The sequence below is a fragment of the Cryptosporangium phraense genome, from assembly GCF_006912135.1.
GTDB lineage: Bacteria > Actinomycetota > Actinomycetes > Mycobacteriales > Cryptosporangiaceae > Cryptosporangium > Cryptosporangium phraense.
Genome location: NZ_VIRS01000026.1, coordinates 1 through 102,509, shown reverse-complemented (window position 1 = coordinate 102,509; position 102,509 = coordinate 1). Strand labels below are relative to the sequence as shown.

At 69.8% G+C, this 102,509-nt stretch carries 95 protein-coding genes, 3 tRNA genes, 2 pseudogenes and 1 riboswitch; of the genes and pseudogenes, 62 read left to right on the top strand and 38 right to left on the bottom strand.

The genetic code is table 11. From position 1 onward, the window contains the following. Positions 1-1,303: 1,303 nt before the first annotated feature. The 5 genes from rplI to FL583_RS29765 form a co-directional block, all read right to left on the bottom strand. A complete protein-coding gene (gene rplI, locus FL583_RS29785; RefSeq protein ID WP_142708174.1) occupies positions 1,304-1,753 on the bottom strand; it encodes a 50S ribosomal protein L9 in 450 nt (149 codons plus the stop codon). 11 nt (positions 1,754-1,764) lie between these two features. Continuing rightward, positions 1,765-2,001 (bottom strand): 30S ribosomal protein S18, encoded by a 237-nt coding sequence (gene rpsR / locus FL583_RS29780; RefSeq protein ID WP_035859653.1) that lies wholly within the window; start codon positions 1,999-2,001, stop codon positions 1,765-1,767. A 56-nt stretch (positions 2,002-2,057) separates the two neighbouring features. Next, positions 2,058-2,576 carry a single-stranded DNA-binding protein gene (locus tag FL583_RS29775; protein WP_142708173.1) on the bottom strand — a complete coding sequence of 173 codons (519 nt, stop codon included), beginning with the start codon at positions 2,574-2,576 and terminating at the stop codon, positions 2,058-2,060. 69 nt (positions 2,577-2,645) lie between these two features. Next, complete coding sequence (gene rpsF / locus FL583_RS29770; protein ID WP_035859660.1) at positions 2,646-2,936, bottom strand: 30S ribosomal protein S6; 291 nt, start codon at positions 2,934-2,936, stop codon at positions 2,646-2,648. Between the two features lie 142 nt (positions 2,937-3,078). After that, complete coding sequence (locus FL583_RS29765; RefSeq protein WP_170323932.1) at positions 3,079-4,008, bottom strand: hypothetical protein; 930 nt, start codon at positions 4,006-4,008, stop codon at positions 3,079-3,081. A 90-nt stretch (positions 4,009-4,098) separates the two neighbouring features. Here FL583_RS29765 and FL583_RS29760 point away from each other — a divergent pair, with 90 nt between their 5' ends. Continuing rightward, a complete protein-coding gene (locus FL583_RS29760) occupies positions 4,099-4,875 on the top strand; it encodes a deoxyribonuclease IV (RefSeq protein ID WP_142708171.1) in 777 nt (258 codons plus the stop codon). Further along, positions 4,872-6,737, top strand: a complete 1,866-nt coding sequence (locus FL583_RS29755) for a hypothetical protein (protein WP_142708170.1) — start codon at positions 4,872-4,874, stop codon at positions 6,735-6,737. Before FL583_RS29760 ends, FL583_RS29755 begins: the two co-directional genes overlap by 4 nt. Here the strand turns inward: FL583_RS29755 and FL583_RS29750 are convergent. From FL583_RS29750 to FL583_RS29740, 3 genes are all read right to left on the bottom strand, one after another. Further along, complete coding sequence (locus tag FL583_RS29750) at positions 6,693-8,156, bottom strand: glycosyltransferase family 87 protein (protein WP_205752565.1); 1,464 nt, start codon at positions 8,154-8,156, stop codon at positions 6,693-6,695. The genes FL583_RS29755 and FL583_RS29750 overlap by 45 nt on opposite strands. Before the next feature lie 84 nt (positions 8,157-8,240). Further along, positions 8,241-10,880 (bottom strand): transglycosylase domain-containing protein, encoded by a 2,640-nt coding sequence (locus FL583_RS29745; RefSeq protein WP_142708168.1) that lies wholly within the window; start codon positions 10,878-10,880, stop codon positions 8,241-8,243. Positions 10,881-11,193: 313 nt separating this feature from the next. Then, positions 11,194-11,601: a DUF5318 family protein gene (locus FL583_RS29740; protein ID WP_142708167.1), complete on the bottom strand. Its 408-nt coding sequence runs from the start codon at positions 11,599-11,601 to the stop codon at positions 11,194-11,196. Between the two features lie 169 nt (positions 11,602-11,770). Between FL583_RS29740 and FL583_RS29735 the strand changes: the two genes are divergently transcribed. Further along, positions 11,771-12,373 carry a PadR family transcriptional regulator gene (locus FL583_RS29735; protein ID WP_142708166.1) on the top strand — a complete coding sequence of 201 codons (603 nt, stop codon included), beginning with the start codon at positions 11,771-11,773 and terminating at the stop codon, positions 12,371-12,373. Between the two features lie 64 nt (positions 12,374-12,437). Then, positions 12,438-13,511 (top strand): inositol-3-phosphate synthase, encoded by a 1,074-nt coding sequence (locus tag FL583_RS29730; RefSeq protein ID WP_142708165.1) that lies wholly within the window; start codon positions 12,438-12,440, stop codon positions 13,509-13,511. A gap of 151 nt (positions 13,512-13,662) precedes the next feature. Here the strand turns inward: FL583_RS29730 and FL583_RS29725 are convergent, their stop codons facing one another. Both FL583_RS29725 and FL583_RS29720 read right to left on the bottom strand, forming a co-directional pair. Continuing rightward, the gene (locus FL583_RS29725; RefSeq protein WP_142708164.1) at positions 13,663-14,181 is read right to left on the bottom strand and encodes a GNAT family N-acetyltransferase; all 519 of its coding nucleotides are present in this window, start codon (positions 14,179-14,181) and stop codon (positions 13,663-13,665) included. Positions 14,182-14,189: 8 nt separating this feature from the next. Beyond that, a complete protein-coding gene (locus tag FL583_RS29720) occupies positions 14,190-14,675 on the bottom strand; it encodes an NUDIX hydrolase (RefSeq protein WP_205752564.1) in 486 nt (161 codons plus the stop codon). Between the two features lie 71 nt (positions 14,676-14,746). Between FL583_RS29720 and FL583_RS29715 the strand changes: the two genes are divergently transcribed. Beyond that, positions 14,747-16,108 (top strand): MFS transporter, encoded by a 1,362-nt coding sequence (locus FL583_RS29715; protein WP_205752563.1) that lies wholly within the window; start codon positions 14,747-14,749, stop codon positions 16,106-16,108. 12 nt (positions 16,109-16,120) lie between these two features. Beyond that, positions 16,121-16,717: a flavodoxin family protein gene (locus FL583_RS29710; RefSeq protein ID WP_142708163.1), complete on the top strand. Its 597-nt coding sequence runs from the start codon at positions 16,121-16,123 to the stop codon at positions 16,715-16,717. Here the strand turns inward: FL583_RS29710 and FL583_RS29705 are convergent. Next, positions 16,698-18,125 (bottom strand): CCA tRNA nucleotidyltransferase, encoded by a 1,428-nt coding sequence (locus FL583_RS29705; protein WP_142708162.1) that lies wholly within the window; start codon positions 18,123-18,125, stop codon positions 16,698-16,700. The two genes, FL583_RS29710 and FL583_RS29705, sit on opposite strands and share 20 nt — an antisense overlap. Before the next feature lie 210 nt (positions 18,126-18,335). Here FL583_RS29705 and FL583_RS29700 point away from each other — a divergent pair, with 210 nt between their 5' ends. From FL583_RS29700 to FL583_RS29660, 9 genes are all read left to right on the top strand, one after another. Continuing rightward, positions 18,336-18,815, top strand: a complete 480-nt coding sequence (locus FL583_RS29700; RefSeq protein WP_142708161.1) for an NUDIX hydrolase — start codon at positions 18,336-18,338, stop codon at positions 18,813-18,815. Next, entirely contained in the window at positions 18,812-20,593 is a 1,782-nt protein-coding gene (gene murJ, locus FL583_RS29695; RefSeq protein ID WP_142708160.1) for a murein biosynthesis integral membrane protein MurJ, read from the top strand. Before FL583_RS29700 ends, murJ begins: the two co-directional genes overlap by 4 nt. A gap of 411 nt (positions 20,594-21,004) precedes the next feature. Beyond that, positions 21,005-21,178: riboswitch (cyclic di-AMP (ydaO/yuaA leader) on the top strand. 167 nt (positions 21,179-21,345) lie between these two features. Continuing rightward, a complete protein-coding gene (locus FL583_RS41175; RefSeq protein WP_205752562.1) occupies positions 21,346-22,053 on the top strand; it encodes a C40 family peptidase in 708 nt (235 codons plus the stop codon). A 292-nt stretch (positions 22,054-22,345) separates the two neighbouring features. Further along, on the top strand, positions 22,346-23,761 hold the full coding sequence (locus tag FL583_RS29685; protein ID WP_170323931.1) for a protein kinase family protein: 1,416 nt from the start codon (positions 22,346-22,348) through the stop codon (positions 23,759-23,761). 44 nt (positions 23,762-23,805) lie between these two features. Beyond that, the gene (gene sigM / locus FL583_RS29680) at positions 23,806-24,402 is read left to right on the top strand and encodes an RNA polymerase sigma factor SigM (protein ID WP_142708158.1); all 597 of its coding nucleotides are present in this window, start codon (positions 23,806-23,808) and stop codon (positions 24,400-24,402) included. Beyond that, positions 24,399-25,307, top strand: a complete 909-nt coding sequence (locus FL583_RS29675) for a hypothetical protein (RefSeq protein WP_142708157.1) — start codon at positions 24,399-24,401, stop codon at positions 25,305-25,307. The genes sigM and FL583_RS29675 overlap by 4 nt, the downstream gene beginning before the upstream one ends. A 69-nt stretch (positions 25,308-25,376) precedes the next feature. Beyond that, positions 25,377-26,315, top strand: a complete 939-nt coding sequence (trxB, locus tag FL583_RS29670) for a thioredoxin-disulfide reductase (protein WP_142708156.1) — start codon at positions 25,377-25,379, stop codon at positions 26,313-26,315. A gap of 31 nt (positions 26,316-26,346) precedes the next feature. After that, on the top strand, positions 26,347-26,670 hold the full coding sequence (trxA, locus tag FL583_RS29665) for a thioredoxin (RefSeq protein WP_142708155.1): 324 nt from the start codon (positions 26,347-26,349) through the stop codon (positions 26,668-26,670). Between the two features lie 266 nt (positions 26,671-26,936). Continuing rightward, positions 26,937-28,088: an N-acetylmuramoyl-L-alanine amidase gene (locus FL583_RS29660; RefSeq protein WP_142708154.1), complete on the top strand. Its 1,152-nt coding sequence runs from the start codon at positions 26,937-26,939 to the stop codon at positions 28,086-28,088. Here the strand turns inward: FL583_RS29660 and FL583_RS29655 are convergent. After that, positions 28,081-28,710, bottom strand: a complete 630-nt coding sequence (locus FL583_RS29655) for a GNAT family N-acetyltransferase (RefSeq protein WP_142708153.1) — start codon at positions 28,708-28,710, stop codon at positions 28,081-28,083. The genes FL583_RS29660 and FL583_RS29655 overlap by 8 nt on opposite strands. 199 nt (positions 28,711-28,909) lie before the next feature. On the opposite strand from FL583_RS29655, the gene FL583_RS29650 reads away from it, so the two are divergent. After that, on the top strand, positions 28,910-30,223 hold the full coding sequence (locus FL583_RS29650; protein ID WP_142708152.1) for an aminotransferase-like domain-containing protein: 1,314 nt from the start codon (positions 28,910-28,912) through the stop codon (positions 30,221-30,223). Then, positions 30,220-31,164 (top strand): D-alanine--D-alanine ligase family protein, encoded by a 945-nt coding sequence (locus FL583_RS29645; RefSeq protein ID WP_142708151.1) that lies wholly within the window; start codon positions 30,220-30,222, stop codon positions 31,162-31,164. The genes FL583_RS29650 and FL583_RS29645 overlap by 4 nt, the downstream gene beginning before the upstream one ends. A 183-nt stretch (positions 31,165-31,347) precedes the next feature. Here FL583_RS29645 and FL583_RS29640 read toward each other — a convergent pair whose 3' ends face one another. The 9 genes from FL583_RS29640 to rpmH all read right to left on the bottom strand — a co-directional run bounded on the left by FL583_RS29640 (position 31,348) and on the right by rpmH (position 42,199). Continuing rightward, on the bottom strand, positions 31,348-31,983 hold the full coding sequence (locus FL583_RS29640; RefSeq protein ID WP_205752561.1) for a GNAT family N-acetyltransferase: 636 nt from the start codon (positions 31,981-31,983) through the stop codon (positions 31,348-31,350). 3,196 nt (positions 31,984-35,179) lie between these two features. Next, positions 35,180-36,184 (bottom strand): ParB/RepB/Spo0J family partition protein, encoded by a 1,005-nt coding sequence (locus FL583_RS29635; protein WP_142708150.1) that lies wholly within the window; start codon positions 36,182-36,184, stop codon positions 35,180-35,182. After that, entirely contained in the window at positions 36,181-37,461 is a 1,281-nt protein-coding gene (locus FL583_RS29630; protein ID WP_420843219.1) for a ParA family protein, read from the bottom strand. The genes FL583_RS29635 and FL583_RS29630 overlap by 4 nt, the downstream gene beginning before the upstream one ends. A 1,400-nt stretch (positions 37,462-38,861) precedes the next feature. After that, positions 38,862-39,635 (bottom strand): 16S rRNA (guanine(527)-N(7))-methyltransferase RsmG, encoded by a 774-nt coding sequence (gene rsmG, locus FL583_RS29625; RefSeq protein WP_142708148.1) that lies wholly within the window; start codon positions 39,633-39,635, stop codon positions 38,862-38,864. Positions 39,636-39,669: 34 nt separating this feature from the next. Beyond that, positions 39,670-40,182, bottom strand: a complete 513-nt coding sequence (locus tag FL583_RS29620) for a Jag family protein (RefSeq protein ID WP_142708147.1) — start codon at positions 40,180-40,182, stop codon at positions 39,670-39,672. Positions 40,183-40,252: 70 nt separating this feature from the next. After that, entirely contained in the window at positions 40,253-41,374 is a 1,122-nt protein-coding gene (gene yidC / locus FL583_RS29615) for a membrane protein insertase YidC (protein ID WP_142708146.1), read from the bottom strand. Then, complete coding sequence (gene yidD, locus FL583_RS29610) at positions 41,371-41,682, bottom strand: membrane protein insertion efficiency factor YidD (RefSeq protein WP_142708145.1); 312 nt, start codon at positions 41,680-41,682, stop codon at positions 41,371-41,373. Before yidD ends, yidC begins: the two co-directional genes overlap by 4 nt. Next, positions 41,679-42,044 carry a ribonuclease P protein component gene (gene rnpA / locus FL583_RS29605; RefSeq protein ID WP_142708144.1) on the bottom strand — a complete coding sequence of 122 codons (366 nt, stop codon included), beginning with the start codon at positions 42,042-42,044 and terminating at the stop codon, positions 41,679-41,681. Before rnpA ends, yidD begins: the two co-directional genes overlap by 4 nt. A gap of 17 nt (positions 42,045-42,061) precedes the next feature. Continuing rightward, complete coding sequence (rpmH, locus tag FL583_RS29600) at positions 42,062-42,199, bottom strand: 50S ribosomal protein L34 (RefSeq protein ID WP_035859730.1); 138 nt, start codon at positions 42,197-42,199, stop codon at positions 42,062-42,064. A gap of 531 nt (positions 42,200-42,730) precedes the next feature. Between rpmH and dnaA the strand changes: the two genes are divergently transcribed. The 5 genes from dnaA to FL583_RS29575 all read left to right on the top strand — a co-directional run bounded on the left by dnaA (position 42,731) and on the right by FL583_RS29575 (position 49,496). Next, positions 42,731-44,842 carry a chromosomal replication initiator protein DnaA gene (gene dnaA / locus FL583_RS29595; protein WP_142708143.1) on the top strand — a complete coding sequence of 704 codons (2,112 nt, stop codon included), beginning with the start codon at positions 42,731-42,733 and terminating at the stop codon, positions 44,840-44,842. A 586-nt stretch (positions 44,843-45,428) separates the two neighbouring features. Continuing rightward, on the top strand, positions 45,429-46,568 hold the full coding sequence (dnaN, locus tag FL583_RS29590) for a DNA polymerase III subunit beta (RefSeq protein WP_142708142.1): 1,140 nt from the start codon (positions 45,429-45,431) through the stop codon (positions 46,566-46,568). A gap of 133 nt (positions 46,569-46,701) precedes the next feature. Next, positions 46,702-47,658: a phosphogluconate dehydrogenase (NAD(+)-dependent, decarboxylating) gene (gnd, locus tag FL583_RS29585; RefSeq protein ID WP_142708141.1), complete on the top strand. Its 957-nt coding sequence runs from the start codon at positions 46,702-46,704 to the stop codon at positions 47,656-47,658. Positions 47,659-47,665: 7 nt separating this feature from the next. After that, positions 47,666-48,877: a DNA replication/repair protein RecF gene (gene recF / locus FL583_RS29580; RefSeq protein WP_142708140.1), complete on the top strand. Its 1,212-nt coding sequence runs from the start codon at positions 47,666-47,668 to the stop codon at positions 48,875-48,877. A gap of 28 nt (positions 48,878-48,905) precedes the next feature. Further along, entirely contained in the window at positions 48,906-49,496 is a 591-nt protein-coding gene (locus FL583_RS29575) for a DciA family protein (RefSeq protein ID WP_420843218.1), read from the top strand. Between the two features lie 27 nt (positions 49,497-49,523). Here FL583_RS29575 and FL583_RS29570 read toward each other — a convergent pair whose 3' ends face one another. Continuing rightward, entirely contained in the window at positions 49,524-50,753 is a 1,230-nt protein-coding gene (locus FL583_RS29570; RefSeq protein ID WP_142708138.1) for a citrate synthase, read from the bottom strand. 135 nt (positions 50,754-50,888) lie between these two features. After that, entirely contained in the window at positions 50,889-51,845 is a 957-nt protein-coding gene (locus tag FL583_RS29565) for an NAD(P)/FAD-dependent oxidoreductase (protein ID WP_142708137.1), read from the bottom strand. A 248-nt stretch (positions 51,846-52,093) separates the two neighbouring features. On the opposite strand from FL583_RS29565, the gene FL583_RS29560 reads away from it, so the two are divergent. The 4 genes from FL583_RS29560 (at position 52,094) to gyrA (ending at position 57,776) form a co-directional block, all read left to right on the top strand. Further along, a complete protein-coding gene (locus FL583_RS29560; RefSeq protein ID WP_142708136.1) occupies positions 52,094-52,354 on the top strand; it encodes a hypothetical protein in 261 nt (86 codons plus the stop codon). An 84-nt stretch (positions 52,355-52,438) separates the two neighbouring features. Further along, the gene (locus tag FL583_RS29555; protein ID WP_142708135.1) at positions 52,439-53,017 is read left to right on the top strand and encodes a hypothetical protein; all 579 of its coding nucleotides are present in this window, start codon (positions 52,439-52,441) and stop codon (positions 53,015-53,017) included. 171 nt (positions 53,018-53,188) lie between these two features. Beyond that, the gene (gene gyrB, locus FL583_RS29550; protein WP_142708134.1) at positions 53,189-55,144 is read left to right on the top strand and encodes a DNA topoisomerase (ATP-hydrolyzing) subunit B; all 1,956 of its coding nucleotides are present in this window, start codon (positions 53,189-53,191) and stop codon (positions 55,142-55,144) included. Positions 55,145-55,292: 148 nt separating this feature from the next. Next, on the top strand, positions 55,293-57,776 hold the full coding sequence (gene gyrA, locus FL583_RS29545) for a DNA gyrase subunit A (protein ID WP_142708133.1): 2,484 nt from the start codon (positions 55,293-55,295) through the stop codon (positions 57,774-57,776). A 34-nt stretch (positions 57,777-57,810) separates the two neighbouring features. Here gyrA and FL583_RS29540 read toward each other — a convergent pair whose 3' ends face one another. Continuing rightward, positions 57,811-58,161, bottom strand: a complete 351-nt coding sequence (locus FL583_RS29540; RefSeq protein WP_142708132.1) for a hypothetical protein — start codon at positions 58,159-58,161, stop codon at positions 57,811-57,813. Between FL583_RS29540 and FL583_RS29535 the strand changes: the two genes are divergently transcribed. From FL583_RS29535 to corA, 9 genes are all read left to right on the top strand, one after another. Beyond that, positions 58,145-59,104 carry a DUF3566 domain-containing protein gene (locus FL583_RS29535; RefSeq protein WP_205752558.1) on the top strand — a complete coding sequence of 320 codons (960 nt, stop codon included), beginning with the start codon at positions 58,145-58,147 and terminating at the stop codon, positions 59,102-59,104. The genes FL583_RS29540 and FL583_RS29535 overlap by 17 nt on opposite strands. Before the next feature lie 53 nt (positions 59,105-59,157). Next, a tRNA-Ile gene (locus FL583_RS29530) sits at positions 59,158-59,231 on the top strand. A gap of 43 nt (positions 59,232-59,274) precedes the next feature. After that, entirely contained in the window at positions 59,275-59,403 is a 129-nt protein-coding gene (locus tag FL583_RS41975; protein WP_240746853.1) for a DLW-39 family protein, read from the top strand. A 47-nt stretch (positions 59,404-59,450) separates the two neighbouring features. After that, positions 59,451-59,523, top strand: a tRNA-Ala gene (locus FL583_RS29525). Between the two features lie 456 nt (positions 59,524-59,979). Continuing rightward, positions 59,980-61,071: an LCP family protein gene (locus tag FL583_RS29520; protein ID WP_142708131.1), complete on the top strand. Its 1,092-nt coding sequence runs from the start codon at positions 59,980-59,982 to the stop codon at positions 61,069-61,071. Then, entirely contained in the window at positions 61,062-61,640 is a 579-nt protein-coding gene (locus tag FL583_RS29515) for a TetR/AcrR family transcriptional regulator (protein ID WP_142708130.1), read from the top strand. Before FL583_RS29520 ends, FL583_RS29515 begins: the two co-directional genes overlap by 10 nt. A gap of 108 nt (positions 61,641-61,748) precedes the next feature. Further along, positions 61,749-63,431, top strand: coding sequence for a sodium:solute symporter family protein (locus FL583_RS29510; RefSeq protein ID WP_142708129.1), 1,683 nt, complete (start codon positions 61,749-61,751; stop codon positions 63,429-63,431). A gap of 14 nt (positions 63,432-63,445) precedes the next feature. Beyond that, the gene (locus tag FL583_RS29505; RefSeq protein ID WP_142708128.1) at positions 63,446-63,733 is read left to right on the top strand and encodes a hypothetical protein; all 288 of its coding nucleotides are present in this window, start codon (positions 63,446-63,448) and stop codon (positions 63,731-63,733) included. A gap of 337 nt (positions 63,734-64,070) precedes the next feature. Continuing rightward, positions 64,071-65,171: a magnesium/cobalt transporter CorA gene (gene corA / locus FL583_RS29500; protein ID WP_205752557.1), complete on the top strand. Its 1,101-nt coding sequence runs from the start codon at positions 64,071-64,073 to the stop codon at positions 65,169-65,171. A 58-nt stretch (positions 65,172-65,229) separates the two neighbouring features. Here corA and FL583_RS29495 read toward each other — a convergent pair whose 3' ends face one another. Further along, positions 65,230-66,087 (bottom strand): hypothetical protein, encoded by an 858-nt coding sequence (locus FL583_RS29495; protein WP_142708126.1) that lies wholly within the window; start codon positions 66,085-66,087, stop codon positions 65,230-65,232. A gap of 103 nt (positions 66,088-66,190) precedes the next feature. Between FL583_RS29495 and FL583_RS29490 the strand changes: the two genes are divergently transcribed. Both FL583_RS29490 and FL583_RS29485 read left to right on the top strand, forming a co-directional pair. Further along, positions 66,191-66,715, top strand: a complete 525-nt coding sequence (locus FL583_RS29490; RefSeq protein WP_142708125.1) for a peptidylprolyl isomerase — start codon at positions 66,191-66,193, stop codon at positions 66,713-66,715. A 78-nt stretch (positions 66,716-66,793) separates the two neighbouring features. Then, a complete protein-coding gene (locus FL583_RS29485; protein WP_142708124.1) occupies positions 66,794-67,723 on the top strand; it encodes a rhomboid family intramembrane serine protease in 930 nt (309 codons plus the stop codon). On the opposite strand, the gene FL583_RS29480 is transcribed toward FL583_RS29485, so the two are convergent. Together FL583_RS29480 and FL583_RS29475 are read right to left on the bottom strand one after the other, a co-directional pair. Next, positions 67,676-68,113: a PH domain-containing protein gene (locus tag FL583_RS29480; RefSeq protein WP_142708123.1), complete on the bottom strand. Its 438-nt coding sequence runs from the start codon at positions 68,111-68,113 to the stop codon at positions 67,676-67,678. The genes FL583_RS29485 and FL583_RS29480 overlap by 48 nt on opposite strands. Positions 68,114-68,216: 103 nt before the next feature. Further along, the gene (locus FL583_RS29475; RefSeq protein ID WP_142708122.1) at positions 68,217-68,486 is read right to left on the bottom strand and encodes a cell division protein CrgA; all 270 of its coding nucleotides are present in this window, start codon (positions 68,484-68,486) and stop codon (positions 68,217-68,219) included. Between the two features lie 141 nt (positions 68,487-68,627). On the opposite strand from FL583_RS29475, the gene FL583_RS29470 reads away from it, so the two are divergent. The 4 genes from FL583_RS29470 to FL583_RS29460 are packed head-to-tail and all read left to right on the top strand — an operon-like array spanning position 68,628 to position 70,826. Beyond that, positions 68,628-69,338 (top strand): DUF881 domain-containing protein, encoded by a 711-nt coding sequence (locus FL583_RS29470; RefSeq protein WP_205752556.1) that lies wholly within the window; start codon positions 68,628-68,630, stop codon positions 69,336-69,338. Then, the gene (locus FL583_RS29465) at positions 69,239-69,994 is read left to right on the top strand and encodes a class E sortase (RefSeq protein ID WP_142708121.1); all 756 of its coding nucleotides are present in this window, start codon (positions 69,239-69,241) and stop codon (positions 69,992-69,994) included. The genes FL583_RS29470 and FL583_RS29465 overlap by 100 nt, the downstream gene beginning before the upstream one ends. A gap of 2 nt (positions 69,995-69,996) precedes the next feature. Continuing rightward, a complete protein-coding gene (locus FL583_RS40430; RefSeq protein ID WP_170323929.1) occupies positions 69,997-70,158 on the top strand; it encodes a hypothetical protein in 162 nt (53 codons plus the stop codon). Between the two features lie 8 nt (positions 70,159-70,166). Beyond that, a complete protein-coding gene (locus FL583_RS29460) occupies positions 70,167-70,826 on the top strand; it encodes an aminodeoxychorismate/anthranilate synthase component II (RefSeq protein ID WP_142708120.1) in 660 nt (219 codons plus the stop codon). 6 nt (positions 70,827-70,832) lie between these two features. Here FL583_RS29460 and FL583_RS29455 read toward each other — a convergent pair whose 3' ends face one another. From FL583_RS29455 to FL583_RS29420, 8 genes are all read right to left on the bottom strand, one after another. Further along, positions 70,833-71,561, bottom strand: coding sequence for a CPBP family intramembrane glutamic endopeptidase (locus tag FL583_RS29455; RefSeq protein ID WP_142708119.1), 729 nt, complete (start codon positions 71,559-71,561; stop codon positions 70,833-70,835). Between the two features lie 73 nt (positions 71,562-71,634). Further along, on the bottom strand, positions 71,635-72,576 hold the full coding sequence (locus FL583_RS29450; RefSeq protein ID WP_142708118.1) for a GntR family transcriptional regulator: 942 nt from the start codon (positions 72,574-72,576) through the stop codon (positions 71,635-71,637). A gap of 33 nt (positions 72,577-72,609) precedes the next feature. After that, positions 72,610-74,445: a Stk1 family PASTA domain-containing Ser/Thr kinase gene (pknB, locus tag FL583_RS29445; RefSeq protein ID WP_142708117.1), complete on the bottom strand. Its 1,836-nt coding sequence runs from the start codon at positions 74,443-74,445 to the stop codon at positions 72,610-72,612. Positions 74,446-74,491: 46 nt separating this feature from the next. Then, complete coding sequence (locus tag FL583_RS29440) at positions 74,492-75,943, bottom strand: peptidoglycan D,D-transpeptidase FtsI family protein (protein WP_142708116.1); 1,452 nt, start codon at positions 75,941-75,943, stop codon at positions 74,492-74,494. Further along, positions 75,940-77,421 carry an FtsW/RodA/SpoVE family cell cycle protein gene (locus FL583_RS29435; protein ID WP_205752555.1) on the bottom strand — a complete coding sequence of 494 codons (1,482 nt, stop codon included), beginning with the start codon at positions 77,419-77,421 and terminating at the stop codon, positions 75,940-75,942. The genes FL583_RS29440 and FL583_RS29435 overlap by 4 nt, the downstream gene beginning before the upstream one ends. Then, entirely contained in the window at positions 77,418-78,833 is a 1,416-nt protein-coding gene (locus tag FL583_RS29430; protein WP_142708115.1) for a PP2C family protein-serine/threonine phosphatase, read from the bottom strand. Before FL583_RS29430 ends, FL583_RS29435 begins: the two co-directional genes overlap by 4 nt. A gap of 55 nt (positions 78,834-78,888) precedes the next feature. After that, on the bottom strand, positions 78,889-79,371 hold the full coding sequence (locus tag FL583_RS29425; protein ID WP_142708114.1) for an FHA domain-containing protein FhaB/FipA: 483 nt from the start codon (positions 79,369-79,371) through the stop codon (positions 78,889-78,891). Then, positions 79,371-80,249 (bottom strand): FhaA domain-containing protein, encoded by an 879-nt coding sequence (locus FL583_RS29420; protein ID WP_142708113.1) that lies wholly within the window; start codon positions 80,247-80,249, stop codon positions 79,371-79,373. The genes FL583_RS29425 and FL583_RS29420 overlap by 1 nt, the downstream gene beginning before the upstream one ends. A gap of 70 nt (positions 80,250-80,319) precedes the next feature. Here FL583_RS29420 and FL583_RS29415 point away from each other — a divergent pair. Next, positions 80,320-80,402, top strand: a tRNA-Leu gene (locus FL583_RS29415). A gap of 256 nt (positions 80,403-80,658) precedes the next feature. Here FL583_RS29415 and FL583_RS29410 read toward each other — a convergent pair. Further along, on the bottom strand, positions 80,659-81,639 hold the full coding sequence (locus FL583_RS29410) for an LLM class F420-dependent oxidoreductase (RefSeq protein WP_142708112.1): 981 nt from the start codon (positions 81,637-81,639) through the stop codon (positions 80,659-80,661). Between the two features lie 67 nt (positions 81,640-81,706). Between FL583_RS29410 and FL583_RS40425 the strand changes: the two genes are divergently transcribed. Continuing rightward, positions 81,707-82,594 (top strand): aminoglycoside phosphotransferase/kinase family protein, encoded by an 888-nt coding sequence (locus FL583_RS40425; RefSeq protein ID WP_170323928.1) that lies wholly within the window; start codon positions 81,707-81,709, stop codon positions 82,592-82,594. Positions 82,595-82,670: 76 nt separating this feature from the next. Further along, positions 82,671-83,327 (top strand): L,D-transpeptidase, encoded by a 657-nt coding sequence (locus tag FL583_RS29400; protein WP_142708111.1) that lies wholly within the window; start codon positions 82,671-82,673, stop codon positions 83,325-83,327. Here FL583_RS29400 and FL583_RS29395 read toward each other — a convergent pair. Then, positions 83,324-84,019, bottom strand: a complete 696-nt coding sequence (locus FL583_RS29395; RefSeq protein ID WP_170323934.1) for a response regulator transcription factor — start codon at positions 84,017-84,019, stop codon at positions 83,324-83,326. The genes FL583_RS29400 and FL583_RS29395 overlap by 4 nt on opposite strands. 154 nt (positions 84,020-84,173) lie before the next feature. Here FL583_RS29395 and FL583_RS29390 point away from each other — a divergent pair, with 154 nt between their 5' ends. The 18 genes and pseudogenes from FL583_RS29390 to FL583_RS29310 all read left to right on the top strand — a co-directional run bounded on the left by FL583_RS29390 (position 84,174) and on the right by FL583_RS29310 (position 100,784). Beyond that, positions 84,174-84,890 carry a hypothetical protein gene (locus tag FL583_RS29390; protein WP_142708109.1) on the top strand — a complete coding sequence of 239 codons (717 nt, stop codon included), beginning with the start codon at positions 84,174-84,176 and terminating at the stop codon, positions 84,888-84,890. 45 nt (positions 84,891-84,935) lie between these two features. Next, positions 84,936-85,790, top strand: a complete 855-nt coding sequence (locus tag FL583_RS29385; protein WP_142708108.1) for an Fpg/Nei family DNA glycosylase — start codon at positions 84,936-84,938, stop codon at positions 85,788-85,790. Positions 85,791-85,986: 196 nt separating this feature from the next. Then, complete coding sequence (locus FL583_RS29380; RefSeq protein WP_142708107.1) at positions 85,987-87,513, top strand: sugar transferase; 1,527 nt, start codon at positions 85,987-85,989, stop codon at positions 87,511-87,513. A 9-nt stretch (positions 87,514-87,522) separates the two neighbouring features. After that, positions 87,523-88,713 carry a sensor histidine kinase gene (locus FL583_RS29375; protein WP_142708106.1) on the top strand — a complete coding sequence of 397 codons (1,191 nt, stop codon included), beginning with the start codon at positions 87,523-87,525 and terminating at the stop codon, positions 88,711-88,713. Then, positions 88,701-89,441, top strand: a complete 741-nt coding sequence (locus FL583_RS29370) for a LytR/AlgR family response regulator transcription factor (RefSeq protein ID WP_142708105.1) — start codon at positions 88,701-88,703, stop codon at positions 89,439-89,441. The genes FL583_RS29375 and FL583_RS29370 overlap by 13 nt, the downstream gene beginning before the upstream one ends. Position 89,442: 1 nt before the next feature. Continuing rightward, a complete protein-coding gene (locus tag FL583_RS29365) occupies positions 89,443-89,817 on the top strand; it encodes a hypothetical protein (protein ID WP_142708104.1) in 375 nt (124 codons plus the stop codon). Then, positions 89,811-90,489 (top strand): annotated as a pseudogene (locus FL583_RS43140) (sodium:solute symporter family transporter); the annotation flags it as partial. The gene FL583_RS29365 and the pseudogene FL583_RS43140, both read left to right, overlap by 7 nt. A gap of 125 nt (positions 90,490-90,614) precedes the next feature. Then, positions 90,615-91,520 (top strand): annotated as a pseudogene (locus FL583_RS43135) (sodium:solute symporter family transporter); the annotation flags it as partial. 205 nt (positions 91,521-91,725) lie between these two features. Then, positions 91,726-92,487, top strand: coding sequence for a class I SAM-dependent methyltransferase (locus tag FL583_RS29355; RefSeq protein WP_170323927.1), 762 nt, complete (start codon positions 91,726-91,728; stop codon positions 92,485-92,487). A 29-nt stretch (positions 92,488-92,516) separates the two neighbouring features. Then, positions 92,517-93,065, top strand: coding sequence for a DoxX family protein (locus FL583_RS29350; RefSeq protein ID WP_142708101.1), 549 nt, complete (start codon positions 92,517-92,519; stop codon positions 93,063-93,065). Positions 93,066-93,207: 142 nt separating this feature from the next. Next, on the top strand, positions 93,208-93,666 hold the full coding sequence (locus tag FL583_RS29345; RefSeq protein ID WP_142708100.1) for a DUF485 domain-containing protein: 459 nt from the start codon (positions 93,208-93,210) through the stop codon (positions 93,664-93,666). Continuing rightward, the gene (locus FL583_RS29340) at positions 93,663-95,372 is read left to right on the top strand and encodes a solute symporter family protein (RefSeq protein WP_142708099.1); all 1,710 of its coding nucleotides are present in this window, start codon (positions 93,663-93,665) and stop codon (positions 95,370-95,372) included. Before FL583_RS29345 ends, FL583_RS29340 begins: the two co-directional genes overlap by 4 nt. A 138-nt stretch (positions 95,373-95,510) precedes the next feature. Next, positions 95,511-96,485 carry a UDP-glucuronic acid decarboxylase family protein gene (locus FL583_RS29335; RefSeq protein WP_142708098.1) on the top strand — a complete coding sequence of 325 codons (975 nt, stop codon included), beginning with the start codon at positions 95,511-95,513 and terminating at the stop codon, positions 96,483-96,485. Positions 96,486-96,601: 116 nt separating this feature from the next. Next, positions 96,602-97,726, top strand: a complete 1,125-nt coding sequence (locus FL583_RS29330) for an LCP family protein (RefSeq protein WP_142708097.1) — start codon at positions 96,602-96,604, stop codon at positions 97,724-97,726. 204 nt (positions 97,727-97,930) lie between these two features. Beyond that, positions 97,931-98,491: a hypothetical protein gene (locus FL583_RS29325; protein ID WP_142708096.1), complete on the top strand. Its 561-nt coding sequence runs from the start codon at positions 97,931-97,933 to the stop codon at positions 98,489-98,491. Between the two features lie 59 nt (positions 98,492-98,550). Beyond that, positions 98,551-98,895, top strand: a complete 345-nt coding sequence (locus tag FL583_RS29320) for a rhodanese-like domain-containing protein (protein ID WP_142708095.1) — start codon at positions 98,551-98,553, stop codon at positions 98,893-98,895. A 79-nt stretch (positions 98,896-98,974) separates the two neighbouring features. Then, a complete protein-coding gene (locus FL583_RS29315; protein WP_142708094.1) occupies positions 98,975-99,838 on the top strand; it encodes a glycerophosphodiester phosphodiesterase in 864 nt (287 codons plus the stop codon). A 91-nt stretch (positions 99,839-99,929) separates the two neighbouring features. Continuing rightward, on the top strand, positions 99,930-100,784 hold the full coding sequence (locus FL583_RS29310) for a DUF5926 family protein (protein ID WP_142708093.1): 855 nt from the start codon (positions 99,930-99,932) through the stop codon (positions 100,782-100,784). Here FL583_RS29310 and FL583_RS29305 read toward each other — a convergent pair. Continuing rightward, on the bottom strand, positions 100,771-101,979 hold the full coding sequence (locus tag FL583_RS29305; RefSeq protein WP_142708092.1) for an arginine deiminase: 1,209 nt from the start codon (positions 101,977-101,979) through the stop codon (positions 100,771-100,773). The genes FL583_RS29310 and FL583_RS29305 overlap by 14 nt on opposite strands. Between the last annotated feature and the right edge of the window lie 530 nt (positions 101,980-102,509).

Here is a 102,509-nt window from a genome sequence, read left to right as displayed (position 1 = left end):
ACGCGGAGGCGAGGGTGGCGCGGGTCCTTGGTTAGGAATCCGGGCTCAGAGACGCGAAGCGCGGGGCCCGCCGGAGCGGAGACGGATGGCGCGGGGAGTCTGAGTCTGAGGCCTACAGACTCGGGCCCGGGGGCCCGGGGGCCCGGGGGCCCGGGGGCCCGGGGGCCCGGAAGCCCGGAAGCCCGGAAGCCCGGAAGCCCGGAAGCCCGGAAGCCCGGAAGCCCGGAAGCCCGGAAGCCCGGAAGCCCGGAAGCCCGGAAGCGCGAAGGCGCGAAGGCGCGAAGGCGCGAAGTGCAAGTTTCGGCCGGGTGGTGGCGTGGCCCGCAGGGCAAGGCACGCAAGGCTGGCGCGCCGCCGAGGCACGGGTGAGCTGCCAGCGAGGCGCGGAAGACTTGCGGGGCGCAGGCGCCGGAAGCTCATCGGGGCGGAGGCGTGCGGCTCGGAGACACCGTGGCCCAAAGACACCCGAAGCGCCAGGCCGGGCGGGCAAAGACGAGGTGCGCGAATGGCCTGAAGGGCGGACCACCGTAGCGCGGAATCTCGGAGACTCGCGTGGCGCGCTGCCTTGAGGCGCGACGAGCGAGGCCCGGCGTGCGCGGGGGCACGCGTGGCGAAGGAGCACACGTATCGCGAGGGCGTGGAAACCGGAGGCGCGAAAGGCCTGCCTGGCCCGGTGTTTCCGGGTGGCCCACGCATGCGCGGGCGGCGGGAGTCCCGCGTGGGCCGGCATCCCGGGTGACCCGCGGTCGTGGGCAGGGGAAGGCCCGCACGCGCGAAGGCGCGGACGCGGGAGACCCTCAGAGCGCGGCGCGCAGGGCCCGCGGGGAGCGCAGGGCCCGCGGGGAGCGCAGCGCGCGCGCAGGGAGCGCAGCGCGCGCGCAGGGAGCGCGGCGCGCGCGGGGCGCGGAAGGCCCGCATCGCGGAGGCCCGCATCGCGGGGCCCGTAGGAACGGAGGCCCGTAGGCGCGCGGCTTGGAGGTGCGGAGAACGACCTGCGACGCGCGAGACCCAGCCGACACCTCGGCACAACCCCAGCCACCCGCCGGCCGCGAGCAACCGCCGCCCCGGCACAACCCCAACCCCCACCGACCGAGGGCCCACCCCATGACCGAGGGCCCACCCCAGGCCGCCGGCCCACGGCCCGGACCCCGCCCCGGCCGCCCACCCCCGGCGCCCCCGCCAGGTCGAGTCCCCGGCCCCGCCCGCCCGGCCCCCGGCGCCCCGCCAGGCCCAGGCCCGGGCCCCCAAAAACCCAACAGCCGACCAGGGCGAACCCCGGCCGGCCGTCAGAAACCGCTACTGCCTACTTCTCCGCAACGACATCCAGCGAAATCTGCGCCGACACGTCCGGGTGCAGACGCACCGCGACCTTGTGCGACCCAGTCGTCTTGATGTGCCCCGGCAGCTCGAGCCGGCGCTTGTCGAGCTCCGGCCCACCGGCCCGCACGACCGCCGACACGACGTCAGCCGCGGTGACCGAACCGAACAGCCGGCCACCTTCGCCGGCGCGGGTCGCGAGCCGGACGTTCAGCTTCTCGACCTGGCTCTTGATCTCCTGGGCGTGCCCGAGGTCACGGACCTGGCGGGCGTCACGCGCCCGGCGGATCTGCGCGACCTGCTTCTCCTGGCCCCGGGTGGCCATGATCGCCTTGCCCTGCGGGAGCAGGAAGTTGCGACCGTAGCCGTCCTTCACCTCGACGATGTCGCCGGGCGAACCGAGACCACTGACCTCAGAGGTGAGGATGATCTTCATTCCCCGCCTCCTTAGCGCGCGGTGCTGGTGTAGGGCAGCAGCGCCATCTCGCGGGCGTTCTTGATCGCCCGGGCGATCTGCCGCTGCTGCTGGCTCGAGACACCGGTCACTCGACGGGCCCGGATCTTGCCGCGGTCGGAAATGAACTTCCGCAGCAGCGCCGTGTCCTTGTAGTCGATGTAAGTGATCTTGTCTTTGTCGAGCGGGTTGATCTTCTTCTTGGGCTTCCGCACGGGCGGCTTGGCCATGGGTCTTCCTTCTCTGCTTCGAACGTTCGGGAGCTCTTCAGCCGATGCTCAGCGGCTCAGAACGGGGGCTCGTCACTGAACGAGCCACCGCCGGCCGGCGTCGCGACGGCCCAGGGGTCGTCAGCCGGCGCCCCACCACCGGAGTTGCCGCCGCCACCGCCGGACGAGCCGTAGCCGCCGCCGGAGCCGCCGTTGCCGCCGCCGCTCCCGCGGGTCGTCTTGTTGACCCGTGCGGTCGCGCTCTTCAGCGACGGGCCGACCTCGTCGACCTCGACCTCGAATACGGTGCGCTTCTCACCCTCGCGCGTCTCGTACGACCGCTGCCGGAGCCGGCCCTGCACGATGACTCGCATGCCGCGCTGCAGCGACTCGGCCACGTTCTCGGCCGCCTGACGCCAGACGTTGCAGGTGAGGAAGAGGCTCTCGCCGTCCTTCCACTCCCCGCTCTGCCGGTCGTAGGTACGCGGCGTCGACGCGAGCCGGAACTTCGCCACAGCCGCGCCACTGGGGGTGAAGCGCAGCTCAGGGTCGTCAACCAGGTTGCCGACCAGGGTGATGACGGTTTCGCCTGCCATGGGGTGCGATCCTCCTCAACCGATCTTGTCGCCGACCCTGCACGAGGGGTACGACGAAATCGGCTGGACTCAGCGCTGGTCGGGTCGGATGACCTTCGTACGCAGAACGGACTCGTTGAGGTTCAGCTGACGGTCGAGCTCGGCGACGGCCGGAGGCTCCGAGTTCAGGTCGACGATGGCGTAGATGCCTTCGACCTTCTTGTTGATCTCGTACGAGAGCCGACGCCGGCCCCAGACGTCGACCTTCTCGACGCTGCCACCAGCCGTGCGGATCACGTTGAGGAACGTGTCGAGCGAGGGCTGGACGGTGCGTTCCTCGAGATCGGGGTCGAGGATGACCATTACTTCGTAATGACGCAAGGTAGAACCCACCTCCTCTGGACTCAGGCGGTCACGGTCGGTCCGTGACAGGAGGGTCGATCGCGTCATGCAATCCCGACCACCTTACCAGCGCGCACGCAGTGCGACCGACCCGCGCGCCCGGGCCTGGGGACAACGACCGTCAACCCCGTCGACGTCGGAGGACCCGGGCCTTCCGCGCGGCCTGCGAGTGCGCCCCGACCTCCACCACCGGCCGGTGGGCGAGCACCGTCCGGAACGCCATCGCGCCCAGGCCGGCCAGCACGATCGCCGAGAGCAGGACGATCAGCCCGAGCTGGTCGTGAGCACTGCGGAACCCCGGGAACGGAGGTAGCACCGGCGGCCGAGCCGCCCGCTCGGCCCGCCCGGCCCGCTCACCCTGCGGATCCCGACGCGAGGCCTCCGGCGAATCCCCCCGCGAAGCAGCCGAAGAAGCCTCCTGCGAAGCAGCCGAAGAGGCCGCCTGCGACGCCTCCCCGGTCCGCTGAGAAGGCGAGACCCCCGCCGACGGGTCCGACGCCCGCGGCTCGGGTGACCCGAGCGGGACCACTGCGCCGCTCGCCTCGCTCGTCGGCTCGTCCTCGTCCGCAGGAGGAGAAGGCGACGACGACGGACGGGTGGACATCATCGGCTCGGCCGCGGCGACCGGGATCGCGAGCACGCTGACCTGGCCGGCCGCCGACGTCAGCGGGCCGACCAGCGGAAGTCGGACCGCGGACGCCGAGGCGGCGAACGTCTCGGTCCGGTCGGAGCCGGTGAACAGCATCGTCCGCGACCCGCCCGGCTCCAGCCGGGCCGTCTCACCACCGACGGTCACCTTGAGCGCGACGGTCGTGCCGTTGACGAACGCCACCTCACCACCGGCCGGGACCGTCACCGCCCGGGGCTGCACGGTCAGCGAGCTGAGCAGCCCGGCGACGTCCAACGCGCCGGTGAACGTCATCGTCGCCTCGGCGGCCCGGGCCGGCGCGGCCGGGGCGAACAGCGGAAAGAGTAGAAGTAGAGCCGCCACGACCAGCCGCCGTCCCGACAACCCACCCTCCCGATCAGTAACTGCTCTGTACGGCTTCAACGACGACTTCCGGCATCAGGTAACGCGCTACCCCCGCCCGCTCTTCAGGGGCAGCCGAACTTGTCGCAGGCGAGCACTAGGCTCGCGGCCATGCGAATCGGTGCCCATGTCGACCCCGCCGACCCGCTGGCCGCCGCGTCCGTCCGCGGTGCCGACGTGGTCCAGTTCTTCCTCGGTGACCCGCAGGGCTGGAAGAAACCGGTGCCCCGCGACGACGTCGAGGCCCTCAAGGCCAGCGAGGTGGACGTCTACATCCACTCGCCGTACGTCATCAACCTGGCCAGCACGAACAACCGCATCCGCATCCCGTCGCGGAAGATCCTGGCCCAGCATGCCGAGGCGGCCGCCTCGATCGGCGCGAAGGGCCTGATCGTGCACGGCGGGCACGTCGGCAACGGCGACGATGCCGCGGTGGGCTTCGAGAACTGGCGCAAGGCGTTCGCGCAGGCCGCCGAGTCGGGCGGTTTCCCGCTGCCGATCCTGGTCGAGAACACCGCCGGGGGCGATAACGCGATGGCCCGCCGGTTCGATCGGCTGGCCATGCTGTGGGACGCGATCGGTGAGTACGAACCGGGCTTCTGCCTCGACACCTGCCATGCCCACGCCGGCGGCGAAGACCTGCTGAACATCGTCGAGCGGGTCAAGGCGATCACCGGCCGCATCGACCTCGTGCACGTCAACGACTCGAAGGATCCGTTCGACTCGGGGCGCGACCGGCACGAGAACCTCGGCAGCGGCCAGATCGATCCCGATCTGATCGTGGCCACGGTCAAGGCGGCCGGCGCGCCGGCGATCTGCGAGACGCCGGGCGGCGACGACGGTCAGACCGCCGATATCCAGTTCCTCAAGGAGCGGCTGGCCAAGTGAGCCAGGCGAGCGGCTCGCCCGAAGCGAGCGAGGCCAGCGACCCCCCGCACCCGGCCCCAGCCGGGTCCCCGCCCCCAGGCCCGCCGAGCGCCCCCCGGCCCGCGGGCCGCTCGAACGCCTCTCCCACAGCGACTCCCCACCCCACCCGCTGGTACCGCCTCACCCACAGCGAGTTCACGCTCGTCGGTCTCGGTTTCGCCCTGATCGCCGTCGTCTTCACCTGGCCGACGCTCCTGCACCCGGCCAGCACCGTCCCCCAAGACGTGTTCGACCCGCTGCTGATCACCTGGGAGATCGCCTGGGGCGGCCACGCGCTGCTCACCCAGCCCGGTGCCCTCTGGCAGTCCAACGTGCTGTTCCCCGAGCACGACACGTTCGCGTTCACCGACAGCCTGCTCGGCTACGCCCCGCTCGGCTTCTTCGGCGACGGGCCGGCCGCCGCGGTCGTCCACTACAACATCGCCTACGTGCTGGCGTTCTATCTGGCCTCGCTGGGCGGCTACGCGCTCACCCGGCGGCTCGGCGCGGCCTGGCCCGCGGCCGTGCTGGCCGGGCTGGCCGTCGGCTACGCGCCCTGGCGGCTCGGCCAGGCCGGTCACCTGCACGTACTCTCCACCGGGGGCATCGCGCTGGCGCTGGCCGCGCTGGCCAAGGGGCACGGCTACTCGTTCACCCGCGGCTACCGCGAAGACGAGGTGCGTCCGGGCTGGGCCGCGGCCGGCTGGGCGCTCGCCTGCTGGCAGATCCTGATCGGGTTCGGCGTCGGCCTGCCGTTCGGCTACGTCCTCGGCGGCGTCTGCGCCGCCGCCGCCATCGGCTGGCTCGTCGTCGGCCGGCCCCCCATAAGACGCAAACTGCTCCTCGCCGACGGCCTCGGCGCCCTCGCCTTCCTGATCGTCACCGCGCTGATGGCCCGCCCCTACCTGCGGGTCGTCGACGCGCACCCGTACGCCCGCCGGTCCGAGGCCGACCTCCAACTGTTCTCCCCACCGCTACGCGGCTTCTTCACCGCGCCGGAGACGTCCTGGCTGTGGGGCGACGCGTCCGCGCACTCGCGCAGCACGCTGCCGTTCGCGCCGGAGATGACGATGCTGCCCGGCATCTTCGTGATGGCCCTGGCGCTCGTCGGCGTCTTCTACAGCGCCTGGTCGGTCCGAGTCCGCACGACGCTGGCCGTCGGCACCGTGGTCAGCATCATCCTCGCGATGGGCACCCAGTTCGCCGGCGGCGGCGAGTACGGCTACCTGCTCGTCTACCGGCACCTGCCGGGCTGGGACGCGATCCGCACCCCGGGCCGGCTCGTCGTCTGGACCACCCTGCTGCTCGCTCTGCTCGCCGCGGGGGCGATCACCGCGTTCGGCGATCGGTTGTCCATGCGGACGCGAGGCAGCCGCGAAACCGCCCGCAGCGCCCGTCGCTGGGAGCGGTTCGTCGTCGCGCTGGCGCTCGTCCCGGCGTTCTTCGTCGGCGTCGAGGGGCTGAACACGACGCCGCACCCCGACGTGCCCGCGGAACCGCAGTCGTTCAAGGGCATCGACGGCCCGGCGCTCGTGCTGCCCAGCGACGCCCGCGATCAGTGGGTGATGCTGTGGTCGACCGACGGGTTCCCCAAGGTCGTCAACGGTGGCTCCGGCTTCACCCCGCACTCCCAGGACGACATCCGCCAGGCCGCCACCCAGTTCCCGAGCGCGGCCAGCGTCCAGTATTTCCGCGACCTCGGCATCAAGTCCGTGCTGGTGATCCGGGAAGGCCCGCTCAGCGCCCGCGGGACGCCCTACGAGAACGCGCTCACCGCCGACGTCGACGGGCTCGGCATCCTACGTAGCGACCGCGGGGACGGGGTGTTGTTCGAGCTCCGGTGAGCGTGACTCGTCCAGGACCCCACCCTCAGGGTCGTCGACGCCGTCCCGGCGCACCACGTCCAGCTCGGGCTTCAACGCCTCCCGGACGACGAGCCCGCACATCACCGCGACCGACAACCACCTGGCGATACTGGCCAGAGTGAACACCGCCTCGGGGAGCACGGCCCCCTTGCCCCCCGACACCCGGATCAGGATCTGGTAGAAGGCGAAGAAGTAGAACAGCTCGCACGCCTGCCAGATCAGGAACGCCCGCCAGCGCGGCCGGGCCAGCACCGCCAGCGGCACCAGCCAGAGCACGAACTGTTGCGACCACACCTTGTTCGTCAGCAGGAACGCGGCCACGACCAGGAACGCCATCGCGGCCAGCCGCGGACGCCGGGGCGCGAAGAAGATCAGCGCCGCAATGCCGATGCAGCACAGCGCGTACAACACGTAGGCCGCCCAGTTGAGCGCCGGGATGTGGTCACCGAGCCAGACGAACGGCGGCAGACCGAGGTCCGGCTTGTTGTCCGCGGTACGCCCGACCGGGATGTGCGTGCCGATGTACCAGAACGTCCCCCAGTCGATCGGCCGCTCGGACGAGAGCCGAAAGAACTTCGACCAGCCGTCCGGAGCCATGATCGCGAACGGCACGTTGACCACGAGCCAGGTGAAGACCGCGCTGCCCACGGTGATCAGCGCCGACCTGCGCGCCTCGGGCGTCCGCCGTCGGAAACAGAGCAGGACCAGCGGACCGAGGATCAGCAGCGGATAGAACTTCGCCGCGGTCGCCAGACCGAAGAACACTCCGGACAGACCGGGGCGCTCGCGCGACCAGGCGAGTATTGCCAACGCGGTCAGCCCGATTGCGAGGAAGTCCCAGTTGACGGTCGCGGTGACGAACACCGCCGGGGCCAGCGCCACCAGGGCGCCGTCCCACGGCCTGCGTTCCCGCGAGCGTACGACCGCCCAGGCCGTCACCAGCCCGAACCCGGCCAGCGCCAGCGCGGTCAGGTCGTAGAAGACCGTGCCCTCGTTCAGGTGCCCGGGGATCGCGCCGCTGGAGATCAGCGCGTGCACCGGCAGGCCGATCGCGCCCATCATCAGGCCGGTCAGCACCGGGTACTCGACCTCGTGGTCGAGGTACGGGATGTAGCCCTCGTTGAGCTTCTCGGCGTAGTACAGCGCCAGGACGTCGGTGTAGCAGGCGTTCCGGTACTGGTCGTAGTTGTCCCACGCCCCGTCCCGGCACGGCGACTTCTGCACCCAGTTGAACGCGAAGACCAACGTCGTCAGCAACAAGACGACCTGCAGCGGAGTCCAGAACCGGCGACGCAGCGTCGCGTGCCGGCCCAGCGGGCCGCCCGCGGCCTCGGAGAGGCCGGCCGCCACCCGGTCGGAGCGGCTGGGGAGCACGATCTCGGTCGTTCGCTCGGTCACGCCCCGATCCTGCCGCACCCGCGCATCCCCGATCGCCCCGGCACACGAATGAGGGCCGGTCCCTAGCGGGGACCGGCCCTCAGGTCAGTTGTTGTTGAACGGATTCCCGTCGTTGTTGTTGTTCTGGCCGTCGGGATTTTGTGGATCCGGATTCTGGCCCGGATTCTGCCCGTCCTGGTTCTGGCCGTCGCCGTTCTGACCGTCGCCGTTCTGGCCATCGCCGTTCTGGCCGTCCTGGTTCTGGTCGTCCTCGTCCGGGGTGTCCGACGGCGTCGGCGAGGGCTCCTCGCTCGGCGCGTTGCCGGGCTGGTCGCCGGCGTGCAGCGGGGACTCGAAATCTTCCTTGTCGGTGCCCTTGAGCGCGGCGCTCATGAAGTCGCGCCAGATCTTGCCGGGGATGCCGGAGCCGTAGACGTGGATGTTCCCGTTGACCCGATCTCGGAGCTTGATGTCCTTGTCGGTGCCACTACCGACCCAGACCGCGCTCGCCAGCTGCGGGGTGAACCCGCACATCCAGGCGTGCGCGTTCTCGTCGGTGTTCCCGAACTGCTGGGTACCGGTCTTGATCGCGCCCTCGCGGCCGTCGGTGATCTTCTTGTTGGTCGCGCCGTAGACCTGCTGCAGGACGTAGGAGACGTCCCGGCCGACGTCCTTGCTGAACGCCTGCACCTCGGGGGCGACGTGGTCGGCGTGGTCCCAGACGACCTTGCCGTCCGCGCCGTAGACCTTGTCGATGAAGTACGGCTGGCGGTAGATGCCGTAGTTGGCGAACGTCGCGTAGCCGGCCGCCTGGTCGAGCACCGAGATCGAGTCCTGGCCGATACCGAGACCGGAGTTCAGCTTGTCGCTCTTGATGAAGTCGGCGGTCTTCATACCGTCGATCCGCGTGATGCCGGCCTTTTCGGCCAGCTTCGCGACCTCGGACGCGTGGACCTTGTAGGTCAGCGCCCAGTAGACCGTGTTCAGCGACTTGACCGTGGCGCTGGTCAGCGAGCACTGCTTGCCGCAGCTGTTGTCTCCGTCGGAGTTCTTCAGGGGTGTCGACCGGTCGGGGAACGTCTGGCCGGACGTGCCGTCCCAGAGCGAGTCGATGCTGTAGCCCTCTTCGACGCCCTTGGCCAGCACGTACGGCTTCATCGACGAGCCGGCCGGGTGCGGGGCCGCGCTGGAGGCGAGGTCGAGGTTTCCGTAGCCGCGGTCACCGCCGTAGTAGGCGCGGACCATGCCGGTGGCCGGGTCGATGGAGACCATCGCGGTCGCCATGTCCTTGTCCTGGCCCTTGAGGTACTCCTTCGAGGCCGCCTCGGCCGCCTTCTGGTACGTCGGGTTGATCGTCGTGACGACCCGGTACCCACCGGTGTTGATCGACTGCTCGGTCAGGCCGACCGTGGTCTTCAGCTCGGACTCGATCTTCTGCCCGAGGATGCCGGTCGCGCCCTTCTGCCAGTCACGGGTGGCGGCCGGCTTCTCCGCGACCTTCGGATAGGTCAGCGCCTGCCGGTCGGCCGCGGTGATGAACTGCTTCTTGGCCATCTGGTCGACGACGTAGGTCCAGCGGCCCTCGGCGCTGGCCTTGTTGTTCGTCGGGTCGAAGTTCGTCGGGTCCTTGATCACCGCGGCGAGAACGGCGCCCTCGGCCACCGACAGCTTGTCGATGTCCTTGTGGAAGTACGCCTGCGACGCCGACTGGATGCCCCAGGCCCCGCGTCCGAAGTAGATCGTGTTCAGGTAGCCCTTGAGGATCGTGTCCTTGTCCCAGCTGCTGGAGAGCTTCCGGGCCAGGATGATCTCTTTCACCTTGCGGGAGTAGCTCCGCTCGCGGGTGAGGTTCAGCGCGTTGCGGATGTACTGCTGGGTGATCGTCGAACCACCACCGGCGCCCTCGTCGCCCTTGACCAGACCCCAGACCGCCCGGGCCGTGCCGCGGAACGAGACACCGCTGTTCTCCCGGAAGTCCGGGTCCTCGGTCGCGATGACCGCGTCCTGGACGTACTTCGGGACCTTGGCCAGCGGCACCTCGATGCGGTTCTCGGTGGCGAACGTCGCGAACGTCGTCTTGCCGTCCGAGTACTGGATCTGCGTGGTCTTGCTGGCCGCCGGGAAGTTCGGCAGGTCGACGCTCGCGTAGGCCACGCCACCGCCGGTCAGGCCGAGCAGGAGGCAGAGCGCGGTGCCGATACCGAGGCCGATCAGGACCTTCTTGCGACGGCCGGGCTTCTTGGGCCCGCCACCGCTCGGAGCTCCCCCGACCTCCGGGAGCAGCTGGTCGTCCTCCAGCGCGGCCGCGCGGCTGCGTGGCCCGAGACCGGCGGGGCGGTCGCCGACCGCGGTGCTGCCGTAGGTCGTGCCGCTCGACGCGCCGTAGGTGGTGCCGCCCGACCCCGGGGAGCCGTAGGTGGTTCCGCCGCCGGCTGCGCCGTACGTCGTGCCGCGCCCGGCGGACGAGGATCCGTAGGTGGTACCGCCGCCGGACGACCCGTAGGTCGTTCCGGACGAGCCGGCCGACGACGACCCGTAGGTCGTGCCGCCCGACGAGCCGTAGGTGGTACCGCGCCCGGCGGCCGGCGACCCGTACGTCGTGCCGGACGAGCCGGCCGACGAGCCACCGCCGTAGACGGTGCCACCGCCGGAGCCGCGTGGAGCGGAACCGCCGTACACCGTGCCACCGCTCGACGAACGCCCTCCGACGTCGGGATCGTCGTCAGGAGTGTGACCGTAAGTCATGCGTCCACCATGCCCCGGAAGCACCAAGCGATCAAAACAGCCAGCCGCTCCTGTGAAATGCCGCTCACAGAGCAATCACCATTTCCCACGCCTTGCCGTGATCGGGCCTGAAGCTCACGAGCCCTCCTGGAACCAGCTGGTCAGCCGAGCTACTGCTCACCGTCCGCGATCCTCTCCTATTGCAGGCGCAACAGGGGGCAACCCGTGCACATCCTTATCCAGGTTTAAGCCAAACGTCAGCTAGTCAACCTCGCCGTAGCAAACGACGCCCGGCACCGGTCCGAAGTCGAGCCGTTAGGCGGATCAGTCGGCGTCAGTCGGCCGCGCGCTTGCGCCCGTCGGAGTCATCGCTGGTGAGGCCGTCGCGCCCCAGCGTGAACTTCTCCACCAGGTGGTTCCAGCTGCATCCCCGGCAGACCTCGACCACGTAGACGTCGAACGCCCGGTAGTCCATGGCCAGGATCGCCAGCTCGGCCTTCGGCCGCGCCTGCCCCGCCGACGCGCGCAACTCGTCGCCGTAGATGTAGTGCACGTGCCAGAGAGGCTCCCGCCGGCAGATCGGGCAGGGCGCCGTCGTCGCCTCTCCGAAGAATTTCGACGCGCGGACGAGGTACGGGGACGCGTCGCAGACCTCCATCGTGCCGACGCGACCCGCGTAGACCTCACGCAGCAGCGCCCGGCGCCGAAGCGTGTAGTCCACCACCTGTCTCTGGGTCCGCACAGGCGAAGAGTACGCCGCGGTCCGGGCCCATCTGCCCGTTGTCGTGACCGGAAAGTGAACGCATGACATGGATTACGTTCGCGTCCCTCTCCACCGAGGCGTCGAGACGATGTATCGTCTCGATACATCGGGGTCAGCCAACGCCAGGTGGACGAGAGGAGGCCCGGCGGTGCTCGAGTTCGCGATCCTGGGGCTCCTGCACGAGGGCCCCATGCACGGGTACGAGCTGCGCAAGCGGCTGACGACCCTGCTCGGTGCATTCCGTGCGGCGATCTCGTACGGGTCGCTGTATCCGACCCTCCGGCGGCTCCAATCGGGGGGCTGGATCACCGAGTTCGAGCCAGACCCCGACGACGTGGCAATGCCGCCGCCGTTGACCGGCCGGCGTGGCCGGGTCGTCTACAAGCTGACCGCCGAGGGCAAGGAACGGTTCGCCGCCCTGCTCGCGGGGTCCGGACCCGAGACCTACGACGACGAAGGTTTCGGGGTCCACTTCGCGTTCTTCAGCCGCACGGACGCGGCTACCCGGCTCCGGATCCTGGAAGGGCGCCGGCGACGGGTCGAGGAACGCCGGGACGGGCTGTCCCAGATGCTCGCCAGGGCCGGCGAGCGCTTGGACGCCTACACGCTCGAATTGCAACGCCACGGCTTGGAATCGGCCGACCGGGAGGTCCGCTGGATCAACGAGCTGATCGCCAAAGAACAGGCGGGCCATGCCCCGCTGCGGCGATCCGCTCCCGAACAGCCGACCGACGACGACCCGTCGGACTGACCTCCAACCCAAACAACGAGCTTGCTCAGCATTAGTGAGTAGAAACACAGAGAGGGAGGCCCCTATGGGCTCCGTACGTGTTGCCATCGTCGGCGTCGGCAACTGTGCCGCGTCGCTCGTGCAGGGCGTGCACTACTACCGTGACGCTGACCCCACGACGCGGGTGCCCGGGCTCATGCACGTCCAGTTCGGCGACTACCACGTGCGTGACGTCGAGTTCGTCGCCGCGTTCGACGTCGACGCCAAGAAGGTCGGGCGTGACCTCTCCGAGGCCATCGTGGCCAGCGAGAACAACACGATCACGATCACCGAGGTGCCGCCGACCGGCGTGACCGTGCAGCGCGGCCACACCTACGACGGCCTCGGCGAGTACTACCAGGAGATGGTGACCGAGTCCGACGACGAGCCGGTCGACGTCGTCCAGGTGCTCAAGGACGCCCAGGTCGACGTCCTCGTGTCCTACCTGCCGGTGGGCTCCGAGGCGGCGGACCGCTTCTACGCCCAGGCCGCGATCGACGCCAAGGTCGCGTTCGTCAACGCGCTGCCGGTGTTCATCGCCTCCGACCCGGAGTGGGCGCAGAAGTTCACCGACGCCGGGGTGCCGATCGTCGGCGACGACATCAAGTCGCAGGTCGGGGCCACGATCACCCACCGCGTGATGGCCAAGCTGTTCGAGGACCGGGGGGTCGAGCTGCTGCGTACGTACCAGCTCAACTTCGGCGGCAACATGGACTTCATGAACATGCTGGAGCGCAAGCGGCTCCAGTCGAAGAAGATCTCCAAGACGCAGTCGGTCACCTCGCAGATCCCGCACGAGATGGAGAAGGCCGACGTTCACATCGGCCCGTCCGACTACGTGCCGTGGCTCGACGACCGCAAGTGGGCCTACGTCCGGCTCGAGGGCAAGGCGTTCGGCGACGTTCCGCTGAACCTGGAGTACAAGCTCGAGGTCTGGGACTCCCCGAACTCGGCCGGCGTGATCATCGACGCGGTGCGCGCGGCGAAGATCGCCAAGGACCGCGGCATCGGCGGCCCGATCAACTCGGTGTCGTCCTACCTCATGAAGAGCCCGCCCGAGCAGTACAGCGACGACGAGGCCCACGCCGCCGTCGAAGCGTTCATCAAGGGCGAACTCTAATCTGGGCGGCCCGCCCAGAACAACGCCGACAGGCGAGCGCGCCTCCTTATGGCGCTTCGCTGATGCCACGGCGTCGGCGCGCTCGACTGCCGGCGCCGCCCTGGGCGGGCTCCACGTCAGTACTCGGCTGTAGCCGCGCCTATCGGCGCGGCTACAGCCGTTTTGCCAGCAAGACCTGGTCGTAGCGGTAGGGGCCGACGGCGACGAAGGCTGGTAGGTGGCCGTAGCGGGTGAAGCCCAGGCGCTCGTAGAGCCGCACCGCCCCCACGTTGTCGCCGCGCGCGTCGAGAGTGAGCGTCTCGATCCCGGCCTGCCGGGCCGACTCGACCAGCAGGCTCACCAGCCGCTCGCCGATCCCCTGCCCCTGATCGGCCGCGGCCACGAACACCTTCTCGACGTCCGCGTTCACCCGCAGCGTCGGGCGGGCGTACCGGCGCCAGTACCCGAACCCGGCCACCGCCCCACCGACGCCCCCGGCCAGCACCGCCACGGCCTCGCCGTCCCGGACCGCACCGACGACCTCGGCCAGCCACTCGTCGAACTCCGCCCGCGTCGGCGGCGACGCCCAGCCGATCGCCCCGCCACCGAGCACGATTCCGACGACCACGCTGTACAGGTTGGCGGCCGTCCGCTCGTCGAGCGCGCCCCGAATCCGCACGAACGTGGCCATCGCCGCCCTCAGTGCGGAAGGTAGCCGCTGCGGTTCCGCCATAGTTCCACGTGAAACGGCGCCGCCGGCTCCTCCCGAACCGGCCACCACCGGTCCAGGACCCGCTCGGTGAGCGGCCCGAGCTCGCCCGCGCCGAGCGACGTCGGGTCGAGCCAGCGCACCTCGACGATGCCCTCGTCGAGCTGGGGCACCGGCTCGAACCCCGGGTCCGCGGCGACACCTAGATAAAAGGCCCCCAGCACGACCGTGCCGGTGTGCAGTCGGTAGGAGGCATAGGTACAGATCAGCCGATCGACCGTGACGTCGAGCCCGGCTTCCTCGCGGGCCTCGCGGATCGCCGCCGCCTCCAGCGTCTCACCGGCCTCCTGTCCCCCGCCCGGAACCTCCCAGCGGACGCCGGTCTGGCGCTCCTGACGGATCATCAGCAGACGGTCGTGGTGGGTAACGAGGACCGCGGCACCGGCGGTGGTGCGGGTCGGGGCAATGGGTGACACGCCGGCCACTAAGCCTCCCTGAAACAGTGCCGCCAATATTAGTGCCACTAAGTCGCCCGTACCCTGGGCGCGTGAATGCGACGCCGGGTGCGTGGCGTGAGTTGGGCGGGTTGCTGCGGCGGGCGGACTTCCGGCGGCTGTTCGGCGTCCGGCTCACCGGTCAGTTCGGCGACGGTGTCTTCCAGGCCGCGCTGGCCGGATCGGTGCTTTTCAACCCCGATCGACAGACCGAGCCGGTCGCGGTCGCGTTCGGATTCGCGGTCCTGCTGCTGCCGTACTCGCTGCTCGGCCCGTTCACCGGCATCCTGCTCGACCGTTACCCGCGCCGGAACGTCCTGGTGTGGGCGAACGTCACCCGCTCGGTCGTCCTGGTCGGGGTGGCCGCGGTGCTCTGGGCGGGCGGGCGCACCTGGCCGTTCCTGCTGCTCGCGCTCATCGCGGTGGCGGTCAACCGGTTCATCCTGGGCGGCCTCTCGGCCGGGATGCCGCACGTCGCCCGCAACCGCGAGCTGATCACCGCGAACGCGTTCTCCCCCACCGCCGGCACGGTCGTGCTGACGATCGGCGTCGGGGCCGCGGTCGGGCTGCGCAGCGTGGTCGACGCCGGCGACCTGGGCTACGCGGTGGTCCTGCTCGTCGCGTCGGCCGCGTACCTGATCTCCGCCGTCCTGGCCGGACGCTTCCCGGTCGCCGCGCTGGGCCCGGACCGCGATGACCCCACCGCCCGGCTGGAGACGGTCGGATCCGTGGTGCGCGGGATGGTCGCCGGGGTGCGGCACCTCTCCGAGCGGCGGGCCGCCGCGTTCGCGCTGCTCACCGTCGGCCTCGGGCGGATCGGGTTCGGCGTCACGACGCTGGCCCTGCTGCTGCTCTACCGGAACACCCTCGACGGCGGCGGGATGTTCCCGAGCGGCGACACCGGGCTCGGCCAGGTCGTGCTCGCGACCGGCCTCGGTGCCGGCCTGGCCGCACTCGTCACGCCCGGCGTCGTCCGCCGCATCTCCCGACGGACGTGGATGACCGCGCTGCTGATCCTTCTCGCGGTCGTCTGGCCGGTGATCGTCGCGGTACCGACGACGGCCGTCGTCGTCGCGGTCGCGCTCGTCGGCGGGTGGGCGAGCCAGGGGATCAAGATCATCGTCGACGCCGCCGTGCAGTCGGAGGTCGACGACGTCTACCGCGGACGGGTCTTCGCGCTCTACGACATGTTGTTCAACGTATGCGTGGTCACCGGGCTGCTGATCGCCGCGTTCGGGCTGCCCGACTCGGGCCGGTCCTGGCCGGTGTTCCTCGGGCTGGGCGTCGGGCACCTGGTGCTGGCGGCCTGGGTGGCCCGGTGGACCGATCGCCTCGGCTGGTCGCGGGTCAGCGCGGTCACGCCGCCGGCCCGAGTGTTCTTCGATTCATCGGGTAGGGAGCCGGGACCCGACTGAAGGAGCCCGCCGATGCGCGCCCTGGTTCTCAACTGCACGCTCAAGCCCTCGCCCGAGCCCTCGAACACCGAGGCGCTGGCCCGGGTGGTCACCGACGAGCTCGCCGCCAACGGCGTCCAGATCGAGTTCGTCCGGGTGGTCGACCACAACGTCAAGCCGGGCGTCGAGACGGACCTGGGGGACGGAGACGGATGGCCGGCCATCCACGAGAAGGTGCTGAACTCGGAGATCCTGATCGTCGCGACGCCGACCTGGGTGGGGACCGCCTCGTCGGTCGCGTTCGGCGTGCTCGAACGGATGGACGCGATGCTGTCGGAGACCGACGACGACGGACGACCGGTCGCGTACAACCGGGTGGCCGGCGTCGTCGTCACCGGGAACGAGGACGGGGCGAAGAACGCGATCGCCGCGGTCTCCAGCGGTCTGATCGAGATCGGTTACACGGTGCCCGGCCAGTCCTGGACGTACTGGCATTTGGGCCCCGGCGCCGGACCCGACTACCTCGACGAGGAGAAGGGCCACGACTGGTCGGCGAAGGTCGGCCGCCAGGCCGCGGCCAACCTCCTCGGTGTCGCCCGGGCCCTGGCCGCTACCCCTCTGACGTCGTAATTCCGTTCTCGGCGGCCCAGCGGAAGAGCTCGGCCTCGGCCTCTTCCCGGGGGAGCACCCCGCGGTCGAGGCGGACCTCCTTCAGGTGCTTCCAGGCGCGGCCGACGAGCGGGCCCGGCGGGATGCCGAGGAGCTCCATGATCGCGTTGCCGTCGAGGTCCGGCCGGATCCGGGCCAGGTCCTCCTCGGCGGCCAGACGCTCGATCCGGTCCTCGAGCGTGTCGTAGGAGCGGGCCAGCGCGGCCGCCCGGCGCTTGTTCCGGGTGGTGCAGTCCGAGCGGACCAGACGGTGCAGGCGTGGCAACAACTCGCCGGCGTCGGTCACGTACCGGCGCACGGCCGAGTCGGTCCACTCGCCCCGGCCGTACCCGTGGAAGCGCAGGTGCAGGAAGACCAGGGTCGCCACCTGCTCGGTGACGTCCTTGGGGTAGCGCAGAGCCTTCATCCGTCGGCGGGTCATCTTCGCGCCGACCACCTCGTGGTGGTGGAAACTGACCCCGCCGCCGTCCTGGATCTCCCGGGTCGCCGGCTTGCCGATGTCGTGCAGCAGAGCGGCCATCCGCAGCACGAAGTCCGGCCCGTCCGGCTCGAGGTCGATCGCCTGCTGCAGGACGGTCAGCGTGTGCTCGTAGACGTCCTTGTGCTGGGCGTGCTCGTCGATCTCCATCCGCATGTTCGGCAGCTCGGGCAGGACGTGGGCGGCCAGGCCGGTGTCGACCAGCAGCCGCAGCCCGACGACCGGGTCGGCGCCGCAGATCAGCTTGGTGAGCTCGTCCCGGATGCGCTCGGCGGTGATCCGCGTGATCTGGTCGGCCATCGCGGTCATCGCCGCGACCACCTCGGGGGCCACGTCGAACTGCAGCTGGGAGGCGAACCGCGCGGCCCGCAGCATCCGCAGCGGGTCGTCGGCGAACGAGTCCTCGGGCGCGCCCGGCGTGCGCAGCACGCGGGCGGCCAGGTCGTCGAGCCCACCGTGCAGGTCGACGAACCGGTGGTCGGGGAGCCCGACCGCCATCGCGTTGACCGCGAAATCCCGGCGCACGAGGTCGTCGGCGAGCGAGTCGCCGTACCGGACGACGGGGTTCCGGCTCTGCCGGTCGTAGGCCTCGGCACGGTACGTCGTGATCTCGAGGCGCAGGCCGCGCCGGGAGGCGCCGACCGTGCCGAACTCGATCCCGGTCGTCCAGGTGGCCTCGGCCCAGCCGTCCAGCAGCGCGAGCACGGCGTCCGGCCGGGCATCGGTGCAGAAGTCGAGGTCGTCACCCAGACGCCCGAGCAGGGCGTCGCGGACCGACCCCCCGACGAGGTAGAGCTCGTGCCCGGCGGCCTGGAACCGGCGACCGAGGTCGTCGGCGACGGGGGAGACGCGGAGCAGTTCGGCGACGGCGCTGCGCTGAGCGGCGGTCAAAGCAGGAGATGCAGTAGGCGGCACAGTAAGACCAGTATCGGAGGCGACGGTTTCAGTGGCTTCCGGCTCGGAGTTCGATGCGTCGGCCACGGACGTGAACCTTATCGACTGGTCGTCGGCGATGGCGCACGCATATCACACGGCCTGCTACCGACCGGCCCCTGGATGGCCTCACAGCGTTTACCGCAGACGGGCGCTATCGTCAGATTCATGGCCCGCCGAAGCTCCCCGCGTCGGCCCGGGGGTCCCGGGCGGCTGCGTCGGGTCGAAGAGGTCTCGGCCGGCGGTCTGGTCGTGCAGGGCGACTCGGGTCATCTCGAGGGCGCGCTGATCGGCAAACTGGACCGCCGGGGCCGGTTGCTGTGGTCGCTGCCGAAGGGTCACGTCGAAGCGGGCGAGACGCTCGAGCAGACGGCCGCCCGCGAGGTCGCGGAAGAGACCGGCATCGTGGGAGACGTCCTGGCGGCCCTCGGTACGGTCGACTACTGGTTCGTGTTCGAGGGTCGCCGCATCCACAAGACCGTGCATCATTTCCTCCTGGATGCGGTGGCCGGAGTGCTCTCCGACGCCGACGTGGAGGTGACCGAGGTGGCGTGGGTCCCGCTGAGCGAGATCCCTGACAGGCTGGCCTACCCGGACGAGCGGAAGCTCATCGCCCGGGTGCCCGACCTGCTCGAGCGTCCTGCGTGAGCGCGGGTCCCGAGCCGAGGGACTTCGACCTGCGTCGCCCCCGCTCGAACCCGTACGACCCGGACTCCACGGTCGTCCTGCCCGCGGCCTCGGCGATGGACGAGCCGACCGCCGTCCTGCCGGTGATCCCCGAGCAGATCCCGCCGGAGGAGCCCCCGGCCGAGGCCGGCACGCGCAGCGTCGCCCGCTCCAGCGGCGTCATGGCGATCTTCAGCCTGATCTCGCGCGCCACCGGGTTCATCCGCACCGCGGCGATCGGCGCCGCGATCGGCGGCGGCCTGGTCGGTGATGCCTACCAGGTCTCGAACACGATCCCGAACATGCTGTACGAGTTCCTGCTCGGCGGCATCCTCACCAGCGTCGTCGTGCCGCTGCTGGTCGCGGCCAAGAAGCGGGACGCCGACGGCGGCGAGGCGTTCACCCACAAGCTGCTCACCGCGGCGACGCTGTTGCTCGGCGCGGCCACGGTGCTGGCGCTCATCGCGGCGCCGCTGCTGACCGCGTTCTTCGCCAACGATCGTTCGACCGACGCCAGCCGGCACCTGACGACGATGCTGGCCTACCTACTTCTTCCCGAGATCTTCTTCTACGGTCTGTCCGCGCTGCTGGGCGCCGTGCTGAACACCCGGAACGAGTTCGCCGCGCCGGCCTGGGCGCCGATCCTGAACAACGTCACGGTCGTCACCACCGCGGTCGTGTTCCTGCTGATGCCCGGCCCGGCGACGCTGAGCCCCTCGACGATCACCGGCGCCCAGGTCGCGGTGCTCGGCGTCGGCACCACGCTCGGTATCGCGCTCCAGGCCTTCGTGCTGTGGCCGTCGCTGCGCAAGGTCGGCTTCCGCTGGAAGTGGCGGTTCGATCTGCGCGGCTCCGGCCTGGGTGAGGCGGCCCGGCTCGGCGCCTGGATGTTCGTCTACGTCGGCGTCAGTCAGCTCGGCGTGCTTCCGGTAATCAAGATCGCGAACTACGCGGGCACCCGGGGCGGCCCGGGCCCGCTCATCCACAACAACGCGTTCCTGTTGTTCATGATGGTCCACGGGATCGTCGCGGTGAGCATCCTCACCGCGCTGCTGCCCAGGATGAGCTCGGCCGCGGCCGACCGGAACTTCCCCGAGGTGACCCGGAACCTCTCGCTCGGCGCGCGCCTCTCCTCGGTCGTCCTGGTGCCCGCTACGGCGGCGTATCTCGTCCTGGGCATCCCGCTGGCGGTGACCGCGTTCCGCTGGGGCCACTTCAGCCAGGACCAGGCGATCGCGACCGGCTACGCGACGATGGCGGCCGCTATCGGCCTGGTGCCGTTCGCGATCAGCCAGATGCAGATCTTCGCGTTCTACGCCCTGCGCGACACGAGGACGCCCGCGCTGCTGAACATCCCGGTCGTCGTGGCCAAGCTCGCGTTCGACCTGGGCGTGCTGTTCTTCGTGCCGACCGACTACGTCGTCGTCGGGCTGCAGTGCGGTAACACGGTCTCGTACCTCGTCGCGGTGTTCGTGTCGGGGCGGTACCTGAAGCGCAGCCTGGGCGGCCTGGAGACGATGGCCGTGACGCGGACGCTGAGCCGCCTCGGGATCGCGGCCGCGGTCGCCGGCCTGATCAGCTGGGGCGTCGCGTACGGCATCCAGGCCGCGCTGGGCATCGGCAAGGCGGGTTCATTCGTCTCGCTGGTCGTCGCGGGGATCGTCCTGGTAGGCGTCTACGCGGTTCTGGCTCTCCGGCTCCGGGTCGCCGAAGTCGTCGAGCTCGCTGACACCGTGAAACGACGCCTACCCGGCCGCTGACGTCTCGGACGGTAACCGTCGACGCGGTGTAGTTCTAAACACTGACGGTTATCCACAACCGCCGCGGTATTTCCGTGACGAACGCCACCCTGCGGATACCGTAGGTAGTGGTTGTCGACGCCCACTACGCCCTGTGAGATAGCCGGTCGTTCGTCCGGTTCGATTTTCCAACCCGTCACGGGTTGCACAGCGTTGTGTCACCGACTCGCGACGCGACGAGAACCACATCAGCGGTACGTGAAATCGGCGTGAAGTCGTACTAACTTCACAGATCGACTGTGATGCACGTCGCAAAGCACTGGCAACTCCCACGAGGCGCAGGTTCAGTTCTTCGCGGCAACTGACGCGGCAGCCACGCCGCGCACACCGCAGGATTCGCACGCCGAGCCCTGTCCACGAGATCCGCGGTGTCCCTTCGAGTAGCCAACCAAATGGACAGGGACGGGGGACCCAAGAAGTTCGGGGTCGCCGGAACCACGATTCCGAGTGCGACCCCTGGGGTGAAGCCGCACAGCACGCGGCCGGGCAATCAACCTTCCCGCCCGAACCCGACAGCTCACCTCGCAGGCGTGCAGGAAGGAATCTCCTTGCATACGGTGCATTCCCCTCGGTGTGCCCTGCCCGCGAAACAGTACGAACGTTCTGATGAATTGGATCAGTCTGTCTCGTACGCGGACAAAACCACCGGCGGTGCTCGCCACCGCGCAACCTCTGGCCCCAAACACCGCGCCGCCTCCCGGCGCGCGACCGTGGTGGCCGGAGTCCTCGCAGGATCCCTCGGTGTTGGTCTGATCGGTGTCGCTGCCTCTCCGGCTGCGGCGGCGGATTCGGCCAGCGCACGGCTCTCCGGAGCCACGTCCGTCGGCACCGGGTCACGGACGACGCTGCACGCGATCGGGACGGTCAGCGGTAACCCCGCGTCGTTCAAGAAGTTCACGCTGCAGTACCAGTCCAGCGCGGGCTGGAAGTCGGTCAGCACGAAGACCGCGCGCAAGTCCGGTCAGATCGAGTGGACCGTCACCATCGGCGGGAACTCGAACTGGCGAGTGGTGCTGGCCGTCACCAGCGCGCACAAGACGCTGTCGCCGAACCACTACGTCAAGGCGGTGTCGAACGGGAACGCGGTCGTCAAGGCCGCGGCTCGTCAGGCCGGCAAGATGTACAAGTTCGGCGCGGCCGGCCCGAACAACTTCGACTGCTCGGGCCTGACCCAGTACGTCTACAAGCAGTTCGGGAAGAGCCTGCCGCACAGCGCGACCCAGCAGACGAAGTACGGGCGCGCGGTCAGCAAGTCGGCGAAGCTGCCCGGCGACCTGATCCTGTTCGGTAGCGGTAGCTACTACTCCCACGCCGCCATCTACGCCGGCGGCAGCTACATGTGGGACGCGTCGACGACCGGCCAGCCGGTGGCGAAGCGCAAGATCTGGAGCAACACGTACGTCGTCCGCCGTCTCGTCTGAGTCTGAGAATTTTCTTGGGTGAGACACAGCGGGGCGGGACCGGTGCGCGAGCGCCGGGACCGCCCCGCGGTCGTTCCCGACCGGTGTGAACTGCCGCGACACCCGATCGGGCCACCTCGGACCGACGTGCATCGCCGCGCTAACGTGATCGCCGAGATCACTCACTCGTTATGAGTGCTGTTCATCCTGTGGCGTACGACGCGCCGGAACAGGCAGGATGGACCTGTCCCCAGTAGCCGCCGCACGGCCTACCCTGAGGGGCGGAGCGGTCGATACTGCGGGAGGGCGGGTTGTGACACAGGTCGGCGCGCCCGTTCAGGGCGAGGTGCTGGCGGGCCGGTACCGGCTGGAAGAGGCTCTGTACGCCGATGCGGCGTCCGGGCACGCACTCTGGCGGGGTACCGACAATCTGCTCAACCGCACGGTCTCCATCGAACTGCGGGTTCCGGGCGGAGAAGCCGCCGAACAGATGATCGCCGAGGCGGTTGCCGCCGGGCGCATCGTCCATCCGTCGGTGATCGGGGTCTACGACGCCGTCGACGAGGGCCCGCGTGCCTACGTCGTCCGCGAGTGGGTCCACGGCCAGACGTTGTTCGACACGCTCGCCGCCGGTCCACTGCATCCGGCGCGCGCGGCCGCGCTCGTCCGCAACACGGCCGACGCGCTCGCCGGCATCCACGCCACCGGCCACGCCCACGGCAACCTCACGCCGTCGACGGTCCTCATCGGTAACGACGACGAGGTGACGCTCGTCGATCTCCACCTGGGTGGGCCGGGGCAACAGCCGTCCGACATCAGGGCCCTCGGCGGCCTGCTCTACGCGGGCCTGACCGGTCAGTGGCCGGACGTACTTCCCCCGCACCGCACCGGCCTGCCCGACGCCACCCGCGTCGACGGACGGATGTGCTCGCCGCGTCAGATCCGGGCCGGCATCCCGGGTTACCTCGACGCGCTGACGATGGACCTGCTCGACCCGGCCGTGCCGCCGCCCACCGCCGCCGATCTGGCGAGCGAACTGCGCCGGTACGACGTCGCCGACCCGGCATTGAGCGCGCTGGCCGTGCTGGCGCCCGAGCCCGACACCGGCGGCCCGCGCTGGACGCGTATCGGCGTGCTCGTCGTCGGCGTGCTGGTCGTGATCGGCGTCATCGTCGGCGTCGCGGCGCTGGGGCTGCCGAACTTCGGTGGCGGTGACGAGGGGTCGGGTCCGTCGACCAAGCCCAGCACGTCCGCACCGGCCCAGGCCACCGGCGGCCCGGTGAAGATCGTCCGGGCGACGCTGCTCGATCCGCCGGACGGCGACTTCGCGGAAGCGAAGGACCTCGAGAACGCCATCGACGGCAAGACGAGCACGTCGTGGAAGACCGACCAGTACAAGAGCGCGAAGCTGGGCAACTTCAAGCCGGGCATGGGCATCGTGCTCGATCTGGGCGGCAACAAGAACGTCTCCAGCGTCACGATCGGGTTCGACCACGCGGGCGCGACCTTCGAGTTGCGGGCCGGTACCGAGCAGCCGAGTTCGCAGCCGACCGACATCACCCCCTACAAGGTGATCGCTCCGTCGCAGTCGTCCTCCTCGGGCAGCACCACGGTGAAGCTCTCGAAGCCGGTCAGCACACCGTTCCTGGTCGTCTGGCTCACCGACACCGGGACGAACGACCGCGGTAAGTACCAGGTCGCCATCTCCGAGATCACGGTCAAGAGCTGAGCCGTCCACCTTCCGGTGGCCGGCAGGCTCTACTCTCTGCGTCCATGCGACCGCCGCACAGCGGGCTCGACGACCGGGGCCTGCTGCACGCCCACGTGCAGGGGGACCCCGACGCCTTCGCCGAGCTCGTGCGGCGACACCGGGACCGGCTCTGGGCCGTCGCCCTCCGGACGATCGGCAACGCCGACGACGCCGCCGACGCTCTCCAGGACGCGCTGCTCTCCGCCTACCGGTCGGCGGCCAGTTACCGCGGTGAGGCGGCCGTCACGACCTGGATGCACCGGATCGTGGTCAACGCCTGCCTCGACCGGGTACGTCGGCGCCAGGCCCGCCCGACGGTGCCGCTCCCCGAGGACGACCGCGCACCGGCCGCGCCGAACGACCCGATTGCTTCACGTGAAACGGCGATCGACGTGCAGGCCGCGCTGGCCGAGCTCCCGGACGAGCAGCGCATCGCCCTGGTGCTGGTCGACGTCCAGGGCCACCCGGTCGCCGACGTCGCGGAGATGCTGGGGGTGGCGGTCGGCACGGTGAAGAGCCGCTGCGCCCGGGGGAGGGCCCGGCTCGCGCTGCGCCTCGGGCATCTACGGAACCCCGACGGCGGACAACACGTCGAACCCACGGAAGGAGGTGCTCGGTGACACCGTCCGAACTCGATCAGCTGGCGGACTACGCCGAGGGCCTCCTCGACGGCACTCCGGACGCCGATGTGGTGGCCGGCCGCATCGCCGACGACCAGGAGTGGGCCGACGCCTATCGGCAGCTGACCGCGGTCACGACCGCGCTCGGCGACCTGCCCGACGTCTCGATGCCCGACGACGTCGCCATGCGCCTCGACGCGGCGCTGGCCGCCGAGCCGCCGCTCCAGCCCACCGCTCAGCCCGCCGCCCGGGCCGCTGAGACCGACGAGGACGGCCCGGCGGGGCCTTGGGTGGCGTCGGACCCGTCCACGGACCGGCTCAGCGCGCAGCGGGCCCGCCGGGAGCGGGCCACCAGGATCGGCCAATGGATCGCCGCCGCCGCCGCAGTCGTGGCGATCGGCTTCTGCGGGGTGTCGGTGGTCCGGTCGAACGCGCTCAACAGCGACGACTCCGCGACGACGTCTTCGGCCGGCGACAGCAAGGCCGGGCCGAGTGTGCTCTCGGCCCCGTCCGCTCCGCGAAGCGTCCACGTCTCTGGTATTTCGTATTCGGTCGGGGAACTCGGGCCGCAGGCCCGGGCCATGCTCTCCGGGCCGACCGAGGCAGCGGCCTCGCCGCGCGCGCCCGGACCCTCGACCGAGGCCGCACCCGCACCCGCGTCGTCGGCCGCGTACCCGGCCGCGCTGAGGCGCCTGCGGGACCCGGCCGAACTCGCCGGCTGCCTGGGCGCCCTCGGCCTCGGCGAGCCGCTGGCGGTCGACTACGCCACCCTCGAAGGCGCGCCCGCGATCGTCATCGTCACGCCGGACGCCGATCCGAATCAGCTCGTGGTGGTGGCCGCCGGAGCCGACTGCGGCGTCGGCGGAGCCGGCGACGAACGGGCCCGCGCCACCGTCGCACGCTGAACCGCCACCCGGGAATGCGGGCACCTACCATGGCGTTTGCGTGACTGTCACGGCGATCAGGAGGAAGACGTGGGTAGCGAAGAGATCCGGAACGTGATCATCATCGGGTCCGGTCCGGCGGGCTACACCGCAGCCGTCTACACCGCCCGGGCGTCTCTCAAGCCGCTGGTCTTCGAGGGCGTCCAGTCCGGTGGCGCGCTGATGACCACCACCGAGGTCGAGAACTTCCCCGGCTTCCCGGGTGGCATCGACGGCCCGGACCTGATGGACAACATGCGTAAGCAGGCCGAGGCTTTCGGCGCTGAGCTGCTGACCGACGACGTCACCGAGGTGGACCTGTCCGGCCCGATCAAGACCGTGAAGGTCGGCCAGCGGGAGTACAAGGCCCGCGCGGTCATCCTCGCGACCGGTTCGGCCTGGCGCCCGCTGAACATCCCCGGCGAGCAGGAACTGCTCGGCCACGGCGTGTCGGCCTGTGCGACCTGTGACGGCTTCTTCTTCAAGAACAAGAAGATCGCGGTCATCGGCGGTGGCGACTCGGCGATGGAGGAGGCGACGTTCCTCACCCGCTTCGGCGACACGGTGACGATCGTCCACCGGCGCGACGAGTTCCGCGCCTCGCAGATCATGGTCGACCGGGCCAAGGCCAACGACAAGATCGACTTCCGCGTCAACAGCGTCCCGACCGAGATCCTCGGTGACGGCGGCAAGGTCGTCGGCGTCCGCCTGAAGGACACCGTCACCGGCGAGGAGTCGACGCTCGACGCCGAAGGCGTCTTCATCGCGATCGGCCACACCCCGCGTAGCGCGCTGTTCGAGGGCAAGGTCGAGGTCGACACCGAGGGCTACGTGAAGGTCGACGCTCCGAGCAGCCGCACCAACGTGCCCGGCGTGTTCGCGTGTGGTGACCTCGTCGACCACACGTACCGGCAGGCGATCACCGCGGCCGGCACGGGTTGTGTGGCGGCCCTCGACGCCGAGAAGTACGTCGCCGCGCTGACCGAGTAATTCCCGTATCACCCCGCAGAAGGAGCAAGGAATGGGTAACGCCAAGGCCGTCACGGACGCCAGCTGGACCGCTGACGTCCTGCAGAGCGACAAGCCCGTCGTCGTCGACTTCTGGGCCGAGTGGTGCGGACCGTGCCGCAAGGTCTCGCCGGTCCTCGACGAGATCGCCGCCGAGCTCGGTGAGCAGATCCAGCTCGTCAAGCTCAACATCGACGAGAACCCGAACACCGCCCGCGACTACGGTGTGATGTCGATTCCGACGATCACCGTGTTCAAGGGGGGCGAGCAGGTGAACTCGATCATCGGCGCGCAGCCCAAGGGTCAGATCGTCAAGATGATCGAAAGCGCTCTGTAACCTTATGACCTGCTAAAGCTCCGGTCGCGAACTGCGACCGGAGCTTTCGCTTTGTTCGGACGGTCCGGTCGCGGCGGTACAGAGCGTCGATTCAGGGGCACATAGCCGACACGCGACTCGCCGTGGCGCGCTACGGTGCGCTGTCGTGGCCGCGACGCGTTACGGTCGTTGGTCGCGGCCCTACGCCGGTCCGGAGCCCTCCGGCCGGTTCCCCTTTTCGGTTCCCCCGACCGAAGGGTCGCGGATGGAAGGAGCGAGCTGACCCCATGCAGTTCATCAAGCGTGGCACCACGGGTCCGGCGGCCGCTGAGGTCAAGTCGACGCTGGTGACTTTGGGGTTGATCGCTGATTCCGGGCCCGAATCGCCGGACGACGTGTTGTTCGACGCGGTGTGCGAGCTCGCGCTGCGCGAGTTCCAGCAGTCCCGCGGCCTGAGCGTCGACGGCGTCGTCGGGCCGGAGACCTGGCGATCGCTGGTTGCCGCCCGCTGGCGGCTCGGCGACCGGGTGCTGCACCGCTCGGTGAGCGAGCCGATGCTCGGCGACGACGTCCGGACGCTGCAGGAGCGGCTGCTCGAGATGGGCTACGACGTCGGCCGCGCGGACGGCATCTTCGGCCAGCGCACCGAGACCGCGCTGCGCGCGTTCCAGCGCGAGGTCGGGCTGGCCGCCGACGGCACGATGGGCACGCTGACGATGCGTGCGCTGCGCCAGCTGGGCCGCAAGGTCGTCGGTGGGCGTCCGCAGCTGCTCCGCGAGTCGGCGATGCTGTACCACGCCGGGCCGGCGCTCTCCGGCAAGCGCGTGGTCATCGACCCCGGCCACGGCGGCAACGACCCGGGCATGATGGCCCAGGACGGCCCGATGACCTGGACCGAGGCGAACCTCGTCTACGACCTGGCCAACCGGCTCGAGGGCCGATTCTCGGCGATCGGCGTCCGGGCCGACCTCACCCGCGGCCGCGACCACGAGCGCACCGGGGCCGAGCGGGCCGCGCTGGCCAACACGCTCGGGGCCGACCTGCTGATCAGCCTGCACATCGACAGCAACCCGAACCCGGCCGCCAACGGCGTCGCGACCTACCACTACGGCACCGGGTCCGGCGTCAGCTCGACGGTGGGGGAGCGGCTGGCCGGGCTCGTGCAGCGGGAGATCGCGGCTCGGACCGGGCTGCTCGACGGCCACACGCACGCGAAGACCTGGGAGATCCTGCGGCTCACGCGCATGCCGGCCGTCCAGATCGAGTTGGGCTACCTGAGCTCGCCGATCGACCGGCCGCGGCTGATCGACCCGGCGTTCCGCGACACGGTCGCGGAGGCGATCCTGATCGCCGTGCAGCGGGTGTTCCTGCCGGTCGAGGCCGACGTGAAGACCGGATCTCTGGACCTGTCGGCACTGAAGGCCATGCAGTTCAGCTAGAGCGGTGTGCTGGTCCCAGGGCCAGCGACGGGCTCATCGAGCCCAGGAGCTTCTCCAGCGCGTACTCGACGTCGGACTTCCAGGAGAGCGCCGTGCGCAGGTCGAGGCGGAGCCTCGGCCAGCGCGGGTGCGGCCGGACGGTCTTGAAGCCCACCGCGAGCAGGTAGTCGGCGGGGACCAGGCACTGCGGCTGGTCCCAGCGGGCGTCCGCGAACGCCTCGATCGCCTTCACACCGCGTTTGGTGAGGTCTTTGGCCACTCCCTGTACCAGCATGCGTCCCAGGCCGCCTCCGACGAACTGAGGCATGATGTAGGCCGTCATGAGGAGTGCGGCGTCGCCGCTAACCGGGCTGGTCGGGAAAGCCACCGACCGCGGGACGTAGGCCGGCGGGGCGAACAGCACGTAGCCGGCGGGGACGCCGTCGACGTAGGCGAGCTTGCCGCAGGATCCCCATTCGAGCAGCGTGGACGAAATCCAGGCCTCTTTTTCGAGCGCGGGATCACCGCATTCGATCGCCCGATCCTGGCTGACCGGATCGAGCTCCCAGAACACGCAGGAACGGCACCGGGTGGGAAGGTCTTCCAGCGTGTCGAGCGTGAGGCTGACCAGCCGACGTGACATCAGCGGATCGACCTCCCTCTGCGTCCTGGATTCGGGGCTGCCCGATTGATCATGGTAAGGGGGTCACCGGTGGCGCGAAAGGGTTGGGCGCGCCGGTCGGTACTCTGGCTGCTGGACTCCAGCGGCTAAATGCCTTGTTCATCGCGGGTGCTGGAGTCGCAGAATGCTCGACGGCACTGTCGATGCGGAAGGCGAGCGCATGAGCGGTACGACACTGGACGACTACACCGATCGCTATGCCGGGCGTATGCGCGGCATGACCGTCTCCGAGGTTCGGGCACTGTTCGCAATGGCGAGCCGGCCGGAGATCGTGTCGCTGGCCGGTGGGTCGCCGTTCGTATCCGCACTCCCGCTCGACGAGATCGCCGACCTGACCGCTGCACTGATCCGCGACCGCGGCGCCGAGGCCCTGCAGTACGGCACCGGCCAGGGCGACCTGCGGCTGCGTGAGCTCGTGTGCGAGGTCATGGCCGTCGAGGGCGTCATCGGCTCGGCCGAGGACGTCGTCATCACGGTCGGCTCCCAGCAGGGCCTCGACCTGATCGCCCACCTGTTCCTCGACCCGGGCGACGTCGTGCTCGCCGAGGGTCCCTCGTACGTCGGAGCGCTCGGGACGTTCGCCGCGGCCGAGGCCGAGGTGGTGCACGTCCCGATGGACGCTTCCGGTCTCATACCAACTTCTTTGGACGAGACCCTGCGCCGCCTAGCGGCTGAGGGACGGCGGGTGAAGTTCCTGTACACGGTGCCGAACTTCCAGAACCCGACCGGGGTGACGCTGACCGAATCGCGTCGGGACGCGGTCGTGGAGCTGGCCGAGAAGTACGACCTGCTGATCATCGAAGACAACCCGTACGGGCTGCTCGGCTTCGAGGAGGGGCCGGGTCAGGCGCTGCGGGCCCGCTCGTCGGACCGGGTGATCTACCTGGGGTCGTGCTCGAAGATGTTCGGCGCGGGCCTGCGTACCGGCTGGGTGTTGGCGCCGCCGGCCGTCCGCGAGAAGCTCGTGCTGGTGAACGAGTCGCAGGTGCTGAGCCCGGCCATGCTGACGCAGATGATCGCGTCGGAGTACCTCGGGAAGTACCCGTGGCGTGAGCAGCTGAAGGTGTTCCGGGAGATCTACCGGGAGCGCCGTGATGTGATGTTGGACGCGTTGTCGGCCACCATGCCGTCCGGGATCACCTGGACGCACCCGCGTGGTGGCTTTTTCGTGTGGGCGACCGTGGGTGACGGCCTCGACACCAAGGCCATGCAGCCCCGGGCGTTGGCTCACAAGGTCGCGTACGTGCCCGGCATCGGCTTCTACGCCGATGGGATGGGCCGCCAGAACATGCGGCTGTGCTTCTCGTCCGCGTCGCCCGACCGGATCCGGGAAGGGATCCGCCGGCTGGCCACGGTGATCGAGGAAGAGACCGAGCTGCGCCAGGTCTTCAACACGCCGTCCGCTGTCCGCCGCGGCCCGCACGGTGGCCCGGCGTCCCGTACCTCGTTCGCACCTGGACCGGAGCTGGCATGAGCAGGCACGTCCTCGTCCTGGCCGGTGGCCTCTCCTACGAGCGTGAGGTGTCGCTGCGATCCGGACGCCGGGTCGCGGACGCGCTGCGTCGCAGCGGCGTAGACGCCACCATCCGTGACGTCGACGCGGGCCTGCTGACCGCGCTCGAGACCGACCGGCCGGACGCGGTGTTCATCGCGCTGCACGGAGCCAGCGGCGAGGATGGGTCTCTCCGGGGAGTGCTGGACCTGCTCGGCATCCCGTACGTGGGCGCCGGTGCGGATGCGTCGCGGGTCGCCTGGGACAAGGCGGCCGCGAAGGCGACGCTGCGGGCGGTCGGCCTGCCGACTCCCGACTGGATCGCGCTGCCGCACGAGACGTTCCGCGAGCTCGGTGCCCAGACGCTGCTGGACCGGATCGTCGAGCGGCTGGGTATGCCGCTGATGGTGAAGCCGGCCTCGGGCGGTTCGGGCCTGGGCGCACAAGCCGTGCGCACGGTGGAGGAACTGCCGAGCGCGATGGTCGGGTGCTTCGGGTACTGCGACACCGCGCTGATCGAGCGGTTCGCCAGCGGGGCGGACATCGCGGTGAGCGTCATCGATTCGGCGATGGGGCCACAGCCGTTGCCCGCGGTGGAGATCGTCCCCGCGGACGGGGTCTACGACTACACGGCGAGGTACACGGCGGGGACGACGACCTGGCATGCGCCGGCTCGGCTCGACCCGGAGACCGCGGAGCGGGTCGCGGAGACGGCGGTCGCGGCACACGATGCGTTGGAGCTGCAGGATCTGTCGCGAGTGGACCTGCTGGTGGATGAGTCGGGTGGCATCCAGGTGCTCGAGGTGAACGTGTCGCCGGGGTTGACCGAGACGAGCCTTCTGCCGATTGCGGTGCAGGCGGCGGGGTTGGACTTCGGGGCCGTGTTGGCTGAGTTGGTGGAGCAGGCGATCAAGCGGTCGTAGTTCGGGGTAGTGAGGCTTGGGGTCGGCGCTTGCCGCTGCAGGCGGCTCGCGCTTGTCGCCGCAGGCGGCTCGCGCTTGTCGCCGTAGGCGGCTGGCGCGGGTGGCCGCCGTAGGCGGCTGGCGCGGGTGGCCGCCGTAGGCCGCTGGCGCCGGTGGCCGCCGTAGGCGGCTGGCGCCGGCGCGTCAGAGGTCGAGCCAGAAGTGGACTTCGTCGCGACTGTCGTTCGGAGCCACGCGAATGGCACCAGGGATACGACCGACCTCCCGATAGCCGCAACGCTTGTAGAACCGTTCGGCCCCGGTGCCGCTGCGAGTCATCAAGGTGAGCGCCTCCAACCCCAGGGCGTCCTTGGCATAGGCAGCGGCCGCCGCCATCAGAGCGGTACCCAATCCGGCACCCTGATGCTTCGGATCGACCTGCACCCGGTAGACAGTCCGCCAATGCCGCCGCAGAAGACTCTCGCTCTCAGCGAGCAACAACCACGCCACGACCCGCCCGCCCGGAAGCGGCCCTGAGAGGGCCGTAGAGGCGCGATTGTCCGATTTGGTACCGGAGACATTGGCGAGCTCGTTCTGAGCGTCCTGGAAGGATCCTACGGGGTCACTTTTTTGAGCGTTTTTGTCGGATTCCGCCGGAAGAGTCAAACAAACCAGAGCATCGGTCCCCTGACGCACCTTCTCGAAAGACCGAGCCGCCGTCGGACGAATATCGTCGGCCGTAACCGGCGGCACGAACCCGACCGACCCACCTTCGTTGGTGACGCGCACCCACATGTCGACGAGGTGGTCCAGAAGGGCGTCAGTCAACGGCGGGTTCACCACTACTGCTGGATGCACGGTCTCTCCAGACCTTCGAGGCGTTCAAGGGGGCGCCGCCGCGGCAGTGCGGCTGGACGCGCAGATGCCCGGTGGCAAGCAGCCTGAACCAGGCTGACGGCGCGGGGTCGTTCGAGTCAGGTTGGTCCGGTGCGGGCTGCTCGGGCTGGCAGCCGCGCGGGGGTGTTACCGACGGACCGGACGCTCCGCGAGGCGACGTCGCTCGGCGCGCAGGACGGGCGCGAGGAATCGACGGAGGCGGGGGAGAGGCTCGGACATGCCTCTATCTTCCCTGCTGAGCCCGGAGGCCGCCCACCCCAATATCTGCGACCCTCCACACTCCTTCGAGAGCCGGCGCGCGGGCTGCATGGGTCTCGCCTCCGGACGACCCGTTCCGCGGGGCGCCCTCCTACCGGGCATCGTTCCGCAGAGCAGCCTCCGAGCCCTCGAACGAGGTCGGCATCCTCCAAGACATATTCCTGCGTGCACTGAGCGCTGTTCCGTCTCAGCCGGCAAGACTTCACCTCATCATTGCGGCGCTGAAGTCACAGTCATGACCACAGTTGCGCCGCGGCAAATGAGGCGTCGTGAGCCGCACTGGGTCCGCGCCGTCGACCCGATGACTTCACATGCCTGGATCTCCGACGCCCCGTCATCAATCAGAATCCGCGTTGGCGGTCCATTTGGGAGTCCATTTAGCGGGCCGACGAGCCGGGGACCCGCCCCTCTCCTCTCCGCCCCGCGACCGCGTCGGCACCTCGCGTCGCGTGACTCGCACGCCACGGCGCAGACCCAAGGCCTGCCCTCGCTCCGCTGGCTTCAACGTGCGCCAAGATCCAATTCAGGCCGACCGGACTGAGCATGTCTGACCGCCCAGTTCGGAGAGAGAAGCATAGGGGCGCTGGCGTGGCTATAGCCGGAGCAGGGCCGGCCATGTCTGGAGGTTGCGCGAAGGACCGCTAAGGCAGCCAGAAGGACCTCTGACGGTCTCATCTTCAGACCGCCTGCCGACTCAGCACTCCCGCAGTCGAGCTCGACCCCGGGGTCTTCCGGCATCCAGCGTGTGCCCTCGCCCGGGCCCTGGAAGCCGCCGCCATACCTACACGGCGTTGCGTAGCCAGCCGTGTCGCCTGCACAGAACCTCTCCGACTCACGCCAGCCGCGGCGCTCTACCAGTATCAAGCGGATCGAGCTCCACCCCCCACGCCTCCGTTTCACGTGAAACAAGCGGCGCAGCCCCATCCACGGAGGAACTGACCTAACCGCGATCAGCCGAGTTCTGCCTGGCCGAAAGAGGCGTCCGGGCCATAGAGGCAATCGTTGACGGCCGCACACACGGGCGTCACCCCGGCGGCGTGCGTATCAGTCATCGCCCGACAGTGACCCGCTGGCAAGGTCCTAGCTGCAGTCTTGCCCCACCATGGCGATCAAGAACACCTGCAGGCCCGCCACATCGCACTGAGAAACAGCGGCACGCGGGAACTCCGCATCTCGTCACGCGGCCCCGGAGGAGCGGGCACGCCACCATGCGCCTCCAGATGCGCACGTCTGCGGGGCTCACCTCCGGCGGACAGCGCGTAGGCATCAGGTGCACCGGAAAGCGCAGACCCGAGGGCGAGAGGAGCACTAGGCGAAGAGGTCCGGGTAATGGGGGTCGTGGACCGCGGCGGGAACGCCGATGCGCCATGCGAGCGCTCCCGCACGGCAACTCGCCTCGTCGAGACCCGCGCAACGCGAAGACCCGGCCGGATGAAGAGCCCGGCGTCGCGATGACTGACCACACAGGCCGGCGTCCGGCGCACTGGCATCCAAGCCGTCGGATGAACCGGGTAGGGGCCGGCGGCCTCCGAGCGCGGACCTGGGCGGAGGTAGGCACCGGGGCAGAGTCGCTGACGAGCATCCACGCGCAAGTATTCGAGCGTGAGGCGGCAGTCGTCCGCTCGAGGGGGGTCCGACCACCGATTGCACGAACGCCAGGGAGCGAAGCTCATGCGTAAGAGGCGAAGCGCATGCTTGGAAAAGCACAACGTGCCATGGCTGGGCGTTCGAGCCTCGGAAGCCCGACATGCGGATGCGCGAGCCTCCCCAGAAGGCCCTCGCGAGCGCGACCCTCGTACGCGCGACTCCTGCGAGCGCCAGTCCTGCCAGGCCACCATCACACGCCGAGGCGCAGATGTCTGGCCACTGGAATTGCGAGCGTCGGAGGCCCCGGCATCGGCATCGGCATCGGCTTGGGCCCGCGCGCGTGGCGTCAGGTGCCCGCGCATGCGGCGTGCGGGCATACGGCCGCTCGGCCGTGCGGGCGCCCAGGCGTGCGGGCGTGCGGGCGTGCGGGCGTGCGGGCGTGCGGGCGCATTCAGGATTGCAGGCGGCCAGGCCTGTGGATCCACTGTCGTCCGGACCTCCAGGCGCAGTGCCATCCGAGTTAGCCAAGCGGAGGCGCACGCCCAGTTGTCCGAACACGGCGGGGCGAGATACAGACCCGAGGCGTGCAGAACATCGGCCCCGAGTTCTGGGCACCTAGAACTGGTCATCCGGGCGCCGGATGCCGGGGTCGGGGCCGAGCGTCCAGGAGGCGCAGATGCATAGAGCGCAAATGCAGGGGTCCGGGCGCGGAGCGCGGAGGCCCGGGCACGGGGCTTGGGCGTGGGGGCCCGGGCGGGGGCCGCGAGCGAGGGGTGCGGGCGGGGGCCTCGGCGAGGAGGCGCGGGCGCGAGGCCCCGCGGTGGCCCGAGGGGAGGGGCGCGGGCGCGCGAGGCCCGCGCACGAGGCCCGAGCCGGAACGGGCACAGGCGCGCGAGGCCCGCGCACGAGGCCCGAGGGGGAACGGCCCACGCGTAGGGGACTCGGGGGCCGGGAGCCAGGTTCGGGGGCCCAGGTTGGGAAGCCCGGATGCCGACCGTGCAGATACGAGGCGTTGGGCTCGAAAGGACTACCGACACACGCGCCGCGCCTTTGGATTAGCTGGCGGGCGGTCACCGAGCGCCATCTGGTCGTGAATTCATGGCGCGTCGTTCGGCCGTCGAAGAGTCGTGCCTCTGGGCCATTGATGCGCGGGCATTCGGGCACTCGCACCTGCGCCCGGACGGTCGCAGGCACCACGGATATCGGGGGCCGGCGGCCTAGTTCTCAACGGCCCAGTTGGGCAAGCGAAAGGGCGGCCCACCGTAGGGGCCGCCCTCGGAAGACCAAAGCCGCGCTACTGCTCCTCGGGCGGGCTCGCGACCCCCATAGCGTCCGCGATTCGCTCCAGGTCATCGATCGTCGCGAACTCGATCGTGATTCGGCCCTTGCGCTTGCCCAGGTCCACCTTCACCCGGGTGTCGAACCGATCCGAGAGGCGCCCGGCGAGCTCCTCCAGGCCGGGGGAGCGCAGCTTCGGGCGGCGCGTCGGGTTGTCTCGCTCGGGGGCCGGCTCGGGGTCTCCGCCCAGCGCGACGATCTCCTCGGTCGCCCGCACCGAGAGCCCCTCGGCGACGATCCTCGTCGCCAGGCGATCCTGGGCCTCGCTGTCGTCCAAGGAGAGCAGGGCCCTGGCGTGGCCGGCGCTCAGGACTCCGGCGGCCACCCGGCGCTGCACGGCCGACGGGAGGTTCAGCAGGCGGATGGTGTTGGAGATCTGCGGGCGGCTGCGGCCGATCCGCTTGCTGAGCTCCTCCTGCGTCACCCCGAATTCGGCTAGCAGCTGCTGGTACGCCGCGGCCTCCTCGAGCGGGTTGAGGTTCGACCGGTGGATGTTCTCCAGCAGGGCGTCCCGGAGGAGGTGGTCGTCACTCGTGTCGCGGATGATGGCCGGGATCGTCTCGCGCCCGATCGCCTTGGACGCCCGCCACCGGCGCTCGCCCATGATCAGCTCGTAGGAGCCGGTGCCCTTCTCCCGCACCACGACCGGCTGGAGGATGCCGACCTCAGTGATAGAGGTCTTCAGCTCCTCCATCGCCTCTTCGTCGAACTCGCCCTTGCGGGGCTGCTTCGGGTTCGGGGCGATCGAGTCGACCGGCACCTCGCGGAACTGAGCACCGGGCACCGGCGCCAGGCCGGGGAACTCATCGTCGGGCGCCGCGTCGGCGGCGACGGCCGTCGCGCCGGTGGCGAACGGCATCCGCTGGGCGGCGACAGGCGCGCCGCCTTCCTCCTCGCCCGGCAGCGGTGCTGCCGGGATCAGCGCACCGAGGCCGCGCCCCAGTCCGCGACGGTTCTTCACAGGTGTCCTCCCCTAGAGCCGCGCTCCGCGATCTCCCGAGCAGCCTGAAGATAACTCGTCGATCCGCGCGAACCAGGATCGTAGGTGATCACCGATTGCCCGAATCCGGGCGCCTCGGAGACGCGCACGCTCCGGGGGATGACCGCACCCAGGACGACGTCCCCGAAGTGGCCCCGCACCTCGGCGGCGACCTGGTCGGCGAGCTTGGTGCGGCCGTCGTACATCGTCAGCAGGATCGTGGTGATCTGCACGTCGTTGTTCAGGTGCGCCTTCACCAGTTCGACGTTCCGCAGCAGCTGTCCGAGGCCCTCGAGCGCGTAGTACTCGCACTGGATCGGAATCAGTACCTCGCGGGCCGCGACCAACGCGTTGACGGTCAGCAGGCCCAGCGAGGGCGGGCAGTCGATGAAGATGTAGTCGATGTCCGCCGGAAAGGCGTCGATCGCCCGGCGGAGACGGTTCTCCCGAGCGACGACCGAGACCAGCTCGATCTCCGCACCCGCGAGGTCGATCGTCGCCGGTACGCAGTAGAGGTTGGGGACCCCGTCGACAGCAACCGTTGCCTCGGCGAGCGGGATGCCGTCGACCAGGACGTCGTAGGTGCTCGGGACGCCGGCTCGGTGGTCGACGTTCAGCCCGGTGGACGCGTTGCCCTGCGGGTCGAGGTCGATGACCATGACCCGGCTGCCGTGGAGGGCCAAGGCGACGGCGAGGTTGACCGTCGTGGTGGTCTTGCCGACGCCGCCCTTTTGGTTGGCGACGCACATGACGCGACGAGCGGGCGGGCGGGGGAGCGCGTCGCCGGCGGGGTTGAGCACCTGGACGGCTCGGCGCGCCTCGATGGCGATCGGTAGGTCGTCGTCTTCTGTTTCACGTGAAACATCGCCCGGGAGGACTCTCGCGTCCATCGACAGCGGGTCTGTTTCACGTGAAACGTCATACGGGTCGGGGGCCGTTTCACGTGGAACGGCCGTCGCGTCATCCAGTACTGCGCGGATTCGGCGCTGACTCTCACCCGCCCCGCTGGTAAGAGAATGGGGGGCAGACTGAGCGGGGTCGCTCACGTCGATCTCCTGGACCTGTTCAATACCGGACTCGGGGGAAGCCGGCCTGGGGGGCTCAGCGGTGTCCGCCGACGCTGCAGTCGCTGCGCCTTGCTCAAGGGGAGAGGCATCGGCGAGGGTCGCACCGGCACTTACCGACGGTACCGTCCCGGCGCGCGAATCCTCTGCCCGACCGACAACTCTGTGGATGAGATCGCGCAGAGATTCGTTCAATCCGCCGCTCTGGTTCACTGCGTTCCGGCCGGACGCTTCTCCGCGCGCCATCGACTCATCTCGTCCGGCCGGCTCGCCGCGGTCGTGCGAGATCGCCCGCTCGGTAGACCCACCCGGCCCCACGAAAGCATCCGCCGCATCGCGCCCCGCGCCACTGAGCCCCTCCGCGTCACTGAGCCCCTCCGCGTCACTGAGCCCCTCCGCGCCACTGAGCCCCTCCGCGCCACTGAGCCCCTCCGCGCCACTGAGCCCCTCCGCGCCACTGAGCCCCTCCGCGCCACTCAGCCCCTCCGCGCCACTCAGCCCCTCCGCGCCACTCAGCCCCTCCGCGCTACCGGGCCCATCAGCACTACCGGGCCCATCAGCGTTGCTCAGCCCATCCGCGCCACTGCGCTCATCCGCGCCGCTGTCGGGCGCGCCCCGCCAAACCAAGCTGCCGCCATCGCGCGCCCCGCGCCCACGCAATCCGCCGTTATGGGCTTCGCGCCCCCGCATCTCGCCGTCGTGTGCAACACGCCGATCCAGACCACCGTCGTCGTGCGCCCCGGTCCCACGCATCCCGCCGTCGTACGCGCCAGGCCCAGAGCCGCCGTCATCGCGCGCCCCGGTCCCACGCAAGCTCCCGTCGTGCGCCCCGCGCCGCCCCGCGCCACCGCCCCCAACCGCACCCGCGTCACCGCGACCAACCGCACCCGCGTCACCGCGACCAACCGCACCCGCGTCACCGCGACCAACCGCACCCGGGCCGTCGCGCTCGACCGCAGCCGCGCCGTCACGCCCAACCGCACCGCGCCCAACCGCACCCGCGCCGTCGCGCTCGACCGCAGCCGCGCCGCCGCCCCCAACCGCACGCGCGCCGCGGCGCCCAACCACACCCGCGTCACCGCGTCCAACCGCACCCGCGCCGCCGCGCTCCCTCATCCCTCCGCGCTCACGCGCGCCATCCCGCCCCCGAGCCCCCAACCCCCCGAGAAGCTCCTCGATCGATGGCGGCGAAACGATCTCCAGCCGCCCGTCCGAAACGCTCAGCCCCTCATCCGGCCCCAGCCCCCGAGCCCGATCCCGCCCAACCGCCCCAAACCCCCGCCCACTCCCAGCCGCCGTCCCGGAACCCGCCGCCCCAGACTCCAAAAGCCCAGACTCCAAAAGCCCAGAACCCAAAAGCCCAGAACCCGCCGACTCGTCCGTAGACAAAGGACCGTCAGCGACCACCCTCAAATCCCCAGGTCTCAAACCGCCCGCCCGCCCCACCGACGAGGACAAAACCTCATCCAGGAGCTCGAACTCCGGCCACCCCAAATCCGACGCCCCACGCCCCGGCCGCTCGACCACCGCTGCTTCACGAGCCGGCTTCAACTCCGGCCACCCCACTGCGGTGGGCTTCCGAGACGCGTTGTCGGTCATGGTCCGTGCGGTCCTCTCCGTCGACGGCTCGCAGCAGCCGAACCTGGCCGCCGCCGACGGGACGAATCACCACCGGCGTCAGCACGCCGGGACCTGGCCACTCCACGAACGGAATCACCACGGAGAATCTCGACCACGGTCGTCGGGGGGTCGACGATGCCGCTTCCGCATTCGACGATACGAGGGGAGACGCCCCCGACCCGCGCTACCGCTGCGGCGTGTTCAGTGATCTCCTCCGCCGCGGACGATCCTTTGAGCGCCAGCATGCGTCCGCCGGGCGCGCAGAGCGGCAGACACCACCCGGCGAGCCGGTCCAGCGGGGCCACCGCCCGCGCGGTCACGATCGACCCCGACACTCGCCCGACGACCTCCTCCGCGCGCCCCCGCTCCACGGTCACCGTCGAAAGACCGAGCAGAGACACGGCCTCGGACAGGAACGCGGCCCGACGAGCCAACGGCTCCAGCAACGTCACCCGCAGATCCGGCCGCACGATCCCCAGCACGATCCCGGGCAACCCGGCGCCGCTCCCGACGTCCACCACCGTGGCGCCCGCCGGGAACAGGTCAGCAACCACCGCGCAGTTGAGCAGGTGGCGCTCCCAGAGGCGCGGAGCCTCGCGCGGGCCGATCAGGCCGCGCTCCACCCCGGCCGAAGACAGCAGCGAGGCGTACTCGACGGCCAGCGGCAGACGCGAGCCGAAAACCGAGGCCGCAACAGCAGCGAGCCCCGCCGGCGGACCGGCGGGGCTCGCAGGAGGCGAATCGCTCACGACAGCGCCCTGCCGCGAGCGGACACCAGGGAGATCATGCGCTCTGCAGGTGGACGACCACGCGACGCTCCGGCTCTTCGCCTTCGGACTCGCTCCGGACGTCCTCGATCGCGCTGATCGCGTCGTGCACGACCTTGCGTTCGAACGGGTTCATCGGGCTGAGCTTGACCGGCTCGCCCAGCGACCGCGCCTGCTCGACCGCGTTCTTCGCGATCGCGACCAGCTCCTGCCGACGCTTCGCGCGGTACCCGCCGACGTCCAGCATCAGCCGGCTACGGACGCCGGTCTGCTGCACGACCGCCAGCCGGGTCAGCTCCTGCAGGGCGTCGAGCACGGCGCCGCGCGGACCGATCAGCGCGTCGAGCTCGTCGCCGATCACCGCGACGATCGCCCGGTCGCCCTCGACGTCCATGTCGATGTCCCCGTCGAAGTCGAGGATGTCCAGCAGCCGCTCGATGTAATCGCCGGCGATGTCACCCTCGCGCACGAGCAGGTCCGTACCTGTCTCCTCCTCCGCCGGCGCGGTGGTGGGCTGCGTCTCCGTCATCGTTACTCCCTGGCCTGCCGCGCCGCCGCGGTGGGGCGCTGAAGAATGAGTCCGTCGGGGCCGCGCACGCTCAGCGCCGGCCGCCCTTCCGTTTCCGGTTCCGGTTGTCCTGTGGACGGCGCGCTCCGCCACCGCCGCGCGCCGGCGTCGGCTTGCGCACCGGTGCGGGCTTCTCGGCGTCGCCGGTCTCGGACGCGGCCGCCTCAGCGGCCTTGGCCGCCTGCTCCGCGGCCGACGCGCGCTCCGCTCGCGCCTGCGCGGTGTCGAACTTGACCGAACTTCCGGACGACGGCTGGCGCGCCGCCGCCGGACGGCCGCCCTTCTTCGGGTTCACCGGCTTGACGCCCGGCTTCGGGGCCATCGCGGCCGCCTTCTCCGGGTCGACCTTGGGGTCACCGGGCTTCGGCAGCGGCATCTTGCTGAGCACCCAGAACTGCTGACCCATCGAGAAGAAGTTCTGCGTCACCCAGTAGACGACGACACCGATCGGGAAGATCGCACCGGAGACCAGCAGCGAAGCCGGGATGCCGTAGAGCATCAGCTTCTGGACCATCGCCTGCGTCGGGTCGGCCGCCACCCCGTTGCGCGCGATCATCTGGCGCTGGGTGATGTAGGTCGTCGCGACCATCGTGATGATCAAGATGCCGGCGACGAGCGTCACCGCGAGCCGGCTCGCGTCCAACTGCTCGAGCTGTTCGGTCGTAGACCGGAAGGCCGCGGCGATCGGCGCGCCGAAGATCCGGGCCTCGGACGCGCTGTTGAACTGGTCGGCGGTCCAGCCGTACTCGGTGGTCATGGCCTTGAAGGCCGAATCCGAGTTCGGGTTGATCAGCCGAAGGACGTGGAACAGACCGATGAAGACCGGGATCTGCAGGAAGATCGGGAGGCAGCCCATCAGCGGGTTGGCCTTCTCCCGCTTGTAGAGCTCCATCATCTCCGCTTGGAGCTTCTGCTGATCGTTCTTGTACTTCTCGCGCAGTTCCTTCATCTGCGGCTGGATCGCCTGCATCGCGCGCTGCGACTTGATCTGCCGGACGAAGACCGGGAACAGCACGACCCGGACGGTCAGCACGAGGAAGACGATCGAGAGCACCCAGGCGGGGCCGGACGGCATGTGGAGCAGGCCGCCCCAGAGATCGTGCCAGCGCAGCAGGATCCACGAGATGCCCGTGTAGATCCAGTTCAGGTTCACCGAGTAGCTCCAGACAGACGGCGGTCACGGATACGACGGAAGGGCCCCTTCGAGGGGACCGGGTCGTACCCGCCGGGGTGGAACGGGTGGCAGCGCATCACGCGCCAGCCTGCCAGCAGGATTCCCGCCACCGGGCCGTGGGTGCGCAGTGCCTCCAGCGCGTAGGCGCTGCAGCTGGGGTGGAACCGGCAACGAGGCGGCAGCGCCGGGCTGATCCACCGGCGATAGGCCTCGATCGGGGCGATCAGGACGGCCAGCAGCAGCCGCGACATGCGGCCGGCCGGAGGGCGAGGGGAAGCAGTGCTCATCGTCGAGCCTTCAGAATGCGTCGGAATGCGCCGTCCAGGTCGCGGCCCAGCGTCTCCGAGGTTTGGTCGGCGGCGGCCGGAAGAGCCCGGACGACCACCGTGCTGCCGGGTGGCAGCTGCGACAGCCGATCGCGGACGAGGTGGCGGAGCTGCCTCGCGACCCGGTGCCGTATCACGGCATTACCGACTGCCTTGGAGACAACGAAGCCGGCCCGGACGGAGTTCTCCGTCGGGCCGGCGTCGTTCGATGCTCCACCGAGGGTGGCGTGCACGACCAGCGTGCTGCGTCCCGCGCGATTGCCCGAGCGCAGCACCCGGGTGAAGTCTTCGCGCCGCCGCAGCCGCGCGTGCGCCGGCAGCACGCCGCGCTCCTGCCTGGTCAGGCGGAGAGGCGCGCGCGCCCCTTGAGGCGCCGAGCGGCGATGATGGCCCGCCCCGCCCGCGTGCGCATGCGCAGCCGGAAGCCGTGGGTCTTCGCGCGGCGGCGGTTGTTCGGCTGGTAGGTGCGCTTGCTCACGTCGAGGTCTCCGATACGTACTAACTAGGTCGGACTGCGGGCGGCTCGGCTACACCGGTGATCTCCGCACGGCACAGCCATAGATGGTTCCAGCGTACGTGAGCCAGGACAGAGCCAGCAAATGCGGTCCACAACCTCCACACTCCGTGACCGTGATTCACCCTGCGCGTCGGTCTCGGCGCGCTCTCCGGTCCCGTAATCAATCTGGCACATCAGGCATGCCCGCAGGCCACGGCCTTGGACGGGACAACGGGTCGGCGCAGCCTGTGGACAACGCCTTGTTGCGTGCTCAGAGACGCTGTTAGCCTGCCCGTTTGCCGGTCCTGGTTGATTCTCGTCGGAACTCCCGTCAGAGCAGTCGGGGGCGTTCGGCCTGGTGAGCCCCTCAAACGGGCGGCCGCCCGACACGCCGTCGGCGCCGGGGAACGAAATGTCCGGTTCAGGTCGGGGCCCGCGCACTATACACAGGGTGTGGAAACCGGTGTGGACAGTGCATCGGCGGCCCGAGTGAGACGCTATCTACCAGGGGGAATGGTGACCGACGAGAGCGTCAATCTCGAAGGCATCTGGTCTGCGGCCACGGAAAGCCTGGCCGACCAGGACCTCAGTCCCCAGCAGCGGGCGTGGCTCCGGTTGACCCGGCCTCTCGCGCTGGTGGAGGACACCGCACTCCTTGCGGCGCCCAACCAGTTCGCCAAGGACGCGTTCGAGAGTCGACTACGCGGAGTGATCACCGACGCGATCTCGCGTCAGTTGGGCCGGCCCGTCAACGTCGCCGTGACGGTGCGCGTTCCGGTCGAACAACAGACGATGGAGCTCCACGTCCTCGATCTGCCTCCGGTCGACAACTGGCAGCCGGAGTCGTACGCCCCCGGCCGGTACGACGAAGGTCCCGCGCCGGAGCCCGAGTTCCGCGACTACCGCGGTGCCGCCGCCGCGGCCGGCGGCGGGGCCGAGCGTCCGGAGTTCCCGCCGCCGCACCCGTACCGGCCCTACGGCGGCGAGAGCGCACGCCCGGCCGCCTACGGCGCGAGCCCCGACCGGTACTCGTCGGCTGCTCCGGCGACGCCCCCGGGCGAACCGCTCGACGCGCCGGCTCCGGACCGTCTGCGCGGCCGGCACGCGGCCACCGACCGGGAGCCCGCCGAGGTTCCCGAGCCCGCCCCGCCGAGGCCGGGCCCGACGTCGACGCCGGCCGACGCGACGACCGCGGGCCCGTCGGCACTGGCCCCCGACGAAGGTCCGGCCACCACCGGCCCCGTACCGACGATGCCCGCCGGCCCCGAGCCCACCTCCCCGGCCGCCGGCGGCGCCGCGATCCCGGGCGGCCCGGCCCCCGTCGTCGGCTCCGCCGGGGTTCCCGGGTTCGCCTCGCCGCAGAGCTTCGCCCCGCCACCCGCCTACCCCGAGCAGCAGCCGGCCTACCGCGCGACCGGTCCGTACGGCGCGGCCCGCCCCGGCGGCTTCGAGCCCTACGACGGCAGCGCCTACCCGCCGAGCTTCGACACCCGCGGCCGCCACCACTCGCCCGCGTTCGGCCAGGAGGCTCCGGTCGAGCCGGCCAACCGGGGCATCCGGCGCGGTGAGACCCCGCGGCCGACCGAGCCGGCCCGGCTGAACCCGAAGTACACGTTCGACACGTTCGTCATCGGCTCCTCGAACCGGTTCGCGCACGCGGCCGCGGTCGCGGTGGCCGAGGCGCCGGCCAAGGCCTACAACCCGCTGTTCGTCTACGGCGGTTCCGGGCTGGGCAAGACGCACCTGCTGCACGCGATCGGGCACTACGCCCAGTCGCTCGGCAACGCCAGAGCCGTGCGGTACGTCTCGACCGAAGAGTTCACGAACGACTTCATCAACTCGCTGCGCGACGACAAGACCCAGGCCTTCCAGCGCCGCTACCGCGACGTCGACATCCTGCTGGTCGACGACATCCAGTTCTTGGAGAGCCGCGAGCGGACGCAGGAGGAGTTCTTCCACACGTTCAACACGCTCCACAACGCGAACAAGCAGATCGTCATCAGCTCCGACCGCTCGCCCAAGCAGCTGTCGACGCTGGAGGAGCGGCTGCGCACGCGGTTCGAGTGGGGCCTGCTCACCGACATCCAGCCGCCCGACCTCGAGACCCGGATCGCGATCCTCCGGAAGAAGGCCGCCCAGGAGCGCCTGGCCGCGCCGCCGGAGGTGCTGGAGTTCATCGCCAGCAAGATCCAGTCCAACATCCGCGAGCTCGAGGGCGCGCTGATCCGGGTGACGGCGTTCGCCAGCCTCAACCGTCAGCCGGTCGATCTGGGCCTGGCCGAGGTCGTCCTCAAGGACCTGATCCCCGAGGGCGGCGGCCCGGAGATCACCGCAGCCACGATCATGGCCGCCACCGCGGAGTACTTCAGCGTCTCGATGGACGACCTCTGCGGCTCGTCACGCTCCCGGGTGCTGGTCAACGCCCGCCAGGTCGCGATGTACCTCTGTCGCGAGCTGACCGACCTCTCGCTGCCCCGCATCGGCCAGGCGTTCGGCGGCCGCGACCACACGACGGTCATGCACGCCGACCGCAAGATCCGCCAGATGATGGCCGAGCGCCGGTCGCTCTACAACCAGATCGCCGAGCTCACCAACCGCATCAAACAGCGCGCTCAACAGCAGTAGATCGGCTTTCCCCAAGGCTTCCCCAGGGCTCCCGGCCATCGGCCGGGAGCCCTTCTTCGTCCACATCATGTGGACGCCGCTTCCCACACGTGTGTATGAGTAATTCGCCTGGCTAGAGCGGTCAGTTCATCCTCCATCCACCGCACTGCCCCCAACCCTGTCCACCGTTTCACCAGCACTCATGCACAGCCTGGGGATAACTCTGTGGAAAGGGCTTCCGCCTGTGTGAAAACTGTGCGGACAGGTGTGGGTTACGTGTGGGCAACGGGGGACAACCGAACGCTCTCCACAACAGGCCTCTCGTCATCCCCAACGTCCCCACCGGATGTCCACACGTTCATAACTTGCGCACGCTGCGCAGACGCTCGATCTCCACCGTTTCCACAACCCCTACGACGACTACGAATCAGTTATCTAGAGAGATCTCAAGTGCTCTTCGGTGCTGGGGACTGTGGGGAAAAGTGCCGAGAGCGGGTCGAGAAAATCTCAGCGAGGAAGAGAGGGACGCGCTCCCGGCGCACCCTTTCGTCGCACCCACGGGGTACGGTCGGCTTCCCTGAGCGGCCCGCACTGATGGAGGCAAGGAATGAAGTTCCGGGTCGAGCGCGAGTCGCTTGCCGACGCCGTCGCGTGGACGGCCAAGAGCCTGCCCGCGCGGCCGCCGGTGCCGGTCCTCGCCGGTGTCCTGCTGGAGACCGACAACGATCGGCTCACGGTCTCGGGCTTCGACTACGAGGTCTCCAGCCAGATGGGCGTCGACGTGCAGACCGACACGCCCGGCCGGGTGCTGGTGTCCGGCCGTCTGCTGGCCGAGATCACCCGGGCACTACCGAACCACCCGGTCGAGCTCGACGCCGACGAGGCGCGCGCTGAGATCGTCTGCGGCACCGCTCGGTTCACGCTGCCGACGATGCCGGTGGAGGACTACCCGACGCTGCCGGAGATGCCCACCGTCGCCGGTGCCGTCGACGCGGACGAGTTCGCCACCGCGGTCGCCCAGGTCGTCGTCGCCTCGGGCAAGGACGACACGCTCCCGGTTCTCACCGGCGTCCGGCTCGAACTCGAGGGCGATCGGCTGACCCTGCTCGCCACCGACCGCTACCGGCTCGCCGTCCGCGAGCTCTCCTGGCGTCCGGGCGCGGCCGACGTCAGCCAGAACGCGCTCGTGCCCGCCCGCACGCTCTCCGACACCGCACGCGCGATGTCGTCCGGTACCGAGGTCACGCTCGCGCTGAGCCAGGGCGCCACCGGCGAGGGGCTGATCGGCTTCTCCGGGGCCGGCCGCCGCACCACCACCCGGCTGCTCGACGGTCAGTTCCCGCCGGTCCGCTCGTTGTTCCCCGACAGCCACGCGATCCAGGCCAAGGTGCCGACGGCGACGATGATCGAGGTCGTCAAGCGTGTGTCGCTGGTCGCCGAGCGCAACACGCCGGTCCGCCTGGCGTTCACGAGCGGCATGCTCACCGTCGAGGCCGGCGGCACCGAAGACGCCCGCGCGTCCGAGTCCACCGACGCGGTGTTCGACGGCGACGACATCGAGATCGCGTTCAACCCGCAGTTCCTGCTCGACGGCCTCAACGCCCTGGGTACGGAGGTCGCGGTGCTCTCGTGCACCACGCCGCTCAAGCCCGCGGTGCTCACCGGCGAGGAGGCCGACGCCGAGTCCAAGCCGGTGAACGAGAGCGCCTACCGGTACCTGTTGATGCCGGTCCGGGTCTCGCAGTAACGAGCCCTTCCCCGGTCCGTCAACAGATAGCCCGAGCCCGGTTGACATCCCCCTCGCTGTCGAGGGGAAGAATCGATCAGGAAGTGTCCGGTCCGAGTCGGCCGGGCGTGGGGTACGACGGCCGCACCGCCACATGAGTGAGGGACAGGGGAGCACCATGGAGATCGGCCTCATCGGGCTCGGCAAGATGGGCGGCAACATGCGCGAGCGCATGCGCCAAGCCGGCCACACCGTCATCGGGTACGACCGCAACCACGAGATCGCCGACGTCGGCAGCCTCACCGAGCTCGTGGACGCGTTCACGACGTCGCCGCGGGTGGTCTGGGTGATGGTGCCGGCCGGTGACCCCACCCGCGAGACGGTCAAGGAGCTGGGCGGCCTGCTCTCCGCCGGCGATGTCGTCGTCGACGGTGGCAACTCCCGCTTCACCGACGACAAGATCAACGCCGACCACCTGGCCGAGAAGGGCATCGGCTACGTCGACGCGGGCGTGTCCGGCGGCATCTGGGGCTTGAAGAACGGCTACGCGCTGATGGTCGGCGGCGAAGAAGAGAACGTGGCCAAGGTCAAGCCGTTCTTCGACGCGCTCAAGCCCGAGGGCGACTACGGCTACGTGCACGCGGGCCCGGTCGGGGCCGGCCACTTCGCGAAGATGGTTCACAACGGCATCGAGTACGGCATGATGCAGGCCTACGCCGAGGGCTACGAGCTGCTCATGGCGGCCGACGTGGTCCAGGACGTGCCCGGCGTGCTCAAGAGCTGGCAGGAGGGCACGGTCGTCCGGTCCTGGCTGCTCGACCTGCTCGTGAACGCGCTCGAGGAAGACCCGAACCTCGACGACATCAAGGGCTACGTCAACGACTCGGGCGAAGGCCGCTGGACCATCGAGGAGGCGATCAACCACGCCGTCCCGGTGCCGGTGCTCGCCGCGTCGCTGTTCGCGCGGTTCAGCTCGCGTCAGGAGGACTCGCCGGCGATGAAGGCCGTCGCTGCCCTCCGCAACCAGTTCGGTGGGCACGCCACCACCAAGGTGGGCAAGGAAGCCACTGCGGCTCACCTCGGCGGGCCGGGCGACACGATCGACAGCTAAGGGACAGATGGACACGGATCGGGCCGGGACCCCCAACCGGCAGGGTGGCACGCACGTCCGCCACCTCTCCCTGGTCGACTACCGCAGCTACGCGGCGGTGTCGGTCGACCTGGAGCCCGGCCCGAACGTGTTCGTCGGCCCCAACGGCCAGGGCAAGACCAACCTGGTCGAGGCCATCGGCTACGTCGCGACCCTCGGCAGCCACCGGGTCGCGACCGACGCCCCGCTGGTCCGGGCGGGTGCTTCGCGGGCGGTGATCAGGGCCGCGGTCGTCCGGGACGCCCGCGAGCTGCTCGTCGAGCTCGAGATCGTGCCCGGCAAGGCCAACCGTGCGCGCCTCAACCGCTCGCCGGTGACCCGGCCGCGTGACGTCCTCGGCGCGCTGCGGACCGTGCTGTTCGCCCCCGAAGACCTGGCCCTGGTCCGCGGTGACCCGGCCGAGCGTCGTCGCTTCATCGACGACCTGCTGGTCGCCCGGTCGCCGCGCTTCGCCGCGGTCCGGGCCGACTACGACCGGGTGCTCAAGCAGCGCAACGCGCTCCTCCGCACCGCGGCCTCCGCGCGCCGGGCGTCGAAGGGCGCCGGCGACCTGCGTACGCTCGAGGTCTGGGACGGCCACCTCGCCGCCCACGGCGCCGAACTGCTGGCCGGTCGTCTCGAGGTGCTCGCCGCCCTGGAGCCCTACGTCGCCAAGGCCTACGACGCGGTCAGCGCCGGACGCGGCCGCACCCGGCTCGCCTACCGTTCGTCCACGCACGGCGACGCGGCCACCGACACGCCCGAGCCGGTCGCCGACCGCCCCGAGCTCAACGTCGACGTCGCCGAGCTCACCCAGCGCATCCTCGCGGCCCTGGCCGAGTCCCGGAGCCAGGAGATCGAGCGGGGCATCACGCTGGTCGGCCCGCACCGCGACGACGTCGTGCTCTGGCTCGGCGACCTGCCCGCCAAGGGGTACGCCAGCCACGGCGAGGGCTGGTCGTACGCGCTCGCGCTCCGCCTCGGCAGCTACGACCTGCTCACCGACGACGGCAGCGAACCGGTGCTGATCCTCGACGACGTGTTCGCCGAGCTGGATTCCCAACGCCGGGACCGGCTGGCCGACCTGGTGCACGATGCTTCCCAGGTGCTGGTGACCGCGGCTGTCGCCGCGGATGTTCCACCGGCCCTGCAGGGCGTACGGTTCGATGTCACGGCTGGGGAGGTCACTCGTGACCGATGACGATATCGACGATGGGCAGCGCGATGCCGTGGGCGGGAACCACACCGCACAGGGCGGCGGCGCGGCCGACCGTTTCACGGGAAACGGCGCCAACCCCGTCGGTGCCCAGCCCCTCGGCGGTGCCCAGCTCGCCCGGGCCGCCCTCGACGCCGCTCGCGCGGCCGGACGCACGTACACGACCCGCCCCGGAGGACCGAAGAAGCGGCCGGCCGACGACGGGCAGAGCCCGAAGCGTCGGCGGTGGAGCGGCTCCGGCCCCGACCCGCGCGACCCGCAGCCGCTCGGCCGGCTGGTCAGCCGCATGGTGGCCGACCGGGGCTGGGACAAGCCGACGGCCGAGGCCCGCGTGCTGGGCGACTGGCCGAAGCTGGTCGGTCCGGAGATCGCCTCGAAGTCGCGTCCGGTGCAGCTCAAGGACGGCGAGCTGACGTTGCAGGCCGAGTCGACGGCGTGGGCCACCCAGCTCCGGCTGCTGTCCACCAAGATGCTCGGGCTGCTCTCGGCCGAGGTCGGCCCGAACGTCGTCAAGAAGATCCGCGTGCACGGACCGGCCGCGCCGAGCTGGAAGCGCGGCCCGATCTCGGTCCGGGGCCGCGGACCCCGCGACACATACGGCTGACCCCCGACGGCTCCACCGGCAAGTGCGTCATCCGCGGCTTCGGCGGCGCGAGCCGTCCGGCGGCGGGCGGAACCGGTCGGGCTCCTCGGCGTACTCCTCGAGCGTGTGCGCGATCCATCCCGCGCAGCGCGCCACCGCGAGGATCGCCAGGCCGGCGTCGGACGGCATCCCGGCGGTGAACGTGAGCGCGGCGACGCCGAAGTCGAGGGTCGGGTCGAGCGGGCGGCCGCGGCGGCCGGTGGCCAGGAACTGCTCGACGGCCTCCCACCGACCACGGTGCGGAGGCTCGGCCGCGAGGACGTCGATGAGCGCGCGGCCGCGGGGGTCGCCGTCGGGGTAGAGCGGGTGATCGAAGCCCGGCAGGTGGTTCGACTGGTCGAGCAGGCGCGCGACGACCGCGACGCTGCCGTCGCTCTCGGCCTCGACGAGCGTGCGGTGCACCAGCGCGCTGGTGCCGCTCTCGATCGAGCCGTCGAGCGTGTACAGCGCCGCCCCGACCGCTGCGTACGGATGCGCCCGAGCCGACGCCGCGACCCGGGCCGCGACCGTCGATGCGGTCACCCCGTGATCGGCGAGCAGCCCCAGCGCCGTGTTCAACGCCCCCACCGCAGCCGCCTGCGGCGGCATCCCGGTCAACACCCCCCACAGCCGCCCGGCCACCGACTCTGCCTCTGGACCGTCGGCTCCGCCCCCGGTCCCGGCGTCCGGAGCGGGCGGCAGGCCGTCGACGATCGCGGCGATCAGGGACGCAGCGGTCACGGTCACCGCCTCGGGACGCAGGTCGGCCCGGAGCGGGTCGATCGCGCCGACCGCGGCCACGACGGCCCGGATCCGGTCGAGCAGGCGAACCCGCGGCGGTAGCGCGGTGGCCGCGGCCCGGGCCGCGTCGACGAACTCGGCCGGCCCGGTGAACGACAGGGCCGGCCGGCCCTCGGTCCACAACCACCCGGCGACCGCCTCGAACGACTCGGTCCGGGCCATCTCGCACGCGTCCAGGCCGCGGTACCAGAGCCGCTGCTCGCGGATCTCGCTGACCGCCGACGGGATCAGCACCCCGGTACCGGCGACCGCGACCGGGCTGCGCGGCTGCTGCGCCATCTGGTCGAGCTCGGCCGGATCGAAGAAGCTCGCCCGCCCGTCGGCGCCCCGGACCCGCGAGATCAGCCCCCGGCTGACGTAGGCGTACAGCGTCGCGGGCTTGACACCGAGCCGGGCGGCGGCCTCAGCGGTAGAGAGCAAGGGGACCCCGTCGGTCATCCCTCACCTCCCCGTCTCGCCCGCGCTCGGCCACATTGATCAATGTATCGATGCGACGTCTCTGCGGGCTGACGGTATCCACAGGTGTCTTGTGGATATGTGGATCAATATCGATCGACCCAGGTCGAGAGGTGCTCAGGAGAGGCGGCGGGCCAGCTCCAGGCCGAGTTTGTGCCCGGAGAGCCAGGCGTTCTCGACGCGCGGCGACCCCCATGCGTCACCGCACATCGAGATGCCTCCGTCGCCCAGGAAGAACGGCGTCGCCCGCGGGGCCAGCGGCCGGGCGTGCGGCCAGGCCTGGGCGAATGTCCAGCTCGGAACCTCGTCGATGTCGAGGATCGTCCGGACGGCGTCGACCATCCGGTTGACGACCTCCTCGGCGTCCTTCGCGACCTCGTCCAGGTGCTCGGCGGCGAACTCGGCGGTGCTGTGGGCGACCAGGACCGGCGCCGAGTCGGCCCGGCGCCTGCCGTCGTCGGCGATCCAGTCGAGTACCGGGTCGCCGTGCACGAACACGCCCTCGACGTCCCACGTGCGACGAGGCCATGCGGACGCGACCGCGATCACCGGTGACCAGGCCGAATTCACCGCCGCCCGCTCGGCCTCGCAGGCCGGGTCGAGCAGGGCGAGCGCCTCCGGGTCGGGCATCGCCAGCACGACGCCGTCCACCTCGACGCCGTCGACCACCGGGCCGGGGCCGACCTCGGCAACGGGGTCGCCGAGCCGCACCGGGATGCCGGTCGCTAGATCCTCGACCAGCGCGGCCAGCCCCCGGCTGGTGCCGTAGCGCACCGGCCCGTCCTCGCTCGTGCTGAACCCGAGCTCGTTGTGGACGGTGAACGCGCTGGTCCACGGGTGGGCGAGGCCACGCCGCACCCAGTCGTCGACCACCGTGCGGAACGCCTGGTCCCGGCACGTCAGATACGACGCACCGAGGTCCACCGGCCGGCCGCCGAGCTCACGGGTGGCCAGCCGGCCCCCGATCGAGTCCGCACGTTCCCGAACGACTACCTGGTGGCCGGCGCTCGCCAGGGCGCGCGCACACGCGAGCCCTGCGATCCCGGCGCCGATGATCTGCACGTCAGCCGCCATACCCCCATCGTCACAGGTCACGCGGCTAGCGCCAGTTACCGGCGCCTGTACATTCGCCCATCCATGTTGATCAACATAGATCAGCCTGCACGAAGTTATCCACAGGCCGGTTGTGGATATGTGGATACAACCCGATCTACATAGATCAATGTGGATCGCCTCTGCATCAGCATTCTCAATCGGCACAGCGTTCCCGTGCGCTTCACCGTCGAACTCGGACGCTCGCGGTACCGCTAAAGTGATCGGCCATGGCTACCTCGGCCGTCTCGAAGCAGCTGCTCCTCGACCGGCTCAACCGCGTCGACCGGCAGACCGCGAGCCTCTCGACGCTGAAGAACAAGGTTCAGCAGGCGGTGGCGCAGGTCGAAGCCGCGATCGGCGGCTCGGCGACCCAGGACGACCGCAGAGTGCTCGAGCAGCTGCTGGCGAACCTCACCGAGCTGCAACGCTCGATCGACTCGATGCGGTCCGCGGTCACCAGGGGACGTGAATTCGCGAGCTCCGTTTGATTCATCCGTCCGACCGCGCGAGCAGTGGAAGTATGGATACGCAGAGCACGCGTACCGGTACCGATGGTCGCTGGAGGCAAATCGATGGCCTCTAAGTTGGAGTCGCTCGCGAGTGAGCTCCGGTCGCTCGCCGACCAGGTCAACCAGCACCGCGCGCCGGTGGTGCAAGCGGCGCAGCAACTCCGCGAAGCCGCGTCCACCGTGCAGAGCCTCGACTTCGACGCGCCGGTGACGCAGACCGCCGACGGGGAGCAGGTGGTCGGTCCGAAGCCGGTGGTGCCGGCGGAGGTGGGGGCCAACCTTGCGGCCGCCGCCGAAGGCGCCAAGAAGGCCGTCGGTCCGCTCACCGAGACCGCCACCCTGCTGCGGACGTTCGCGTCCCGGCTGGCGACCGGCCTGTCCGGAGCGACGACCGGCGAAGCCCCGGCCGGCGAGCCCTACCAGCCCGGCGAGTCCACCACCGACTCCGCGCCGCCGGCGTCCGAGCCGCCCCCGGAGACCGGAAACCCCGCCCGGCCTGCGTATCCGACCCGGGAAATGCCCCCGGAGCCGCACGATTCGGGCCCGCTGGCCCGGCCACGGTACGGTCGTTATCCGACTACCACAGCCGCACACTTCGCGCCGGGAAATCGGTCGTACGAAGTCGGTACGCAGCCCCAGTAGGTACCCACGCGGACGGGGGTCGATCGCGTCAGCTCGCCCACAGGCCGCGCCGCTGCGACTTCCTGTCGGACGAGACGGCTAGACTGGGCTGGTACCCCGCGCGCGTCACGCTTGCCATGCCGCGCCCGACGCCGCCGGACCGCCGGTGGAGAGAGCAGCCGAGGCCAGTCCGTGTCAGAAAAGAAGAAGTCCGGCTACGACGCCAGCTCCATCACTGTTCTCGAAGGTCTCGAAGCGGTCCGCAAGCGTCCAGGTATGTACATCGGTTCCACCGGTGAGCGCGGTCTCCACCACATGGTGTGGGAGGTCGTGGACAACGCGGTCGACGAGGCACTGGCCGGCTACTGCGACACCGTCCAGGTGACGCTGCTCGACGACGGCGGAGTTCGCGTCGTCGACAACGGCCGTGGCATCCCGGTGGGCATGCACCCGGTCGAGAAGCGCCCGGCCGTCGAGGTCGTCCTGACCGTCCTCCACGCGGGCGGCAAGTTCGACGGCAAGTCCTACGCGGTCTCCGGTGGTCTGCACGGCGTCGGGGTCTCGGTCGTGAACGCGCTGTCGCACAAGCTCGAGGTCGAGATCAAGACCGAGGGCTTCGTCTGGTACCAGCCGTACGAGAACACGCAGCCGGCCGCGAAGCTCGAGAAGCGCGGTGCCACCAGCGAGCACGGCACCTCGATCACGTTCTGGGCCGACCCGACGATCTTCGAGACCACGGTCTACAACCTCGAGACGATCCGCCGTCGCATGCAGGAGATGGCGTTCCTCAACCGGGGCCTGACGCTGATCCTGCGCGACGAGCGGAACCCCGACGAAGACCGCGGCGACAAGCCCCGCGAGTACACGTACCAGTACAAGGGCGGCATCGCCGACTACGTGCGGTTCCTCAACGAGAAGAACACGCCGATCCACAAGAGCGTCATCGAGTTCGCCGGCGAGAGCCAGGGCCTCGCCGTCGAGGTCGCGATGCAGTGGAACGAGAGCTACCGCGAGTCGATCCACTCGTTCGCGAACACGATCAACACGCACGAGGGCGGCACCCACGACGAGGGTTTCCGCACGTCGCTGACCAGCATCGTCAACCGGTACGCCAAGGAGAAGAAGCTTCTCCGCGGCAACGACGACAACCTCACCGGCGACGACATCCGCGAGGGCCTGGCCGCGATCATCAGCGTCAAGATCGCCGATCCGCAGTTCGAGGGCCAGACGAAGACCAAGCTCGGCAACACCGAGGTGAAGTCGTTCGTCCAGAAGATCTGCAACGAGTGGCTCAACGACTGGTTCGAGCGCAACCCCAGCGAGGCCCGCTCGATCATCACCAAGGCGTCCGCGGCCTCCCGGGCCCGCATCGCGGCTCAGCAGGCCCGCAAGCTGGCCCGGCGGAAGAGCGCGCTCGACTCGAACGCGATGCCGGGCAAGCTGTCCGACTGCCAGTCGTCCGACCCGCGCGAGTGCGAGCTCTACATCGTCGAGGGTGACTCGGCCGGCGGCTCGGCCAAGCAGGGGCGGGACCCGAAGTTCCAGGCGATCCTCCCGATCCGCGGCAAGATCCTCAACGTCGAGAAGGCCCGCATCGACCGGGTGCTCAAGAACAACGAGGTCCAGTCGCTGATCACCGCGCTGGGCACCGGCATCCACGACGAGTTCGACATCGAGAAGCTGCGCTACCACAAGATCGTGCTGATGGCCGACGCCGACGTCGACGGCCAGCACATCCGCACGCTGCTGCTGACGCTGCTGTTCCGCTTCATGAAGCCGCTGGTCGAGCTCGGCCACGTCTACCTGGCGCAGCCGCCGCTGTACAAGATCAAGTGGAACAAGAAGGGCGACGACGCCCAGTACGCGTTCTCCGACCGCGAGCGCGACGGTCTGATCCGCCTCCGCCAGGAGAAGAACCCCAAGGCGAAGCCCGACGACATCCAGCGGTTCAAGGGTCTCGGCGAGATGAACTACCCCGAGCTGTGGGAAACCACGATGAACCCCGCCACGCGGACGTTGCTGCAGGTCACGCTCGACGACGCGGCCGTGGCCGACGAGCTGTTCAGCGTGCTGATGGGTGAGGACGTCGAAGCCCGGCGCTCGTTCATCCAGCAGAACGCGAAGGATGTCCGCTTCTTGGACATCTAAACGTTTGCCGCGTGGAAACGCTGGTTACCGGCACCACAGCGCCGTCCAGGAGTTGTCCACACTGATCACAGCCTTATCCACATCTTAAAACGGCATATCGTACAAAAATCCCCTCCGCGGGAGCGATATCCACACCGGAAGGCAGTTCGTGACCGAGACGACGACCCCGCCACCATCCGGCGACCGCGTCGAGCCCGTCGGGCTCGAAGTGGAGATGCAGCGCAGCTACCTCGACTACGCGATGAGCGTCATCGTCGGCCGCGCGCTGCCGGACGTGCGGGACGGCCTGAAGCCCGTGCACCGCAAGGTCCTGTACGGCATGTACGACGGCGGCTACCGGCCCGACCGGGGGTACGTGAAGTGCTCCCGGGTCGTCGGCGACGTCATGGGGCAGTACCACCCCCACGGTGACTCCTCGATCTACGACACGCTCGTCCGGATGGCGCAGCCCTGGTCGCTGCGCTATCCGCTGATCGACGGCAACGGCAACTTCGGCTCGCCGGGCAACGACCCGGCCGCGGCCATGCGGTACACCGAGTGCCGGCTCGACCCGCTGGCCATGGAGATGGTCCGGGACATCGACGAAGACACCGTCGACATGGTCCCGAACTACGACGGCCGGGCCACCGAGCCCGCGATCCTGCCCTCGCGGTTCCCGAACCTGCTGGTCAACGGCTCGGCCGGTATCGCGGTCGGGATGGCGACGAACATCCCGCCGCACAACCTGCGCGAGGTCGCGTCCGGCGTCCAGTGGTGCCTCGACAACCCCGAGGCGTCCGAGGAAGAGACGATCGTCGCGGCGATGTCCCGGATCAAGGGTCCGGACTTCCCGACCGGGGCGTTGATCGTCGGCTCCGAGGGCATCAACGACGCCTACCGCACCGGCCGCGGCTCGGTCCGCATGCGCTCGGTCGTCGAGGTCGAGGAAGACCGCCGCGGCCGCCAGATGCTGGTCGTCACCGAGCTGCCCTACCAGGTGAACCCCGACAACCTGGCCGAGCGCATCGCCGAGCTGGTCAAGGAGGGCAAGCTCGCCGGCATCGCCGACATCCGCGACGAGTCCTCCGGCCGCACCGGTCAGCGCCTGGTGCTCGTCCTCAAGCGGGACGCGGTCGCCAAGGTCGTGCTGAACAACCTGTACAAGCACACCCAGCTCCAGGACTCGTTCGGCGTCAACATGCTGGCGATCGTCGACGGCGTCCCGCGGACGCTGAACATCGCCCAGATGCTGCGGTATTACGTCGCGCACCAGGTCGAGGTCATCGTCCGGCGTACCCGCTACCGCCTCCGCAAGAAGGAGGAGCGGGCCCACATCCTGCGTGGTTACCTCAAGGCGCTGGACGCGCTGGACGAGGTAATCGCGCTGATCCGGGCGTCGGAGACGGTCGAGATCGCCCGCACCGGCCTGATGCAGCTGCTCGAGATCGACGAGCTGCAGGCCACCGCGATCCTCGACATGCAGCTGCGCCGCCTGGCCGCTCTCGAGCGCCAGAAGATCATCGACGAGTACAACCAGATCATGGAGGACATCGCCGAACTCGAGGCGATCCTCGCCAGCGACGAGCGCCAGCGCCAGATCATCGGCGAGGAGCTCGCGGCGATCGTCGAGAAGTACGGCGACGACCGGCGGACGACGATCCTGCCGTTCGACGGCGACGTCTCGATGGAAGACCTCATCGCCGAGGAGCCGGTGGTCGTCACGATCACCCGCACCGGCTACGCCAAGCGCACGAAGGTCGACCTGTACCGGTCGCAGCGCCGCGGCGGCAAGGGCGTGCAGGGCGCCGCGCTCAAGCAGGACGACATCGTCGCGCACTTCTTCGTCTGCTCGACGCACGACTGGATCCTGTTCTTCACGAACAAGGGCCGGGTCTACCGGGTGAAGGCGTACGAGCTGCCCGAGGCGACCCGGACGGCCCGCGGCCAGCACGTCGCGAACCTGCTCGCGTTCCAGCCCGACGAGCAGATCGCCGAGGTCATCGAGATCCGGACCTACGAGGACGCCCCGCACCTGGTGCTGGCGACCCGCAACGGCCTGGTGAAGAAGACCAAGCTCACCGAGTTCGACTCGAACCGGCAGGGCGGCGTCATCGCGATCAACCTGCGCGACGGCGACGAGCTGGTCGGCGCCGAGCTGATCAACGAGGACGACAACCTGCTGCTGATCAGCAAGCAGGCCCAGGCCATCTGCTTCAAGGCCGACGACGAGACGCTGCGCCCGATGGGGCGCGCGACCTCGGGCGTCATCGGCATGCGATTCAGCGGCGAGGACGAATTGCTCTCGATGCACGTGGCCCGCGAGGGCATGGACGTGCTGGTCGCGACCGAGGGCGGCTTCGCCAAGCGGACGCCGATCGAGGAGTATCCGGTCCAAGGTCGTGGTGGTAAGGGGGTCGTCACTGCCAGGATCGTGTCCAAGCGGGGACGGCTCATCGCGGCACTTGCGGTGACCACCGATGATGAGCTCTTCGCCATCACGTCCAACGGCGGCGTGATCCGGACACCGGTGCGGCAGGTTCGCCGAACTCGTGACCGGAACACGATGGGGGTCAAGCTCATGGAGCTCCCGGCCGGGGTGACACTGGTGGCGATCGCGCGCAACGAGGACGAACCTGACGGACAGGACGGCTGATGACTGACTCCGAGAACACGGACGGGCCTGGCGCTCAGAATTCGAGCGCCTCCGCCCGGGCGTCCGCTGCGGTGGGTAAAGCCACCGTGGGGAGAGCCACCGTCGGAAGCTCGGGCACGCCGCCCCGGGACACCAGCCGGAGCGGCGCCGCCACGACGCCCGCCGCCCCCGCCCCGACGTCGACGAAGCCGGCTGCGCCCAAGCAGCCGGCCAAGCCGGACGCCTCGGCCACGCCGAAGCCGACCCCGAGCCCGACTCCGAGCCCAGCCAGCGGCGCGAACGGCGCAGGCAACCGCCCCCAGGCCTCCCAGCCCAGCGGAGCCGGGCCGGCCAAGACCACCCCGAAGCCCGCGGCCGCCCCCACGACGGTGACGGCGAAAGCCAAGCCGCCGGCCGCCAAGAGCACCCCGGCCGGCTCCGCCGCGCCGTCGACCCCTGGTTCGCCGAACGGCGCCCAGAACGGCGCTCAGAACGCGGCCCAGAAAGCGACCGGCACGACCTACGGCAAGCCGGTCAGCGGAGGCACCCCGGTGTCGTCCGCGCCGACGTCCGGGACGTCCGGAGCGTCCGGGGTCTCTTCGGTCTCGGCGCGCAGCACGGCGTCGGTCAAGCCGCCCACGTCCGCGCCGCCCGCGGCGGCCACGTCCGCGATGCCGTCGTTCGATCGCGACCCGGGTCGCTCGGCCGCCACCTCGGTCAACCCCCAGGCCGCCCACTCGGTCGGCAGCGCCCACTCGGTCGGTAGCGCGCATGCGGTCAGCGGCCCGCCCGCCGCCTCGGCGCACGTCGGGGTGCCCGCCGGCACCGCTCCGGTCTCCGGCGGAGCTCCCGGCCAGCCCGGCCAGCTGGGTCAGCCCGGCCAGCCCACCCAGGTGAGTGGGGCTGCTCCGCCGCGGGTCCAGGTCGGCGAGGCCGTGCGCTCCGCGCGTCAGACCGTGTCCGCGGCCGCCAGCCGCGGTCCGCGCCGGGCCCGGCTGCAGCTGAAGAAGGTCGACCCGTGGTCGGTGATGAAGTTCTCGTTCGCGGTGTCGCTGGTGCTCTTCATCGCGTCGATCGTGGCCACGTCGATCCTGTACATGGTGCTCGGTGCGCTCGGCGTGTGGGACAGCCTCAACGAGACGATCAGCACGGTCACCGCGGGCCAGGACGGTAGCCAGGGCGTCGACCTGGCGATCACCGCGAAGATGATCATCGGCGGGTCCGCGCTGCTCGGGGCCGTGAACATGGTCCTCTTCACGGCGCTGGCCACGCTCGGTGCGTTCATCTACAACGTGTGCGCCGACCTCGTCGGAGGCATCGAGCTGACGCTCGCGGAGCGCAACCAGTAGGGATGCGGTTTGGGGCGAGGCAGATCGGTAGGGTAACGTTCAGTCTCGCGTCCGGGGCTATAGCTCAGTCGGTTAGAGCGCATCGCTGATAACGATGAGGTCGCTGGTTCGATTCCAGCTAGCCCCACCCCAGCAGCCAAAACGCAGCACATCGGAAAGGGGCACTCTCCATGTTGAAGAAGGCGCTCGTGCTTGCGGTTCTCGCAGGCATCGCCGTTGTGGCTGCGAAGAAGTTCAAGGAAGCCAGCGACGAGCGTGAGTTGTGGCACGAGGCCACGACGGCGCCCGACCACCGCTGAGAATCCATCTGAGGTAGCTCGCCAGCTGCGAGGCCGCCGGCGAGTTCGGGGACGTAGCTCAATTGGCAGAGCACCGCCTTTGCAAGGCGGGGGTTAGGGGTTCGATTCCCCTCGTCTCCACAGCAGGCGGGTGATGAGCCCCGCACGACACGAACGAAGGCCAGGCGCACCGCGCTTGGCCTTCCGTCGTTTATGTGGGCATTTAATGAGTCGAGCGATTCCTATCCCCGCAATAACGGAAAATGCCCTTTTCCTGACCCGTAAATCGGTCCCGACTACGGCACCTTTCCACGCCGACGTGCACTAATGCCCGAAGTCGGTTACCGATGGTCACCAGCAACTGCGAAGCGTGATCACCTACTCATCTCTTCGGACGGATCCATCCACAGACTCCCCGATCGCTAGCCGAATTCTTCCCCTCCTTGGCTATGCTCCGTCCCATCTGGTCGCGGTATACCTGCCGCTCAGACCCTGAATCGCCGGAACTAAGTGCCCGCTCGTCGTGGTGCGGCGCCCACACACTTCTGGCTGTTTCTCGTCCCGCCCGGGCGGCGACGACTGACGCTGAGGAGCGGAATGGCAGTCGGCCTGAAGGAGGCCCCGCCGGATGCACCGGGTCCGGCCCCAATCCGCTCCACCACGGCGCGACGCACGCCGAAAGCACCGCCCTGGGCGAAGGCGTGCATCATCTTCGGCGCGGTCCTGGTCGTGCTGGCCAGCGGCACGCTGACCGCGGCCTACGGCCTGACGAACCGGTACAACAGCAAGGTCAAGCGGGCCGACATCCTCGGCAACCTCTCGGAGAAGCAGTCCTCGTACACCGAGGGGCCGCTGAACTTCCTGATCCTCGGTTCCGACAACCGGGTCACCGATCCGAGTTTCGCCAAGACCGACGGTCTGCGGTCGGACACGATCATGATCGCCCACATCGACAAGACGCTGAGCAAGACGTACATCGTCTCGGTACCGCGTGACAGCTACGTCGACATTCCCGCGTCCGGCGACGGCAAGTGGCTGGGCGGCAAAGACAAGATCAACGCGGCTTTCGTGCACGGCGGCGCGGCCCTGACCGCCAAGACCGTCCAGCAGCTCACCGGCGTCGATTTCAACGGTGCGTTCCTGCTCGACTTCAACAGCGTGCGGAAGCTCGTCGGCATCGTCGGTGGCGTCACGGTCTGCATCCCGTTCTCGATGCACTCGATCCACACCACGCGGAAGTGGAAGAAGGGGTGCAACTACCTCACCGCCGACGGCGCTCAAGACTTCATGCGTCAGCGCAAGACCGTGCCCGGCGGTGACTTCGGCCGGATGCAGAACCAGCAGCGGGTCATCCTCGCGGTCGCGAAAAAGATGACGACCAAGGGCATCCTCACCGACCCGTTGAAGCTCGACAAGCTGGTGAGCACGGTCGCCGAGTCGGTCACCGTCGACCAGAGCGTCGATCTGCCCGACCTGGCCCTCGGCCTCAAGAAGCTGCGGCCGAACAACCTGCGGTGCACGACGCTCCCGTTCACTACCGACGACCTGCAGACGCCGGCCGGCAGCTCGGTCGAGCTCGACCCGGTCAAGGGCGAGCAGCTCTACGCGGCCCTGCGCGACGACACGATGGACGCCTACCTGGCCGCGAACCCGCCGGCCGACGCCGGTACGACCGGCGCATGTTCCTAGACGCTCCCTCCACCCGCCGGGACGAGATCCTGACGATCGCGGTCGACCTGTTCGCCCGCCGCGGCTACCACGGCGTCTCGATGGACGACGTGGGGGCCGCGGCCGGCGTCACCGGCCCGGCTCTGTACCACCACTTCGCCGGCAAAGAGGCCATGCTGGCCGCCGCGTTCACCCCGGTCTGCAAGCACCTGCGTGACGAAGGGCGCCGCCGCGTCGCCAAGGCGCCCGACGCGGAGTCCGCCCTGCGTTCGCTGGTCGACTTCCACGTCGAGTTCGCGCTGGGCAGCCCGTCCCTCCTGCGCCTCTACCTGCACGAGATCGACCGGCTACCTCCGGACGCCAAGAAGTCGGTCCGGAAGCTGCAGCGCCAGTACGCCGACGAATGGGTGCAGGTCCTCGTCCAGGTGCGCCCGGACTGGTCACCCGAGGAAGCCCGCGCCGCCACCCACGCGATCTTCGGCCTGATGAACTCGCCTCAAGACGGCCTGCAGAGCCCGAAAGCCCTGCTGACGAATCTCGTCCTCAACGCGCTCTCGCCCCTGACGAAGACCACTCTCGACATCGCCTGACCACACGATTCGACAGCCCTACCACGGGGTACAAGGCCTCCGCTGGGCCGCGCCGCCGCACCCACTTCAGCCCCTTCGGCCGACTCCAGCGGAAAGGGGTGGGGTCGTATGACGACCGACTTGGCAGCCACGCTGGATGTCAACGGCATCGACTACACGATTCTCGGGATCTACTTCGCCATCGTCATCGCGATCGGTTTGCTCGCCCGGCGGGCGGTGGCCACGAGTGAGGACTTCTTCCTCTCCGGCCGGGCGCTGCCCGCCTGGGTGACCGGGCTCGCGTTCGTCGCCGCCAACCTCGGTGCGCTGGAGATCCTCGGCATGGCCGCCAACGGCGCCGAGTACGGCATCTCGACGGTCCACTTCTACTGGATCGGCGCCGTGCCGGCGATGATCTTCCTCGGCCTGGTGCTGATGCCGTTCTACTACTCGACGCGCGTGCACAGCGTCCCCGAGTACCTGCGGCGCCGGTTCAACAACCCGACGCACGCGTTCAACGCGCTGACGTTCGCGGTCGCCTCGGTGCTCACCGCGGGCGTCAACCTCTACGCGCTCGGCCTGATCATCCAGAGCCTGCTCGGCTGGCCGCTCTGGGTGGCGATCTTCATCTCGGCCGGCTTCGTGCTGATCTACATCACGCTCGGCGGCCTGTCCGGCGCGATCTACACCGAGGTGCTCCAGTTCTTCGTCATCCTGGCCGGCCTGATCCCGCTGGTGATCGTCGGCCTGTCGGCGGTCGGCGGCTGGGACGGCCTGAAGGACAAGGTCACCGACAACACCGACCTCGGCGCGGCGGCGTTCAGCCAGTGGGGCGGCACGGCCGTCGGCAACACCACGAACCCGCTCGGCGACTGGATCGGCATCGTCTTCGGCCTCGGCTTCGTGTTGAGCTTCGGCTACTGGACGACGAACTTCGCCGAGGTCCAGCGAGCGCTGAGCGCCAAGGACCTCTCCGCCGCCCAGCGCACCCCGCTGATCGGCGCGTTCCCGAAGATTTTCATCCCGGCGCTGACGATCATCCCGGGTCTCGTCGCGCTCGTCCTGATCCCGAAGCTGGGCCAGGACGGCGGCCCGACCTACAACGACGCGATCCCCGAGCTCATGGCCAAGTTCCTGCCCAACGGCGTGCTGGGCATCGCGCTGACCGGTCTGCTGGCCGCGTTCATGGCCGGTATGGCGGCGAACGTCAGCTCGTTCAACACGGTGTTCACCTACGACCTGTGGCGGCCGTACGTCGCCAAGGACCGTCCGGACCGGTACTACCTGCAGGTCGGCCGGATCGTCACGGTGGTCGGCATCCTGATCGGGATCGGCACCGCGTTCATCGCGGCCGGCTTCGAGAACATCATGAACTACGTCCAGGCGCTGTTCTCGTTCTTCAACGCCCCGCTGTTCGCGACGTTCATCGTCGGCGTGTTCTGGAAGCGCATGACCCCGTGGGCCGGGTTCGCCGGCCTGGTCTCCGGCACTGCCGCAGCCGTCCTGGCCTACCTCAGCCTGAACGAGAAGCTCGGGCTGCCCGCGGTCGTGCACCTCGAGTCGGTGCAGAGCCGGAACTTCTGGGGCGCTATCGCCGCGTTCGTCATCGACGTCCTGGTGACGGTCATCGTCACGATGGTGACCAAGCCGAAGCCGATCGACGAGGTCAAGGGTCTGGTCTGGGGCGTTCCCGACCCCGACAACCCGGATGCCGCCGACGCGCAGAACGTCCGCCGCTGGTGGGAGTCGCCGAAGGTGCTGGGCTTCTCCGCCCTCGGCATCACGGCCGTCCTGTCGATCATCTTCCTCTGAGTTAGGAGCCCGTGATGTCCGAAACCGACGAGGAAGTCCACGCCCAGTCCGCGTCCCGCGGCCTGTTCGATCTGCGCTGGCTCATCGCCGGCCTGTTCCTGCTGTACGGCGTCGTCCTGATCGTGCTCGGAATCTTCGATTCCGACAGCGAGGTGCAGAAGGCCGACGGCATCCGGATCAATCTGTGGACCGGCATCGGCATGTTCGTGCTGGGGGCACTCTTCGGGCTCTGGTCGTGGCTGCGGCCGCTGCGCGCGAACGCACCGAAGTCGGTGGCCGCCACCGACGATCCGGACGCCTGAACGAAGGGGCCGGTCAGACGTAATTCGTCTGACCGGCCCGAACTACGTCAGGCGTTGAACGCCCGCAGCGTCCATTCGTCGAGGCGACGAAGCAGCGTGCGAAACATGTCGACCGTGAGTCGGCTCGGAGCCAACAGGACGGGCATCAAGCTCTCCCCTTCGGGGTTGTCTGTGGTGTGTTCGTACGCTTACCAGCGTACTGGATCGATCCAGTAACCCAACGGGTAGACGCCGTGTACCGAGTCACAGCGGCCTATCCTGGGGCAGTTGGACAACCGCAGGTAGCTCTCCACCGGGAGGTGACGGCATGGTCAACAGTGAAATCCGATCGGGCCCGATGGCGCGAGCGTTGGCCGCGCCGGTCCGAACTCTCGGGAAGGTGCTGCCGCGACCGCTCGGCGGCCCCACCACCGCCGCCGACTCCCACCCGGCTCGCACGCCCGGCTCGGCGATCGTCGACTGCGGCCTCTACATCGACGGCGCCCGCCGGCCCGGCCGGATGGATTACGTCGCGGCTCTCGAGGCGACCAAGCGCAACGACAACGCGTTCGTCTGGCTCGGCATGCACGACGCCACCGCCGAGGAGTTCGCCGACGTCGCGAAGACGTTCGGCCTGCACGAACTGGCGGTCGAAGACACGATCGTCGCGTTCGCCCGGCCGAAGCTGGAGCGGTACGCCGACGTCACGTTCGTCGTCATCAAGACCGCCCGGTACATCCGCAGCGGCGAGCTGACCGCCAGCAGCGAGGTGGTGGAGACCGGCGACGTGATGCTGTTCCTCGGCGAGCGGTTCGCGATCACCGTCCGCCACGGGGACGCCTGCCGGCTGCGCGGTGTGCGGGCCAACCTCGAACAGCGTCCCGACCTGATCAAGCAGGGGCCGTGGGCGGTCTTCCACGCGGTCGTCGACCAGATCGTCGACCGCTACGTCGAGGTCGTCGACGCGATCGAGGACGACATCGACGAGCTGGAAGCCAGCGTCTTCAACAGCACGAACGTCGACATTCCGCGCATCTACCAGCTCAAGCGCGAGGTCGTGGAGCTCAAGCGGGCCGTGCTGCCGCTCGCCCGCCCGCTCGAGAGCCTGGTCAGCGGCGCGGTGATGAACGTCCCGCAAGAGATCCGGCGCTACATCCGGGACGTCGCCGACCACCACAGCCGGGTCGTCGACCAGATCGCGAGCTTCGACGACCTGCTGAACTCGATCCTGCAGGCGAGCCTGGCCCAGGCCGGCATCCAGCAGAACAACGACATGCGGAAGATCTCGGCCTGGGCGGCGATCGGCATCGTGCCCACCGCGGTGGCCGGCATCTACGGCATGAACTTCCGCTACATGCCCGAGCTGACCTGGCGCTTCGGCTACCCGATGGTGCTCTCGGTCATCTTCATCATCTGCTTCTCGCTGCACCGGTTGTTCAAGAAGTCAGGCTGGCTGTAAGACGTTCGGCGAAGGCCCGCGACCGAATCGTCGCGGGCCCTCGGCACGTCGGGAAGAGTCAGCTTCGGGGGCTGTGTGCGCCCGTCGAGTTGTCAGCCGCGGAAGCGGTCGCGTCCGAGGCCTGAGCCGACTTGGCCTTGACCGTTGCCGCCGCCGCGTCGGCCTTGTCCGCCGCCTTGTCGGCCGCGGTGCTCACCGAGTCCTTGGCGGCCGCGGCCGCGTCGGAGACGCGATCGGCGACCTGGTCGGCCTTCGCCTTGATCGTGTTCCGGTTGTCCGGCTCGATCAGGTCGTACTCTTCCCACTCCGGCTGACGGTTCCGACGTGCGGCCAGAGCCGCACCGGCACCGACGGCCGTACCGGCCGCCAGCGCAGCCAGCATCCACGGCCACCGGCGACGCCGCTGACCGCGCAGGGCGAGTGCGGTCTCCCGCGCCCGCTTCGCCGCCTCCTTGCGCTGGCCGCGAGTCTGCTTCTCGAACTTCTTGGCAGACTTCTTGACCTGCTTCTTGGAGGTGCTCTGCGCCTCGACCGCGGCCGCGACGAGCGGTGCGAGCGCGACCAGAACCTGGTCGACCTTCGGCTTCGCGGTGCTCACCACGGTGTCACGGGCCGAACCGACCCGCGGCCCCACGGTCTCCCGAGCGCTCTCCAGGGCCTGCTCCAGCTTCGGAGCCACGGCCACCCGTGCTGCCTCCACCCGCGGGGCGACGGCCACTCGCGCGGCGTCGACCTTCGGCCCCAGCGCGTCACGTGCGCTGCCGACCGCCGGCTTGACCGCGTCCCGTGCCGCCCCGGCGGTCGCCACAGCGGCGTTACGAAGGTGCTCTACCCCCGCCCCGACCTCTGCGCCGATCTCCTTGGCCTTGGCCGACGCTTGATCAAGCGTCGAGGCCTTCTTGCGACGGAACACCATCTTGCCCCCTCTGTGTGGGTCTCGATGTACCCATCCTGCACGGAGGTCCAAGCTCGTACCACCGTGGCAGGATGGGGCCTACACGATAGAGAGGAACTACCCCGTGGCCGACGATCTTTACGCCACTCTGCACACGAATTTCGGGCCGATCACGATCAAGTTGTTCCCGAACCACGCGCCGGAGACCGTGCGCAACTTCGTGGGCCTGGCTGAAGGCAGCAAGGACTGGACTCACCCCCGCACCGGTGAGAGTGGCCCGCGGAAGCTCTACGACGGCACGATCTTCCACCGGGTCATCGACGGGTTCATGATCCAGGGCGGTGACCCGCTCGGCACCGGCACCGGTGGCCCGGGCTACCAGTTCAAGGACGAGTTCCACCCCGAGCTGGTGTTCGACCGCCCGTACCTGCTCGCGATGGCGAACGCCGGGCCGGGCACGAACGGCTCGCAGTTCTTCATCACGGTGGGCCCGACGCCGCACCTGAACCGCCGTCACACGATCTTCGGCGAGGTGGTCGACGCCGAGAGCAAGAAGGTCGTCGACGCGATCGCCAAGACGCCGACCGGTCGTCAGGACCGGCCGGTGCAGGACGCGGTGATCGAGAGCGTCACGATCGAGCAGCGCTGACTCGAGCACTCCGACGCGCCCGGGAACTCGTTTCCCGGGCGCGCCGTTTGTTTTAGACCAGCAAGCAGAGGATGGGCAGTGACCGAGGAAAGTCCGCAGACCACCGCCACGCCGGTGTGTTACCGGCACCCCGACCGCGGCACGTACGTCACGTGCGTCCGCTGTGACCGGCCGATCTGCCCCGACTGCATGAACCCGGCCTCGGTCGGCTTCCAGTGCCCGGAGTGCGTCCGCGAGGGACGCCGGACGACGATCCCGGCCCGCACGGTCTTCGGCGGCAACCTGTCCGGCGAGCAGGGCACGGTCACCCGCGCGCTGATCGGCATCAACATCGCGGCCTGGCTGCTCACGGTCGTCGCCGCGGTGCTCACCAGCGAGGTCTCGGTCCGGGAGCTCGGCCGGTTCGTGATCTTCGGCGGCGTCACCGGCGTCACCGACTGGGGCGCGGCCGTCCCCGCGTACTCGTACTTCGGGGGTGCCACCGGCGGCATCGCCGCGGGCGAGTTCTGGCGCCTGTTCACCGCCGACTTCCTGCACTACGGCCTGATCCACCTGGCCTTCAACATGTACGCCCTGTGGATTCTCGGCCGGGAATGCGAGCGGCTGCTCGGCCGCGGGCGGTTCCTCGCGCTGTACCTGTTCGCCGGCGTCGGCGGCTCGGTGGCCGTCTACCTGTTCTCGCCGCTGAACGAGGCTTCGGCCGGTGCGTCGGCGTCGATCTTCGGCCTGCTCGGCGCGATGTTCTTCTTCCTGCGCCGGCTCCGTGCCGACCCGCGCGGGCTGGTGTTCCTGATCATCCTGAACTTCAGCCTGAGCTTCGTCGTCGCCAACATCAGCATCTGGGGGCACATCGGCGGCTTCGTCGTCGGCGCGGCCGTCGGGGCCCTGATGGCCTACCTGCCGGCCGGTCCGAACCGGGCCCGGCTGCAGCTGATCGGGCTCGTCGGCGTCGGGGTGGCCCTAACGGTCCTGATCGCTCTGCGAACGGCTGCGTTCGGCATTCTCTAGGTCCTCGAGCACCTCGGCCGGAGTCGCGCCGAGCTCGTAGCGCCCGAGGAAGTACAGCTCGCTCTCGACGTCGATCTCGAGCAGCGTCGATCGCCCCAGGAATCGACGCCGCTCGTCCACCCGGATGCGCTCGATCGCGCTCCACGGGTACGACCGCTGCCGACCGACTGGCCCGACGAAGACGCTCAGGCCGTCGGCGTCCGCCTGGAGACGGACCGGAACCACGACGTCACGGACGCCGGACAGGCCGAGCCCGGCCGCCACCAGCAGGCCGACGACCGCGCCGGTCAGATCGCGGGCGATCGTCACCGTCGCCACCAGCAGAACGGCGGCGACGGCCCACTTGGCGGCCGGCACCGTGATCGGCACCCGCCACTGACGAGGAGTCATCGGAGTTTTCCACAGGCACAGCGCCCACTCGCCCACAGTCTCAGCAAGTTATCCACAATATCCACAGGCTAACGCCCAGATATGGGGCTGATCTGTGGATGAACTACCGCCACTGAGTGAAGACGCCCAGGCTCGCGACGAGCATGCCGAAACCGATGGCCAGGTTCCAGGCCGAGAGCTCGGCGACCGGGTATTCGCCCTGGGTCATGTAGTAGGTCACCAGCCACGCGATCCCGGCGACGATCAAGCCGACGGCTACTCCGGGCACCCACCGCGGGCTGGGTTTCGCCCTCTTCGCGGTGGTGGCAGCGCTCGGCCGGACGTCGGTCGGCGCTGTGTAGACCTTCTTCTTACGTACGCGTGACTTCGGCACGGGTTTCTCCTGATACGGGGTTCCCGGGTTAGCGTAGTCGTCCAAGGCACACGACGAGGAGGCGATGTGGCACGGCAGTGGCCGCGCGGTCGTTCTCCGCGTCATCGAGCGGGGCCGCGTGAAAGCAGAATCGGCTGGCGCTTGGCGCTGCCCGTGGTCCTGCTCGCGGCCGGCGTCCTGTTCGCCACCAGTGCGGAGACCTCTCAGGGCTCCGATCTCCGGGGTGGGCGCCGCGAACAGCTCGCGGAGTTGATCCGGCGCGGTAATTCTGATGTCGGCACATCTGAACGCCGAGCGGCTGATCTTCGTCGTTCAGTTGATGAGGCGACACGCGCGTACACGCGAACCGACGCCCGGCTGAAAGGCCCGCAGCAGGACGTCGACGAACTCACCGGGCCGGCAGGGCTCGGGAAAGTCCGCGGACCGTCGCTCACGGTCAAGCTCGACGACGCCCCTCGGCGGCCCGGCGGCGTGTTGCCGGTCGGTGCCACCGCGGACGACGTGGTCGTGCACCAACAGGATGTGCAGGCGGTGGTGAACGCACTATGGGCGGGCGGCGCGGAAGCGATGACCATCATGGGGATCCGCGTGATCTCCACCAGCGCCGTGAGGTGCGTCGGCAATACCCTGCTCCTCCACGGGAGAACGTTCTCCCCGGCGTTCGTGATCACCGCGATTGGCAACGTCTCGTCGATGCGGGCCGCCCTCGAAGCGTCCCCCGGGGTGTCGCTGTACCGCCAGGCCGCGCGCGCGTGGAACCTGGGATATACGGTCGGCGACCCCCAGGAGGTCACGCTCCCGGCGTACTCCGGTCCCACCGGATTGACCCACGCGACGAACCCGAATCGATAGTCCGCCGCGGTATCCGGACGTTCGGCGAGCTCCTGATCACGATCGGGCTCGTCGTTCTGCTGTTCGCCGGCTACGAGGTCTACGGCAAGGCCTACCAGGTCAACGCCGACCAGGACCGGCTCAACGCCCAGTTCGACCAGCAGGCGGCGGCCAAGCCGGCCCCGGCCACCGCGGGGACGACCCCGACCAAGGCCTCCCCGCCGCTCGAGGGCGCCGCCGTGGCCCGCCTCTACATCCCCAAGCTCGGCAAGAAGTGGGTCGTGGTGCAGGGAGTGACCCAGGCCGACATCAAGCTCGCGCCCGGCCACTACCCGGACAGCGAGATGCCCGGCCAGGTCGGCAACTTCGCGGTGGCCGGCCACCGGATGCCGTCGATCTTCTGGGACCTCGACAAGCTGCAGACCGGCGACACGATCGTCGTCGAGACCCAGACCGACTGGTTCGTCTACGCGGTCAGCAAGAACTTCATCACGAAGCCCACGAACGTCTCGGTGGTGAGCGCGAACCCCGAGCAGCCGGGCCAGAAGCCGACCGAGAAGCTGCTCACGCTCACGACCTGCAACCCGAAGTGGGACAACTACGAGCGGATGATCGTCTGGGCCAAGCAGACCAAGACCCAGAAGACGTCGGCGGGCACCCCGGCGGAGGTGCAGTAGCCGTGTACGGATGGATCTGGGATCACCTGCCCGGCAACGCGGCGGTGAAGGGCTTCCTGTTCCTGGTGCTGGTCGCGTCGGTCATCCTGCTGCTGTGGTTCTACGTCTTTCCGTTGGCCGAACCGCTGCTTCCGTTCGGAGACGTGACCGTGGACGGTGGATAATCCACTGCATGCGGATCCTGGTCGTCGACAACTACGACTCGTTCGTCTACAACCTGGTGCAGTACCTGGGGCAGCTCGGCGCCGACTGCGTCGTGCGCCGCAACGATGCCGTCGAACCGGCTGAGGTCCTCGACGGCGACGTCGACGGCGCCCCGGTCGACGGCGTGCTGCTCTCACCCGGCCCGGGCGCGCCCGAGGACGCCGGGGTCTGCATCCCGATGGTCGAGCAGCTGGCCGGCCGGCTGCCGCTGTTCGGCGTCTGCCTCGGCCACCAGGCCATCGGCGTCGCCTACGGCGCCACCGTGAACCGCGCTCCGGAGCTTCTGCACGGGAAGACCAGCGAGGTCCACCATGCGGACGCCGGCGTGCTGGCCGGCCTGCCCGACCCGTTCACCGCGACGCGGTACCACTCGCTGGCCGTCGTCGAAGACACGATCCCGGCGTCGTTCGAGATCACCGGGCGCACGCCGTCCGGGGTCGTGATGGCGATGCGGCACCGCGAGCTGGCCGTCGAGGGCGTCCAGTTCCACCCCGAGTCGGTGCTGACCCAGGGCGGTCACCGGATGCTCGCGAACTGGCTGGCGATCTGCGGCGACCAGGGCGCCGTGGAGCGGTCGGCGCCGCTGGTCGAGCAGGTCGAGGAGCGCCGGCTGGCCGCCTACGCCTGAGTGGGATCAGGACGTCAGGGCCAGCACCACCAGCGCACCGTGCACGATGACGTTGTTGACCAGGTGCGCGACGACGCCAGGCCAGACCGATCCACTGCGACGTCGCAGCTCGGCCGCGATGAGCCCGACGACGAGCGCGGTGACGAAGACGATGTTCGGACCGTGCATCGCGGCGAAGATCAACGCGCTGCCGACGACGCCGATCAGCGCGCCGTAGCGCAGCAGCACGGTGGCGACGACACCGCGGAACAGGAACTCCTCGCCGATCGGCGTGAGGACTCCCAGGAACAGCGCCGACAGGATCGCCGGGACGACCCCGCCGCCGGCCGCGTCCGCGTACGACTGCTGGGTGTCGGTGGGCAGATCGAACAGGCTCAGGATGAGCGTCGAGAGCAGGTTGGCCACCACCAGCGCGACCAGCCCGGCCGCGAGGCCGATGAGGATCCAGCGCCGGCTGGTGCGCCGTACGCCGAAGGCGCTCCAGTCGCGGACCCGGAGCCGATCGGCCGCGCCGAACGCGATCAGCCCGGCCACGCCGGACAGCGCGGCCAGGATGACGCCGAAGGCGACGGGGCCCATGGCGGCGGCCGCCCCGGTCACCCGGAGCGCGATACCGACTCCGTAGGCGACGACAGCCATGACGACCAGGCCGACTAGCAACTCGGGCCAGCCGGGCCTGGTCTGACGATCGGGGGTCAAGCGGTTCAGGGTGTCGTGTTCGGTCTGCACGGACATCGGAACCCTCCACAAAGGTCTTGGCCTATGCCAACTCCTTGTCCGCTCTTGTCCTAGGCCAAACCGCTGTCGATCAGAGTTCATCCAAGACTGTGGCCACCATCCGGATCGACCCCTCGTCGAGGACGTTGCCGAACTCCACCACCTCGGTGTCCGGTCCGGCGATCGCACCCAGCGAGGGCTCCTCGCTCGGCACGACGAGCACCGCCAGCCCGGGATCCGGGTCGGACACGACGACGACCTCCGCCGGACCGGCCGCGGCCAGCCAATCCCGTACCTGCCGGGCCTGATGGTCGGTCGAGTACCGGACGCCCACCCGGGCGCCCGCGGGCAGCTCGGCGACCTTCATCAGCGTCCGGATGTGCGGCGCCACCACCACGGCGACGGTCTTGACGTCCCGCCGCGCGGTGTGGGCCCAGCGCTCGACCTCGGCCAGGTGGAAGAACGTCGTGATGACCAGCTGGGCGTCGGCGGTGGACGTGTCGAGCTCGGAGAGCAGGCCCGGCCGGACGTCGATGTGCAGGCGGTCGGAGAGCTCCTTGGCGAAGGCCACCGCGCGTTCCTCGTTGCATTCGGCGAAGACGGCCCGCACGGACGGCACAGTCGGCACAGTCGGCACAGTCGGCACAGTCGGCACAGTCGGCACAGTCGGCACGGCCTGCTGGGCGAACGCGTACGCCGCGTCCCGCACCGCCTCCGGGGTCATGCCGCTGCGTACGGCGGCCCGGACCGCGTCGAGGAGCGCGACCTCCGGGGAGGCCGGCTCCGGCCCGGACAGCCTCGCGACGATCGTTCCGGACGCGCCCCTGGTCTCGATCAGCCCGAGTTCGCGCATCGTGGCGTAGGCCTTGGTCACCGTGTTGCGGTTGACGCCGAGGTTGTCCGCGAGCGTGCGCACCGGGGGCAGCCGCTCACCGGGGCGCAGCGCGCCAGTCTCGACGAGATAGCGGACCTGCTCGACGATCTGCCGGTACACCGGGGTGGCCGATCTCGAGTCGACCGTGAAGTCGCTCATCGACCACCCCTTCAGAAGTGCCGAGGCACCTCCTCAACGAATCAGCGAGTTGGTTCCCCGCTGCGGCGTCGCTTCCGGCGACGCGGACGTCCCGGTGCTCTCGGTCGGGTCCGGCGGCTCCGAGGTCTCGTTGCCGTCGCCCGGGCTCTCGCCCGGGTCGTCGGACGGACTGGGGTTCGACGGGCCGCTCGACACGGTGATCGTGATCGTCGAGTTCGGGCTCCGCTTGCTGTTCTGGCTCGGCGTCTGGCTGATGACCGTGCCCGCCGGCTGGCTGTCGGACGGCTGGTTCCGGACGCTGACCTGGAAGCCCTTCGCCTTCAGCGTGGCGGTCGCCTCGGCCACCGGAGCGCCCCGCACGTCGGGCACCAGCACCAGGTTGGCCTTGGAGACGTACACGGTCACCGAGCTGCCCTTGGCGACCTTCGCACCGGCCTGCGGGTCCTGCTTGGTGACCGAGTTCTCGGGCTCGTCGCTGTTGTCGTCTTCCTGGACATTGATGTTGAGGCCGGCCGCCTTCAGGGCCTCCTCGGCCCCGTCCTGGTCGAGGTCGGTCAGCTTCGGCACCGAGACCTGACCCGGGCCGACCCCGACCGAGAGTTCGACCGTGTCGCCCTCCTTGGCGGTCGAGCCCGCGGCCGGGTTCTGCTCGAGTACCCGGTCTTTCTTGTCGGCCGGGCTCTCGACGTTCTTGACCTGCACCTTGAGGCCCTTGGCCTCGAGCGTGGTCCGCGCCGACGAGATGTTCGCGTCGACGACGTTGTCGACGGTCACCGACTGGCCGCCGCCGCCACCCAGCTTGCTGGCGGCGAACGCGACGACCGCGATGAGCGCGACGACGGCCAGGATGCCGACCGCGATCGCCGCGCCACGACGCTTCGGCGGCGGAGCACCGCCACCGACCGGGCCACCCATCGTCTGGTAGCCGCCGCCGGCCGCGCTCGGCACCACCCGGGTCGCGCCCGCACCACCCAGCACCGCGGTGCGCTCGGCCCCGCTCATGCCCGCGGTCGCCGCCACCGGACGTCCGGCCGCCGCCCGCAGCAGGTCGGCGCGCATCTCGCCGGCGCTCTGGTACCGGGCCGCCGGGTTCTTGGCCATCGCCTTGAGGACGATCGCGTCGATCGTCGCGCTGACCTCGGGGTTGCGGTGGCTCGGCGGGATCGGGTCTTCCCGGACGTGCTGGTAGGCCACCGACACCGGGTTGTCGCCGGTGAACGGCGGCTCGCCGACCAGCAGCTCGTAGAGCAGGCAGCCGGTCGAGTAGACGTCCGAGCGGGCGTCCACGGTCTCACCGCGGGCCTGCTCGGGAGACAGGTACTGCGCGGTACCGATCACCGCGGACGTCGCCGTCATCTGCGAGGACGCGCTGGTGATCGCCCTGGCGATACCGAAGTCCATCACCTTGACCGCGCCCTGCGGGGTCAGCATGACGTTGCCGGGCTTGATGTCCCGGTGGATGATGCCGTGCCGGTGGCTGAAGTCGAGCGCCGCGCAGACGTCGGCGACGATCTCCAGCGCCCGCTGGGGCATGATCCGGCCCTCGGCCTGGAGGACCTCCTTGAGGGTCTGGCCCTCGACGTACTCCATGACGATGAACGGCACCGGGACGCCGTCCCGGCTGTTCATGTCTTCGCCGGTGTCGTAGACCGAGACGATCGCCGGGTGGTTGAGCGCGGCCGCGTTCTGGGCTTCCCGGCGGAACCTCGCCTGGAAGCCAGGGTCCCGGGCCAGGTCGGATCGCAGAACCTTGATCGCGACGTCCCGGCCGAGCCGGTGATCACGTCCCAGGTGGACCTCGGCCATACCGCCGTAGCCCAGCACGGTGCCGACTTCGTACCTGCCGCCAAGCAGGCGGGCGTCCGTCATCGCCTCGTCCTCGGATTCGCGGGCCCCTGCGGGCCCTCGCTGCGGTTCATCGATTCGCTCGCTGCTCGATGATCGACTTCATGATCGTTCCGGCGATCTGCGCGGAGGACGCGCTCGACTTGCCGGCGTTCTCCAGAACCACTGCCACCGCCGCTACGGGTTGCCCGTCGACGATCGCATAACCGATGAACCAGGCGTGGTCCTGACGCTCGTCGCCGTCCTCCGCGGTTCCGGTCTTGCCACCGACATCGACCCCGTCGATCTGGGCCCGCTTGCCGGTGCCGTCCTGCACCACCGCGCGCATCATCTTCTGGACTTCGCCCGCGGTGGAGTCGGTCATCGGCGTCGAGAGCGTCTTCTGCCGAGTCGTGGAGAGCGTGGTGTAGTCGGCCGCTTCGACCTTCTTCACCAGGTACGGCGTCATCAGCTTGCCGTTGTTCGCCACCGCCGCGGCGATCATCGCGCCCTGCAGCGGCGTCATGCGGACGTCACGCTGGCCGATGCTCGACTGGGCCACCGACGGCGGGTCGGGCAGGTCGCCGGTCTGGCTGGCGGCCACGTCGGTCGGGATCGACATCTTCTGCCCGAACCCGAACTCCTTGGCCTTCTCCTTGATCTTCTCGGCCCCGAGCTTCTCGACGCCGAGCTTCGCGAAGACCGTGTTGCACGACTCCTGCAGCGCGAACTCCAGCGTCACCTGGACGCCGTTGCCGCAGGTCTCGCCGTGGAAGTTCTCGATGTACTTGGTGGTCTGCGGCGCCGTGTACCGGTTCGGGGCGTCGACCTCGGAGTCGGCCGTGAGCCCGTCTTCGACCAGCGCGGTCGACATGATCACCTTGAACGTCGAGCCCGGCGGATAGGTCTGACGCAGCGCGCGGTTGAGCAGCGGCTGGTTCTCCTTGTCGCCGTTGAGGTTCGCCCACGCGTCCTTCTGCGGCTTGTCGGTGTGCGCCGCGAACGGGTTCGGGTCGTACGTCGGGAGCGAGACCAGCGACAGGATCTCGCCGGTCCGCGGGTCGAGCGAGATCGCCGCACCCTTCTGGCCCTCGAGCGCGTTCGCGGTCGCCTGCTGGACTTCCTTGTCGAGCGTCAGGATGACGTTCGCGCCCTTGCTCTTCTTGCCGGTGATCATGTCGGTGATCCGGCGGACGAAGAGTTTGTCGGACTGCCCGGAGAGGTCCTCGTTCTCGGCCGACTCGATCTCCGAGGTGCCGTAGATCATCGACTGGTAGCCGGTGACGTGCGCGTACAGCTCGCCCTGGGGGTACTTCCGCTGGTACTTGTAGCGGCCGTCGGTCTCGACCGACTCGGCGATCGACTGGTCTTCGACCATGATCAGCCCGCGGGGCCGCTCATAGCTGGAAATGCGGACGCGCTCGTTCAGGTCGCTGTTGCGGTAGTCGTCCCCCTTGACGACCTGGACGTAGTTCAAGTTGACGAACAGCAGCGCGAACAGCACGAGCACCGCGATCGCTACGCGACGGAGCGGGGCATTCACAGCTTGACCACCTCGGTCGGGGCGTCGCGCAGCTGCAGCGGCGGCGCCTTCACCTTGGCCGGACGTCGACCCGCGTCGGAGATCCGGATGAGCAGGCCGATGATCAGCCAGTTGGCGATCAGCGACGAACCGCCGTACGCGAGGAACGGGGTCGTCAGACCGGTCAGCGGGATCAGCTTCGTCACTCCGCCCACGATGACGAACGTCTGCAAGGTGATCGAGAACGCGAGCCCACCGGCGAGCAGCTTGCCGTACGAGTCGCGGACGTCCAGGCCGGCCCGGATGCCCCGGGACGCGATCAGCGCGTACAGCACGAGCAGAGCGGTGAGACCGAACAGCCCGATCTCCTCGCCGATCGCCGCGAACACGAAGTCGGTGCTGGCGTAGAGGCTCAGCAGGTTCGGCGAACCGGCGCCGGGGCCGGCCCCGAACAGCCCACCGCTGCCGAGCGCCAGCAACGACTGGACGATCTGGTAGCCCTTGTCGAACGGGTCGTCGAACGGGTGCAGCCAGACCTCGACCCGCAGCTTGACCCGGCTCACGACCAGGAACGCCAGGTAGGCGCCGATCATGAACATGACCAGGCCGATCGCCACCCAGCGGGCCTTGTTCGTGGCGATGTAGATCATCACCAGGAACAGCCCGAAGTACAGCAGCGACGTACCGAGGTCCTTCTCGAACATCAGGACGCCGAGGCTGACCAGCCAGGCGCTGACCATCGGCGCGTACGCGTCGAACAGGAACCGCGGGGTGGCCTTCAGCGTCGAGAATTTGCCGACGATCTGCAGGAAGTCGCGGTTGTCGACCAGAATGCGGGCGAAATACAGCAGCAGCGCGATCTTCGCGAACTCACCGGGCTGGATCTGGCCGACGCCCGGGATGATGATCCACAGCTTGGCGCCGTTGATCTCGCTCAACGACCCGGGCAGCACCGCGGGCAGCAGTACCAGCACGAGACCGGTGAACAGCGCGATGTACCCGAACCGGGCCAGCGTCCGGTGGTCGCGGACGATCCACAGCAGGGCGACGAACCCGATGATCGCGACCGCGGCCCAGATGTACTGCTTCAGCGCTTCGCTGCCGTCGCCACCGAGCACACCGGCGGCGATCCGCTCGTCCGGCGTCAGGCGGCCCAGGTCGAGCCGGCGGATGAACACGACGCTGATGCCGTTGATCGTCGCCACCGCGGGCAGCAGCAGCGGGTCGGCGTACGGGGCCAGGAACCGGATCGCGACGTGCGCGCCGAAGAAGAGGATGGCGAGCAGACCGGGCAGCGCCAGCGCGCCCGCGTTGATCTCGCCGAGTACCGAACCCTGAACCGCGAGCGACATCCCGGACACGACGACCAGGGAAACGACCAGCAGGATCAGCTCGGTGTTACGCGAATTGTTGGCCAGCGGACGGTCCGGCCGACCGATCACGCTGGTGAGAGCGGGGTCGGCGCCGCCGGCTGGGCGCGGAGCGGCCGAAGCCGTCACCGAATCTCCCGACAGTTCACACCGGGATCGTCAGCGTCGGTGGCTGGGAGAACCTCCCCCGACGGCCGAGAGGCGGTAGGGGTAGGAGACGGGGGAGCCGCCGGGGTCGGCGAACTACTGGGGCTGGAGTTGGCGCCGGGCGAGGACGACGTCGACGGGCTGGGCGGGGCCGACGGCGTCGACGGCGTGGTCTTCACGTCGCCGTGGCACCACGGGAGCAGCTTCTCCCGTCGCAGGTTGTCCACAATCGTGTACGCGTCCTCACGGTTCTCGGCCGGGATCGTGTCCTGCACCGAGTCGCGGGCGACCTGCTCGAGGTCGTCCAGCTGGAGATCGGTGTCGTCCTGCAGCTTGGAGAACTTGAGCCCGGCCAGAGAGCCGGACACGCCGCGGTATATCGCAACGTGTCCGGCCGAGGTTCCCACGTAGTACTGCTGCTGGGTGTAGTGCCAGGCGGCGTAGCCACCGGCGGCGAGGGCGGCCAGGGCCAGCACGGTGAGCAGCGCCGTGGTGCGCTTGCGGTGCCGGCCGCCGGACGGAACCTGCTCCGGCTCGTCCTCGACCTCGTACTCCTGGGCCGGCGCCGGCCGGGGCGGGGTGGCCAGCGCCGCCCGCCCCGCGGCCGTGTCGGCGGTCGCCGACGTGGTCCGGTCGCGGGCGGCCGCGCCGCCGACGACCGGTGCGTTGTCGGCCAGCCGGTCGTCGAGGATGTCCGCGACGATCACCGTGATGTTGTCCGGCCCGCCGCCACGGAGCGCGAGCTGGATCAGCCGATTGGCCACCTGCGCCGGATCGTCTATCCGCATCGCGTCCGCGATCGTCTCGGCCGAGACGACGCTCGACAGCCCGTCGCTGCAGAGCAGGTACCGGTCGCCCGGGCGGGCCTCCCGGACCGAGAACTCCGGCTCGACTTCGCGGCCGTCGAGCGCGCGGGTCAGCAGGGAGCGCTGCGGGTGGGTGTTCGCCTCGTCGGCGGTGATGCGTCCCTCGTCCACCAGCATCTGGACGTAGGTGTCGTCCCGGGTGATCTGGTGGAGCTCGTCGTTGCGCAGGACGTAGGCCCGCGAGTCGCCGACGTGGGCCAGCGCGAGACGCGTTCCGCTGAACATCAGCGCGGTCAGCGTCGTGCCCATGCCCTCCAGAGCCGGGTTGGCGTCCACCGCGTCCCGGAGTTGCTGGTTCGCGTGGCCGATCGCCGCCCGCAGCGCGTCGACCAGGTCACTGGAGGAGACGTCTTCGTCCAGCGGCTCCAGCGCCCGGACGACGATGTTCGATGCCACCTCACCGGCAGCCATACCACCCATACCGTCAGCGACGGCGAGAAGGCGCGGACCGGCGTAGACCGAGTCCTCGTTTCCCTCACGAATGAGCCCTCGATCGGACTTTGCCGCGTAGCGCAGCGTGAGGCTCATTCGCGATCCTCGCCGAGGAGGTGCCTTATCGACATGCTTCGCTCGCTTCGCAGGCTCATGAGCGCAACTCGATCGACGTGCGCCCGATCCGGATCGGCGCGCCCAGGGGAACTGGGGTCGGGCCGGAAATCTTGGTTGGGCCAAGATACGTGCCGTTGGTCGACCCGAGGTCCTCGATCAGCCACTCGCCCGCACGCGGCACCAGACGTGCATGCTGCGCTGACGCATAGTCGTCATTCAGTACCAGTGTGGAGTCGTCGGCTCGTCCGAGCGTGATCGGAGAGTCACCCAACGTGATGCGCGTTCCGGCCAGTGCGCCTTCGGTGACCACCATGGTGCGGGGCGCACCGCGGTCGCCGCGCTTCGCCTTCGCCGGACGACCCTGCGGCGCCAGCGGGATGCCCCGGGGCGCCGCGACCAGCCGGGGCTGACGAGCCCCGGACAGGTCACGCCGGATGACCCCGACGACGGCGAACACGAACACCCAGAGCAGCGCGAGAAAGCCGAACCGGGCGACCGCGAGAACTACTTCCGGCATCAGCCATCCAGCCGGAACGTGAGCGACGTGGTTCCGAGCTGAACGACGTCGCCGTGCTGGAGCGCGGCGGCGTTGATCCGGTTCCCGTTGACCGTGGTGCCGTTGGTGGAGCTGAGGTCGGTCAGCACCACCCGCGAACCGTCGAAGTCGACCCGGGCGTGCTGCCGCGAGATACCGACGTCGGCCAGCCGCACCTGCGCGCCCTCGCCCCGGCCGATCACGGTCGAGCCGATCACGATCGTGAACTGCCGGCCGTCCGACGTGATCAGACGGGCCTGCCGGGCGCCGTAGCCACCGCCCTGCGGGCCGGGCGCACCGTAGGGAGCGCCGCTGGAGTGCATCGGGGGAGCACTCACCGGACCGCCGTACCCGGGCGGGCCGCTGACCGGCGGGCCGGGAGGCGCGCTGACCGGCGGCATGTTGTAACCCTGGGGCGGCGGGTTCTGGTACGGGTTCGGGTTGTGGGCCGGCTCGACTCCGCCGGTGTAGACCTCGGCCGCGATCCGGAACATGCCGGTGTCGAGACCGTCACCCCGCTCGATCTCGACGATGACGTCGCCGTAGACCGTCCAGCCCTGCTCGCCGATGTACTCGGCCTGGGCCTGAGCCAGTTCCTGCGCTAGCGGCGCCGCGTACTGCGCCAGTCGATCGTGGTCGCTGGGACTCAGATCGATGATGTAGCGGTTGGGAACCAGTGTGCGCCCACCGCCCAAGATGGACTTGTGCGCATCCGCCTCGCGCTGCATCGCGCTAGCGATCTCCACGGGATGTACGACTCCCTTGAAGACCTTGGCGAACGCCCCCTCGACGAGGTTCTCCAACCTCTTCTCGAAGCGCTGCAGAACGCCCACCGGTTCCTCCTGTCCTCGGTTCGGCATGATCGTATCGGCCGCCGCGAACCCCCGAGAGGGGAGCATCCGGCACGTGTTAGAGTTCCCAAGTCTCGCCGGGCAAGTGGCGGAATGGCAGACGCGCACGGTTCAGGTCCGTGTGTCCGAAAGGACGTGGGGGTTCAACTCCCCCCTTGCCCACAAGTTCTCCCTCCGGCTCATGGGTCGGCCCGATCAGGGCCGACCCATTGCGCGTCTTCAACCCGATCGAGGGTCTGATTGTTGCGCTGATCACCCAGTCGGTACTGGTCGTACCGCCGGTTCTCATAGCATCCCCTCATCGATATGCCTCGGAGCGCGGAACGCTACTACCGGGAGCGGCCGGTGTCGAAATCGTTGCGCTCCTTCGTCCCCCGCGCATCCCCATCCGGCTCACCCGACCCGCATGTGCGCTACGTCACCTCGAGCCGTACTCCTCCCGTAGTGCCGGCAGAAGTGCCTTTTCCGACCAGTCCAGGAACCCGTCCTGGTGCTCGCCGCCGATCTGCACGAACGCCAGGTGGGTGAAGCCGGCCTCGGCGTACGGGCGCACCGCCTCGATCACCGCGTCGACGTCGTCACCGCACGGAATCGATTCAGCGACGTCTTCCTCGCGGACGAACTGGCTGGCCCCGTCGAACCCGGCCGGACCAGGGAGCTCGGCGTTGACCTTCCAGCCGTTGCCGAACCAGCGGAACTGCTCGTGGGCCCTGGTCACCGCCGCGTCCCGGTCGGGGTCGAAGCTGATCGGCAGCTGCCCGACCTTCGGGGCGTTCGGCTTGCCGCTCTCCCGGTCGAACTGGTCGATGAGGTCACCGACCGGCTCGACCGCGACCAGGAAGTCGGCGTTCTCGGCGGCCAGCGCGGCCGACTGCGCGCCGGACACCGCGATTCCGATCGGCGGCGGGGCGTCGGGGGTGTCCCAGAGCTTCGCCGAGTCGACGCGGAAGTGCTCGCCCGCGTAGTTGACGTACTCGCCGGTGAAGAGCGCGGCGATGATGTCCACGGCCTCGCTGAGCATCTCGTGCCGGACGTTGGCCGACGGCCACCCGCGCCCGACCACGTGCTCGTTGAGGTTCTCGCCGGCGCCGAGCCCGAGCCAGAACCGTCCGCCCGAGAGCAGGCTCACGGTCGCGGCCTTCTGGGCGATGACCGCCGGGTGGTACCGGACCGTGGGGCAGGTCACGTACGTCATCAGCGGCACGCGTTCGGTGACCTGGCTGACCGCGCCGAGCACCGACCAGGCGTACGGGGCGTGCCCCTGCTCGGTCAGCCACGGGAAGTAGTGATCGCTGATCACTTCGAAGTCGAAGCCGGTCCGTTCGGCCGCGGCGGCGTCGCGCACCAGCGCCGTCGGCCCGGCCTGTTCGCACATGAGCGTGTATCCGAAATCAACCATGGCGTCGGCGTTACCCGCCTCTCGGTTCGGTACGCGATCACGCGTCGATAAGGCACTATCGGGCCCGATGCTGTTCACCGATACCGATCCGGTCTCGGACGACGCCCTGCTGGGCCTCGTCTACGAGGTGTGTCCACGCTTCGTGCCGGGCGCGGTCCTGCACCGCAGCCCGACGTCGTTCGTGGTGGCGGGCAGCGTCGACCTGAGCCCGGTCGTCGCCAAGGTGCAGGCGGGCGGGTCGCCGTTCTGGCGCGAGCACTTCCTGCGCGAGGTCGAGGCCTACCGGCTGTTCGAGACGTCGCCGCCCCCGGTGCGGACGGCCCGGCTGTTGAACGCCGACGCCGGCCGCGGAGTCCTGCTGCTCGAGCGGGTGTTCGGGCGGCCGCTGGCCGCCGACCGGCACCCGACCGCGTCCATCCCGGCCGACGAGCTGGCCGGGGCGCTCACCGAGTTACGTCAGCTGGCCAAGTGGCAGCCGCCGGTCGGGCAGTCGTGGATCGTCAACTACGCGCCGCGGATCGACCGGGCGCGCAGGCAGGGCGTCTTCGACGACGTCGACCGGGCCGCGGTCGCCGAACTGGCCCGGCGCGCGGCCGGCCGCTGGGAGCTGGCCCACGGCGACCTGGTGCTCGACAACGTCCTCAAGACCCGGGACGGCTACGTCTTCCTCGACTGGTCGACGGTCGGTCTCTACCTGGCCGGCTTCGACCTGGCCCAGCTCTGGGTGCTGCTCGGCGACCTGCACGGGCCGCGCCGGGTGATCGAAGACCTGGTCGACGACGACGGCCCGCCCGCGCTGGCGCCGTTCCTGGTCAACCTCGCGCTGCTGCTCGGCCGGGAGCGCCGGGCGTACCAGCACCGCACCGACGAGGCCGGCGTCGCCCGGCGCGCCCGGCTGGCCGAGGCCTGGGACGACGTCCGGCAGCGGGTGCACCGAGCGGTACGTGACGAGTAAGTGACTCAGCGATTGACGGGGTGTGCACCCGTTCGATAAATGAGTGGCCATACCCCCGAACGAAGGCCCCTCAAACATGATCCGTCGTGTCGCTGCTCTGGTGGCCGTGGTTCTCGCGGCCGGCCTGGCCCTGCTGATCCCCTCGTCGGCCCAGGCCGCCGGCTGTTCGCCGCGCACCGGGCCGGCCCAGCGCCAGGTGGAGAAGTACCTGCACCTGAAGGTCGACGGCAAGGCCAGCCAGGCCGACTGCGTCGCGGTGCAGCGGTTCCAGCAGCGGATGGGCATCCGGCCGACGGCCGGTTACGCGGGCCCGCTCACCGGGTCGATCGTCACCCGGCTGGCCAATGCCTCGTACAGCAAGTGTGGCGCGAACGGGGGCATCCGGGTCTGCGTCGACCTCACCCACCAGGTGTTCTGGGTGAAGCGGAACAGCAGCCTGGCCTACGGCCCGGCGCCGATCCGCACCGGGCGGGCCGGCCTGGCCACCCCGGCCGGGCTGTTCCGCATCCAGGACAAGAAGGTCTCGACGGTCTCGACGATCTTCAAGGTGAAGCTGCCGTACTGGGAGCGCTTCTACGCCGACATGGGCTTCCACCAGACGACGACGTACCTCTACGACGGCGGATCGCCGGGCTCGCACGGCTGCATCAACCTGCTGCCGATCGACGCCCGGACCCTGTTCAAGTACACGAAGTACGGCACCCCGGTGAAGATCTTCGGCAAGAAGCCCTAGGGTCCGCCTGGCCGCACCAGGCCGCTCTCGTACGCGAACACGGTCGCCTGCACCCGGTCGCGTAGCCCGAGCTTCCCCAGGATCGCGTTCATGTGCGTCTTCACGGTGCTGGTCGTCACGACGAGCTGAGCCGCGATCTCGCCGTTGGACAGCCCCTTGGCGACCAGCCGGAGGACGTCCCGCTCGCGCCGGGTGAGCTGGCCGAGCCGGGCGCCCGCCCCCGGCTGCCGCGGTGGCGCCGCGAACGCCGTCGCCAGCGTCGTGGCCGCGGTCGACCCGGACGGCACCGCGCCCTCGGCGGCCCGCAGGATCACCTCGATGACGGTCGCCCGGCGGGCGTCGGCGCGCAGGAAGCCGATCGCGCCCGCCCGCAGCACGGCCCGCAGCTCGGCGTCCGGGGCTCCGGTGGCCAGCGCGACCAGCCGGGCTGTCCGCCCGGACGCGTCCATCACCTCGCGGGCCATCAGCGCGATCAGGTCCGGACGCCCCGGGAACCGCCCCACCAGCACGACGTCCGGCTGGGCCCGGTCGAGCAGCGTCAGCCGGTCACGGCCGATCGAGTGATCGGTCAGGACGTCGAAGCTCGGTTCCGACTCGAGGACCCCCGTCGTGCGGTGCAGGCCCGGGTCCCGATCGCCGCCGACCACCGCGATCCGAGCCCGGTAGCGCTCGGCGGGCCGGGCGCGTGGCATCACCGGCGCAGCGATTGGGTCACCCCCGTGGAAAGTCGGTATTGGCGTCCGATGCGTACCATATTGACGAGGTTCACGACAGAGTTTCCGGCACTATCCGTAACTAGACCGTCGTGTCGCGTTACTAGCCGAATGTTCGAGCGTTGGGCCGGGCGTGCGGCGGACGAACGAAGGCACCCGCCGAGCGGTCGCGATCGGCGTGCTCGGAGCGCTCGCCGTGCCCGCGTTCCTGCTCGGCGCCGGGCTGGCCGATCCGGGGCCGGCCGAGACGCACCTGGCCGCGCCGAACCGAGCGCCGGGCCGGGCCGCCGCCGACACCCAGCACCCGGCCCGCTCGAACGCGATGTCGCCGGCCGCCGACAGCGCACCCCGCCCGGCCGCGGAAGCACCACGGACGGCGGAGCCGAGCGGCCTGACCGTCACCGTCACCACGTCCGACCGCACGCCGGTCGCCGGTGAGGACGTCCGGATCCGGATCCGTTGGAGCGACGGCAGCGGACGCTACGCCGGCCTGACCGAGGACTGGGGCGACGGCACCGCGACGAGTTCGCTCCGCGCCGTCTCCTGCGTCGGTGCTCCCGGGGCCCACGGCGGCGAGCTGGAGAGCGTCCACCGGTTCCCGGCCGGCCGCTTCCGCGTCCGCATGAGCGTGACGACGGCCGACTGCTCCGGCCGCACCGAGACGAGGACCGGGGATCTGACGCTGTCCGTGGAGCAACCACCGGCCGAGGCCGAGGCCGAGGTCACCGAGTCGCCGTCGGCGACGCCGGAGCCAGAACCGAGCGAAACGCCCTCGGAGGCGCCGAGCGAGACCCCCACGCCCCTCATCCGTACCGCCGAGGCCGACCGCACCGATTCGGACACGCCGTAGGGGTCCACGCGCGGTCAGTGGATTCACGCGGGCAGACTGGGGTACGTGCCCGAGCTTCCGGAGGTCGAGGCGCTCGCCGCGTACCTGCGCGAGCGTGCCGTCGGCCGTGCCATCACCAGAATCGACGTCGCCGCGATCGGCGTGCTCAAGACGTACGACCCGTCACCCATGTCGCTGCACGGCTCGATGATCACCGGCGCGACCCGGCACGGGAAGTTCCTCGACATCGACGTCGACGGCATCCACCTGATCACCCATCTGGCCCGCGCCGGCTGGCTGCACTACCGGGAGAAGTTGCCGGCCGCGCCGCCGAAGCCGGGCCGCGGGCCGATCGCGCTCCGCGTCCACCTGGACGACGAGTCGGGGTTCGACCTCACCGAGGCCGGCACCAAGAAGAGCCTCGCGGTCTACCTCGTCCGCGACCCGAACGAGGTGCCGGGCGTAGCCCGGCTCGGCCCGGACGCGCTCGCGGTCACCGAGGAGGAGTTCGCCGAACGGATCCGGTCCCACCGCGGGCAGATCAAGGGCGTGCTCACCGACCAGACCGTGATCGCCGGCATCGGCAACGCGTATTCGGACGAGATCCTGCACGTCGCGAAGATGTCGCCGTTCGCTCTCGCCTACCGCCTGAGTGACGCGGACGTCACTCGGTTGTACGGTGCACTCCGATCGGTCGAGACCGACGCTGTCGAGCGCAGCATCGGTCAGGGTTCCGCGACGCTGAAGGCGGAGAAGCGTTCGGGGCTCCGGGTCCACGCGCGGACCGGGCTGCCGTGCCCGGTCTGTGGCGACCTGGTGCGTGAAGTGTCGTTCGCCGACCGGTCGTTGCAGTACTGCCCGACCTGTCAAACGGGTGGCAAGCCTCTGGCCGACCGCAGAATGTCCAAGTTGATCCGATGAGGTCGATCCGTCCCACCAGTCACTCGCGTCCCTGGTTTCGCACTGAGAGAAGGAGCGCTACCGTGCCCTATCTGAGGGGCGACCGGAGTGGGGAGTGGACCTTCGTGAGGTCGAGGCGACTGTCGTGACCCAACGCGCTGAGCGGGCGACTCCCTCGACGACCCCGCAGAACGGTGCCTCTCAACGGAATGGCCGTATGCCCGACGTAATCACTCCGCCGCCGGTCGAGGCGCCCGAAGCAGTGGTGAACGCGCTGGAGAGCAGCCTGATTCTCGAGCCCGGCGGTGTGCAGCGCTCGCCGCGCACCCGCAGTGGCCCGCGCCAGCCCCGCTGGGCGTTCCGCTACCGCCTGCTGCTCCTGCTGCTGGACTTCCTGAGCTGCTCGGTCGCCGGCTGGACGGTCGTCAACACCTACGAGCAGGCCGGGTCCGGCTTCTTCGACCGCGACGTCCTGAACTGGACCGCGCTCGGCATCCTGCCGCTGGCCTGGGTCTTCTCGCTCTGGGTGCACGGCGCCTACGAGAGCCGCTACCTCGGTCTGGGCCCGGACGAGTTCAAGCGCGTCTTCAAGGCGATCATCTCGCTCACCGCCGTCGTCTGCTTCCTGGCCTTCACCCAGAAGGCCGACCTGTCCCGTCTGTCGGTCGGCACGGTCCTGCCGCTGACCGCGGCGGTCACGCTGGCCGTGCGTTTCGGCGCCCGGAAGACGCTGCACGTCGTCCGTCGGCGCGGCCGCGCCTCCCAGCGCATCCTGCTGGTAGGGACGCTCGGCGAGGCGCTGTCGGTGTACCGGATCACGACGCGCAACCCGAACGCCGGGCTGGTGCCGGTGGGCATCTGCCTCACCGAGCCCACCGCCGAGCGGGCCTCGCTGCCGATCCCGGTGTTCAACGGCAAGGTCGAGCCGCTCGACCGGGTCAAGCAGGTCGGCGCCGACACGATCGCGGTCTGCGGTGCCCGCGGGGTCTCGCCCGAGGCGCTGCGCCGGCTCGCCTGGCAGCTCGAGGGCAGCGGCATCGAGCTGGTCGTCGCGCCGTCGCTCACCAACATCGCCGGCCCCCGGGTGCACATCCGCCCGGTCGAGGGCCTGCCGCTGCTGCACGTCGAGGAACCGACGATCTCCGGGGTCGGCTGGCTGCTCAAGGGCCTGTTCGACCGGCTGGCCGCGTTCTTCGGCCTGCTGCTGATCTCGCCGATCCTCGGGCTGGCCGCGCTGGCGATCAAGATCTCCGACCCGGGCCCGGTGTTCTTCCGCCAGGCCCGCGCCGGCCGCGGTGGCGAGACGATCCGGGTCTGGAAGTTCCGGACGATGTACGTCGACGCCGAGGAACGGCTGGCCGAGCTGCTCGGCAGCAACGAGACCGACGGCCTGCTGTTCAAGATGGCCAACGACCCCCGCATCACCCGGGTCGGGCATTTCCTGCGCAAGACGTCGATCGACGAGCTCCCGCAGCTGATCAACGTCCTGCTCGGGGAGATGTCGCTGGTCGGGCCGCGTCCGCTGCCGGTGAAGAACGAGCAGTTCAACGGCGACAGCCGGCGTCGGATGCTGGTGCGGCCGGGCATCACCGGGCTCTGGCAGGTCTCCGGCCGCTCGAACCTCTCGTGGGAGGACGCGGTCCGGCTCGACCTCTACTACGTCGACAACTGGTCGCTGGCGTTCGATTTCATGATCTTGTACAAAACTCTCTTTGCCGTAATGAAGAGCGACGGCGCCTACTAATTTGGGCGGATGAGCAGTGCTGCTCCGGTCGTAGCCGGTCTGGTGGTGGCTGCTGCCGTTGCGCTGGGCGTCGCCGTCGTCCTGCGGTCGCGCAAGCGCCGGGTGATCGCGACGCCGACCCAGCGGGCGACCTACCAGGTGCTGCACGTCGCCAGCCTGGCCGCGCCACCGCTGCGGTCCGGGCTGACCGAGGCCACCGCCACCAAAGCGGTGCGTCCCCTGCACCAGCTGCTCGGCGGCCCGGCGCTCGGGCTCGTCGCCCCCGACCGGGTCCTGGCCTGGGAGGGCCCGGGGGAGCACCACGCGCCGGCCGTGCTCGAGGCACTGAGCGGACCCACCGGCCGGGTGATCGCCCTGCACGCCGACGACCTGCCGTGCGACCTGCTCGAGTGCCCGGTCCGCGGCGCGGTCGTGGTCCCGCTCTCCACCGGCGAGGAGATGGTCGGCGCGCTGGTCGCGGTCGTCGACTCCGACCCGGTGCCCGGCCTGGTCCGGGCGGCGGTCGAGACCGCCGAATGGGTCTCCGCCCAGCTGGCCTTCGCTGAGTTGGACGCGTCCCGCGAGCGGCTGGCCGAGGCGCAGCTCCGCGCGTTACGGGCCCAGATCAGCCCGCATTTCATCTACAACGCGCTGTCCGCGATCTCGGCGCTCGTGCGGACCGACCCCGACCGGGCCCGCGAGTTGATCGAGGAGTTCGCCGAGTTCGTCCGGTACAGCGTCCGGACGCACGGCGAGTTCACGACGCTGGCCGAGGAGCTCCGCTCGATCGACCGCTACCTGCTGATCGAGCGGGCGCGGTTCGGCGACCGGCTCCAGGTGCGTCTGCAGGTCGCCCCCGAGGTGCTGCCGGTCATCGTCCCGTACCTGTGCCTGCAGCCGCTGGTCGAGAACGCCGTCCGGCACGGGCTGGCCGGCAAGCCGGGCACCGGGACGATCAGCATCATCGCGACCGACGCCGGCGCCGAGTGCCTGATCAGCGTCGAGGACGACGGGGTCGGCATGGAGCCCGACCAGCTGAAGCGCGGCGACACCCAGGGCACCCACGTCGGGTTGACTAATGTGGACGACCGGCTGCGCTCGGTGTTCGGCCCGGCCTGCGGTCTGGTGGTGGAGACCGCACCGGGTGCGGGCACCAAGGTCAGCATGCGGGTGCCGAAGTTCCAACCGGGCGTGCGGGTGGTGAGTGGATGGGCGTCGTGAAATTACGGGCACTGGCGGTCGACGACGAACCGCTCCAGCTCGACGAGCTGGCCTACCTGCTCCGCGGCGACGCCGGAGTCGGCGAGGTGGTCACGGCCTCGGACACGACCGAGGCGCTGCGCACGCTCCGCGACCAGCACGTCGACGTCGTGTTCCTCGACATCCGGATGCCCGGCCTGGACGGCATGGAGCTGGCCCGGGTGCTCAGCCGCTTCGCGTCGCCGCCGGTCGTGGTGTTCGTCACCGCGCACGACGACCGGGCAGTGGACGCGTTCGACCTCGGCGCGGCCGACTACCTGCTCAAGCCGGTGCGCGCGGACCGGCTGGCCGAGGCCGTGCGGCGGGCCGCCCGGGCCCGTCCGCAGCAACAGCCCGAGCCCGTCTCCGACGACGTCATCCCGGTGGAGCTGGCCGGCACCACGCGGATGCTGCCCCGCTCGGCGGTCCGCTGGGTCGAGGCCCACGGCGACTACGCCCGGCTGCACACCGCCGACGCCAACCACCTCGTCCGGGTGCCGCTGTCGCTGCTGGCCGAGCGCTGGGCCGACGCGGGGTTCGTCCGGATCCACCGGTCGTACCTGGTCGCTCTGCGGGTGATCGCCGAGCTGCGCCTGGGCTCGAGCGGCTACGTCGTCGTGGTCGACGGGCGCGAGCTACCGGTCAGCCGCCGCCACACCCGCGAGCTCAAGGACCGGCTGGTCCGGGCGGCGAAGACGGGCTGGCGCTGAGATGGAGGAGACGACCAGCCCGCAACGCGTCCGGATCGTGCTGGGCGACGAGGCGCAGTCGCGCCGGACGCCGGTGGTCCGGGCCGAGTTCGACCAGCAGACCGGCGTCGGCGAGGTGCTCGTCCGCGGTCTGGTCCGAGCGCAGCTCGGCCTCGCGGTCCGGATCGCCGCGCTGGTCTCGCTCTCGCTCGGGTCGCTGCCGCTGCTGTTCGCGTTGGTGCCGGCGCTGGCCGACGTGACCGTGCTGGGCGTCCGGCTGCCCTGGCTGCTGCTCGGCGTGGCCGCATACCCGGTGTTCGTGGCGGCCGGCTGGGTCTACACCCGGGGCGCCGAGCGCAACGAGCGGGACTTCGTCGAACTGGTCGAAAGATCGTGAACCCCACCGGGCTGGTCGCGGTCGTCGCGGTGACGTTGGCCACGATCTCGCTCGGCCTGTACGGCGTGCGGCTGGCCCGGACCACCAGCGACTTCCTCGTCGCCAGCCGGGCCGTGAGCCCGACCTGGAACGCGGCCGCGATCAGCGGCGAGTACCTGTCGGCGGCGAGCTTCCTCGGCATCGCCGGGCTGGTGATGAAGAACGGCCTGGACATGCTCTGGTACCCGGTCGGCTTCGCAGCCGGGTACCTCGCGCTGCTGCTGTTCGTCGCCGCGCCGCTGCGCCGGTCGGGTGCCTACACGCTGCCCGACTTCGCCGAAGCCAGGCTGCGCTCGCCCCGCTTACGGTCTCTGACCACGGCGTTCGTCGTCTTCATCGGCTGGTTCTACCTGGTGCCGCAGCTGCAGGGCGCCGGGCTGACGCTGGGCACGGTGACCGGGGCGCCGTACTGGGTCGGCGCGGTCGGGGTGGCGATCGTCGTCACCGCGAACGTCGCCGGCGGCGGGATGCGCTCGATCACGTTCGTCCAGGCGTTCCAGTACTGGCTGAAGCTGACCGCGATCGTGTTCCCGGTCATCGTCCTGCTGATGGCGTGGCAGCACGACCAGCGGGCCGACCTGGCGCCGCCGGGCGCGCCGACGTTCCGGGTGGCCACCGACGTCGAGGTCCGGACGCCGGTGAACGTGCAGGTCACCGACCCGGTGTCGGTTCGGATGGACGGTTCGATCGACGATCGGGATCAGGCCGGGGCCGTCTTGTTGAACCCCGGCGAACACAAGATCGGGCCGGGCACGATCACGTTCCCGGCCGGCGCCGATGTGCCGCACCTGGTCGGCCTGGCCACCCGGCAGGGCGACTCCTGGCTGCTCCCGTCGACCACCGGCGAGACCGCGCTGTTCGGCGTCTACTCGCTGATCCTGGCGACGTTCCTCGGGACGATGGGGCTGCCGCACGTCCTCGTGCGCTTCTACACGAACCCCGACGGGGCGGCCGCCCGGCGCACGACGCTGGTCGTGCTCGCGCTGCTCGGCGGCTTCTACCTGTTTCCGGCGATCTACGGTGCGCTCGGCCGGATCTACACCCCCGAGCTGTTCATGACCGGCAACACCGACGCGGTCATCCTCGTGCTGCCCGGCGCGATGCTCGGCGGGGTCGCGGCCCCGCTGGTCGGCGGGCTGGTCGCGGCCGGGGCGTTCGCCGCGTTCCTGTCGACCGCGTCCGGGCTGCTGGTCTCCGTGTCGGGCGTGCTGGCCACCGACGTGTTCGGCGCGCGGGGGCCGGCCGGATCGGTGACCGTGTTCCGGTGGGCCGCGGTGCTGGCCGGCGCGGTGCCGACCGTTCTCGCCCTGCAACTGCACGGCCTGGACGTCTCCCAGGTCGTCGGGCTCGCGTTCGCGGTCGCCGCGTCGAGCTTTTGCCCGCTGCTGGTGCTCGGCATCTGGTGGCGCGGGCTGACCGACGTCGGGGCCGCGGCCGGTCTGCTGGTGGGTGGCGGCGCGGCGGCCGTCGCGGTGCTGCTCGCCGTCGCCGGCCCGCCGTTCACCGGGTGGCCGGCCGCGCTGGTCGCGCAACCGGCCGCGTGGACCGTTCCGCTCGCGTTCGCGGTGATGGTGACGGTCTCGATGCTGACTCGTCGACGAGTACCGGCGGACGTAGGGGCAACTATGCTTCGTCTGCACGCGCCAGAGTCGTTACGTCACTGATTGTTGGGGACGTTCCACGATCTGCCGGATCGTTTCGAGGAATTGCCACCCGTACCCCAAAATGGTGTTCTCGGCCCCGGGGCAGGCCCTTCCGCACCGCAGCCGGCAGACGCTATACCCGAACCATTCAAAAGTCGTGGCGACCGCACGACCTGAGAGGACGGGCACAATGCACCGTTTCCGTGATGCCACCCAGGGTGGATCCGTGCGGCGCACCGGCCGTTCCCACTTGTCCGAGGGGATCCGCGCGCAGCACGACCCTCTGACGGCCGGGCTGCCCTGGTACGGCTGGCTGTTCGACCGGATCCTTGCCCACACTCCCGACGTCGCGGCCGTGCTCGAGGTCGGGGCGGGCGCCGGCCTGCTCTGGACGTACAACTACGACCGGCTGCCGATGGCCTGGTGGGTCTGGCTCACCGACCTCTCGCCGGACGTCGTCACCGAGCTACGCAACGCGGTCGACGGAGCCCCGCAGGTCACCGTGACGCAGGGGGAGTTCGCCGACCTGCCGCTGGGCGACTCGGCGTTCGACACCGTGGTCGCCAACCACCTGCTCGAGGTACTCGACGACCCGTCGCAGGCGCTGGGGGAGTTCGAGCGGGTGTTGCGCCCGGGCGGCTCGATCCTGCTCGCGGCCGACGGCCCCACGCACCTGATCGAGCTCGACCGGCTGCTGGCCGGCCGGGTCGAGGGCTGGCGTCCGCTGGAGGTCCCGCGGTACCACCTCGGCAACGCGACCACCGCGCTGGCCGAGCGGTTCGCCGGCGTGCGGCTGGAGCGGTTCTCCGAGGGCTTCCGGCTGGCCGACGCGGACGCGGTCGTCGGGCTGCTGGGCGCGGTGTGCGGCGCGCAGCTCTCCGCCACCCACTCCCGCGAGATCCGCGCCGAGGTGGCCGCCGTCATCGAACGCGACGGCCACTTCCACTTGACGACCGACACCGGCCTATTCGTGGCGACCGCGCGTTAGATCGTCGCTGCGCGGGCATTCTGGGGGGCATGACTCCAGTACGGTTCGCGGCCCGGGCGTTGCTGGGCTACACGTTCGTGCGCGGTGGGTACGCCGCGCTGCGCAATCCCGGCGAGTCGGCGGACGCCGTGCGCCCGCTGGTCGAGCGGGTCTCGACCCGGTTCCCGCAGGTGCCGAAGGACCCGGCGACCGTGGTCCGGGCGACCGCGGCCGCGCAGATCCTGAGCGGCGTCGCGCTCGCGACCGGGCGCGCCCCGCGGCTCTCGGCGCTGCTGCTCGCCGGCACGCTGGTCCCGGGCGGCGGTCTCCTGCCGCACCGCGGCGAGGACGCGACGCCCGAGACCAAGGCGCGCCAGCGCGCCGAGCTCGAGAAGAACCTCGCCGTGCTCGGCGGGCTCGTGCTGGCCGCGGTCGACACCGAGGGCAAGCCCGGCCTGTCCTGGCGCGCCCGGCGAGCCGCGCGCGACGCCCGGAAGGCGACCGAGCACGCCGCCAAGACCGCCCGGCGCAGCGCCCGCTCGGCCCGCAAGTCGACCGAGCTCGCGGCGAAGTCGGCCCGGGAGAAGCTGCCGGTCTGACACCGACCGTCCGGCGCTGTGACGCACGCCACTGAGCGCATCCGTGTGACCGCTCGCCGCAACTAGCTGCACGAGCGGCGTCCGGACCGGTCAAGCACCCTTAGCGTGCGGGCACCCACGACCCCTCCGGGGAGGTGCCCGCATGTCCACCGATGTCCAACCGACGGACGCCGAAGTTCCAGACGAGCGTGGCCGACGAGCCATCGCCATGCAGGCGAGTGACGAGTTCGCCCAGCTCCGCCACACCATTCGCCGGTTCATCTTCCCGATGACCGCGGCGTTCCTGGTCTGGTACCTGCTGTACGTCGTGCTGTCCGCCTATGCGCGGGACTTCATGGGTACGAAGGTCGTCGGGAACATCAACATCGCGTTCGTTTTCGGCATCCTGCAGTTCGTCTCGACGTTCCTGATCGCCTGGCTCTACTCCCGCTACGCGGCCCAGCGCTTCGACCCGCAGGCCGAGAGCATCAAGGCCGAGCTGGACGCCGAAGCCGGCACGGCTGCGGTCGACCCGGCCGACGCGCCGCCCGCGACACCCACGCCCGCCGCCACCGCGCCGGCCGAAGCCGACGTGACCAAGGACGAGGGGGCCGCCAAGTGAGCGCCGACGCGATTTTCGCCGCCGAAGCCAGCGGCACCAGCTCCGGCGCCCGGACGCTGACGATCGTCCTGTTCCTGATCTTCGTCGCGGCCACGCTGGCCATCACGATCTGGGCCAGCCGCCAGACCCGGACCGCCACCGACTTCTACGCCGGTGGACGCGGGTTCTCGGGCTTCCAGAACGGGCTTGCGATCGGCGGCGACTACATGTCCGCCGCGAGCTTCCTCGGCATCGCCGGCATCATCGCGCTCTACGGCTACGACGGCTTCCTGTACTCGATCGGGTTCCTGGTCGCCTGGCTGGTCGCGCTGCTGCTCGTCGCCGAGCCGCTGCGCAACTCGGGCCGGTTCACGATGGCCGACGTGCTCTCGTTCCGGATGCGTCAGCGTCCGGTGCGCACGGCGGCGTCGCTCTCCACGATCGTCGTCTCGATCTTCTACCTGCTGGCGCAGATGGTCGGCGCGGGCGCGCTGGTCGCGCTGCTACTGGGCATCAAGGCCGGCGAGACGTTCCTGGGGATGACCGCCGACACCGCCAAGATCCTGACGATCGTCCTGGTCGGCGCGCTGATGATCGTCTACGTGACGATCGGCGGCATGAAGGGCACCACCTGGGTGCAGATCGTCAAGGCCGCCCTGCTGATGACCGGGGCCGCGCTGATGACGGTGCTGGTCCTGTGGAAGTTCAACTTCAACCTGTCGTCGCTGCTCGGCCAGGCGGCCGAGGCGTCCGGCAAGGGATCGGCGTTCCTCGAGCCGGGCCTGCGCTACGGCGTCGAGACCGCCGGCGACGCCGGCAAGACGCTGACCAGCAAGCTCGACCTGATCAGCCTCGGACTGGCCCTGGTGCTCGGCACCGCCGGCCTGCCGCACATCCTGATCCGCTTCTACACCGTGCCCACGGCGCGAGCGGCCCGGACGTCGGTCAACTGGGCGATCACGCTGATCGGCATCTTCTACCTGATGACGCTGGCGCTCGGCTTCGGTGCGGCGGCCCTCGTCGGCGGCAAGGCGATCGCGGCCCAGGACGCGGCCGGCAACACCGCGGCCCCGCAGCTCGCCGAGGAACTGGGCAAGGAGTACGCGGGCAACGGCGGTGGGGCGGTGCTGCTCGCGGTCATCGCCGCGGTCGCGTTCGCCACGATCCTCGCCGTGGTCGCCGGCCTGACGCTGGCGTCGAGCTCCTCGCTCGCGCACGACTTCTACGCGAACGTCGTCAAGCGTGGGCAGGTCAGCGAGCGTCAGGAGGTCAACGTCGCCAAGATCGCGGCGTTCGTGATCGGCGCGATCTCGATCGTGCTGGCGATCTTCGCCCAGCAGCTCAACGTGGCGTTCCTGGTCGCGCTGGCGTTCGCGGTGGCGGCGTCGGCGAACCTGCCGGCGATTCTGCTCTCGCTGTTCTGGAAGCGGTTCAACACCACCGGAGCGACCGCCGGCATCTACGGCGGCCTGATCGCGGCCGTCGTACTGGTGTTCTTCTCCCCGGTGGTGTCGGGCAAGGGCGTGAACGCGACGACCGGCAAGAGCCTGTCGCTGTTCCCGGCCGACGTCGACTTCCACTGGTTCCCGCTGGACAACCCCGGTCTGGTCTCGATCCCGATCGGGTTCGCCTGCGCGATCATCGGCACCTACCTCTCGAAGGAACGGGACGACGAGAAGTGGGCCGAGCTCGAGGTCCGGTCGCTGACCGGCTCGGGCGCCGTGTAACGAAGCCAATTTCCCGCCGGCCGCCGACCGACCCCTCCACCCCTCCGGGCCGGTCGGCGGCCTCCAAGACTTAGCTCTCACGTCCCTGGGTACCCTTGCCGGAACCACAGCTGACACACCCGGGGCGGTCGCGCGCAGATGGCACAGCGGTACGGAACCGGTTACCGGACATTGCTGACCGGCGGTGCCGGGTTCGTCGGCTCCCACCTCTGCGACGCGCTGCTCGCACGGGGCGGCGAGGTCGTCGCGGTCGACAACTTCGTCACCGGCAGCCGTCAGAACGTCGCCCACCTGGCCGACGAGCCCCGGTTCACGCTCGTCGAGGCCGACGTCGCCGAGGGTCTGCCGGTCAGCGGTCACTTCGACGCCGTGCTGCACTTCGCCTCGCCGGCGTCGCCGACCGACTTCGAGAAGCTCGCCTTCGAGGTCATGAAGGTCAATTCCGCGGGGACGTTCCACAGCCTCGACGTCGCCCGTGAGCAGGGTGCCCGGTTCGTCCTCGCGTCGACGTCCGAGGCGTACGGCGACCCCGAGGTCCACCCGCAGCCGGAGTCGTACCGGGGGAACGTCAACCCGATCGGCCCGCGGGCGGTCTACGACGAGGCGAAGCGGTTCGCCGAGGCCGCCACGGCCGGCTACCGGCGCATCTACGGCGTCGACACCGGCATCGTCCGCATCTTCAACACGTACGGCCCCCGGATGCGCCCGGACGACGGCCGGGCCATCCCGACGTTCGCCTCCCAGGCGCTGGCCGGGGCGCCCATCACCGTGCACGGCACCGGCGCCCAGACCCGGTCGATCTGCTACGTCTCCGACCTGGTCGACGGCATTCTGGCGATGCTCGACTCGGACCAGCCCGGACCGATCAACCTCGGCAGCGAGCACGAGCTGACGATGCGCGAACTCGCCGAGACGATCGTCGAGCTGGCCGGTTCGGGGTCGACGATCAGCTATCTCCCGCGTCCGACCGACGACCCGGAGCTGCGCCGTCCGGACCTGACCCGGGCCCGCGAACTGCTGGGGTTCGCCCCGTCGGTGGGCCCGGCCGAGGGTCTGCGCCGCACTCTCAACTGGTTCACCGAGACTGTCCGAGGTACGACAGCAACGCTCTGAGCTGGGAAAACGAGCTCCTGGACGACGGTGCACCGTCATCTGCGCAACACTCCCGCTCGACGGCCGTCTATACGCTGAATCTCGTCCGAGCACGCGAAAGACGAGGAGCGTTTCCTGTGTCGCGCACCGAACCCCCCGCGTCGAAACCACGCGTCACGCGCGGCAACGTCTACGGCACGCCCGGCGGGACCGGCCGGGCCTACGCTCCCGGCGCCCCGCGGAAGAAGCCGCGCTGGGGCCGCATCGCGCTCGTCGTCGTCGGCGTGGTGGTTCTGATCGGGCTGGCCGCGGCCGGCTGCGGCCTGGCCTACGTGAGCAACCTCGACGACAAGCTGCACCGCACCGACGCGTTCTCCGGCCTCGGTGAGCGGCCCGGCAAGACGGTGGACGGCACCCAGAACATCCTGTTCCTGGGCTCGGACTCGCGCGACGGTGGCGCCTACGACCCGAAGGCCAAGCCGAACGCGAACGAGGGCACGGTCAAGAACGAGCGCAGCGACGCGATCATGGTGTTGCACATCCCGGCCGACCACAAGAAGGCGTACCTGATCTCGATCCCCCGGGACACCTACGTCTTCGTGCCCGAGCTGAACGGCCACGGCGGCCAGAAGGCCAAGATCAACGCCGCGTTCGCCTGGGGCGGTATCCCGCTCACCGTGAAGACCGTCGAGAACTTCACCGGCGTCAAGATCGACCACGTCGCCAAGATCGACTTCAACGGCTTCAAGAAGATGACCGACGCGGTCGGTGGCGTCGACGTGACCGTCGACAAGACGGTCAAGGACCCGCGCAGCAAGCGGACGTTCAAGGCCGGCGTGAACCACCTCGACGGCGCGGCCGCGCTCGACTACGTCCGGCAGCGGTACGGCCTGCCCCGCGGTGACTTCGACCGGGTGCAGCGGCAGCAGATCTTCCTGCGGGCGCTGGCCCAGAAGGCCACCGACACCGGCACGCTGACCAACCCGGTCAAGCTCAAGAACTTCCTGGACGCCACGACCGAGTCGCTCACCGTCGACAACGGCTTCTCGCTGAAGGACATGGCGCTGGAGTTCCGCGGCCTGCGCCCGAGCGACATCACGTTCATCACTTCGCCGCACCTGGGCTCGCAGAACGTCGACGGGCAGAGCGTCGTGGTGTCGGACAAGGAGAAGGCGATCGCGCTCTGGAGCGCGGTGGAGAAGGACGACGTGGCCGACTGGCTGGCCGCGAACCCGGCCAACAACGCAACACGCGGTAGCTGACCGTGATGAGGGCCCACGTACGTGGGCCCTCGCCGGTTCAACTAATCAACCGAACGCATCGACATTTCGGTCGTACGCCTAGCTGAGCCCAGCTAACTGCCAGATGTATCCGCGAAAGCTGTACTCGGCGTTACCCGATTCGTTACAGTACTGCCGTCCTGGCAAGCACCTGACAGTCGCCTGAGAGGACGCGCGAAGTCAATCGTGGGTAGGCACGCGAACGGCGATACGCCGACCGGAATTCTGTTCACCAAGCCCGAGGACCCCAAGTTCCGCCGGGCTGCGGGTGGCCGGAAGACGGGCAAGATCCCTCGGATCGCTCCGTCCGCCGACACCGGATTCCTCCCCGCTCAAACGACGGGCAGCATCCCGACCGGGAACATCCCGGCGGCGAGCACCGCGGTCATTCCGGCTCAGCGCCGTGAGCCGGCGATGGCCGGCTCGGTCGCCGCCCCGGCCCCGCGAGCCGCCGTCCGCGTCTCGATGGCGCCGCCGATCCCGCGCAGCGGGCCTCCGATGACCGGGCCGCGCTCGGCTCCGATGGAGCCGCCGACCGTCCGGGTGCCCAGCAGCCCGAGCCCCAGCAGCCCCAGCAGCCCCAGCAGCCTGAGCAAGGTGCAGCTGAGCCTGCCGATGTGGACGAAGGTCTGCCTGGTGCTCGGCGCCGTGCTGCTCGTCGTCGGCTTCGGCGGCCTGGCTGCCTCCTACGCGGTCGGCCAGCACGCAGACCCGAGCAGTGCGGGAAGCGAACTCATTCGCCGCTAAATCCGGCCCTACACCCCCACCCGCCCACCCGAAGCTCGAGCTGCGCCAGAATCATGGGCATGGTGCAGCCGATCCCCGCCGATGTTCCCGACGTCCACGCCGACTCGATCGGTGACGACGTCTACCTGCTCGACGTCCGGGAGCAGGACGAGTGGGACGCCGGCCACGCACCGCACGCCCACCACATCCCGATGCGCGAGATCCCGGGCCGCCTGGCCGAGGTGCCCACGGTCGGCGACGTCGTCGTGGTCTGCCGGGTCGGCGGGCGCTCCGCGCAGGTCGCCGCGTACCTCGCCGCCCAAGGTTGGGAGAACGTCGCCAACCTCGACGGCGGGATGCTCTCCTGGGAGGCCACCGGCCGGCCGGTCGTCGCCGACACCGGGCTACCGGCCCGCGTGCTTTGAACCCTTTGTTCACGAAGAAGTGACGTAGCGTTTCCTTCCGCCCTCGTGTCGGGAGCGGCGGGTCGGTTATCTTTCGCCCGTGCACTCCGACGGCCCACTGGTCGTGGCCCATCGAGGTTCTTCATATCTGCTGGCCGAGCACACGTTGGCGGCCTACGAGAAGGCGCTCGCCGAAGGTGCGGACGGTCTCGAGTGTGACGTCCGCCTGACTCGGGACGGCCACCTGGTCTGCGTCCACGACCGTCGTCTCGAACGGACGTCCGACGGACGCGGACCGGTCAGCGAACGGTCGCTCGAGGACCTGAACTCGCTCGACTTCGGAGCCTGGAAGGTCGACCTGCCGGAGTCCGCGGACGACCTGGTCGCGGCCGGCCGCGACCTCGACTACCGCCGGCCGGTCGTCGACGACGACAAGGTCCGGGACGCCCAGCGTCGCGTGCTGACGTTCGACCGGCTGCTCGAGCTGTTCGTGGACTCCGGGCGGAAGGTCCAGCTCTACGTGGAGACCAAGCATCCGACCCGCTGGGGCGGCCTGGTCGAGCAGCGGGTCGTGGCCAGCCTGCGCCGGTTCGGCCTGCTCGACGAGGTGCGCACGCCCGACGTCGAGACGTCCCGGGTCGTCGTCATGTCGTTCTCGCCGATGGCCGTGCGACGCCTGCGCGAGCTCGCGCCGTCGCTGCCCGCGGTGATGCTGTTCGACGGGATCCCCCGGCTGTACCGCGAGGGCACGCTGCCGTTCGGCGCGACGATCGCCGGGCCGGGAGTCCACGTGCTGCGGTCGCGGCCGCGGTTCGCCGAGCGGATCCACGCGGCCGGCAACAAGCTCTACGTCTGGACGGTCGACGAGCCGGCCGACATCGAGTTCGTGACCAGCCTGGGCGCCGACATGATCGCGACCAACCGGCCGGCCCGCCTCCTCGATCACCTGCAACGCACGCCCTGACGCCGCGCCGATCACGGAGACGGGATCGAGGCGCGGGACGCGGCACCGTAGGCTCGCTGCCGACCAAGGTGTCAGCAACGAGGAGTGGGCCGTGGGCAAGCGGGGACGCCGCGAAGGCCGGCGCGAGAAGACCAGGGACGTGTTCGTCGGGCGTCCGTTCGAGGGGTTGGCCACCGAAGCCGAGTGGGTGGCGCTCCGCGAGCTGGTGCCTGCGGCGACCGCACCCCTGAAGTTCGCCGAGCACCCGGACCGTCCGGTGATCCTGACGACCGTGCTGCCGATGGCCCTTCCGGCGCTGGTCAAGCCGGACGGCCGGATCTTCCTGTCGGTGCAGATGCCCGCGCGCTCGGGCGACCTCAGCCGTGACCTCGCGGCCGTGCTCGAGGACGCGTTGGTCGTCGAGCCGGGCAACTACGTCGGTGCCTCCGGCCTGCCCGGACCGGGGCCGCGCCTGCAGGACCTGCTCGCCGACGACGGGGCGCTCGACGTCACCGTGCACGACACGTTCGACTACTGGCTCGACGATCCGCGTCCGGACGATCCGGAGGTCAGCTCCAGCCTCGAGCAGGCGAACGCGTCGATCCTGCCGACGGTCGCGGTGCCTTCGGCACCGGCCGCCTACTGGTGTCAGGTCGCCGAGAAGGCGCACCTCCGGTGGGTGCTTCCCGAGCCCGAAGACACCGCTCTGGACGCGTTGGCACGCCTGCAATCCGCGGGCGATCTGGCGCTCGGCTCGTCCGGGCGGTACGTCGGCGCGTTCCGGGCCCACGGCCTGCTGGCGCCGGTGTGGGACCTGCCGCACGACCCCGAGGCGTCCGAATACGAACAGCCGCTGGCCGACCTGGCCAAGCGCTACGCGGACGCGGTGTCGGTGACGGACCCGCTGACGCCGGCCGAGCGCCGCGCCCGCGACGGCCTGAGGGGCCGGCAGCTCACCCTGCGCTGAGCGGGTCGCGGACGATCGGGCACGACATGCACCTGGGGCCGCCCCGGCCGGAGCCGAGCTCGCTGCCGGGGATCCGGATCACCTCGATGCCGGCGTCCTCGAGCTGGGCGTTCGTCTCGACGTTCCGCTCGTAGGCCACCGCGAGCCGGGGGGCGAGGCAGAGCGTGTTGTTGCCGTCGTCCCACTGCTCGCGTTCGGCGGTGACCGGATCGAGGCCGGTGGGGATCACGCGCAGGCGTTCGAGCCCCATCGCCTCGGCCGCGGCCTCGAGGAACGGTCGCGGTCCATCGACCCGGGGCTCGCCGGTCTCGCCCCTGGTCAGTCGGTAGGCCATGAGCGTGTCGGCGACCGCCGGGTAGGCGACGACCGCGTCGAGGTCGACCATCGTGCAGACGGTGTCGAGGTGCATGGTCGCGCGCTGCTGGGCGATCGGGACGGCGAGGACCGTGTGAGTGGTCTTCTCACTGAACAGCCGGGTCGCGAGTCGCTCGGCGCCGGCGGGCGTCGTCCGCTCCCCGACGCCGACCGCGACGACGCCGGGGGCGAGGAGCAGGACGTCGCCACCCTCGAGGGGTTCGAGGTCCCGTCCGTACAGAGACGACGAACCGGCGAACCGCGGGTGCCAGCGGTAGATCGTCCCGGTGATCGCACTCTCCCGGAGGCGGGCGGGCATGGCCATGCTCGTGACCGCGGCCGCGTCCCGGATCCAGACGCTGGAGTCTCGGGTGAAGAGCGTGTTCGGGAGCGGCTCGAGCACGAAGTCGTGCTGATCCATGAGCTGGAACGTCAGGCCGGCGCCTCCGCCGAGCTCGTCGTGAGCCAGCCCGGCGATCACCGTGGCCGCGAGCCGTTCGGCGTCCAGGTCGTCGAGGTGGGCGGCGACCCGCCGGCGGAGCGTGTCACCCCATCGGCGATCGCTGAGCAGCACCTCGGTGATGTCCTTCCGGGCCCCCGGATCGACCAGCGCCTCGGCCAGCAACTGATCGACGTAGAGCACCTCGACGTCGTGCGCGCGCAGCGCTTCGGCGAACGCGTCGTGCTCCTCCTGGGCGCGGGCGACCCAGGGAATGCCGTCGAAGAGCAGGGAGCCGTTGTTGCGCGGGGTGAGGCGACGAAGCTCCGGGCCGGGCCGATGCAGCATCACGGTGCGGAGCCGACCGACTTCACTATCGACGTACGGGCGTGATTCAGCCATGCCCGCAGGCTATCCACAGACGACCCGCACGGCGCTGACCAGCCGATTTGCAGATGGCTACGAGGCCTGCCTAAAGTTCAACCCGTCGCCGGGAGCGAATCGAAAGGTTCACGAGCGCGACGCGGACCGGAAACCTACCGCTGTAGGTGAACGATCCGGCGGGCGGTTGCTGAAACTACTCCGAAGTCAGGGGTTGACGAAGCGAGACCGACCGAGCTAGGTTGGAGGGGTTGCTGCGGGCGGAGCGGCGCGGACGAGAGTCCAGCGCGACGCGAATCCGACCGAGTGCAGCCAACCAAGAAGAAGTAAGCCTCAGCGAAGCCTTAGCGGGCGGGACTGATGCGCGTGTGTTGTTTGAGAACTCAACAGTGTGTTTGAAAGTTAGTGCCAAGTGTTTTACCTCGTGCCCACGTTGGTGGGTTCAAGGTTCCTTTGGTTGCACACTTTCTTCGGAAAGGTGTGCTGCTAGGTATTTGATTCTCTAAAGGCAAAACCGCTGACAGCCTTCGCCGGCTGGCGGTTTTATCGAA

What these genes read in the sequence shown, in the direction of transcription:
- FL583_RS29460 (WP_142708120.1), top strand. Translation starts at nt 70,167, where the DNA reads ATGCGGATCCTGGTCGTCGACAACTACGACTCGTTCGTCTACAACCTG.
- FL583_RS29425 (WP_142708114.1), bottom strand. Translation starts at nt 79,371, where the DNA reads ATGCCGGAAGTAGTTCTCGCGGTCGCCCGGTTCGGCTTTCTCGCGCTG.
- FL583_RS29745 (WP_142708168.1), bottom strand. Translation starts at nt 10,880, where the DNA reads ATGACTTACGGTCACACTCCTGACGACGATCCCGACGTCGGAGGGCGT.
- FL583_RS29495 (WP_142708126.1), bottom strand. Translation starts at nt 66,087, where the DNA reads ATGGTGTTCCGTCGCAAGAAGGCCTCGACGCTTGATCAAGCGTCGGCC.
- FL583_RS29645 (WP_142708151.1), top strand. Translation starts at nt 30,220, where the DNA reads ATGAGCAGGCACGTCCTCGTCCTGGCCGGTGGCCTCTCCTACGAGCGT.
- FL583_RS40425 (WP_170323928.1), top strand. Translation starts at nt 81,707, where the DNA reads ATGCTGTTCACCGATACCGATCCGGTCTCGGACGACGCCCTGCTGGGC.
- FL583_RS29320 (WP_142708095.1), top strand. Translation starts at nt 98,551, where the DNA reads ATGGTGCAGCCGATCCCCGCCGATGTTCCCGACGTCCACGCCGACTCG.
- FL583_RS29420 (WP_142708113.1), bottom strand. Translation starts at nt 80,249, where the DNA reads ATGCCGAACCGAGGACAGGAGGAACCGGTGGGCGTTCTGCAGCGCTTC.
- dnaA (WP_142708143.1), top strand. Translation starts at nt 42,731, where the DNA reads ATGGTGACCGACGAGAGCGTCAATCTCGAAGGCATCTGGTCTGCGGCC.
- FL583_RS29700 (WP_142708161.1), top strand. Translation starts at nt 18,336, where the DNA reads ATGGCCCGCCGAAGCTCCCCGCGTCGGCCCGGGGGTCCCGGGCGGCTG.
- dnaN (WP_142708142.1), top strand. Translation starts at nt 45,429, where the DNA reads ATGAAGTTCCGGGTCGAGCGCGAGTCGCTTGCCGACGCCGTCGCGTGG.
- rpsR (WP_035859653.1), bottom strand. Translation starts at nt 2,001, where the DNA reads ATGGCCAAGCCGCCCGTGCGGAAGCCCAAGAAGAAGATCAACCCGCTC.
- FL583_RS29655 (WP_142708153.1), bottom strand. Translation starts at nt 28,710, where the DNA reads ATGTCACGTCGGCTGGTCAGCCTCACGCTCGACACGCTGGAAGACCTT.
- FL583_RS29775 (WP_142708173.1), bottom strand. Translation starts at nt 2,576, where the DNA reads ATGGCAGGCGAAACCGTCATCACCCTGGTCGGCAACCTGGTTGACGAC.
- trxA (WP_142708155.1), top strand. Translation starts at nt 26,347, where the DNA reads ATGGGTAACGCCAAGGCCGTCACGGACGCCAGCTGGACCGCTGACGTC.
- FL583_RS29730 (WP_142708165.1), top strand. Translation starts at nt 12,438, where the DNA reads ATGGGCTCCGTACGTGTTGCCATCGTCGGCGTCGGCAACTGTGCCGCG.
- FL583_RS29305 (WP_142708092.1), bottom strand. Translation starts at nt 101,979, where the DNA reads ATGGCTGAATCACGCCCGTACGTCGATAGTGAAGTCGGTCGGCTCCGC.
- FL583_RS29620 (WP_142708147.1), bottom strand. Translation starts at nt 40,182, where the DNA reads ATGACGGAGACGCAGCCCACCACCGCGCCGGCGGAGGAGGAGACAGGT.
- FL583_RS29410 (WP_142708112.1), bottom strand. Translation starts at nt 81,639, where the DNA reads ATGGTTGATTTCGGATACACGCTCATGTGCGAACAGGCCGGGCCGACG.
- FL583_RS29365 (WP_142708104.1), top strand. Translation starts at nt 89,443, where the DNA reads ATGGAGGAGACGACCAGCCCGCAACGCGTCCGGATCGTGCTGGGCGAC.
- FL583_RS29350 (WP_142708101.1), top strand. Translation starts at nt 92,517, where the DNA reads ATGACTCCAGTACGGTTCGCGGCCCGGGCGTTGCTGGGCTACACGTTC.
- FL583_RS29345 (WP_142708100.1), top strand. Translation starts at nt 93,208, where the DNA reads ATGTCCACCGATGTCCAACCGACGGACGCCGAAGTTCCAGACGAGCGT.
- FL583_RS29760 (WP_142708171.1), top strand. Translation starts at nt 4,099, where the DNA reads ATGCGAATCGGTGCCCATGTCGACCCCGCCGACCCGCTGGCCGCCGCG.
- FL583_RS29570 (WP_142708138.1), bottom strand. Translation starts at nt 50,753, where the DNA reads ATGACCGACGGGGTCCCCTTGCTCTCTACCGCTGAGGCCGCCGCCCGG.
- FL583_RS29565 (WP_142708137.1), bottom strand. Translation starts at nt 51,845, where the DNA reads ATGGCGGCTGACGTGCAGATCATCGGCGCCGGGATCGCAGGGCTCGCG.
- FL583_RS29430 (WP_142708115.1), bottom strand. Translation starts at nt 78,833, where the DNA reads ATGAGCCTCACGCTGCGCTACGCGGCAAAGTCCGATCGAGGGCTCATT.
- FL583_RS29380 (WP_142708107.1), top strand. Translation starts at nt 85,987, where the DNA reads ATGCCCGACGTAATCACTCCGCCGCCGGTCGAGGCGCCCGAAGCAGTG.
- FL583_RS29555 (WP_142708135.1), top strand. Translation starts at nt 52,439, where the DNA reads ATGGCCTCTAAGTTGGAGTCGCTCGCGAGTGAGCTCCGGTCGCTCGCC.
- rplI (WP_142708174.1), bottom strand. Translation starts at nt 1,753, where the DNA reads ATGAAGATCATCCTCACCTCTGAGGTCAGTGGTCTCGGTTCGCCCGGC.
- recF (WP_142708140.1), top strand. Translation starts at nt 47,666, where the DNA reads ATGGACACGGATCGGGCCGGGACCCCCAACCGGCAGGGTGGCACGCAC.
- FL583_RS29395 (WP_170323934.1), bottom strand. Translation starts at nt 84,019, where the DNA reads ATGCCACGCGCCCGGCCCGCCGAGCGCTACCGGGCTCGGATCGCGGTG.
- corA (WP_205752557.1), top strand. Translation starts at nt 64,071, where the DNA reads ATGGCGCGAGCGTTGGCCGCGCCGGTCCGAACTCTCGGGAAGGTGCTG.
- FL583_RS29510 (WP_142708129.1), top strand. Translation starts at nt 61,749, where the DNA reads ATGACGACCGACTTGGCAGCCACGCTGGATGTCAACGGCATCGACTAC.
- yidD (WP_142708145.1), bottom strand. Translation starts at nt 41,682, where the DNA reads ATGAGCACTGCTTCCCCTCGCCCTCCGGCCGGCCGCATGTCGCGGCTG.
- FL583_RS29400 (WP_142708111.1), top strand. Translation starts at nt 82,671, where the DNA reads ATGATCCGTCGTGTCGCTGCTCTGGTGGCCGTGGTTCTCGCGGCCGGC.
- FL583_RS29520 (WP_142708131.1), top strand. Translation starts at nt 59,980, where the DNA reads ATGGCAGTCGGCCTGAAGGAGGCCCCGCCGGATGCACCGGGTCCGGCC.
- FL583_RS29480 (WP_142708123.1), bottom strand. Translation starts at nt 68,113, where the DNA reads ATGACTCCTCGTCAGTGGCGGGTGCCGATCACGGTGCCGGCCGCCAAG.
- FL583_RS29505 (WP_142708128.1), top strand. Translation starts at nt 63,446, where the DNA reads ATGTCCGAAACCGACGAGGAAGTCCACGCCCAGTCCGCGTCCCGCGGC.
- FL583_RS29710 (WP_142708163.1), top strand. Translation starts at nt 16,121, where the DNA reads ATGCGCGCCCTGGTTCTCAACTGCACGCTCAAGCCCTCGCCCGAGCCC.
- FL583_RS29335 (WP_142708098.1), top strand. Translation starts at nt 95,511, where the DNA reads ATGGCACAGCGGTACGGAACCGGTTACCGGACATTGCTGACCGGCGGT.
- FL583_RS41975 (WP_240746853.1), top strand. Translation starts at nt 59,275, where the DNA reads ATGTTGAAGAAGGCGCTCGTGCTTGCGGTTCTCGCAGGCATCGCCGTT.
- FL583_RS29725 (WP_142708164.1), bottom strand. Translation starts at nt 14,181, where the DNA reads ATGGCCACGTTCGTGCGGATTCGGGGCGCGCTCGACGAGCGGACGGCC.
- FL583_RS29660 (WP_142708154.1), top strand. Translation starts at nt 26,937, where the DNA reads ATGCAGTTCATCAAGCGTGGCACCACGGGTCCGGCGGCCGCTGAGGTC.
- sigM (WP_142708158.1), top strand. Translation starts at nt 23,806, where the DNA reads ATGCGACCGCCGCACAGCGGGCTCGACGACCGGGGCCTGCTGCACGCC.
- FL583_RS29370 (WP_142708105.1), top strand. Translation starts at nt 88,701, where the DNA reads ATGGGCGTCGTGAAATTACGGGCACTGGCGGTCGACGACGAACCGCTC.
- gnd (WP_142708141.1), top strand. Translation starts at nt 46,702, where the DNA reads ATGAGTGAGGGACAGGGGAGCACCATGGAGATCGGCCTCATCGGGCTC.
- pknB (WP_142708117.1), bottom strand. Translation starts at nt 74,445, where the DNA reads ATGACGGACGCCCGCCTGCTTGGCGGCAGGTACGAAGTCGGCACCGTG.
- FL583_RS29560 (WP_142708136.1), top strand. Translation starts at nt 52,094, where the DNA reads ATGGCTACCTCGGCCGTCTCGAAGCAGCTGCTCCTCGACCGGCTCAAC.
- FL583_RS29515 (WP_142708130.1), top strand. Translation starts at nt 61,062, where the DNA reads ATGTTCCTAGACGCTCCCTCCACCCGCCGGGACGAGATCCTGACGATC.
- FL583_RS29450 (WP_142708118.1), bottom strand. Translation starts at nt 72,576, where the DNA reads ATGAGCGACTTCACGGTCGACTCGAGATCGGCCACCCCGGTGTACCGG.
- FL583_RS29455 (WP_142708119.1), bottom strand. Translation starts at nt 71,561, where the DNA reads ATGTCCGTGCAGACCGAACACGACACCCTGAACCGCTTGACCCCCGAT.
- FL583_RS29375 (WP_142708106.1), top strand. Translation starts at nt 87,523, where the DNA reads ATGAGCAGTGCTGCTCCGGTCGTAGCCGGTCTGGTGGTGGCTGCTGCC.
- FL583_RS29650 (WP_142708152.1), top strand. Translation starts at nt 28,910, where the DNA reads ATGAGCGGTACGACACTGGACGACTACACCGATCGCTATGCCGGGCGT.